Origin of the sequence: Brevibacillus parabrevis, from assembly GCF_003710905.1 — a bacterium.
In the GTDB taxonomy this organism is placed as follows: domain Bacteria; phylum Bacillota; class Bacilli; order Brevibacillales; family Brevibacillaceae; genus Brevibacillus; species Brevibacillus parabrevis.
Window position 1 is genome coordinate 230,687 of the sequence record NZ_RHHV01000003.1, and the last position, 115,343, is coordinate 346,029.

Consider the following 115,343-nt stretch of genomic DNA (forward strand, 5'->3'; position numbering starts at 1 on the left):
GATGTCCGATGCCAAGGCCGAGGAGCTGGGCATCAAGCCGCTCGCTACGATTCTCGGACATGCGCACGTAGGAGCAGAAGCTCCGTACATTGCAACGACACCAGGGCTGGCCATCAACAAGCTGCTCGAAAAAACAGGGGTTTCGCTGGACGAAATCGCTTTGTTTGAAGTGAACGAAGCGTTTGCAGCCGTGACCTTGACCAGCGGCAAAATCGTCGGTTGGGACGACGAGAAAGTAAATGTAAACGGGGGAGCGATCGCGCTCGGTCACCCGATTGGAGCGAGTGGAGCACGAATTATCATGCACCTCGCATACGAGTTAAAAAGACGCGGTGGCGGACTAGGGATTGCGGCGATTTGCAGCGGTGCCGCACAGGGAGACGCTATCCTGATTAAAGTGGAGTAGGGGGCCTTTTACATGAACGTACAAACGATAATGGTCATCGGAGCAGGGCAGATGGGCAGCGGCATTGCCCAGGTAGCAGCACAGGCAGGCTTTCGCGTTTATTTGAACGACGTGCAGCAGCCGTTTGTGGAGCGCGGTCTGGCGACGATCACGAAAAACTTGTCGCGCAACGTGGAAAAAGGCAAACTGAGCGAAGACGACAAACAGGCGATCTTATCCCGGCTCGTCCTGTCGACCGATTTGGCAGACGCGGCGGATGCTGATTTTGTTATAGAAGCTGTCACCGAAAATATGGCGGTGAAAACAGCGATCTTTTCCAAACTGGATGAGGTATGTCCGCCGCATGCGATTTTGGCGAGCAACACGTCCTCTCTTCCCATCACCGAAATTGCCGCAGTGACGAAGCGGCCGGAAAAAGTGATCGGGATGCATTTCATGAATCCTGTACCTGTGATGAAGCTGGTCGAAATTATTCGCGGGCTGCAAACAGCAGACGAGGTATACCAGCTGACCGAAGATTTGTCGAAGCAAATGGGCAAGGTGCCAGTAAGCGTAAATGATTTCCCGGGCTTCGTGTCCAATCGGGTGCTGATGCCGATGCTCAACGAAGCGATCTATTGCGTGTATGAGGGCGTGGCAACGCCAGAAGCGATCGACGAAGTGATGAAGCTGGGCATGAACCATCCGATGGGGCCGCTCCAGTTGGCTGACTTTATCGGTCTTGATACGTGCCTCTACATCATGGAGGTGCTGCACGAAGGCTTCGGCGATTCCAAATATCGTCCTTGCCCGCTGCTTCGCAAATACGTAAAAGCGGGATGGCTAGGCAAAAAATCCGGTCGAGGATTCTACGTGTACAACTAACTGAAGGATTCGGCAGAAAGGTAGGACGGACATGGATTTTCGATTGAACGATGAGCAAGAGATGATGCGCCGCATGGTACGCGACTTTGCGCAAAAAGAAATTGCGCCGTTTGTTCCGGTTATGGAGGAAAAGGATGAGTTTCCCCGCCAGATTCTCAAAAAGATGGGCGAGATGGGGCTGATGGGAATACCGATCGCTGAAGAATGGGGAGGCGCCGGAGCCGATTTTGTCTCCTACATTTTGGCGATTCACGAGATTTCCAAAGTGAGCGCGACAGTGGGAGTCATTTTGTCCGTGCACACCTCTGTAGGAACGAATCCGATTCTTTACTTCGGAACGGAGGAGCAGAAGCGCAAGTACGTGGCAAAGCTGGCCCGTGGCGAATATCTCGGCGCTTTTGCCCTGACCGAGCCGCATGCCGGGTCCGATGCCAGCAGCATCAGAACGACAGCGGTGCGAAGCGGGGATGAATACATCCTGAACGGCAACAAAGTGTTCATTACAAACGGCGGCGAAGCGGATACGTACATCACTTTTGCGGTCACGGATGCCAGCAAGGGAAGCAAAGGAATTTCCGCTTTCATCGTGGAGAAAGATACGCCGGGCTTTATCGTCGGCAAAAAGGAAAAGAAAATGGGGCTGCACGGCTCCTACACGACTGAGCTGGTGTTTGACAACGCTCGCGTACCTGCTGCCAACCTGTTGGGGCAAGAGGGAGACGGCTTCTGCATAGCGATGGCGAACCTGGACACGGGCAGAATCGGAATCGCTGCGCAAGCGTTGGGGATCGCCGAGGCTGCTGTCCATTACGCGACAGAGTACGCAAAAGAACGCAAGCAGTTCGGACAACCGATCGCCAAGCAACAAGCTATCGGGTTCAAGCTCGCGGACATGGCGACAAAAGCGGAAGCAGCGAGACTGTTGGTGTATCGCGCAGCATCACTGCGCAGCCAGGGAATCGCCTGCGGCATGGAAGCATCGATGGCAAAACGCTTCGCTACGGATACGGCGATGGAGCTGGCGACAGAAGCGGTACAAGTGTTTGGCGGGTACGGCTACACCAGAGAATATCCGGTTGAGCGTCTGTTCCGGGATGCCAAAGTTACGCAGATTTATGAGGGTACCAATGAAATTCAACGAATCGTAATCGCCAAGCATTTGCTTGCTGACTAAATAAAAGCCTTTTGTGCCGCCCGGTTACTGGGCTGACTAAAACAGGCGAAAACACATGGGGGAGTGAAAAAAATGAATTTCCAGCTTACGGAAGAACATGACATGATGCGTAAAATGATCCGCGATTTCGCAGAAAACCAGGTGGCTCCGACAGCAGCCGAGCGCGATGAGGAAGAGCGCTTCGACAGATCCATTTTTGAACAGATGGCAGAGCTTGGCTTGACGGGCATCCCTTGGCCGGAAGAATACGGAGGCGCTGGCGCGGACTACTTGAGCTACGTCATTGCAGTCGAAGAACTCTCCCGTGTGGATGCGTCGATCGGCGTGACTTTGTCCGCACAAGTATCGCTGGCAAGCTGGCCGATTTACAAGTTTGGCACAGAAGAGCAGAAACAAAAGTTTTTGCGTCCATTGGCAGAAGGCAAAAAAATGGGAGCTTACTGTTTGACTGAGCCAGGCTCAGGCTCGGACTCCGCAGGAATGCGTACAACTGCTGTGCGCGATGGCGACCACTACATTTTGAACGGCAGCAAAATTTTCATCACCAATGCGGGTGAAGCAGAGATTTACATCGTTTTTGCCGTAACCAGCCCTGAGCTGAAACACAAGGGAGTTACCGCCTTCATCGTGGAAAAAGGCATGGACGGCTTCACGATGGGCAAAAAGGAGAAAAAGCTGGGCATTCGTTCCTCGCCAACTTTGGCGGTGAATTTTGAAGATGTACGAGTTCCTGTAGAGAATAGGCTCGGCGAGGAAGGTCAAGGCTTCAAAATCGCCATGATGACGCTGGACGGCGGACGAAACGGAATCGCTGCCCAAGCGGTTGGCATCGCGCAGGGAGCTTTCGAGCACGCCCTTGCTTATGCCAAAGAACGCAACCAGTTCGGGAAGCCGATCGCGTCCTTGCAAGCCATCCAGTTCAAGCTGGCTGACATGGCAACCAAAATCGAAGCCGCTCGCTTGCTCACGTATCAGGCTGCATGGCTGGAAGACCAGGGCCTGCCTTACGGAAAAGCATCTGCCATGTCCAAAGTATTTGCGGGCGATATCGCGATGGAGGTTACGACCGAAGCGGTGCAAGTATTTGGCGGGTACGGCTACACCCGTGAGTACCCTGTCGAGCGCTTCATGAGGGATGCGAAAATCACGCAAATTTATGAGGGCACTAATGAAATCCAGCGCGTAGTAATCAGCAACTACCTGCTAAAAGAATAGAGAAATCATTACCGACAACCACGATTGTTCCAACTAGCTGAACGCAAAAAGATTTTTTGATAAGGCCTGTGGAAAAGAAAGGTTTGGCTTTGCGCTCTTACTCGCGTATAATTGTTTGCGAAAAGATCGTCAATGAGCGTTTGCGCCTTTCTTTTCCTGAAAGTGTCTGACTAAACGCTCAGTCGGTTGGAAGGGTGGATTTGTTGTGTCCGAAAGAAGAAAAACCATACCGTCCTTGGTAAAGGACCCGAAGTTGATTGAAAAACGCCGGGAGCAGATTATTGAAGCTGCCGTTCATCTCTTCATTAATAAAGGTTTTCACAAAACGACGACGAGGGAGATCGCCCGGGCTTCCGGGTTCAGTATCGGCACCTTGTACGAGTACATCGAATCGAAGGAAGACGTGCTTTATCTCGTTTGCGATGCGATTCATGCCGAGATGGAGACGCGTTTGCGCGAAGCGATCAATTTTAACGGCACAGGCTTGAAAATTTTGAAGCTCGCACTCAAAAGCTTGATCCGCGTGATGGATCAGATGAGCGACCGCGTCCTGCTCATTTATCAGGAGTCGAAGTCGCTGCCGAAAGAAACGCTTCGTTACGTTCTCGGACGTGAAGAAGAGATTGCCCAAATTTTTGTGGAGATCCTGCAAAAAGGAATTGCCGACGGTTCGCTGCGCATTGATGAGAAGCATGTCAAGCTGATGGCTGACAATATCATGGTGCTGGGCGAAATGTGGGTGTTCCGTCGCTGGGCTCTGCACAAGCACTATACGTTGGAGGAGTTCACCGAAAAGCAGATTACGCTGTTGCTTCGTGAAATCAGTGTCTCCGACTAAGTCATTTACTTGAATCTCGGGGAGAGTGGAACGATGGAAACCGAAGTGTATCGTCCGCAAAACAAGGTGCGTTTTGTGACCGCTGCCAGCTTGTATGACGGTCACGACGCCTCGATCAATATCATGCGCCGTATTTTGCAGTCATCGGGAGTGGAAGTGATCCATCTTGGTCACAATCGCTCGGTCGATGACATCGTGACTGCTGCCATCCAGGAGGATGTGCAGGGCATTGCCATCAGCTCTTATCAGGGCGGCCATGTGGAATATTTCAAATACGTGATTGATCTTTTGCGCGAGCGGGGAGCGGAGCATATCCGTGTCTTCGGGGGCGGCGGTGGAGTAATCGTTCCACGCGAGATTCGCGAGCTGGAGGAATACGGCGTCTGTAAAATTTACTCGCCGGATGACGGCAGGCGTTTGGGCTTGCAAGGCATGATCAACGACATGATCAGAAACAGCGATTTTCCGACCGTCAAACAGTTGGAAGACGAAGTAAAGGGCTTGCGCGAGCAGAATCACAAGGCTGTCGCCCGACTGATCTCTGTCGCGGAGTATGCGGTGGATCAGCCAGAGTGGAAGGAACCGCTGCAAGCAAGCGTGCTGGAAGCCCCAGAGTCAATTCCGGTGCTCGGGATCACAGGTACAGGTGGAGCCGGGAAAAGCTCGCTGACCGATGAGCTTGTTCGCCGCTTTATCCGTACGTATCCGGAAAAAACAGTCGCGATTCTGTCTGTCGATCCATCCAAGCAAAAATCGGGTGGAGCGTTGTTGGGCGACCGGATACGGATGAATGCCAACAACACGCCACGCGTCTACATGCGCAGTTTGGCGACGCGAAAGTCAGGCATGGAGCTGTCGGCGGCGTTGAAAGACGCCATTCAAGTAACGCGTGCCGCACAATTTGACTTGATCATCGTGGAGACGAGCGGGATCGGTCAGGGCGATGCGCAGGTGACGGAAGTGTGCGATGTTTCCATGTACGTCATGACCAGTGAATTTGGTGCGCCATCGCAGTTGGAAAAGATCGACATGCTCGATTTTGCGGACGTGATCGCGATCAACAAGTTCGAACGCAAAGGCTCGGAAGATGCTTTGCGGGAAGTGCGGAAGCAGTATCGTCGCAATCATCAGCTATTCGATTTGCCTGACGAGCAGGTCCCGGTTTACGGTACGATTGCCAGCCAGTTCAACGACCCGGGCACAAATGTGCTGTTTGCTGCTCTGATGCATAAAATTGTGCAAAAGACGAATGTGGACTGGTCTGTTGAGAATTTGGATACTACTCCTGTGAAAATTCACAAAACTTCGTTGATTCCGACAGAAAGAATCAACTATTTGCAAGAGATTGCGAATACGGTCCGCCAATACCAGGCGTACACCGATGAGCAGTCCGCTATCGCCCGCAAGCTGTATCAGCTGCACGGCGCCAAGGAAACGCTGCTTGCAGCCAAGGACGAAGCAGTAACCGAATTGATCGCGGTACTCGACAAGCAAATCAAGCTGTTCGAGGAAAAGCTGCATCCCGAATGCCGCAAAGTGCTCGACAACTGGCCCAAGCTCAAGGAAGCGTACAGACAGGACCAGTTTGTCACTCGCATTCGCGACAAGGAAATCGTCACGAAGCTGTTCAGCGAATCGCTGTCAGGTACTCGCATTTCGAAAGTAGCCGTGCCGGACTTCCATGACTGGGGCGAGATTTTGAAATGGTCGCTGAAGGAAAACGTACCAGGCGAGTTCCCTTATACAGCTGGGGTATTTCCGTTCAAACGCGAGGGAGAAGATCCGAAGCGGCAATTTGCGGGCGAAGGTACGCCTGAGCGCACGAACCGCCGTTTTCACTTCTTGTCCCAAAATGACGAAGCGAAGCGGCTGAGTACGGCTTTTGACTCGGTGACCTTGTATGGGGAAGATCCGGATTATCGTCCGGATATTTACGGGAAAATCGGAACGAGCGGCGTGAGCATCTGCACGCTCGACGACATGAAAAAGCTGTATGCCGGCTTCGACTTGTGTGCGCCGAGCACATCGGTTTCGATGACGATCAACGGTCCTGCTCCGATGATTTTGGCGATGTTCATGAATACGGCCATCGAGCAGCAGATCGAGAAGTTTGTCCAAAAGGAAGGGCGCCAGCCTACCGAGGAAGAAGCCAAACAAATCAAGGCGTATACGCTGTCGACGGTTCGCGGCACGGTCCAAGCGGATATTTTGAAAGAAGATCAGGGACAAAACACATGTATCTTCTCGACTGAATTTGCGCTGCGAATGATGGGCGACATCCAGCAGTATTTCATCGATCAAAAGGTGCGCAACTACTACTCCGTGTCGATTTCCGGCTACCATATCGCGGAGGCGGGGGCGAATCCGATTACCCAGCTGGCGTTTACGCTGGCGAACGGGTTTACGTATGTGGAGTATTACTTGAGCAGAGGCATGCACATTGATGACTTTGCGCCGAATCTGTCGTTCTTCTTTTCTAATGGACTGGACCCCGAGTATACGGTCATCGGCCGGGTCGCTCGCCGCATCTGGGCAACCGTGATGAAAAACCGCTACGGCGGGAATGAACGCAGCCAAAAGCTGAAATATCACATTCAAACATCCGGACGCTCCTTGCACGCACAGGAAATGGATTTCAACGATATCAGAACGACGCTGCAAGCGCTGATTGCGATTTACGACAACTGCAATTCGCTGCATACCAATGCCTACGACGAGGCGATTACGACCCCGACAGAGAACTCTGTACGCCGGGCTATGGCGATCCAGATGATCATCAACAAGGAAATGGGCCTCGCGAAAAATGAAAACCCGTTGCAAGGCGCGTTTATTATTGAGGAGCTGACGGATCTGGTCGAAGAGTCCGTGATGCAGGAATTTGAACGGATCAGTTCTCGCGGCGGCGTGCTGGGAGCGATGGAGACGCAGTACCAGCGCGGCAAAATCCAGGATGAATCGATGTATTACGAGATGAAAAAGCACACAGGCGAGCTGCCGATTATTGGCGTGAATACTTTCATCAATCCGAACGCTTCCGAGGACGACTACGAGATCGAACTGGCGCGGGCGACCGAGGAAGAAAAAGAACAGCAAATCATCAACCTGAGAGCGTTCCAGGAGCGCCATCGCGATGTAGCTCCACAGGCGTTGCGCCGCTTGCAGGAAGTAGCGATGGCGGGCGAAAACATCTTCGCCGAACTGATGGAAACGGTGAAGGTCGCTTCGCTCGGACAGATCAGCGCCGCTTTGTATGAAGTCGGCGGTCAGTATCGGAGAAACATGTAGCGGCAAGTTTGGAGCGCAAAAACGAAACAAGGGCCACCTTTGTATAGAGGCGGTCCTTGTTTTGGTTGTTTAAGGGGCGGATTCCATGAAATCGAGAATGTATTTTTGAAGGGTGGAGGTAATTTCGCCATTCCTGGTGATCATTTTTGTTTCCATCTCTTTATCGGATAGTTTGGCATGTTGGGGTAAGGCAGGCAAAACTCGAAACGTTGTCACCTGAATAAATAGACCATTGGCTGTAAAGCTGTTGCTGTAAACAGAAGGGAAAGTCATTTCAGACCCCAGCCTTTTGCCGGTTGTGCTGTCGATCCTGTTTACGCTGGCATAATGCTTCTCCGATACCCACGGATGGTAATAAAAGCCGACTTTTGTCAGGATATCCCCATCTTCTATAAATATTTCTTTTGTTAAGGCTTTCGATAAGTCGTCATCAATCGCGTCTACCTTGTTTTTCGACCATTTCATTTCTGGATTTCCCGGATAAATGGTGTAGTGTTGAGCAGTAGGCTTGATTGTTTTATACGTTTGGGACAAATGATCCATGGCACCGTTAACTCTGCTGACAAACTGTTCATATGACAACTGCTTTTCTGGTTCTTTTCCGAGCGTGAGAATACCAATCTGCCACAGTAACAGTAGTCCGGCAACTGCCAGAACACATTTGATAACAATGCTGTTCATTTTCATACAACGATTCCTTTCAGAGAAAGTAAATGATTCTGCAATAACGAAGTTCTTTGCTGACATGCAAAACAAGAGTAGAAGCTGAACTTCTACTCTTGTTTTTTATTTTTCAATCATACGTTACTTTTCCGAAATGAATCTTACCAGTGTCGTATTCACTGTAAGGCAATCTTGCATTTACTGTTCTAGTTTTAAATCCGGAATTACCGGAAACGTCTTGCCACTTGTATTTTACAGCCCCGCCTGTTCGAACACCGTGGGCATAAATTTTAATAGAGCCAGTTCTGCCAGTATACAAATTGTATTTTTTGCTAGCGCCGATCCCCTCAGATGTAGAGGAAGCTCTGGCTACGCTTCCATTAACGCTTGCTTCCACCTCAACCGCTATAACGTTAAACTCTGCTTTAGCAGAAAGTCCTCCTGAAATTGTCCATTGCACCGTTGACGATTCATTATAGGAAACCGTTAATTCTGTTGTAGAACCAGCTTCATCTCGGGTGTCAAAGGAAAATTCAGCAATTTCAAATGCGTCCCTCTTGTTTTCAGTATAGCTAGGGACGTAACTCACTGGCCATTCTTTATACATCGAGTCTGATCTAGGAGCAATGTTTTTGGAAGATTTGCCAAAATTACTTTGCCATTCGTTATTTGTTTGCTCTTGAGCAATTTTTTGAATCTCGGAATCAGAATAGTATCTTACATTCCCTTCAGCGAAGCTGACAGAGGAGAAGGCGGTTAGTGATAGAACGGTAGTCAAAAGTGTGACAAATGTTTTCTTTCTAAACATTATATACCCTCCCATATTTTGGGATCTATTTAACCATAAACCATTTTTTGTAAAATAACAATATGATTATCGAAAATACAAGGAAAATATTTACAATTAATGTCGGCGTGTTTTCTAATATCGTAATTGACGACGATGGAAAGGGGGTGTGGATGTTCCTGAGGGAACTAATCATAAGGATCGTCTCTTGATATCGGCGGTGACGAAGCGTCTATAAATATGCAAAACGAACCTCTAGAATCTTTTCCAAGGTTCGTTTTGGTTTAGCGATATAGTTGAGCTTAATGCATGGAATGCTTCATTGTTTTAGCGAATCTTGAGGGGACTGTTATAAAATTATCGCAACAGCTCTACCCCTCACTAGAATGCCGCCGAAAAACTTCTTGGTTATACTCAACCGATCTCCCGCGGGGAATACTCAAACTCACCCAATGCTCGTTTTGCAACTGTTTCCCGATGTAAACGATTTGTCCGACGTGGTAGGAGTAGTGAGAGAGCTGACGCTGGATGGCTTTCATGACGGAGTGAGGCTCGTTTCGGATCGTGACTGTTTTCATCAGGTCGTCATGCGAAAGCGCGGCCAGAGCGGCAAACAGAACTTGCCAGCCTGTCTCCCAACAGGCGATCAGGTCCTCTTTCGTAGCGAAGCCGCCTTCAAATTCCTGGTCGCGATTGCGGCCGGGTTTTTCGCCATCGCTTCCGAACAGATCGGTCCATCTGGCTACCATGTTGCCTGACAGATGTTTGACGATGATTGCAATGCTGTTGGACTCGCTGGAAGGTGCTTGCTGAAGCTGCTCCAGGGAGAGCTGTTCGATCGTCTTTTCCCCGAGTTTTTTCACATCGAAAAACTTGTCTGTCGTACATGAAAGAAACTCCTGTGCCCATTCCATTCGCTTCACTCCTTTCTTTATCTATTTGATCTTACATGAAAATGGTTACACCTTGTTTGAAAGCCTTGCATTTTCGGCTAAAATAAGGAATACTGTATGTTAGCCTTCGTATGTTGAACGACATGCGAAAAAGGAAATGGACTTCATTTATGTATTGCCTATGCAAAGCCTGCGTCCACCAGAAAAGGGCGAGGTCGGTATTGAACCCAATAGTTTTCTAATGGAAAGGACGTGCCCTGGGTGAGTCAATTGTTTGCTCATATTGATCCCGAGAAACTGAGCGAGATGGCGTTGGTTGATATTGCGTATGAAATTTTGCGTGAAACCAACCGCACTTACAACTTCCGCGAGCTGATGGATGAACTGGTTACCGTTCGTAACATGACAAACGAACAACTCATGGCAATCATCGCGCAAGTATACACAGAAATTAACATTGACGGCCGTTTTGTATGCCTTGGCGACAACGTGTGGGGATTGAAGCGCTGGTACCCGACTGACACAGTTGAAGAGACGCAAGAAGGCGGCGGAACCAAAAAGAAAAAAATTATCCTCGAGGACGACTTCGACGATTACGACACCGAAGACGAAGTGGTTGAGGATTACGAAGACGACGATGTTGTCATTTTCGAAGACGAAGAAGAATTTGTTGATGAGGATGCAGAGATCGAGGATGAAGAGATCGATGCTGAAATCGACGAAGAGGAGCTCGAAGAAGAGGAAGACGAGCTGTTCGACGAGGAGCTTGAAGAAGAGGAAGCTGACGAAGAGTTGGAAGATGAAGAGGATAAGTGATAAGTCCTTGACTTCCGCTTGAGGGACAGATAAAATACTCCTTGGGCTTCACATGAAGAAGGATTAAATAAGGGAAACTATAAAACAAAAGTGCCCCTACCCCATTGCATGAAGGGATAGGACTCGCTTTTGTTTTTCTTTTTTTGGGAGCCGTCTTCATACGTTTTTTACTACTACTAAAGGGTTAGGGAAAGAGGGGACGTTAACGATGACGAAGTATATTTTTGTGACAGGCGGGGTCGTATCCTCGTTGGGAAAAGGAATTACAGCGGCTTCTCTGGGCCGACTCCTGAAAAATAGGGGCTTGAAGGTAACGATCCAGAAGTGCGATCCGTACATCAACGTTGACCCAGGGACAATGAGCCCGTATCAACATGGTGAAGTGTTCGTAACGGATGATGGAGCGGAAACCGACCTGGACCTGGGACACTATGAGCGCTTTATCGACATCAACCTGAGCGCGAACTCCAACGTAACGACTGGAAAAATCTACTCAACCGTCATCGCCAAAGAACGTCGTGGAGACTATCTGGGTGGAACAGTTCAAGTGATTCCGCACATCACCAACGAGATCAAAGACCGCATTTTCCGCGCTGGCCGTGAAACAGGAGCCGATGTGGTCATTACCGAGATCGGTGGAACTGTAGGGGATATCGAGAGCTTGCCGTTCCTGGAAGCGATTCGTCAAATCAAGAGCGACATTGGCCGTGAAAACGTCATGTACATTCACGTGACTCTTGTTCCTTACATCAAGGCCGCTGGCGAAATGAAAACAAAGCCAACCCAACACAGCGTGAAGGAATTGCGCAGCCTGGGCATCCAGCCAACCGTTATCGTAACTCGTACCGAACAGCCTATGACACAAGAAATGAAGGACAAGCTGGCGCTGTTCTGTGACATCGACAAAAATGCGGTTGTGGAGTGCGTAGACGCCGAGACACTGTACGATGTTCCGCTGCAACTGCAAGCCCAAGGTCTGGATGACTACGTGTGCCGCCATCTCGGTCTGGCTTGCCAGGAAGCAGACATGACGGAGTGGAAATCGCTGGTTGGCAAAATCAAAAACTTGTCCAAGACCACCACTATTGCGATCGTCGGGAAATACGTAGAGCTGCACGACGCTTATTTGTCTGTAGCAGAAGCGCTGTACCACGGCGGTTATGCGAATGATTCCAAAGTGGAAATCAAATGGGTGCACGCAGAAGAAGTTACGCCTGAAAACGTAGCCGAGATGCTGGGCGATGTGAACGGCGTGCTGGTGCCAGGCGGCTTCGGCGATCGCGGCATCGAAGGAAAAATCATCGCTACCCGTTACGCTCGCGAAAACAAGGTGCCGTTCCTCGGAATTTGCCTCGGTATGCAAATCGCGGTTATCGAGTTTGCCCGTCACGTGGCAGGCATGGATGGTGCCAACAGCTCCGAGATCAACCCGGAAACAGCTTATCCAGTTATCGACCTTTTGCCAGAACAAAAGGAAATCGAGGACAAAGGCGGAACCATGCGTCTTGGCATCGGACCTTCCAAAGTGGAAGAAGGCACGCTGACTGAAGCTGCTTACGGCAGCACACTGGTGTATGAGCGCCACCGTCACCGTTATGAAGTCAACAACGAATATCGCGAGCAACTGGCTCAATTGGGCCTGCGCTTTGCAGGTACGTCGCCGGATGGCCGCCTGGTGGAAATCGTGGAAGTTCCAGACCATCCTTGGTATGTGGCTACCCAGTTCCATCCGGAGTTCACTTCCCGTCCGAACCGTCCGCAGCCATTGTTCCGCGACTTCGTCAAAGCTTCCCTGAACCTGAATCGATAAATGTTTGCATAAAAAAGACGCCCCGGCGAAATCAATCGTCGGCGCGTCTTTTCTGTTTTCAATGAAAGAGCGGCGATAGCCAGGCTACCCAATAAGCGGCGGGAACAAGCAGAAGCTGCGCCAGAACGGTTCCGAAAAAGCGGGAAATCATCAGCCACAAATACATGTCGCGAATGGACTCCTGCGTCGCTTTTCCCTGCATAGCCTTCTCGGTCAAAAGGGCAACCTGCGGGTCGACCAGAATGGTCATGAAGATCGTCGCAAAGCCGTTGATCATGCCGGAAGACATCAGTACGGTTGCTTTGTAGTCAGGCGTCAAAAGGGTTGCATACAGCACGGAGAGCACGCTGCTGGTATAGATGGCTGTCCCCAGGCAGTTGAGCAGCAAAAGGCGTTTGGGGATGCCTTTGATGCGAAAGCGGGAGATGCCTTGCCAACTCGGGATTCGCACGTGGTGCCGGACGCGGCGGATGCTGTCTACCGTGACGGCTGTGCGCAGCATTTGCGGGATCGAGCCGGCCAATTCCAGATGGGAAATCACCCGCTTGGAAATTTGGACAAACGTAGGAAACAGCACGATGGCTGCCAGCGTCCCTACCGAGGAGGCGACGATAATCAAATGCAGCTGCCAGCTCGGATCGGTGTGCAGCATGGCAGCCTGATCCATCAATCCGCCAGTGAACGGACCTTGGATCAGGTTGGAGGTGCGGGAGAGAAGCAGCGTAATGCCGACAAGCGACAGGGCGACCGCGATTCTCCCTGTTTGTACGCCTGCGAAGCGAATGGCGTAGGAAAGTGTCTCTGTCGTATGGATAACAAACGTTAACAGGCAAATCAACCAGAGCGCATCCATCTTGTTTTTCGGCTCCTTGCGTAGTGCAAAAATGGTATTCCTAATTATACTCGAAATGGACACTGCGGGAAATTTTCAATAGACGAAGCGCAAAACGGGCAGGAGTTTCCTGATTTTAGGCGAAACCATAATTAATTAAGGAAATGGATTCGTCAGGGGGGAGTAACCGTGTTCGACAAACATGATAAAAAGGTACTGGTTGTCGATGACCAGTATGGGATTCGCATTTTGTTGTACGAGGTACTGGGCAAAGAGGGATACAAAACATTCCAGGCTGCAAACGGGAAGATGGCCCTGGAGATTGTGGAAAAAGAATCGCCTGATCTGGTCATTCTCGACATGAAGATTCCAGGCATGGACGGGATTGAGATTTTGAAGCATATCAAGAAGATCAATCAGGAAATCAAGGTAATCATGATGACCGCTTATGGCGAACTGGACATGATCAAGGAAGCGACGCAACTGGGAGCGCTTACCCATTTCACCAAACCGTTTGATATCGACGAATTGCGAATGGCTGTTCAGCAGCAGCTTGCCTGCTAGTGCTTTGGACAAGTCTTCGTGGGGACAAGCGTACCTGTTAACATACGCCTGTCTGTGATATAATAAGCCACGTGATTGAAGTTAGCAGAGGAGGATTTCCCAAATGCCACTGGTACCTATGACCGCTTTTACCGAAGACGTCAAATTGCATAAATACGCCGTCGGACAATTTAACCTGAACAATCTCGAGTTTACTCAAGCGATTACGGAAGCTGCGATGGAAGAAAAATCGCCTGTGATTTTTGGTGTTTCCGAGGGAGCGCTTAAATACATGGGTCTTGATTACACGGTAGCCATTGCAAAAGTGGCGGCAGAACGCGCAGGAGTACCTGTTGCGCTGCACCTGGATCACGGCAGCAACTTTGACATTGTCATGAAGTGCATTCGCGCAGGATTTTCTTCGGTTATGTTCGATGGTTCCCACCATTCGTTTGAAGATAACCTTCGCTTGACCAAACAGGTTGTTGAGGCTGCTCACGCTGTAGGCGTTTCTGTAGAAGGTGAACTCGGTACCATCGGCGGGGTAGAGGACGACCTGTCTGTTGACGAGGAAGACGCTACTCTGGCGAATCCGGAAGAAGCGATCCGCTTCTGGGAAGAAACAAAAGTAGACTACGTAGCCATTGCAGTGGGAACAGCTCACGGCATGTACAAAGGCGTGCCAAAAATTCGCTACGACATTATCGAAAAAGTAGCAAGCAACATCGGAGCGCCAATCGTGCTGCACGGTGGTTCCGGCGTACCAGACGATGCGATTGTGGAATCGATCAGACTGGGCGTAGGAAAAATCAACGTAAATACAGAAAGCCAAGTCGCATGCACCGAAACGGTTCGCAAAGCGTTGGCTGCGAAACCTAACGAAATCGATCCGCGCAAATACCTGGGTCCTGCTCGCGATGCGATCAAGGAAGTCGTAAAAGGAAAAATGCGCCTGTTCGGAAGTAGCAACCGCGCGTAACTAGGAGGATAATCATGCGTTTTTTGATTGATACGGCAAATGTAGATGAAATTCGCGAGATTCACGAATGGGGCGTTTTGGCTGGAGTAACGACGAACCCTTCTCTTGTTGCAAAAGAAGGCCGTGACTTTGTCGAAACCCTCAAAGAGATCATCGATATCGTAGATGGACCGATCAGTGCGGAAGTCATCAGCACCGATGCCAAAGGGATGATTGAAGAAGGCGAAAAGCTGGCTTCTCTCTCCAAAAACATCGTGATCAAGCTGCCGATGACGGCTGAAGGTCTGAAGGCAACCAAGTATTTTGCCAAGCGCAAGATCAGAACGAACGTAACGCTGGTGTTTTCCGCTAACCAAGCGCTGCTTGCTGCTCGCGCTGGTGCAAGCTTCGTGTCTCCGTTCCTGGGACGTCTGGACGATATCGGTCAAGACGGCATGCAGCTGATCGAAGACATCGCAGAGATTTTCTCTGTGCATGGCATCGATACGGAAATCATCGCAGCATCTGTTCGTCACCCTGTTCATGTGACAGAAGCCGCTCGCCGTGGTTCGCACTTCGCTACCATTCCGGCAAAAGTATTCAAGCAACTGATTGCTCACCCATTGACAGACAGCGGTTTGGAGAAGTTCCTCGCTGACTGGGCAAGCATGCAAAAATAAGGACACGTACCGAAAGTTCAAGCACCTTTCTCATTGGGGAAGGTGCTTCTTTCCCGATTACACCTGAGGAGAGCGATGCATGGATAAGCTGATCATCAATGGTGGAAAACCGCTAGCGGGAACGGTGACCATCAGCGGAGCAAAAAACAGCGCAGTCGCACTGATTCCTGCCGCATTGTTGGCGGATGGACCTGTTGTTATTGAAAATCTGCCCCGTATTCAGGATGTAGATATCTATCACGAGCTCCTGCGGGAAATGGGAGCTGACGTGCTGTTCGAAGAAGACTGGATGGAAATCGACGGGCGCTTGATGAAGCTGATGCTCATGCCTAACGGCAGAATCAAAAAGCTGCGCGCCTCTTACTATTTGTGGGGAGCCTTGCTTGCCAAATTCGGAGAGGCACAGGTAGGATTGCCTGGCGGATGCGATTTGGGGCCAAGACCTGTCGATTTGCATATCAAAGGCTTTGAAGCGATGGGCGCCGAGGTCGAGAACAAAAACGGCGTGATGACCATCCGGGCCAAGCGCGGTCGTCTGCAAGGTGCGAGAATATACCTTGATCTCGTCAGCGTAGGAGCTACGATCAACATCATGCTTGCTGCCTCCAAGGCAGATGGCGTGACCATTATTGAAAACGCTGCCCGTGAGCCGGAGATCGTCGATGTGGCGACTCTGCTCAACAATATGGGAGCAAACATCAAAGGCGCGGGTACGGACGTCATACGCGTCCAGGGCGTGGAGCGTCTGCGGGGTTGCCGTCATACGATTATTCCGGACCGGATTGAAGCCGGTACGTACATGATCGCGGCAGCGGCTACGAATGGCAACGTGCTGGTGGAAAACGTGATTCCGAAGCATCTGGAGTCGCTGACCGCCAAGTTGCGTGAGATTGGCGCACAAGTGATGGAAATGGACGATTGCATTCAGGTGATGGGCCGGGATTCTTACCGTTCTATCGATGTGAAGACAAGTCCGTATCCGGGTTTTCCTACAGACTTGCAGCAGCCGATCACGACGCTTCTGACTCTTGCCAAAGGATCGAGCATCGTCACAGACAATATTTACAGCTCGCGTTTTCGCCATGTGGATGAATTGCGGCGCATGGGGGCGACACTGAAGGTAGAAGGACGCTCGGCTGTGATCGAAGGCGGCAGCAAGCTGAACGGAGCGAAAGTCGTGGCTTCTGATCTGCGGGCAGGAGCGGCGCTGTTTATCGCCGGGTTGGCAACGAGCGGCACGACCGAGCTGGAAGGTCTTGAGCATATCGACCGTGGTTATGAAAATTTGGTGGGCAAGCTGCAAACGCTCGGTGCCGACGTGATTCGGGTAGGCTTGCAGCACACGGAAAGCCCACAACGTTAACCAATCATCAGGAGAGGAGTCTTCCAGAATGGAGCGCAGTTTGACACTGGAACTGGTGCGTGTAACCGAAGCGGCTGCTTTGGCTTCCGCCAGTTGGATGGGGTTAGGACGAAAAGATGAGGCTGACGATGCGGCAACGACTGCCATGCGCAAGGAATTTGAAAAAGTTCCGATGGATGGCGTAGTTGTAATCGGGGAAGGCGAAATGGACGAAGCTCCGATGCTTTATATCGGCGAGCGCCTCGGTCAAGGAGTAGCGCCAGCGGTAGATGTGGCTGTCGACCCGTTGGAAGGAACCAATATTCTCGCAAAAGGGACATGGGGCGCGATTTCTGTCATTGCCATTGCCGATCGCGGAAATTTGCTGCATGCTCCTGACATGTATATGGAGAAAATGGCAGTAGGGCCAAAAGCGGTCGGGAAAGTAGACATCAACGCTCCGATCCGCGACAACCTGAAAGCAGTAGCCGCGGCACAAGGCAAAGATATCAGCGACCTGGTCGCGATTGTCCTCGACCGTGACCGCCATTCCCGCATCATTCACGAAATTCGCGAGGCTGGCGCGCGTATCCGCCTCATTTCGGACGGCGATGTGGCTGCGGCGATCAATACGGCATTCCCTGATACGGGTGTAGACATTTTGTTCGGTTCTGGCGGAGCGCCAGAGGGCGTGCTGGCTGCGGTTGCCTTGAAATGCCTCGGAGGAGAAATCCAGGGCAAGCTGCTGCCGCAAAGCGAAGAAGAAATTCAACGTTGTGTCAAAATGGGGCTGACCAACCCGCACCAAGTATTATTCATGGATGATTTGGTCAAGGGTGACGACGCCATTTTTGCAGCAACTGGCGTAACAGATGGCGAATTGCTGAAAGGGGTTCGTTTTCAAGGAACCCGTGCCACGACGCATTCTGTTGTTATGCGTGCAAAAACGGGAACGGTACGCTTCATCGAAGGGAACCACCGCCTGGAACGCAAGCCTTCGCTCGGCTTGTAAGAAACGAGTTTAGACAGATGAACTTTCAAGAGTAAATAAAGAGTGGTGGATGTATGTTACTTTCTGAACTAGAAGAGAAGAAACTGACCGATCTCTATAAACTGGCCAAAGAGTACCACATCCCGTATTACTCCCAACTGAAGAAGAAGGAATTGATCTTCGCGATACTTCGGGCACGGGCAGAGCGGGATGGCCTGATGTTTATGGAGGGCGTGCTGGAAATCTTGCCGGAGGGCTACGGCTTCCTCCGTCCGATCAACTATCTCCCAAGCTCGGAAGACATCTACATCTCCCAGTCGCAGATTCGCCGTTTTGATCTGCGCATGGGGGATGTGGTGTCGGGCAAGGCGAGGCCGCCAAAAGAAAACGAGCGTTACTTTGGGTTGTTGCAAGTAGAGGCAGTGAACGGAGAAGACCCTGAGACTGCTTCGGAGCGTCTGCATTTCCCCGCTTTAACACCGCTGTATCCTCAAACCAAGCTAGTGCTGGAAACTGCGCCCGAGCGAGTTTCCACCCGCCTGATGGATCTTCTTGCCCCTGTTGGACTCGGACAGCGTGGATTGATCGTCGCCCCGCCGAAAGCGGGTAAAACCATGCTGCTGAAAGAGATTGCCAACAGTATCACGGAAAGCCGGCCGGATATTCATCTGTTTGTTTTGCTCATCGACGAGCGTCCGGAAGAGGTAACCGATATGCAGCGTTCCGTCAAGGGAGAAGTGGTAGCTTCGACTTTTGACGAGCTGCCGGAAAATCACATCAAAGTGGCAGAGCTTGTGCTGGAGCGGGCAAAACGTTTGGTCGAACACAAAAAAGATGTTGTGATCCTGCTGGATTCCATTACCCGGCTCGCACGCGCCTACAACTTGGTGATTCCGCCAAGCGGCCGTACATTGTCCGGCGGTATCGATCCGGCTGCGTTCCACCGTCCCAAGCGCTTTTTCGGTTCGGCACGCAATATCGAAGAGGGCGGCAGCCTGACGATTTTGGCTACAGCTTTGGTCGAGACAGGCTCGCGCATGGACGATGTGATCTATGAGGAGTTCAAAGGAACGGGCAACATGGAGCTTCATCTGGATCGCAAGCTGGCTGAACGCCGCATTTTCCCGGCGATCGACATTCGCCGTTCGGGAACGCGTCGCGAGGAACTGCTGCTGACCAAAGAAGAGCTGGATAAGCTGTGGATGATCCGCAAGAACATGAACGAAACGAACGAATTTGTCGACTCGTTCATCAAGAAGCTTGCGGACACGAAAACAAACGAAGAATTTTTGCAGACCCTGGAAACGAAGCAACAAGGACGGGGAAAAGCTGCTGGCACGACGGTGAGTTCATGACTCGCCGTCATTTTTTTTGCCTGTTTTGCATACCGTAAGAGAGTTGGAGGAAAAAGGAGGAGAGAATCTGTGGAGTATGTGCATGTTCCTGCGCCCATTGAGAGCCAGGTTGAAGCGAAAAAGGTTGTCGTGGAGCAAGCGCTGTTTCAAGCGTTCAATCCTTACGCAGGTTTGACCAAGCAAGCGCCTTCGGCTAAAAGCAATGCGATGGTGTACTCTGTCCGCGAAGGAGACACTCTGTCTGGAATTGCCGAGCGGTATGGCCTTACGCTGAAAAAGCTGGTAGAGACGAATCAAATCAGCAACCCGGGCTTGCTTTCGGTCGGGATGAAACTGGTTATTGCCAAAGATGAAGTGACCCATATGGTGAAGCAAGGAGAGACGATCGATTACATAGCAAGAAGGTATGGAGTCAGCAAGGAATTGCTGCTGGATCGCAATCCGCTGTTAAAATGGCTGTCGGACAACCTGTATGTGGGACAGGTTGTGTACATTCCTGTTGCCGGAGGGCCGCCGATGCAGGCAGAAGAGCTACAGCAAAAGCGGAACACCACCCAGGCGGCAAGCAGGCAAGTAGTGGCGCGGATTCGCGGCCGAATGGATTGGCCTGTAGAGGGAGCGACGATTACAAGCGGCTTCGGAACACGCTGGGGCAAGGTGCACAAAGGTGTGGATTTGTGGAACGAGCAGGAGGCCAAAACGCCGATTTTGGCAGCGAAAGCAGGGAAGGTGGTCGAGGCGGGCGCCAATCGATCCGGGTACGGGCGGATGGTCGTACTGGACCACGGAGACGGTTTGCAAACTTTTTACGCCCATATGCGCACGATTTTGGTCACGTCCGGCCAAAGCGTAGAAGCGGGCGATGTCCTCGGCTACATGGGCCAGACGGGCGATTCGACCGGGTATCACCTGCACTTTGAAGTCAGGCAGGACGATGTGCCGATCAACCCGCTCCCGTATCTCGGCAGGTAACCCTTCACAATTTACATTGCTTTTTCAATGCGTTACAATGGGCAAAGCAAAGAAGCGAGGCGATTTTCCCATGTATTTAGTATACGCAGATGAAAACGGCAATGTTTACGACCACCCGGGATTGTTCTCGGTGGCGCGCAACGGCGATATATTGACAGAAATTCTGGAAGAAGAACTGATTCCGCTGCCGGAAGGAGCGACGTTGGTCAGTTTGCCAGATACGGTGCCGATCGGGATGGACCCCGATACGGGCGAAATGATCAAGCTCGACGGCTGTACAGCGGTTGGAGCGCTTGTTCCACAAGGAATTACCCGTCTTTTGCTGCCTGGCTATGTGAAAACAAACCGGGAGAGCAAGCTGCCGCTGTTCGGCTATTCGGCAGTGGTGTGGAAAGACAATCGTTTTTGGGTGGCAGGCAGAGCGAGTGACGATATTTACAAATGGGACCCGCTCAATTTCCCGATGGATGAGTTGAGACAGCGTGTGGAAAAGACGTTGGAGCTGTTTCCGCAAAACCGGATTTTGAATCACCTGTCTCACTGTGCGCTGGAGTACGAGTGCTTGACCGCCTCCAATAACTTTTTCAACCGCTGGGAAGGCAGTCTGCCTGTCTCCTACACCTGTAATGCGGGTTGCTATGGCTGTATTTCCGAGCAACCTGACGACAGCGGCTTCCCGTCTCCACAGACACGGATGAACTTCAAGCCGACAGAGGACGAGCTGGTCGAAGTGATGCTGCACCACCTGCAAACACCGGAAAGCATCATCAGCTTCGGTCAAGGTTGCGAGGGCGAGCCGTCCACCATGGCAGGAATTATCGTGCCAGCCATGCGTCGTGTGCGGGAGACGACAGACATGGGCTTCATCAACATCAATACCAATGCTGGCTTGACCGATCACATCAAAGGGATTGTGGACGCCGGACTGGACTTGATGCGTGTCAGCATTATCAGTGCGATTGACGAGCATTACAACGCTTACTATCGTCCGCGCAACTACACGCTGGAAAATGTAGCCCGATCGGCCGAATACGCTGCTTCCAAGGGCGTGTACACCTCGATCAACTACTTGTGCTTCCCGGGCGTGTTCGACCGCGAAGAAGAGATGGAAGCGATGATCAACTTCATTCGCCGGACGGGAATCAAGCTGATTCAAATGCGCAACCTGAACATCGATCCGGAAAGCTACCTGGCGATGATTCCAAAAGCGCGGGGCGAAGTCTTCGGAATGAAGCAGGCGATTGAGATTTATCAGGAAGAACTGCCGGATGTCGTAATCGGATCGTTTACGCACATTCCGCCGGCAGAACTGCGCCGCAGGAAAAACATGGCCTGATCGGTCAACCTGTTGCATTTCAGCTGACAGCATGCTACTATCTTTTATGTGTTTATATAACTCTGTTTCGGCAAACGATTCAGGGCGGAAAGAGGTGTAGTGAGATGAAACAAGGTATTCATCCTAAGTACAACGTAGTAACTGTTACATGTGCATGCGGTAACGAATTTGAATCCGGTTCCGTGAAACAAGCGTTGAAAGTGGAGATCTGCTCCAACTGCCATCCTTTCTTCACTGGAAAACAAAAATTCGTGGATGCTGGCGGCCGTGTAGACCGTTTCAAACGCAAATACAATCTGTCCTAATCAGACGGGATTGGAGCAACCAGGTAGAGCGATCTGCCTGGTTTTGTCTTTTTCTGGAACAAAATTATCGCGGACAGCAAGGGGGGCAATCGATGACAGCCATCATCTGGTTTCGGCGCGATCTGCGTTTGCACGACCACGCGGCTTTACATACGGCAGCGCTTACGGGCGAACCGATTGTCCCGTTGTTCATTATGGACGATGCCTTTTGCCAGCCTGACGCGGTTGCAGACAAGCGATCGCATGCGTTTTTATCGGCTGTGGACAACCTGGCGGGCAGCTTGCAAGAAGTTGGCGGGAGGCTCCTGATTCGCCGGGGGAATCCGGCTGACGTGCTTTGTCAGGTCGCTCGCGAGACGGGGGCAGACAAAGTCTTTTACAATCGCGCATACACTCCCGAAGCGCGAAAACGCGATGCGACTGTAACGGAAGCTTTGGAGCGGCAAGGCATGCGCGTTCATGCTTGCAAAGATTTGCTCATGCATGAGCCAGGCGACATTTTAACCAGGCAGCGGACGCCGTATGCGTTGTTTACCCCTTATAAACGGGTGTGGCTCACCCTTCCGAAAGACCGCCCTTTTCCACAGCCGACATCATGGCGAATGTGTGAAGGACTGGCCGAGATGCCAGGGGAATCGGCTCCTTTGGCCGAAGCTTTTGGGCGCAAACGTCCCGTTGGCAGTGAATGGGCGACGGCTCTGTTTGGAGAGCGGACAGCTCGCGAGCGATTGCAGCAATTTATGCACGAAGCTGTGCATCGATATAAAGAACGGCGCGATTTCCCCGGACTGGATGCGACTTCGCACTTGTCTTTTGCCTTGAATGCAGGCACGTTGTCGATTCGTACGGTGTATCACCAGGCGCTGGAGGCCATGGAGGAAGCCAGGGGAGAAGAGGTCGCCTCCGTGGAAGCGTTTGTCACGGAGCTTGTCTGGAGAGAGTTTTATCAGCAAGTGCTGTATCATCACCCGCACACGACCGATCACGCGTTTTTGCCGCAGTTTGAAGCGGTGGCCTGGGAAAATGACGAAGCGCTGTTTTCGGCTTGGTGCAACGGGGAGACGGGCTATCCGATCGTCGATGCAGCGATGAAGCAACTGAACGAAACAGGCTGGATGCATAACCGCTTGCGCATGATTGCGGCTTCTTTTTTGACCAAGGATTTGCTGGTGGATTGGCGGTGGGGGATGCGCTATTTTGCGAAGCAGCTTGTCGACTTCGACGAGGCGGCCAATATCGGCGGCTGGCAATGGAGCGCTTCTACCGGGACGGACCCGCAGCCGTACTTCCGCATTTTCAATCCGGTTGCGCAAGGCGAGAAATTCGATCCAGACGGGACTTTTGTCAAAAAATATCTTCCCGTTCTAAGCGAAGTCCCTCTACAATATATCCATAAGCCTTGGGAGATGCCTGAGCATGTGCAGGAGCAGGCGGGATGCAGGCTCGGCCTGGATTATCCTGATCCTTGCGTAGATCATGCGAGCAGACGGAAGCTGGCGATGTCGTTGTTTCAAGAGGCGAAAGACAGCTACGCCAGGACGCAAAAATGAATCAGTTCTAGGCAAAAGGGAGATAGAGACGTGGCACAATTATATTTTCGTTACGGGGCAATGAATGCCTCCAAATCTATTCAGTTGCTGACGGTCGCTCACAACTACGAGCAATCCGGCAAAAAAGTAGTCGTGTTCACGCCGGCGGTCGATGATCGGTACGGCGTGGGGAAAGTGGCATCGCGGGTAGGGATCAGCAGAGAAGCGATTCCGATTGGCGAGGAAACCAATTTGTATGAGATTGTCGCGGCCGAAACGGTAAAACCGCACTGTGTACTGGTGGACGAGGCGCAGTTCATCAGCCGCCATCATGTGGACCAGCTGGTGGCGATTGTCGATCAGCTCGGAATCCCCGTCATCGTCTACGGCTTGCTGAAAAACTTCAAGAACGAGCTTTTCCCGGGAAGTGCCGCGTTGTTGTGTGAAGCGGACAAGGTGGAAGAGATCAAAACGGTGTGCGTTTACTGCAACAAAAAAGCGACGCATATCCTCAAATTCAAAAATGGACAACCTGTATACTCCGGAGAGACGATTGAGATCGCTGGCAACGACACGTACAGCAGCGTCTGTCGCAAGCATTATTACAACCCTCCGGCAGCTCGCTAGAAGCCGAACAGGAAAAGCCACCCTTGTTTTTCGCTGTGCATGAGCCGAAAAGGCACTGCGCAGACTAAGCAAAACAGGAGGTGGCTTTTTCGTGCGAATCACGTCTTTTGGGAAAAGCTCACTGACAGTGCTGGGCATTCTCGTCCTCTCTTCTGCCTTGACTGTCGGGTGCGGCGGCCGCAATACTACTCAAGAAAAAGGTTCCAACACGCAAGCGCTGGACGGTCAGCACCCTGCTTCGATCAAAGGGGAGCGGAGCGGGGAAGTTTTGCACCATCCTGCGCCGCCTGCCGCCGATCGTGACACTTTGATGGGGCGCAATCAAAACCCGAACTTGATCATCGGCCAGTCCAACGTGCGCAATACGCAAATCGACATGAACAACATGGAAATGATGGCGAAGTCGGTAAAAGGCGTCGAGAACGCCCGTATCACACTGAATGGCGGCAATGCATATGTTACTCTTGACCTTGTGCATAACATTACGGCGAGTCAGGCGCGATCGGTGGAGCAGCAAGTTATTGCGCTTTTGCAGCAAAAAATCCCGCGCTATGACTTCCACGTCACCTCCAATGAGGGCTTTCACCGTTGATCGTGTGACTGGAACTGGTATGGCAAGGCTCGGCATCGCCGGGCCTGTTTTGCATCGCAAAAAGCAGAAATTTCCAGCCAAATAATGCGCTTTGACTTATTTTCGCTTTCCTCCTATAATTTATCTGTTATAATCGATTTTTAGTATTCTTTGCGATGGGGTGAAGTACAATGTTTACACGCTTATCCGCAGTTGAAGAGCGTTTTGAAGAGGTAACGAATCTCCTATGTGACCCCGACGTCATCAGCGATACAAAACGCTTGCGTGAACTGTCCAAGGAACAGTCTTCGTTGGAAGAGACAGTGACGACCTACCGTGAATATAAATCAGTTGTGAGTCAAATGGATGATGCCAAAGCCATGCTGGAAGAAAAGCTGGACGATGAAATGCGCGAAATGGTCAAGCTTGAAATCAGCGAATTGTCTGCCCGCAAGGAACAGCTGGAAGAACGCCTGAAAATTCTCCTGCTGCCAAAAGATCCAAATGACGAGAAAAACGTGATCGTGGAAGTGCGCGGCGCAGCAGGCGGCGATGAGGCAGCTCTGTTTGCGGCTGTTTTGTTCCGCATGTACACACGCTTTGCTGAACGTCACGGCTTTAAAATCGAAGTGCTGGAAGCAAGCCCGACAGACATCGGCGGCTACAAGGAAATCGTCTTTTCGCTGTCCGGTCGCGGCGCATACAGCAAAATGAAGTTCGAAAGCGGCGCACACCGCGTGCAACGCATTCCGGCGACAGAATCCGGCGGACGTATTCACACTTCTACCGCTACTGTACTGGTATTGCCTGAGGCGGAAGATGTGGAAGTGGAAGTACACGAAAAAGACATCCGCATCGATACGTTCTGCTCCAGCGGCGCTGGCGGCCAGAGCGTCAACACGACCAAATCGGCTGTTCGCGTTACGCACATTCCGACGGGGATCATGGTTTCCTGTCAGGATGAAAAATCGCAGCACTCCAATAAAGACAAGGCGCTTCGCGTTTTGCGCGCGCGCTTGTACGACTTTTATATGCAGCAACAAAATGCGGAAGCTGACGCTACGCGCAAAAGCCTGGTGGGAACCGGGGATCGCAGCGAGCGCATCCGCACGTACAACTATCCACAAAGCCGCGTGACCGACCACCGCATCGGTCTGACTTTGCACCGTTTGGAATCGGTGCTGGAAGGCGAACTGGATGAAGTGATCGACAACCTGATTTTGCATGAACAAACGGAGCTTTTGAAGAGCCATGCACACTCAGCTTGATTGGTCTGATGTCACGACGATTCGAGAAGCCCTGACACGGGCTTCTTCCTTTTTGCGGGAAAAAGGGGCAAAAGACCCTGTATTCGAAGCGGAACTGATGATTCGCCACTGTTTGGGCTGGGATCGCACGAAGTATTTGATTTCGATGATGGAGCCGATTGCCAAAGAGACGCTTGCGCAGCTGGATGAGTTGTGCCAGCGCAGAAGTGCGAACGAGCCGTTGCAGTACATGTTTGGTGAGCAAGAGTTTTACGGGCGCTCTTTTGCCGTTCGTCCTGGCGTTCTCATCCCTCGTCCCGAGACGGAGATACTCGTCGAGCAAGTGTTGGCGGCCGCCGCAACTGTTTGGTCAGAGCAAGAGGGTTTGACTGTTGCCGATATCGGGACAGGCAGCGGCGCCATCTGCATCACGCTCGCGCTGGAAAAGCCGGATTGGCAAGTGACGACAGTAGATTTATCCCCTGATGCTACTGCAGTTGCTACAGAAAACGCAGAACGTTTGGGAGCTGCCGTGCGCTTTTTGCAAGGGGATTTGGTGCAACCGCTTCTGGCAGCTGGCGAAAAGGTGGACATCCTCGTCTCCAATCCGCCGTATATACCGAGTCGGGATGTGGACGAGCTGGACGAAGAAGTCCGCTTGCATGAGCCGCGTTTGGCGCTGGACGGGGGCGATGACGGGTTGGATTGCTATCGCCGACTGTGCGAGGCGCTGCCTGAACTGCTCAAGGACAAAGCGGTTGTCGCCTTCGAGGTAGGGATTTATCAGGCAAAAGATGTGGCTGCCTTGATGCGGGAATCAGGGGTAATAGATGAGGTGCGGATCGTGCCGGATTTGGCGGGAATCGAGCGGGTTGTTATCGGTGTCAGGCGGTAACGGCAAGCTCCTCTCGCCGTTTTGCTAAAATTGTATGAATGTTTGTGATTCGACCGTTTGAAACCGGGACTCCCTGTCCATACTGAGGCTATACAGAGAAAAGGTTTGGAAGACTCAGTCGAGAGGGAGACGGTTAAAATGAAACGGATGTTGTTGATCGCATTTAGCCTGTTCATGTTGATGATGTGCTGGGAGGGACAGCTTACGTCGGCCAATGTTCTGGATAATGGTCCGATCCCTCAAGAATCGATTCGTCTGCGCATTATTGCCAACAGCGACTCGGTTGCCGACCAGTGGCTGAAGCGGGAAGTGCGCGATGCGCTGATTGCGCAAATGAACACGTGGGCGGAAGATATCAAATCGTTTGAGCAAGCACAGGACATGGTGGCATCCCAGTTGCCTGTCCTTCAGGAAGTAGTGGACAAAACGATTCGTGAACGCGGCTTTTCCTATAAAGCGGTAGTCGATTTCGGTCAGGTTCCGTTCCCGACGAAGCTGTACGGCTCGTACGTCTATCCCGCTGGCAACTACGAAGCGCTCCGCGTGCAGATCGGCGAGGCAAAAGGGCAAAACTGGTGGTGCGTACTTTTCCCTCCGCTCTGCTTTATCGATATGTCCAACGGCGATGCTGTACAAGCTGCTGCGGCAACGACAGCAGCGGGAAAAGAAACAGAGCAGAGCGTGGCTAAGTCAGAACCGGCTTTGGTGTTCAAGCTTGATCAAAAAGAAATCGAGCGCACAGACTGGCGGCAGGAGCGTTTGGAAAGACGTTTGGACAGCAAAGAAGTTTTGCACAGCGCTGACACTGGCGCAGTTTCGCAAATGCCCGGCGCACAAAATGCTGTAGCCGTAGAGAATAACAGTAAAGACGAAGCGCTGGAGCAAGCCCAAGCCGAGGGACAAGCGGACAAGACGCCAGAAATGAGCGAGCAAAATCCGGCTCCGCAAGTACAAGTACGGTTCTACCTCCTGGAAAAGCTGGAAAGCTGGTTCTCCTGAGCTTTCCCTAAAAAACGACACCCCGCTTATAGCGAAGGTGTCGTTTTGACTGGCGAGCTGCTTACTTTTGCGTCAGGGCTGCGAGGATTTCCGGTTTCAGCAAGTTTTGATAGCGGTGGGCCGGGATGGCGAAAGAAGGCATTCCCGCTGCATACGGAGCAATTTCGTACTGTCCGAAATGAATGACGAGATTTCCGTTTTCAAAAGAGAAGCCCTGGTCATCCGTAATGCTCTCGAAGCTGTACGGATTGAAGCCGTCGCGATCTGTCTGTGTTTTGATTTGCTGGCTGATCAGTTGGTTGATCACGCTGCGGTAGTTGTAGCTGGACTGGAACAAATCGCCGAGCTTGAGCGTTTTGGCTTTAGGCTGGTTGTCGATTGTGTAGTAAGTCACGTCAGTCATGCCATGCGCTCCGCCTGTGTACAGATAGGTTTGAACAGAGAAGGATACGAGCTTGCCAGCCTGATGCACTTCATAGGAAATGTCGAGTGCATGCGGGCGAGGTTCCCAGCCGTATTTTTTGGCATCTGCGGCATCTTCCTTGCCAGCTTGTTGTCCGTCAGCGAGGCCAGTTTGTGCTTGCTTGAGCAGGGTCGCATTCAATTGGGCTTCGAACGCTTTATCTTTCAAACCGCTAATGACCGGGATGGTCACTTTGCCTTCAAATTCTTTTGTTTTCACCGTGATGGTTTTCGGTGTGAATACGACACCGGAAGCTTGAGGTTGTTTGGTTTGAACGACAGGAGCAGCTTTCGCTGGCGCGGCAGGAGCAGCTGCCAAAACAGGCGCAGCAACTGCTGTCAGCAGAACAGCGGTGCCGAGCAGGCTGGAAGTAACGGATTTAAGCAATGTCATATTCATTCACAATCCTTTCGAGGTAAGGGAAGAGTTCTGCGTTTCTATGAGTTCATTCTACTACATCATTTTGACGGTTGAGGTTAAAAAATGGTAACAAACACGTTTTCCACGGCTTTTCCCGAAGTTATTCACAAGTTACCCACAGGCTGTTGAAAACTTTTCGAGGCACAACTATACTAAAGGCACTCATTACAAAGAAACGAGCAAGAGAAAGGATTTTTTTACGATGGAAATCAATTTAGTGACGAAAGTCTGGTCTGTGGATAACGATGTGGAAAACATCCAGAGTTGTACACAGATTGTGGATGCAGCCCGGTTGCTGCACGCTGGGGAAGCTGTCGCTTTTCCAACAGAGACGGTCTATGGCCTGGGAGCCAATGCATTGTCTAATGAAGCAGTGGAGAAAATATTTGCAGCGAAAGGCCGACCGAGTGACAATCCGCTGATCGTGCATATTGGCGAACGGCAGCAGTTGTCCACAGTTGCCGGGGAAGTGCCGGAAAAAGGACAGAAGCTGATGGATGCCTTCTGGCCTGGGCCACTCACTGTCATTGTTCCGAAAAATGATCGCGTTGCTTCCCTGGTGACAGCGGGCCTGGATTCTGTCGGTGTGCGCATGCCTGCTCATCCGGTTGCCCTTGCTTTGATCAAACAAGCGGGCGTACCGATTGCTGCGCCGAGTGCGAACCGTTCCGGTCGTCCAAGCCCGACTACAGCCGCGCATGTGTTAGCAGACCTGGACGGGAGAGTGGCAGGGATCGTCGATGGCGGAGCAACAGGAGTAGGCGTCGAGTCTACTGTCATTGATGTGACCGTGGAGCCGCCTGTTATCCTTCGTCCCGGCGGCATTACCCGTGAACAGCTGGAAAGCGTAATCGGCCCGGTCGAGCTTGATCCTTCTTTTGAAGTGGGAGCAGTAGAAACTCCGCGCGCTCCCGGGATGAAATATACGCATTATGCTCCGGAGGGCGAGCTGTGGCTGGTGGCGGGAAGCGAAGAGCAGGCTCGCATAAAAATGGCGGAGCTGCTGTCGCAAGCCAAAATCGATGGCCAAAAAACAGGGGTGCTGGCAACGGAAGAGTCGGCTGGCTATTGGCGTGATCACGAGGCAGCCGATGTCGTTCTGACGGTAGGTGCCCAAGCTGATTTGGAACAAGTCGCCCAGCAGCTGTACGCTGTTTTGCGGGAATTTGACAATCAGCAGGTTCAGTTCATCGTGGGAGAAACCTTTTCGCGGGAAGGCCTGGGAATGGCTGTCATGAACCGTCTGGAAAAAGCGGCGGGCGGTCGCATCTTGTCCGTTTAAAACAGTATAAACTCCTCCTTGTCCGCATAGAGTGAAGGGACGGGGGGGGGGAGGCGGCTTGGACCTGGTTTTGTTTCAATGGGGGCAATTTTTGACGTTGCTCATTATAGCTTTTGCTTTGAGCATGGATGCCTTTTCGCTGGGGATCGGCGTGGGCATGGTGGGCATTCGCTTGCGGGAAATTGTAAAGGTCAGCATTACGATCGGACTTTTTCATATTATGATGCCTGTCGTCGGAATAGTTGTCGGAGCTTACTTGTCCGATTTGGTTGGGGATATCGCCGTTTTTATCGGTGGCGGAGTCCTGATGCTGATCGGTTTGCATATGCTGTGGAACGGATTGGTTCACAGTGATCAAAAAAGCATGTTAAAAACAAAAGGGTTCGGGCTGTTGCTGTTTGCCTTCAGCGTCAGTCTCGACGCGTTGACGGTCGGTTTTTCGTTCGGTCTAATCGAAGTGAACAAAGTCCTGGCGATCTCCCTGTTCGGTATCATGGGAGCAGCCATGTCCTATTTCGGCCTTTTGCTTGGCAGAAGCGTGGGAGGATGGTTGGGCGATTATAGCGAATTAGTAGGGGGATTGATCTTGTTTTGCTTCGGATTGAAATTTGTCATCTAGAAAAGGATGCTGACATAAAGGAGGGGCGATCATTGAAACGGATACTCTTCGTCTGTACGGGAAACACTTGCCGCAGCCCGATGGCAGAGGCGATGTTTCGCGCAAAGACAGCCGGACAACCATTTGAAGTGCGCTCGGCCGGAGTGGCGGCGTATGCCGGACAACCAGCTTCCCCGCATGCCCAGTCGGTGCTTGCTGAACGCGGGATTGCTCACAACCACGCATCAAGCCAGCTAAACGAAGAGCTTTTGGCGTGGTCCGATCTTATTTTGACGATGACGGGCAGTCACAAGCGTGCCATTCTGACCTACTTCCCGGAAGCGGCGGACAAAGTCCATACTTTGCAAGAGTTTGCGGGAATAGAAGGCATAAGAGATATCGCTGATCCTTTTGGCGGGGCGCTTGAGGACTATCGCAGGTGCGCAGAAGAGATTGAGGAGTCGCTGGACAGGCTTTTGGAGCGATTGGCGGAAGTCCGTTTTCGTGAATAACAAGGTTGAAGAGGTGCTGGTAACTAGCCAGGACCTTGTTTCGTGTGAGAGTACGAACATTTTTTGATCAACCAACCAAAATGTTCACTTTTTACTTATGGGATTTTGATGTATAATGAGTGAGATCATGAAACAAGCGAGGGATGACAGATGAAAGTGGCGATTGCTGCTGATCACGGTGGATACAAGCTGAAAGAGGAAATCAAGACTCTGCTCTCCTCCATGAACATCCAGACGGAAGACTTCGGTTGCTCTTGCGAGGATTCGGTAGATTATCCTGATTACGCCTTGCCGGTAGCAGAAAAAGTGGCAGCGGGCGAGTTCGACCGGGGAATTTTGGTGTGCGGTACGGGCATCGGCATGTCGATTGCAGCCAACAAAGTGCCTGGCATTCGCTGTGCGCTGGTGCACGACACGTTTTCTGCACGTGCGACCCGTGAGCATAACAACACCAATGTTTTGGCTATGGGTGAGCGGGTAATTGGCCCTGGTCTGGCGTTGGATATCGTGAAAATTTGGCTGGAGACAGAGTTCCAGGGCGGCCGTCATGAGCGCCGTGTGGAAAAGATCGCACAAATCGAAGCGAAACACGCGGGAGTGAAGTAAGTGGAACTGGCCGCTATCGAACAACAGGCTCGTCAATTGGTTGAGGAGGTTGCCGGGTTGGCCGAGCTTAGAGCCGGACAAATTTTGGTGATCGGGTGCAGTACCAGTGAAGTGCTGGGCAAGCACATCGGCAAAGCTGGCAGTCGGGATGCTGCGGCTGCTATTTATCGCGGCATTCGCAGTGTGCAGGAGCAGCGCGGCTTTGCTGTCGCCTTTCAATGCTGTGAGCATCTGAACCGCGCACTGGTTGTGGAGCGCGAGGTTATGGAGCGATATGGACTGGAAGAGGTTTCGGTCGTTCCCGTTCCTACCGCTGGCGGTTCCATGGCGGCACATGCTTTTGCGCAGCTTGCCGATGCTGTAGTCGTGGAAAATATTCGCGCACATGCAGGTATCGATATCGGCGATACGTTCATTGGCATGCACCTGAAACAGGTAGCTGTGCCTGTACGCCCTTCTCAACGGACTGTGGGAGAGGCGCATGTCACGGCAGCGCGGACACGTCCCAAGCTGATTGGCGGTGCTCGCGCGGTCTACGAAGTGGCGCCTCAAAATGAAAGCTGTACCTAAAAAGAATGTGGGACAAGCCCATTTTCAAGGAGGAGAACATACATCATGCTAGATTTTTTGCGTAAACAGGACCCGCAAGTATTGGAAGGCATTCAACTGGAATTGGGAAGACAGCGTGACAAAATTGAGCTGATCGCATCCGAGAACTTTGTTAGCCGCGCCGTAATGGAAGCGATGGGTACTGTTCTGACCAACAAATACGCAGAAGGCTATCCAGGACGCCGCTACTATGGCGGTTGCGAATACGTGGACATCGTGGAAAACATTGCGCGCGATCGCGTAAAAGAAATCTTCGGTGCCGAGCATGCAAACGTACAGCCGCACTCCGGCGCACAAGCAAACATGGCCGTGTACTTCACCATCTTGCAGCCGGGCGACACCGTACTTGGCATGAACCTCTCCCATGGCGGACACTTGACGCACGGAAGCCCTGTTAACTTCTCCGGTACACTGTACAACTTCGTAGAATACGGCGTGGATCAAGAATCCCACCTGATCAATTATGAAGACGTTCGCGCCAAAGCTTTGGAGCACAAGCCTAAGCTGATCGTAGCGGGAGCAAGTGCTTATCCGCGCACAATCGACTTCGCCAAATTCCGTGAAATCGCGGATGAAGTCGGCGCTTATTTCATGGTAGACATGGCGCACATCGCTGGTCTGGTTGCCGCTGGCCTGCATCCAAACCCGGTTCCATACGCTCATTTCGTTACTTCTACCACTCACAAAACATTGCGCGGTCCTCGCGGCGGTCTGATTTTGTGCAAAGAAGAATTTGCAAAAGCGATCGACAAGTCTGTGTTCCCTGGCGTACAAGGCGGACCGTTGATGCACGTGATTGCGGCAAAAGCGGTTTCCTTCGGCGAAGCGCTGCAACCGGACTTCAAAGATTACGCAGCTCGCATCGTGAGCAATGCGCGCGCATTTGCTGAAGCGCTGCAAGCAGAAGGTCTGACACTCGTTTCTGGCGGAACCGACAACCACCTCGTGCTGATTGACGTGAGCAAAATCGGCTTGACTGGTAAAGTAGCCGAGCACCTGCTGGACGAAGTAAGCATCACCACTAACAAAAACACCATCCCTTACGATACACAAAGCCCATTCGTCACAAGCGGTATCCGCATGGGTACACCAGCGGTAACAAGCCGTGGCTTCGACGAAGAAGCAATGAAAGAAGTAGCAGCGATCATCGCCCTGACTTTGAAAAACCCGGAAGACGCTGCCAAACACGAAGAAGCTCGCCAACGCGTAGCAGCGCTGTGCCAACGCTTCCCGATGTACGAAGGTTTGACGATTTAAGGTTTTGATAAAATGGCTTCAATCAAACAGACCCTGTGATTGCTCGCGCGGGTCTGTTTTTCTTTTACATCCTAAACGATTTTTTCCTGACAACAGCCATAGCTGGTCACCAGGCAAAAGAAAAAAGTACGAAGATTAGGCAAATTGACGGCGACCCGCTCCTTCGCTATGATGGAAAAGATGCATTGATAGGGAAACGGAGGAACGTACATGAGCCGTGTATATGTGTTTGACCACCCGCTGATTCAGCATAAAGTGACGTTTATTCGTGACAAGAATACAGGAACCAAGGAATTTCGCGAACTGGTAGATGAAGTAGCGACCCTGATGGGCTACGAAATCACACGCGACATGCCGCTGGAAGAAACCACGATCGAGACCCCGGTAGCTACCTGTCAGTCTAATGTGATTGCCGGTAAAAAAGTAGGTCTGGTTCCGATCCTGCGTGCAGGACTCGGCATGGTGGACGGGCTGTTGAAGCTGATTCCGGCCGCAAAAGTAGGCCATGTGGGGCTGTACCGTGATCCGGAAACCCTGCAACCGGTAGAGTATTACGTAAAGCTGCCTTCCGATGTAGCGGAGCGCGAACTGATCGTCATCGACCCGATGCTGGCGACTGGCGGTTCTGCCGTGGCAGCCATCCAGGCTTTGAAAAAACGCGGAGCGAGAAACCTCAAGCTGATGTGCCTGATTGCTGCTCCAGAAGGCATCAAAATGGTGCAGGACGAGCATCCTGACGTAGATATTTACGTAGCTGCTATTGACGAATATTTAAATGACCATGGATACATTGTGCCTGGCTTGGGCGATGCGGGTGACCGCTTGTACGGCACAAAGTAGGCGGAGAGGGAATCCAAGATGAAAACAGTAAAAGTAATGACGGTTTTCGGCACGCGCCCGGAAGCGATCAAGATGGCACCTCTCGTACATGAATTGAAAAAGTACGAAGGGCAAATCGAGTCGATCGTATGCGTGACCGCACAGCATCGCCAAATGCTCGACCAGGTGTTGGGTATTTTCGATATTTCGCCGGACATTGACTTGAACATCATGAAAGACCGTCAAACATTGGTAGACGTGACGACACGCGCCTTGCAAAGTCTCGATGCCGCGATCAAGGATGTAAAACCGGATATTGTGCTCGTGCACGGCGATACGACGACCACATTCGTGGCGAGTCTGGCTGCTTTTTACAACCAGGTAGCGATCGGCCATGTGGAAGCCGGCCTGCGCACGTGGGACAAATACTCGCCGTTCCCGGAGGAGATGAACCGCCAACTGACAGGCGTGATGGCCGATCTGCACTTCTCTCCAACCGAAGGATCGGCTGACAACCTCAGACGGGAAGCCAAACCGGAAGAGAGCATTTACGTCACAGGCAACACAGCGATCGACGCATTGAAAACGACGGTGCGTGAAGATTATACGCATCCGGTTCTCGATCAGGTGGGCGACCACAAGCTGGTACTGATGACGGCTCATCGCCGCGAAAACTTGGGTGAGCCAATGCGCCGAATTTTCCGCGCTGTCAGAAGACTGGTGGACGAGCATCCCGAGATTTTCGTCGTGTATCCAGTCCATCTCAACCCGGCTGTTCAAGAGGTGGCTCAGGAGATTTTGGGAGATCACGAGCGCATTACATTGACCGAACCGCTCGATGCACTCGACTTCCATAACTTTGCCCGCCGCGCTCATCTGATTCTGACCGATTCTGGCGGTGTTCAGGAAGAAGCGCCGTCTCTTGGCGTGCCTGTGCTCGTGCTCCGGGACACAACCGAGCGTCCGGAAGGAATCGAAGCTGGAACTCTCAAGCTGGCGGGAACAGACGAAGAACAAGTATACGCGATGGCAAACGAGCTTTTGACCAATCAGGCAGCCTACGATGCGATGGCTCATGCTGCGAATCCGTACGGAGACGGAGAAGCATCCCGCCGGATTGTAGAAGCGATCCTGTATCATTTCGGAATCCGTTCCGATCGCCCGGAACCGTTCCAACCGGGGCAATAAGCATCTGGATAGTGCGCTTGAACAAAAGCGGCATACAGCTAGAATCGACCCGTCCGGTATGGATTGTAAATCCGGGCGGGTTTTCGTGCTTTTGGCAGACTGACGATTTGGTATGTTTTGCTAAGAGAGAATCTGCAAAATTGGCGAAACTATCCACTACTTGGGAGCGTCTAACGATTAGTTACCGACTTACATAGCGAACAGACAGAGTTTGGAAAATGGAGAGGAGTTACTAACATGAGAGCGCAAAGGATGGTGACGCTGCTCACGGCCACGACTATGGCCTGGGGAGCTTTTGTTCCGTTTGTGCCGCTTGCGACCAATGTCGCGCACGCCCGGGCGGAAACCAGTGCATTGAATATCATGTGGCAAACCCCGATTGGTGAGGGAACCACTTTGCTTAAATATACGAAATCGTTCGCCAACCAGCTCGTGACCATCATGGTGACGAAAGTGGATTTGAACAATCCGTATGTTGAGGTCAAGCCCGTATACGGAACGGCTGGCAAACTGACAGACAGACAAACCGTGACGCAGATGGCCAGGGAGACAGGGGCAGTCGCTGCGATCAACGCTGACTTTTTCGACATGTCCAAGCGGGGAGCGCCGTTTGGCATCGTTCAGAAAGACGAGCAGCTGATTTCCTCGATGGGACTGATTTCGTACTGGTACAGCCTCGGAATCACGGGCGACAAGATGGCCATCATCGACAAGTTCGGATTCGGGGGAAAAGTCACCGCGCCGAACGGGGCTGTCTATTCGATCCAGGGCGTCAATAAAGAAGTGTACAATCCGAGCGAAGGCCGTAAAAGTCACCAAAATCAGTTGAACGTCTACACGCCTTCTTTTGGCAAAACGAGCCTCGGTGCGATCTCAGGCTACAAAGATGTCGTCGAGATTTTGTTCGTCGACAACGTCGCCAAGGAAGTGCGCATCAATCAGCCGGGAGTATACATACCTTACAACGGATACGTGCTGTGGGGACACGGAGAGGCAGCCGCTTTCCTCAAGCAAAATTTCCCGGTGGGCGCCACAGCTGCGGTTGAATACCAAACCACACCGCAAACCCTCGATTTGAAGCAAGCCGTGGGCGGAAACGTGTTGCTGGTCAATCAAGGCAAAGCACTGACCTCGTTTCAGGCGGACAAGTCTATTGTCGCGGCCAATGCCCGCACGGCAGTAGGGGTTTCCCAGGATGGCAAAACTTTGTACATGGTGACGATTGATGCGGCCAGCAAGGTTAGTTTGGACGAGCTGGCAAAAATCATGGCGGAGCTTGGCTCCTACCGTGCCGTGAATTTTGACGGCGGCGGCTCCACGACACTCGCAGCCCGCATGCTCGGGGAGACACACGCCAATCTGTCCAACAAGCCAAGTGGCGGTTCCGAGCGTCGGGTGCCGACAGGGCTTGCTGTTTACAACACCGCTCCGCCAGGAGAATTGCGAGGATTCCAAATTGATGTGCCGTCCGATATCCTGATCGGGCAAACGGTAGCGCTCACTGCTTCCAAAGGATACGACACGCATTACCAGCCTTACGCGATCAATCCGGCAAACGTCACCTGGGATATCCCGCAATCGGACGCCGGAACAGTGGACGGCCAGCGCTTTACTCCAGCCCGCTCTGGAAAAATTACGCTGACGGGCCGACTGGGCAACGTCACGCAAAACAAAGATGTTCAAGTCGTTGCAGGCAGTGAAGTTCAGCAAATCGTTGTTTCCCCAAGCCCAGTTTCAATTGCGCCTGGACAAGCCTTGACGCTTGATGTCAAAATCAAGACGAAAAAAGGCGCGACGATTCAGGCGACTCCGCTTAGCGTGAAAGCAAGCGTGGACTCCGCTGTCGCTACTGTCAACGACAAGCTGCAACTGATTGCCGGCAATGAGCCGGGCAATGGAAACTTGACGATTACTTACGACGGCGTATCGACGACCGTTCCGTTTGCTGTCGGTCAATTCGAACAGCCTTGGCTGACGTTTGACAATCAGGTAGGAATGTACCATGCGGCGAATCCGAGCAGCATCAGCTCCGCCGGATCGTTTTCGCTCGTATCAGATCAAGTATTTCGCACGAAAAAAGCGGCGAAGCTCGTCTATAACTTCTCGGGTGCGCCAGCGGGCAACATGCGCATCTCCTACGGCATACTGGGTGCCCAGCCTGTGGCGATTCCAGGCAAACCGCTCGGTCTCGGCCTGTGGGTGAACGGAGACAACAGCAGACACTGGCTGCGCGCAGAAGTGCTGGACGCCAACGGCAAGACGGTCTACGTCGATCTGGCAAAAGAAATCGACTGGTCCGGCTGGAAGCAAGTGAAGGGGTACTTCCCGAGCAATGTCGCCTATCCATTGCAACTGCGAAGCATCTATGTAGTCGATCAGGCAAACGACGGCATTACACAAGACAAGGGAACCCTTTACTTCGACGAGTTCTCCCTGCTGTTGCCGAACCAGACAGGCAAACCAGGCAATGCGACGGTTGTGCCTGAACTGCCAGGCAGCATGTCTTTGGGAGCGGAACTGGATCTCGGTTACTCGTTTGAGAAAACAACACCGTTTTTGGACACGGCACTGGTGGAAGTCGACTCCATCGTCGGCCAACAGCTTCCGGGATATGTACCTGCCGACTATTCGTTCACGATCAAGCCTGGCGAGCGCAAAGCAGGCGCAGAAGACGCGATTTCGACATCTTCGATCAAGCTGACACTTGTGCCGAAGAAGTGGATTGCCGGAAAAGGCGTCGGATTGCTGTACGTCAATGAAGCCAACCAAACGCTCGACCCGCTGCTGGGTACAAGAAACGCCCAAGGACAATGGGTTTACGAAGTGAACAGCTACGGCAAATACGTTCCGTACTATTCGGACGACGTTGGAACTCTCAGTCCATCATTCACGGATATCGCCAACCATCCTGCCAAAGCGGAAATCATGTACATGGCGGAAAACGGGTACGTGAAAGGCTTGACGGACACGACATTCGGGCCGGAAGCTTCGCTCACCAGGGCACAGTTCGTCACTTTGCTGGCGCGCACGTTCAACTGGGAGCTGCCAGCTTCGCCTAAGCTCAGCTTCAAGGACAAGGTGCCTGACTATGCGCAAGGGGCTGTGCAGGTTGCCGTTTCCAAAGGGCTGGTGAAAGGCTACGAGGACAAAACGTTCCGTCCCGACAAACCTGTGACAAGAGCCGAGGCTGCCGTCATTCTGGATCGTTTGGTGAACAAAAAAGGAGCGGCTAAAACCGTTTCCGACAAAGGAACGTGGCCATCCTGGGCATCCGGTTCGATCACCAACATGGTCGGATTGGGCCTGATTGATCCGATCAGCGGAAAATACCAACCGAACAAGTCTACGACTCGCGCAGTGTGCGTGGTAGCGCTCTATCGGATTTTGCACCAAACCAAATAAGTAGAGGCAAGTAAAAACGCGAAGACCAGTCTTCTCCCGCTGTTGGAGAGACTGGTCTTTTTCGTTTGCCCATGCGTGGGAAAAAGTCATTGCCGAAATAAGTTAACTGTTTTATTATTTTGGTTAACAAATATATGTTAACTAAGGATGTGATCTGGTTGTTACATATGTATGACTATGCCGAACTGGCAGAAAAGAACAGACGATTTTTATGGCATCCTTTTACCCAAATGAAGGACTACAACGCCCAGGAGCCAGTGATTATCGCCAGGGGCGAAGGGGTCAAGCTGATCGACGTGAACGGCAAAGCGTACTATGACGGATTTTCGTCTGTATGGCTGAATGTACACGGCCACAATGTCCCGGAACTGAATCAGGCGATTACGGAACAACTGGAGCAGATCGCGCATTCGACGCTCTTGGGGATGGCGAATGTGCCGTCCATTTTGCTGGCTGAGCAATTGATTCGTATAGCACCGCCGGGGCTGAGCAAAGTGTTTTATTCGGACAATGGTGCGACAGCGGTGGAAATCTCGCTGAAAATGGCGTTCCAGTATTGGCAGAACCGAGGGCGGACGGGGAAGCACGGATTTATTACGATGAACAACGCTTACCACGGGGATACGATTGGAGCTACCAGTGTGGGCGCGATCCCGCTGTACCATCAGGTTTACAAGCCGCTGCTCTTCTCGCCGCACATCGTTCCGTACCCATATCCGTACCGTGATGGGGGCGAGGAAGCGTCTGTGGAAGCGACCTTGCGCCAGTTGGAGAGCTTGTTACAGCAGAAGGCAGATGAGATTGCAGCGATGATCGTCGAGCCTGTCGTACAGGGAGCCAGCGGGATGATTGTCATGCCTGACGGTTGTTTGAAGCAAATTGCCGAGCTGCTGCGGGCGCATGACGTACTGCTGATTGCAGACGAGGTGGCGACAGGCTTCGGCAGGACGGGAAAAATGTTCGCCTGTGAGCATGACGGTGTGGTCCCGGATATTATGGCGGTTGCCAAAGGTTTGACAGGGGGCTACTTGCCTGTCGCCGCCACTTTGGTTACGGAAGAGATTTACGCTGCATTTTACGCGGACTACGAGGAACAAAAGACGTTTTTCCACGGCCATTCCTTCACAGGAAATCCGCTAGGCTGTGCGGTGGCTTTGGCGAATTTGCGGTTGATGGAGGAACGCAGACTGGTCGATCAAGTGGTGGAAAAAGCGGCGGGACTTGAGGAGCTTTTGCAGCCGCTAAAAGGAGAGCCACATGTCGGTGATATCCGGCAAAAAGGGCTGATGGCAGGGATTGAGCTAGTCAGAGACAAGCAAACAAAGGAGCCGTACCACTGGAATGAACGGATCGGCGTGCGCGTCTGTCAGCGAGCCAGAGAAAAAGGGCTGTTGACCCGACCGCTGGGCAATGTGATCGTCTTCATCCCCCCGCTCGCTTCCACAATGGCCGAGATTGCGGACATGATGCGCATTTTGGCCGAATCGATTCGCGAGGTCACGATTGAGCAAAAGGAGCAGGCGGTACGATGAGCAAGGAGTTTGCAGGACTGTTCATTGCCGGGACGGACACGGAGGTGGGCAAAACGGTCGTGACGGCGGGGATCGCAGCGGCATTGCGCGAGTCAGGCTGCGATGTCGGGGTATGGAAGCCCGTCCAGTCCGGGGCGCTTGCGCACGAGGAAATGAGCGATGCGTTTCGCTTGCAGGCATGGAGCGGTGTGGCAGACAGGTGCGAGGAGATTGCGCCGCTGGCTTTTTCGGCGCCCTTGACGCCGTGGCTGGCTGCGCAGGCAGAGGGCAAGACGCTCACGATAGAGGAAATAACGGCGCATGGTTACCCGTTGCTGACGAAACACGACTGGCTGCTGGTCGAGGGGGCAGGGGGCCTGGCAGTTCCGTTGACCGAGACAGACATGATGGTCGATCTCGCGGTGCGCTTGAAACTGCCGCTTTTGCTGGTTGCCCGGGCAGGTCTGGGAACGATCAACCACACGCTTTTATCGGTCTGGTACGCTCGTTCGCGCGGGCTTGTGGTGGCAGGAGTGATTTTGAATGAGGGGGCTTCTGCTGCCGATCAAAGCGTTGCTACCAACGCCAAAATGATCGAGTGCTACGGAAACGTTCCGGTTTGGGGTGCGCTGCCGCACGTGCCTGACGAGCTGACAAGCGAGCAGGTGGTTGCGTTGGTGAAGCAGCATGTCCACGTGGAATGGATTATGGGGTTGCTAAAACAGCAAATATGCAAAGGAGAGGTTCGATAGATGAGCAGAACCGTTGTCGCCAATTGGAACGAGTATGCAGGAAAGGCTGTGCAAAAGGAAGCACTGACGCTGCAAGAAGCGCTTTGCGTGCTGCGAGCGCCTGACGATGAGCTGTTGCCGTTGTTGCACGCCGCTTTTCAGGTCAGGAAACATTTTTTCGGGAAAAAGGTCAAGCTGAACATGATCTTAAACGCCAAAAGCGGCCTGTGCCCGGAAGATTGCGGCTACTGTTCGCAATCGATCGTCTCTACCGCGCCTGTAGCCAAGTACACCATGCTCGACAAAGAGACGTTACTGGCAGGCGCAAAAGAAGCGATGAACCGCAAGGCTGGTACATACTGCATTGTCGCTTCCGGGCGAGGGCCGACGGAAAAGGAGCTGGGCCAGGTCATTGAAGCGGTGCAAGAAATTCGCGACACCATGCCGCTGAAAATATGCGCTTGTCTGGGCATCCTCAGCGACGAGCAAGCCAAGCGGCTGAAGGAAGCGGGGGTGCACCGATACAACCACAATTTGAACACAAGCCGGAATCATTACGCGGCGATCACCACCACGCATACGTACGAGCAGCGCGTGGGAACGGTCGATACGGTGAAAAAAGCGGGAATGTCGCCATGCTCCGGCGTCATCATCGGCATGGGGGAGAGCGACGAAGAAATCGCGGAGATGGCTTTTGCCTTGCGGAGCCTGGATGCGGATTCGATTCCGGTCAACTTTTTGAACGCGATCCCGGGAACGCCCTTGGAGCATCAGGGACGCACGCTGGCGCAAAAGGCTCTGAAAGTATTGGCGCTGTTCCGCTTTGTCTGCCCGGACAAAGAAATTCGCGTGGCTGGCGGGCGCGAGGTGAATTTGCGCAGCTTGCAGCCGTTGTCGCTCTACGCCGCCAACTCGTTGTTTGTGGGCGATTATTTGACGACACCGGGGCAGGAAATCACCAGCGATCATCAGATGATTGAAGACCTCGGGTTTGAAATCGAGCTATGCGCGCTGTAAGCGAAGAGGTGCGGCAAATGAGGCAAAGGTACGAATGGCTGGAGACGGAATGGAGCAAGATGCGGGAGCAGTCGCTTTGCCGAGAGTGGCAGACGGTAGAGTCTTTGGCGGAGCATGGAGGAACGTGGATTGTCGTTGGCGGAAAAAAGTTGCTGAACATGTCCTCCAACAACTATTTGGGGCTTGCTCACGATCCGCAAATCATGGCTGCGGGTGAAAAGGCAGCGCGGCAATGGGGCGCAGGAGGAACTGCGTCCCGCCTCGTCCTCGGCAATTACCCGTTGTACGACGAGTTGGAGCAGCGTCTGGCCCGGTGGAAGCAGCGTGAGGAAGCGCTCGTTTTCGCGAACGGCTATCAGGCGAATACGGGGGTGCTTGCTGCGTTGGCTGGTCGGGGCGACGTAGTATTCAGCGATCGGCTGAACCACGCCAGCATTGTGGACGGAATCGTCCTGAGCCGTGCCGAGCACGTCCGGTATCGGCATAACGATTGGGAGCATCTGGCGTTTCTAATGGAAAAACATCAGGGAACGAAACGGAAGTGGATTGTGACGGACAGCGTATTTTCCATGGATGGCGACAAGGCACCATTGCTGGAGTTGATCAAGCTGCGAGAACGGTACGGTGCTTTTCTCATGGTCGATGAAGCGCATGCGGGCGGGGTACGGGGCGAGCGGGGACAAGGTCTGTGCCACGAACTCGGGATCGCGTCGCAGGTGGATGTGCTGATGGGAACGTTCAGTAAAGCTTTTGGCGTATACGGCGCTTATGTTTGTGCCGATCAGGTCGTCATTCGCCATCTGCGTTCGAAAGCGCGCTCGCTCATCTATTCCACAGCGCTGCCTCCTGGTGTCGTCGGGTCGACGATTGCCGCCCTGACGCAGATTGAGGCGGACGAGTGGCGGCGACAAGCGTTGCAGCACAACGCGCAGCTTTTTCGGCGGTTGCTTGCGGAAAAAGGCTTTGCCGTAACTTCAGACGACACGCAGATTGTTCCGATCACGCTGGGAGAAAACGAGCGGGCGCTGCAATTCAGCCAGAAGCTGTGGGAACGGGGAGTTGCAGCTGTCGCGATTCGCCCGCCGACCGTCCCGGATGGAACAGCGCGCATCCGCTTTACGGTAATGGCTACACATCAGCCAGAAGAGCTGGTCTGGGCGGTCGAGCAATTGACTGCTGTCCGGGATGAATGCGCAGGAGGGATGTGAAGTGGCGCCAGTCATTGTTTGGCTGACAGGCTGGGGAATGGCGGATTCATGCTGGGACAAAGTTCGCGAGCGATTGCCCGATGTACGTCATGTGGTCCCTGACTATTCGCAAGTTTCCCGGCCGGACGAATTTTACGAAGTGGTTGCGCAATCCATTCAAAGCTTGAGTGGAAAAGAACTGCTTGTCGTTGGCTGGTCGCTGGGCGGAATGCTGGCCCTTAGGCTGGCAACTGAAAAGCGCGTAGCCGGACTGGTGCTGATTGGGACGACATTGCGGTTTGTCCGCGACCCGGCGGAACGAGAACACGGCATTGGCGCAGCAATGCTTCAGCGGATGAAGCGGCAGCTGGCAAAAGACCGCGAGCGGGTCATGGCCCAATTCGTAGAGCAGATGTTCACAGGGCAAGAACGCGGGCAAAACTGCGTCGATGTGGGGATGGCAGAGGGCCGCTGGAGCCAGCAGGCGCTGTCCGCAGGGCTGGATTACCTGGCGAGCGAGGACTGCCGGTTTGCCCCTGAGCGCTTGTCTTGTCCGGCAGTGGTCATTCATGGCGAAGGCGATATCATCTGTCCGCTCGGCGCGGGAAAAGAGCTTGCGGGCAAGCTGGCGGCAGCCGATTTTTTGCAACTGAAAGACTGCGGGCATGCCCCACACCTGGTTCATCCTGAGCAAGTCAGCGAAGCGATCATGAGGATGGTGAAGCGCATTGCACACAGAACAGATCAAGCGTCGATTCAGCAGCCAGGCGACATCTTATGAACAGTATGCGATTGTGCAAAAAGAGATGGCGCAGCGTCTCGGCGCAATCGTGTCCGCGACGTTGGCGGATAAAAGTGTCGAGAGCATACTGGAAATCGGCTGCGGCACAGGCGGACTGACGCGTCTGATCAGGGGTCAGTACCCGAAAGCCGCATACGAAGCGATTGACATCGCGCCCGGAATGATTACGCAGGCGAGGTCGAACCTTGAGCAGCACGGATTGGCAGTGAGCTTTCGCCAGGCTGATACGGAAGAATGGGTCTGGACACAGCCAGAGGCAACCAGGGATTTGATCGTGTCGGGAGCGTGCTTTCAATGGCTGCTTCGCCCTGAGTCGACGATCCGCCGTCTGTGCAAGCTGCTCAAGCCGGGTTCGCCGCTTTTGTTTTCGACGTTTGGCCCCAACACCTTCTGCGAATTGCACGACTCCTTTGCCCGTGCCCATGCCAGTCTGGGAGAGCAGGGCGTTCGGCACGGACTGTCGTATTTGACGACAGAGCAGTGGCTTGCCTTGCTGGATTCGGCGGGAATGGAATCGTTGCAGGCGACTGTACACAAGGTGGTTTTGACTTACCCGGGCGTGCTGGATTTTTTGCGTGCCGTAAAAGCGGTAGGAGCAAGCGCCAGCGAAGACAAAACGGCGGGCTTGGGCAGAAAAAGGCTGCTGTTTGCCATGGCTGACTATTATCAGCGGACGTACGGAGATGAGAAGGGAGTGCGTGTAACCTACGAGATGCTTTTTGTCAGCGGCTTTCGCAGCCAATAACGTTTTCTTTTGAGAGAATGGGCAGCTTTTTCTTCATGAAAGCGATTTCGCAGCAGGAATCTGCATGAAGAAATGGAATTTTAAGAAGGTTGGCTATCCTGTTCATTCAAGGAGTGTATGGAAGATGAGTCAAAAGGAAATCGTTATCGCAAGCGCAGTGCGCACAGCTATAGGCAGTTTTCAAGGATCGCTCGCGGGAATCTCCGCAACGAAACTGGGCGGCATCGTCCTGGAAGCGGCTTTGGAGCGCGCTGGCGTGTCCAAAGACTCGGTTGATGAAGTGATTATGGGCAATGTACTTTCCGCAGGACTGGGCCAGAATCCTGCCCGTCAGGCTGCCATTCAAGCAGGATTGGCGCACGAGGTGCCGTCCTTGACGATTAACAAAGTATGCGGCTCCGGATTGAAAGCCGTTCATTTGGCTGTACAGGCAATTTTGAGCGGAGATGCCGAAGTCGTGCTGGCGGGTGGCATGGAAAACATGAGCCAGGCTCCGTACTTGCTGGATGGAGCGCGCTCGGGATATCGCATGGGCGATCAAAAGGCGGTCGACTCGATGATCCGCGATGGTCTTTGGTGTGCATTCAACGACTACCACATGGGAATCACAGCCGAAAATCTGTGCGCCAAATACGAGATCGGACGGGAAGAGCAGGACGAGTTTGCGGCATGGAGCCAGGAAAAAGCGCAGAAAGCTTTGGAAAGCGGCCGTTTTCAGGAGGAGATCGTGCCTGTTCCGATTCCGCAGCGCAAAGGCGACCCTGTGCTGTTTGCTGTCGACGAATTTCCGCGCGCTGGCGTAACCGCCGAGATGCTCTCCAAGCTGAAGCCAGCCTTTAAAAAGGACGGCACTGTGACCGCAGGAAACGCTTCGGGCATCAACGATGGCGCGGCTGCGCTTTTAATCATGACCAAGGAAAAGGCGGAGGAGCTGGGCGTAAAACCGCTCGCGCGCATCGTCGCCAATGCCAGTGCGGGCGTCGATCCGAGCATCATGGGCTACGGTCCGGTGCCAGCGACCAAGCGAGTTTTGGAAAAAGCGGGCATGTCTTTGTCCGACATCGATTTGATCGAAGCGAACGAGGCATTCGCCGTTCAATCGCTGTCTGTCGGCAAAGCGCTCGGCTTCGATCGGGAAAAGCTGAACGTTAACGGCGGAGCGATTGCTCTGGGTCATCCAATTGGCGCAAGCGGGGCGAGAATATTAGTTACGCTTGTTCACGAATTGCAAAAGCGCGAAGGGGTAAAATATGGTCTAGCAACCTTGTGTATTGGCGGCGGACAAGGGGTTTCGACAATTGTTGAAAAAATGTAGATTTTCAATTGTGAACGCTTTGTGTACAGAACAAGACGAACGTTGACAAAGGGAATAATTCTTCGTTAATATGGATGAGGGCAAAGGGGCACTTGACACCAGCCCTCTCCTTATGTATGAAAGGAGAATGTTGTTCCGTGTCGAAAATTGATAATCCTTGGCGAGCCATCACGTTGGTCACTTTAATTGGTGTCGATATGGCCGTTTGCGTGGTTGCGGGAGTCTTTCTGGGAAAATACTTGGATGGCCTTTTCGCTACCAATCCGTTGTTTTTGATGGTTGGACTGCTCGCGGGATTAGGAATAGGCGTGTACAGCGTCTACCGCATCATTCGCGGTTACCTCTAGGGAGATGGGACATGCAAACGTTTTCTTCGGCAATGCGATCCACGTTTCGCTATGCCTTTTTCTGTATGGCAATCGCCGCGATACTCTGGGCGCTGTTGCCATCATCGCGTTTCTTTTTGCAAAGCCTCCTGCTCGGGATGGCTGGCAGTCTAGTGAATGGCACGGTCCTCTTCAGCAAAACATGGCGAATTGGCCAGATGGCTGTCGATCCGGGCGTGCGTCCGAAAGGGACAGGTATGCTGCAACGCTTGGTCGTGGCAGGTTTTGCTGTCTTTTTGACTATGCGTTTTCCTCACTTGTTTGGGCTTGCCGGAGTGTTGATCGGCTTGTTCCTTTTCCAGGTTCTCAGTTTCCTTTTTGTGTATCGCTCCTTTAAATAGATAGCAGAATACTTTTTTTCATGTACGTAAGTAACATACTCGCGCGGAAGAAAGGGGTGAAATACATGCATTATTCTCTGCGATTTGAATGGTTGGGCATGGTATTTGACATCTCCACTGTTCTCATGATTTTGGTAACCTCTCTGGTGGTGCTTTTGCTCTGTATCGGGATGACCCGCAACTTGACCTCCGCTACACCAAGCGGCGCGCAAAACGTGATGGAATGGATTGTGGATTTCGTTACTGGCATTACAAAAAGCTATATCTCACCGAAAAAAGCTGCGGGTTTTGTCTCGCTGGCGCTGACTTTGTTCCTCTACATTTTCCTTGGAAACCAACTGGGTCTCGTATTTAACGTAAATACAGCACACCACAACGGTCCTGACCATCAAGTAAGCGAAAAGGTTAAAGACCTGTTGACGGCTTCCACGACTCCTGAGGCAAAACAACAAAAGATGGCCAAGCTTGAGGAAGAGCTTAACTCAAACGATCCGCATTCTCACGGTGTTGTCATCGGCTGGTGGAAATCTCCAACCGCGACACCGAGCGTAACTTTCGCTCTCGCGTTCATCGTTTTGCTGTACGCTCACTACCTGGGCATTAAGAAGAGTTTCGGTGGATGGTTGAAACATACATTCCTGAATCCGATTCACATTCTGGAGGAGTTCATCATCAAACCATTGACGCTTCCTCTGCGTCTATTCGGTAACATCTTTGCGGGTGAGGTTTTGATCGCCTTCCTGTTGGGTGTAGGGATCTTCGGAAGTATTCCGTTGTTCCTGTGGCTGGGCTACTCGGTGTTTGTCGGCTCTGTACAGGCATTCATTTTCACTACGCTGGCGATGGTTTACCTGTCTCAGCAGGTGAATGAAGATCACTAATCAGCATTTCCCCGATTTTATACTCGCTTTTACAAACTAAGGAGGTTTTTAAACAATGGAAGGTTTGGCTCTTGCAATTGGTATCGTATTTGGTCTCGCTGCTCTTGGCGCAGCAATCGGTAACTCCCTGGTAATCTCCCGTACAATTGAAGGCGTAGCTCGTCAACCAGAAGCACGTGGTAACCTGATGGGTCTCATGTTCCTGGGTCTCGGTCTGGTAGAGGCGGTTCCGATCATCGCTGTAGCGATCGGTTTCATTCTCTTCGGTCGTATGTAGTCAGCGAGCAATTGGTAACAATAGGCGGGCGCTTGATACCCGCCTCTATTTTTGATCGAGTGGAAGTCTATGAAGCTGCCATTCGACGCAAGCAAGAAAACTTCGTCATAGTACGAAGCCAGAGTGTCTGAAACAAACGGTATATACCGTGATGATACATCTTTCTTTTCGCAGGAAGGAGTGAAACGAATGCTCGACTTTGGAGCGGTGTCCCTGGAGTGGGGAACGCTTTTAACCCAAGCAATTGTGTTCTTGTTGTTGCTGCTCTTGGTTCGTAAATTGGCTATGGGCCCGATCGTTGGGATCATGGAGAAACGTCGTCAGCATATCGAAACCCAAATTTCATCTGCTGAGCGCAACCGCGCAGAAGCGGAAAAACTCTTGGCTGAACAACGTCGCGTACTGGATGAAGCTCGCGCTGAATCCAAAGCAATCATCGACCGCGCTAGCAAGCAAGCGTCTGATGAAGCGGCGAAAATCGTGGCAGAAGCTCAAGCTGCATCCGAGCGTATGAAAGCGGACGCAAGCGCTGAACTGGCACGTGAAGTAGAAAAAGCAAAATCCGAGCTGCGTGAACAAATGACCAGCCTCTCCGTACTCTTGGCTTCCAAGATTATCGAGAAAGAACTGGACGAAGCAGCTCAAAAGTCCACTGTTGACAAATTCCTGGCTCAAGTAGGAGATCGCCTATGAGTAGCGCAGTAGGAAAGCGTTATGCTCGCGCTCTGTTTGAGGTAGCGAGCGAGCGTGGCAAGATCGATCAGGTGGAAGCTGACCTTGGTGCGATCGTGCAGGCTGTGGAAGGCAACGAAGATCTGCAAAAGATCATGCAGCACCCGCACATCGCTGCAGATGCAAAGGGCAAGCTGGTTGATGAGCTTTTCAAAAGCCATGTAGGGGAAGAGAGCTTCAACTTCCTGAACGTCCTGATTGAAAACGGACGGGAAGTTCAACTGTCTGACATCTACAGCTCCTTTGTGCAACTGGCAAATGAAGCGCGTGGCTACGCAGATGCTGTCGTCACGAGCGCAAAGCCGCTTTCTGATGAAGAACAGGCAGAGTTGGCTGAGAAGTTCGGTCAAACTTTGAATAAAAAGCTGCGGTTGACAGCGGTCGTAGACCCTGCAATCCTCGGCGGCATCGTTATCAAAATTGGCGACCGTCTGTACGATGGCAGCCTGAAAACAAAGTTGGAAACCTTTGCGCAAAAAGCGTAAAGCTCGGTCTTAACGAAGTTGGATGAATGGGGTGAATTAAGTGAGTGCAATCAGACCAGAAGAAATTAGCTCCCTCATCAAAGAGCGGATCGCTAATTTTAAATCTGAAATCGAAGTTGTAGACGTAGGCACAGTCATCCAGGTTGGTGACGGTATTGCTCGCGTTCACGGTTTGGAAAAGGCCATGCAAGGGGAGCTTCTTGAGTTCCAAAATGGCGTAATGGGTATGGTACTCAACTTGGAAGAAGATAACGTGGGTGTCGTTATTATGGGACCTTTCCGCGACATTAAGGAAGGCGATACTGTAAAACGTACCGGCCGCGTTATGGAAGTTCCAGTAGGGGAAGCGCTGCTCGGCCGCGTAGTAAACCCACTGGGTCAACCACTCGATGGTCAAGGACCTATCGCAAATGACGGCTACCGCCCGATCGAGAGCCCGGCTCCTGGCGTAATGGCGCGTAAATCCGTACACGAACCGCTCCAAACAGGTATCAAAGCGATTGACGCGATGATCCCGGTTGGCCGCGGACAGCGTGAGTTGATCATTGGTGACCGCCAAACTGGTAAAACAGCAGTGGCGCTCGACACCATCATCAACCAAAAAGGCAAAGACATGATTTGTATCTACGTGGCGATCGGTCAGAAGCAATCGACCGTTGCGAACATCGTAGAAACCCTGCGTAAAGCAGGCGCTCTGGATTACACCATCATCGTTTCCGCTACAGCTTCCGACCCAGCGCCAATGCTGTACCTGGCTCCTTATGCTGGTGTTACTATGGCTGAGTACTTCATGTACAAAGGCGGACACGTTCTGTGCGTATACGATGACCTGTCCAAACAGGCTGCTGCATACCGCGAAATGTCCCTGTTGCTCCGTCGTCCTCCAGGTCGCGAAGCATATCCTGGTGACGTATTCTACTTGCACTCCCGCTTGCTGGAGCGCGCTGCGAAACTGTCTGATGAACTGGGCGCAGGTTCCATTACTGCTCTGCCGTTCATCGAAACCCAAGCGGGTGACATTTCCGCATACATTCCTACTAACGTGATCTCCATCACGGATGGTCAGATCTTCCTGGAGACAGACTTGTTCAACGCAGGTCAACGTCCAGCGGTTAACACCGGTCTTTCCGTATCTCGTGTAGGTGGTTCCGCGCAAATCAAGGCGATGAAAAAGGTAGCAGGTCCGCTCAAGCTTGAGTTGGCTCAATACCGTGAGCTTGCAGCGTTTGCTCAGTTCGGTTCCGACCTGGACAAAGCTACCCAAGCTCGTCTGACCCGCGGTGAGCGCTTGATGGAAATCATGAAACAAGGCCAGTTCGATCCAATGCCTGTTGAGAAGCAAGTTGCTTCTATCTACAGCGCTACACGCGGCTACCTGGATGACATTCCAGTAGCAGATGTACGCCGCTTTGAGAAAGAGCTGCTGTCTTTCCTGGATTCCAACAAACCACAACTGTTGGAGCACATCCGCACTACGAAAGACCTTCCAGATGAAAAAGAACTGAACGCAGCGATCGAAGAGTTCAAAAAAGGCTTTTCGGTAACTCGCTAATCGTTAACCTGATAGACATCAGATGCATGCCGGGCAAGAAAGCCCGGGCATGCGTTCTCAAGGTGGTGAAAACGAGTGGCAAAAGGAATACGTGAGATTCGACGCAGTATTAAAAGTACCAAAAATACGCGCCAAATCACGAAAGCGATGAAAATGGTGGCGGCAGCGAAACTCCGCCGCAACCAGGAGAAGGCTGAGGCAGCACGTCCTTACGCTGACAAAATCCAGGAAGTGATTGCAAGCATTGCGAGCGGAACAACTGGTTCCAAACATCCGATGCTGCAAAATCGTCCGGTGAAAAAGACTGGTTACATTGTCATCACTTCCGACCGTGGACTTGCTGGCGGATACAACGCCAACATGCTTCGCAAAGTGGTTACCACCATCAGCGAAAAGCACAAATCCAAGGATGAGTACGGTATTTTTGTGATCGGTCGCAAAGGTCGTGACTTCTTCAGCAAACGGAACTATCCGCTTCTGGAAGAGGTAACAGGTCTGCCAGCCAGCCCAGCCTTTGCTGATATCAAGAAAATTGCCGGTGCGGCAGTCCAGATGTTCGCGAACGAACAAATTGACGAACTGTACCTGTGCTACAACAAGTTCCAAAGTGCAATTTCGCAAATACCTACCGTAAAACAATTGCTGCCACTGGAAGCTCCCGAGAGCAACACGGTGCGCACAATCAATTACGAGTATGAGCCGTCCTCGGAAGAAGTTCTGGCCGATCTGTTGCCTAAATACGCGGAAACACTGGTGTACAGTGCGCTTCTCGAAGCGAAGGCTTCCGAAGAAGGTTCCCGTATGACAGCGATGGGCAACGCGACAGACAACGCAACGGATATGATTAACCGTTACACGTTGATCTACAACCGTGCCCGTCAGGCAGCCATTACTCAAGAGATTTCCGAGATCGTTGCAGGTGCAAACGCACAGGCTTAGTGGCAGCGAATAGCTCCCAATTTAGCTTTACAGGAGGGAAGAAGTAAGATGGCGAATGGACGCGTGGTTCAGGTAATGGGTCCGGTTGTTGACGTCGAGTTCGACCGCGGACACCTGCCTGCCATTTACAATGCGATCAAGATTCAACATAAAGCACAAAGCGCTGGCGAGCGCGACATCGACTTGACAGTTGAGGTTGCAACTCACCTGGGTGATAACCTGGTTCGTACCGTTGCGATGTCTTCCACTGACGGTTTGGTTCGCGGTATGGAAGCCGTTGATACAGGTGCAGCTATCTCCGTTCCAGTGGGTGCAGTTACCCTCGGACGCGTATTTAACGTATTGGGAGAGCCGATCGACCTGCAAGAGCTGGGTCAAGTAGATCGTCGCGACCCAATTCACCGTAAAGCTCCTGAGTTCGTAGACCAAGCAACTACTGTTGAAATCCTGGAAACAGGTATCAAAGTAATTGACCTCTTGGCTCCGTACATCAAGGGTGGTAAGATCGGTCTGTTTGGTGGTGCGGGTGTAGGTAAAACCGTTACGATCCAAGAGCTGATCAACAACATCGCGCAAGAGCACGGTGGTATTTCCGTATTCGCTGGTGTAGGTGAGCGTACCCGTGAAGGTAACGACCTGTACCACGAGATGAAAGATGCAGGCGTTCTGCCGAAAACCGCGATGGTATTCGGTCAAATGAACGAACCGCCTGGTGCGCGTCTTCGCGTAGCGTTGACCGGTCTGACAATGGCGGAGTATTTCCGTGATGAAGAAGGCCGCGACGTTCTTCTGTTTATCGACAACATCTTCCGCTTTACCCAAGCGGGTTCCGAGGTATCCGCTCTCTTGGGCCGTATGCCATCCGCGGTAGGTTACCAGCCAACACTGGCTACCGAAATGGGTCAGCTGCAAGAGCGCATTACTTCTACGAAAAAAGGTTCCGTAACGTCTATTCAAGCGATCTACGTACCAGCGGATGACTATACTGACCCGGCGCCTGCGACTACGTTTGCTCACTTGGACGCTACTACCAACCTGGAGCGCTCCATCGCTGAGTTGGGTATCTTCCCTGCGGTAGACCCACTCGCATCCACTTCCCGTGCTCTGACTCCTGACGTAGTTGGTCAAGAACACTACGATGTGGCTCGTGGCGTGCAAAAAATCCTGCAACGTTACAAAGAATTGCAAGATATCATCGCGATCCTTGGTATGGACGAGCTGAGCGACGATGACAAACAAGTGGTTGGCCGCGCGCGCCGCATCCAACGCTTCCTGTCCCAGTCCTTCCACGTTGCCGAGCAATTTACTGGTAACCCAGGCCAATACGTGCCATTGAAAGAAACGGTTCGCAGCTTTAAAGAAATCCTCGAAGGCAAGCACGACCACCTGCCAGAGGGCGCGTTCCTGTATGTAGGAACGATTGAAGAAGCGGTAGAAAAAGCGAAGAAAATGGCGTAAGACACCCTGGAAAGGGGAGACGATTAAATGAGTAAGATGACAGTTGAAGTCGTAACTCCTGAACGGGTTGTCTATAGCGGTCAGGCTGAAATGGTCATTGCTCGCGGTGTTCAAGGGGATCTCGGTATTTTGCCGAACCATATGCCACTGGTGAGCCCGCTGAAAATAGCGCCTGTTCGGATCAAGACAGAAGGCGAGAAAGAAGTAAAGATGGCTGTAAGCGGCGGCTTCATGGAAGTGCGCGGCGATAAAGTAACCATCCTTGCTGAAACGGCTGAATTGCCGGGAGACATCGATGTTGAACGCGCGAAGGCAGCGAAAGCTCGCGCCGAGAAGCGTTTGGCTGAGAAATATGCCGAGCTCGACGTCCAGCGTGCTGAGCGTGCGCTGCAACGTGCGATGGCACGTCTCGACGTAACGAAGTAAGCGTAAGCTTGATATCCCCGCGCCCATGTGGCTGCGGGGATTTTTCGGTTACGAGCGCGTATGGCGATACATGCATGCTGGGCATGATATTTCCAGTTGGTAATCGCCTATCGTTTCTGTGTATAATAGACCTAATGCCCTGCCGTCTGACATGATTTTTTGCGACAGCATAATGTGCGGCACTGGCTAGTGGAATTAAAGGAGAGTGTACTGATGCAAACCATTCGCGATATTCGCCACAATCAGGATGGCGTAGTGATTCCGAGCGGCTTCGCGGCCAATGGCTGGTCGAACGTGCTGTCTCATGAGATGAATGTCCTGTTTCAGGCTCTGTGTTTTGTCGTAACAGAGTACGAGACAAAAGCGGAGATGGAAAAAGGACTGGATGAAATCGAAGCGTTGAAAGGCGCCTTTTCTGTACCTGCCAAGGAAGCATTTAAATCGGAAGAAGACTATGAAGGCTATGTAGACCTGCTGAACCGCTTCAAGGCATTCCTGAAGCGTTCCGATTACGCTTATCCTGCATCCCGTGTGGAAGCGATTGAGCTTTTCGTAAAATGGGGTCTTGTGATCGACAACGAAGACGCGTGGGATATTCCTGTCCACCCGTTCCCGGATGTACCTCAGTTGTTTAATCTGAGTGAAGCGGAATCGCTCGCCCTGGCGCATGTAAAGCTGGAAGCGCTGGTACACCCTATTTTCAGCCGTCTGGTCATGATGCTGCATGAACGCGATGAAAACACGTTTAGCATCTCCAAGGCAGAAATGAAAGAAATGCTGAATACGAATGACCAGATGCTTACTGAAGTTTTGATCAAGCTGACTCCGTATATGGAAGAGGCGATCGAGAACGTACTGGAACTTCCGGATGATGAGAAACTGAATTTCACCATTGTATGGGAGCGCATTTACGAAGACTTCCTCGGTCAGCAGTTTTCAAGCAATGTTCAATAATGCACAAAATAAATACGCCTGACGGACATATTCGTTTGGCTATTATATGATGCTGGAAAAACTTAGGGAAAAATCTCTAAGTTTTTCCCTTTATATGGGACTACAGGAAGGCTTTCGTTAGACACCCAATTGGCAATTTGATATAATGATAAAGGTATTTTTTTCTAGCAGTATCGGTCTGCGACTACGTTCATACCTTCATCTGCGATGCTGCAAGGAGTACCCTTTTGATGATGTTCATACTTCATCTGGAGGGCAGCGCAAGACAGATTCATATCTTTCTTACGAGCGGAGGGAACGTGGGTGATTGACATCTATACCAACAATTATGTTATTGTCGCGATCTTTTTGTTTCTCGGTGTGTTGTTGCCCGTAGCTACTGTCAGCTTCGTTGGTCCACTACTGCGTCCAAAGAAACCGACACGGGAGAAGCAAACCACTTATGAAAGCGGTAACATTCCTGTTGGTGACAGCTGGGTACGTTTCAACGTGAAGTATTACATTTTTGCCCTTATGTTTGTCATTTTCGATGTAGAAACACTCTTTCTGTACCCGTGGGCCGTCGCTTACAAAGAGTTGGGGCTGTTCGCCCTGGTCGAGATGGTCATCTTTATATCCTTGCTTGTGGTAGGGCTGATTTACGCGTGGAGAAAGAAGGTGCTGGAATGGAACTAGATCTGACAAGCATTGCGCCTGAATTGCAAGAAGAACTGAATCGAAACGTCATGTTTACGACTTTGGAAACGGTAAAGGGATGGGTGCGAAGCAATTCGCTCTGGCCTTTGACTTTTGGCCTTGCCTGTTGCGCGATTGAGATGATGGGAACCGGGGGAGCGCGATACGATCTGGACAGGTTCGGGGTAATTTTCCGGGCTTCGCCGCGCCAATCCGATGTCATGATCGTAGCCGGAACGGTTACGAAAAAAATGGCTCCATTGCTGCGCCGCTTGTACGACCAGATGCCTGAACCGAAGTGGGTGATTGCGATGGGGTCCTGTGCGACGGCGGGCGGACCATATGTGCGCTCGTACAGTGTCGTAAAAGGTGTCGATCAGATCGTTCCCGTCGATGTATACATTCCGGGGTGTCCACCTAACCCTGCCGCCCTGATTTACGGAATCAACAAACTTCAGGAAAAAATCCGCTATGAAGCGAAGACTGGGAAGCGGGTGACCAGTCCATGAGTGAAGAAAAACGCAGGCCAACGCCGGAAGAAAAGGCGCAGGCAGCAGCCGAGGCGCGCGCCAAAGCTGAAGCTTTGCGAAAATTAAGAGAACAGGAAGAGCAGGGCGCAGAGGCAGCTCCACCAGCTCAAGAAGAAGCTCAGGCACAAGCCGCAGATTCGCAAGAGGAAGTAGCACCAGTAGCGAAGCCAGTCTCGGAAATGACGCCGGAAGAAAAGGCAGCAGCGAAAAAGGCGGCGGCCGCAGAAGCGATTGCCAAAGCGAAAGCTGCAAAGGAAGCGAAAGAATCTGCCCAGCAGGGAGATGGCGCTTCGTCAGCAGAGGGGGCAGATGCGGAAGCGAAGGCAAAAGCCGCCGCAGCGGCCAAAGCAAAAGCAGCTGCCGCCGCTGCAGCTAAGGCGAAGGCCGAGAGAGAAGCGGGTGGCTCGCCAGCAGATGGCGGGGATGATGACGCCAAAGCGAAAGCCGCCGCAGCAGCAAAAGCCAAGGCTGCCGCCGCAGCCGCTGCAAAGGCAAAAGCTGCTCAAGCGACTGGCGATGGAGCGGAAGCAGCAGAAACGCCAAAAGCTCCTTCCAAAAACCAACCGTATCTCGACAAGTACGTGCTGCGTATTACAGAGAAGTTCGGCAAAGAAGTGCTGGAAGCCAGTTATATTAACGAATTGGCCAAGGAAGTCCCGACATTGGTTATTCAGAACGAACGGTGGCACGAGATTGCCCAGTTTCTGAAAGAAGACGGGCAATTGGCCTTTGAATATTTGTCAGATTTGCATGGCGTCGATTATGAGGACAGGATGGAAGTTTACTACCATCTGTACTCCTACAAAAATCGGCAAAGCCTGGCGGTAAAAGTCAAAACCAGTCGGGAACAGTCGTCTGTGCCGTCTGTCATGGACGTATGGAACGGCGCCAATTGGAATGAAAGAGAGACTTTTGACTTGTTGGGGATTCATTTCCCGGGACATAAGGATTTGCGTCGAATTTTGCTGCCGGATGATTGGGTAGGCTATCCGCTGCGAAAAGATTATGTGCAATACGACGAGGAGGTTTAACTGATGAACCAGAACATCCTCACAACAAGTGTCGATACCTCTTCAGAAAACGGCATTCGCACGGAAGAGATGCTTCTGAATGTCGGCCCGCAGCATCCAAGTACACACGGAGTATTTCGCTTGGTCGTCAAAATTGATGGCGAAACGATCAAGGAAGCCATTCCGGTCATGGGCTATCTCCATCGCGGCACCGAAAAGCTGGCGGAAAATCTGAACTATACGCAGATTATTCCTTACACCGACAGGATGGACTACGTGTCTGCCATGACCAACAACTACGTGCTCTGTCACGCGGTAGAGACGATGATGGGTCTGGAAATACCCGAGCGTGCCCAATTCTTGCGCCTGATTGCCATGGAATTGAACAGGGTGGCAAGTCACCTGGTCTGGTGGGGAACTTATTTGCTCGACATCGGTGCAATGGGACCGTTTCTGTATGCGTTCCGCGATCGGGAAATGATCCTTGACCTGTTTAACGAGCTGTGTGGAGCGCGAATGACTTTCAACTACATGCGGATCGGTGGCGTGAAGTGGGATGCGCCTCCAGGCTGGGTAGACAAGGCAAAGGAATTTGTCCAATACATGAAGAAGGAACTGAACAACTACCACCAGCTCGTATCCGGAAACGAAATTTTTATCAGCAGGATCAAAGGCATCGGAAAATTCGACACCAGTACGGCATTGGATTACTCGCTGTCTGGCGTTATGCTGCGAGCCACCGGCGTGAAGTGGGATTTGCGCAAAGATGAGCCATATTGCATCTATGATCGCTTCGATTTTGATGTTCCGACTGCGACAGAGGGCGATTGCATGGCGCGCTATCAAGTGCGCATGGCAGAGATTGAACAGTCGTTGCGCATTTTGGAGCAAGCCCTGGAGCAGTTCCCGAGCGAAGGGGAAGTGATCGGCAAAGTGCCTCGTGTCATCCGGCCACCAGCTGGCGAGACTTATGTGCGGATCGAGTCTCCGCGTGGGGAAATCGGCTGCTACATCGCAAGCCAGGGTAAGGATAAGCCTTGGAGATTGAAATTCAGACGGCCGTCCTTTACCAATCTGCAAATTCTGCCCACATTGTTGCAGGGAGAAAGCCTTGCCAACATGATCGTCATCCTGGGCAGCATCGACATCGTGCTCGGGGAGGTTGACTGTTGATGAATGCGCTTTTGCAGCAAGCCCCCTCATGGGGAAACACTCTCTGGTTTATTTTGGCGGCGGTGATCCTGCTGGCCGTTTTGCTGGGATTCGTCACATACGCTATCTACTTCGAGCGCAAAGTCATCGGTTGGATGCAGCTGCGCATTGGGCCCAATCGCGTCGGGCCTTTGGGACTTTTGCAAACCGTTGCTGACGTTACCAAGCTGCTGTTGAAAGAAGATACGCGTCCCAAGCACGCTGACAAAGCTTTGTTCACATTGGCGCCGATTTTGGCTTATGCGCCCGCCTTCGCTGTCCTGGCAGTCATGCCGTTTACGGAAAGCATCCAGTTTGCCGATTTGGGAATCGGCCTGCTGTACTATATCGCGCTTTCCGGCATTACGGTGCTCGGAGTGATTACGGCTGGCTGGGCTTCGAACAACAAGTATTCGCTGATCGGGGGTCTCCGCTCTGCTGCGCAGATGATCAGCTATGAAGTGCCGCTGGTCATGTCCGTGGTTGGTGTCGTTCTGTTGACGGGCAGCATGAATCTCAGGGAAATTGTCGAGGCGCAGCGGGATGTCTGGAATATTGTTCCGCAGTTTATCGGATTTGCCGTATTTATCATTGCTGCTCAGGCAGAGCTGAACCGTACGCCGTTTGACCTGCCTGAAGCCGAATCGGAGCTGGTAGCTGGATATCACGTCGAATACTCCGGATTCCGTTTTGCCATGTTCATGCTGGCAGAGTACGTGTACATGTTCGGGATGGGGACGCTGATTACGATTTTGTTCCTTGGTGGATGGCTGCCGATTCATCCAGCTTTGGGCTTTATTCCGGGAATCGTCTGGTTTGTGCTCAAGTTCTCGCTGTACATCTTCCTTCAGTTTTGGATTCGGGCTACCATGCCGCGCTTGCGAGTAGACCAACTGATGTCGTTTGCCTGGAAAGTGCTTCTGCCAATCGCGCTGTTCAACATACTGCTTACCGCTGTCGTCGTCTCCTATCAAAACGGGATGTTCTGATTTTGGCGGCAGAAAGCAACTGCTAGGCGTTACGGGTTTCTACGCGCAGGCTTCGCCATTGGCAAGGCGATAGTCAAGTAACTCAAATTCTGAGGGGTGACACACATGCTTGGACTGGCTAAAGGCCTTGGGTATACCTTTAAAAAACTCACGGAGAAAAAAGTTACCCATTTTTATCCGGATGTGCCCTTTCCCATGCCGCCACGCTTTCGCGGCATCCAACACTTTTCCCCGGAAAAATGCATCGTTTGCAACCAATGCGCCCGCATTTGTCCGACCGAGTGCATTCAATTGACAGGGAAGCCCCATCCTGATCCGGATAAAAAGGGAAAGATCATCGATACGTACGATATCAACTTCGAGCTATGCATCTTGTGCGATCTCTGTACGGAGGTTTGCCCTACCGAAGCGATTGTGATGACCAACAACTTCGAGCTGGCAGCTTACAGCAGGGACGAACTGTACAAAAACTTGAAATGGCTGGATGACAACAATACAAACGTCAGGGAGGAGAACTAGCATGACTGGCGAATTTGCAGCCTTTTTTATCCTGTCTCTCCTGACGATTGGCGGCGCAGTCTTCATGATCAGTTTTACTCGTGTTGTACACATGGTAATCTCGCTCGGGGTCACATTTATCAGCATCGCAGGACTGTTTGTTTTGCTCGGAGCAGAGTTTGTAGGCGTGGCGCAAGTGCTGGTCTACTCTGGTGCGATTTCCATTCTGATGCTGTTTGGAATCATGCTCACCAAGCACGATGCCCAGGACGAAGGAACAGGGCGCAAGTGGAAAAACCGCTTCATTCTGTTGTTTGTCGCTGGTTTGTTCGGCCTGTTGTTCTGGGGAATCCAAAACACACCGTGGCCTGCACCACCGCCGCCAGTGGCTTCTCCTGTGAGCAACGCCAAAGAAATCGGACTGGAAGTATTCACGAAGTACGTCATTCCATTTGAACTGTTGTCCGTACTGCTCTTGGTCGCGTTGGTCGGTGCGATCATCATGGCAAAAAAGGAGGGGGATAACGAATGACAGTGAGCATTACCTCCTACTTAATGGTCGCATTGATTTTGTTCTGTGTCGGTTTGTACGGAGCACTGACAAAGCGAAATGCGGTTGTCGTTTTAATCTCGATCGAATTGATGCTGAATGCGGTGAATATCAATCTGGTCGCGTTTTCCAAATACGGCTTGTACCCCGCTGTAGCCGGGCAAATTTTCACCTTGTTCACCATGACGGTTGCTGCTGCCGAGGTCGCAGTGGGTCTGGCGATCTTGATCGCGCTCTACCGCAACAAGGAAACAGTCAATGTAGATGAAATAGACCAAATGAAACGATAGATGGAGAACTGATAAGGAGGACAAAGATGGATACTTTTTTGCACTACGCCTGGCTCATCCCTCTGTTTCCGCTTCTTGCTTTCATCGTGATCGTTTCGTTTGGTCGCCAGTTGAAAGAAGGAGCGGCCATAGTCGGCATCGGGCTGACAGCTGTTTCTTTCGGAATCGCCGTCCTCGCCTTTTGGCAGAGATTCCGGGATGGGGGAGTAGACTACAACTATGTGGTAGATTGGCTTCATGTCGGTGACATCGTGATCAACATGGGCTTTGAGGTAACTCCGCTCAATGCGATGATGCTGGTTATCGTCACGCTGGTCAGCTTGCTCGTTCAGATTTATTCCAAAGGCTACATGCATGGCGACGAGCGCTTTCCGGTGTTTTACCAATACCTCGCCCTGTTCACGTTTTCCATGCTCGGGCTGGTCATTTCTCCGAACCTTTTGCAAGTGTACATTTTCTGGGAGCTGGTTGGCGTCTGTTCCTTCCTGCTCGTCGGTTATTACTATTTCAAACCGGAAGCCAAAGCGGCTGCGAAAAAGGCATTTATCGTTACGCGGATTGGCGACCTGGGATTGTTCATCGGGATATGCTTGCTGTTCTGGTGGACCGGAAGTTTTGAGTACGGGCCGATCTTCGAAAGCGTAGCTCTCGGACGATTGGAGCCGTGGATGATTACAGTCGCAGCGATTTTGATTTTTATCGGTGCGATGGGGAAATCAGGTCAATTCCCGCTGCATACGTGGTTGCCTGATGCGATGGAAGGTCCTACGCCTGTATCTGCCTTGATTCACGCAGCGACGATGGTTGCTGCCGGTGTGTATCTGGTGGCTGCGACTTATCCGCTGTTCATCGCTTCTGATACGGCTTTGACTGTAGTGGCTTATGTAGGTGGCATCACGGCGATTTTTGCCGCTTCCATCGGTTTGACACAGCGCGACATCAAGCGTGTGCTTGCGTATTCCACAGTCAGTCAGCTCGGGTACATGATGATGGCGCTGGGGGTTGCCGGTGCTGCCGGTTATGTGGCGGGATCGTTTCACTTGATGACGCACGCCTTTTTCAAAGCGTTGCTCTTTCTCGGAGCGGGCAGCGTAATCCACGCCGTACATACGCAAGATGTGTTTGAAATGGGCGGCCTGTGGAAAAAGATGCCTGTCACAGCACTGACGTTTTTGATCGGCTGTCTGGCTATTGCGGGAATCTTTCCTTTCGCCGGATTCTGGTCGAAAGAAGCGATTTTGGGCGCTGTATATGGAGCGCATCGCTACGATCTGCTGGTTATTGCGCTGGTTGCGGCTTTCTTTACCGCATTCTATATGTTCCGATTGTTTTTCCTCACGTTCACGGGAAAAGCTCGGGGCAAGCACGAAGCACACGAGTCACCTGGCGTCATGACTGGGCCTTTGCTAATTTTGGCGCTGCTTGCTGTAGTCGCCGGATTCGTGAACACGCCTTACGCACCTTTGCTGACTGACTGGCTTTTGTCAACGGGAACAGGTACGGCAATTGTCAACGTGTTTGGCGAAGGAACAGAGCATGCCGCTTCCTGGCTGCAAATCGTCGCTTTGCTCATCTCGGTGCTGGGCGTCATTTTGGCCTACCTGATGTACGGCAAAAAGTCGGTATCGCCAAACAGCATTCCCGAAGCGATGCCGTGGCTCTATCGACTCTCTTACCGAAAATACTATGTGGATGAACTGTACCAGAATGTGATTGTGCGGCCACTTGGCTGGCTGGGAATCATTTTGAACGGGTTTGACAAATACGTGGTGGATGGCCTGGTTGGGCTGACAGCCAAGATTACGCAGGGAATTGGCGCTTTACATGCACGTGTGCAAAGCGGCCAGATCCAGTCTTACGGGGCGATGGTTCTGTTTGGCCTGCTGCTGTTGATCCTTGCCATCAGTTTGACGGTCGAGGGAGGTGGACTCTTTGGTTTCGGGCGCTAATATCCTTTTGTCGTCGCTGGTGTTCTCTCCACTTCTGGCGATTCTCGTGATCGCTTGCATCCCTGGTCGTCGATTCGCGGCAATCAAGCAGGTCGGGATACTGGGGACCTTGTTGCCGTTGATCCTGGCATTTTGGATGTTCGGTTTGTTCAATTACGATACATCCAACCTGCAGTTTGTCGAGCGTCATGACTGGATTTCCATTCCGATCGGACTTGCTCAGACAGGTACGGTATTCGCTTTTGAAATCAATTATGAGCTTGGTGTGGACGGGATTTCCATGCCGTTGATTTTGCTGACAGCGATTATCGGAACTCTCGCTGCGGTCGCTTCCTGGCAGATCAAAAAGCGGCTGAAGGAATTTTTCATCTTGCTCCACCTGCTGCTGATCGGGATGCTCGGAGTTTTCGCAGCAGACAACCTGTTCCTGTTCTTCATTTTCTTCGAGCTGACACTGGTGCCGATGTACTTCCTGATCGGAATATGGGGCTATGGCGAGCGCGAGCATGCGGCCAACAAGTTCCTGTTGTACAACGGAATCGGTTCCGGCATCATGCTGCTGGCCTTCATCGCTATTTTCGTCGTCATGCGGACACTGAATATCGATCAGATTGCCGCGATTTTGACGACACCGGACCATCCGGTCACAGCAGCGCTGACGCCAACAGTTCGCTTTGCCTTGTTCATGGCCCTGTTCGTTGCCTTCGCGATCAAGCTTCCGGTGTTTCCGTTCCATACGTGGATGCTGAAAGTGCACGTACAGGCTCCGCCGTCCATCGTCATGATTCACTCCGGCATTTTGCTGAAGATGGGGGCATACGGACTTTTGCGAATGGGCATCGGATTTTTCCCGGAACAGGCGTACCAGTTCTCTACATGGCTGGCGATCCTGGGAATCATCAACGTGCTGTATGGCGCGGTGCTCGCTTTTGTGCAAAAAGATTTGAAAATGGTTCTGGCGTACTCCAGTATCAGCCATATGGGGATCGTTCTCCTTGGTTTTGCGGCCATGAACTCGATCGGCTTTCAAGGAGCGATGTTCCAGGTTGTCTCTCACGGTTTTATTTCGGCGCTGTTGTTCTTCCTGATTGGCGTCATTTGGGACCGGACGCAAACTTCGATGATCGACGATCTTGGCGGCTTGTCCAAATCCATGCCATTTGTCAGCGGAGTCTTTTTGGCTGGCGGTATGGCATCGCTCGGACTGCCTGGCATGTCCGGATTTATCAGTGAGTTCTTTGCTTTCCTGGGACTGTTCGGTCGAATGCCTGTACTGGCTGCGATCGGGGCGCTTGGGATCGTGCTTACAGCCGTCTATTTGTTGCGAGCGATCATGCGAACGACATTTGGGCCGACACCAAGCCGCTTCACAGGTCTTGCGGATGCACAGCCGATGGAAGTGATTCCGATGGTCGTGCTTCTCGGGTTTATTATCCTCATCGGCGTCTATCCAGCTGTCCTGGGAAATCCGATGCAGCAGGCTCTGAAGACGATCGTACCGATTGTAACGGGAATAGGAGGGTAATCCATGGACGTAAAAGATATATTCTCATATGACTGGAGCTACCTTCTGCCCGAATTTATCATTCTCGGATTTGCGACGTTTCTGTCGCTGCTGGATTTGTTTGCGGGCAAGCGTCTCGGTAGACAGGTGATCGGTTGGCTGTCGCTTGCAGGGGTAGTGTTGGCAGCGGTCTTTGTCTTCGTCAATGTGAATGTGCTCGACAAGCCGTACAGCTACATGGCGGACATGATCCGCATCGATGACTACGGCAATGCTTTCAAGCTGCTATTCCTGGCCGGGACGGCATTTGCGATTTTGCTCTCTCTTTCGTATCTGAAAAAGGGGGAGGTCACCCACACAGGAGAGTATTACTATTTGATGCTGACAGGACTTTTGGGGGCCATGGTCATGGCGTCTTCGGCAGACCTGATCACGCTGTTTGTCGGACTTGAGCTGTTGTCCCTGTCATCCTACGTGCTTGTGGGATTGAGAAAAAAGTCGCTGCAATCGAATGAATCAGCTTTTAAATACGTGGTATCGGGCGGAATCGCCACGGCCGTCATCTTGTTTGGGATGTCGTACGTGTACGGCTTGACGGGTACGACACATATTTACGAGATTTCGTTCCGTCTCGCAGAAGCGGGAATGGCGGGCTATCAGTTCCTCGTGTACATGGCATTTGCGTTTCTGGCGGTCGGGCTTGCTTTTAAAATATCCGCGGCGCCTAACCACATGTGGGCTCCGGATGTATACCAGGGCGCTCCGACTCCCGTAACGGCTTTTCTGGCCGTCGTATCAAAAGCGGCAGGCTTCTCGCTCGTATTCAGAGTCTTGCTGATCTCGTTTTTCAACGTTTCGAACGGAACGGATCGCTTCTTTTTCCAGGAGGCGAGTCTCTATCTCGGCATCATGGCGGCTGCTTCCATGATTATCGGGAACACGATGGCGCTCAGGCAAACAAACGTCAAGCGCATGATGGCCTACTCGGGAATTGCGCAGGCGGGGTATATACTCGTTCCGTTTGTGCCGCCGACAACTTTGTTTTTCGGTGAAGTGATCTTCTACCTGTTCGGGTACATGCTCGTCAGCTTTGGTGCTTTTGCCGTCATCATGGTGGTGACACGTGAGCAGGGAACAGAAGATCTGAAAGGTTTTGCCGGTTTGTATCACCGTTCTCCTGTCATGGCGATTGCGATGAGCATTTTCCTTCTGTCGCTGGCAGGGATTCCTGTCACCGCAGGATTCTTCGGGAAATTCTATCTGTTCATGGGTGCGCTGGCCCAGGAAAATTACTGGCTGGCGGCAATCATGATCGTCACAAGCGTCATTTCCTACTATTATTACTTCGGGATTATCAGACAGATGTACATGCGTCAGGGAACGAGCGAAGCTCCGCTTGCCGTGCCAAAAGGCATTTGGACTCTGGTCCTCGTGCTGGCCATCCTGACAGTCGTGTTCGGGGCATTCCCTGGTCTGGTCACCGATTATGTGCAAGTTCATTTCAATCCGTCTTTTGACTTTGGGAATATGCTTCCTCCCAACTTTCAGTGACACTCGTAACGGATGGCTACATCATGTACAATAGAAGGGATAGCTCGCTTTTCGGGCTGTCCCTTTTTCTTTTGACGAAGATGGCTGACTGATTTGCATGAGGAGGAACAAGCATGCCGCAAGAAGTATACGGCGTATTGAGCATCGTCTTGTCGATTGTATTCATTGCACTCGCATGGTGGGCTCTGCAATCATTTCGTTTTGAAAAAATCTTGAAGCATCCGGCGGGAGCGCAAGCGAAGCTGCTGCAAATTTTACTGTCGATCGTAATCGGCTACGAAGTATCGCGATTTTTCCTCGATTATCTCGGCTGGTCCATGACATTCGGCAATCTGTTTTCCTAATCGCCCAAACTTCATTCAGTTTGCTGGTATATCCACCCAGTTTCATGTGCAAAATGGGAAGTACAAAGAGATGTACGTGAAACATGGGGAGAGGATATAAAATGGGGAAATGGTCTGGCCTTCTTGTACTTGCTTTGTTGCTGGTCACTGGCGCTGTTTATTGGATGCCTGCGCAGGCGTCGGAAGCAAAACCTGTTGCGAGCAAGCTCTTGCAAACGCTTGAGGATTCGGGAGCGACGGGCGTGTCCATTCAGGTTCGTGCGAGAGTGGCGCTGGGGGAAGTACAGCGGCAGGAAGAAGTCACTGAGTTGGCAAAGATGTGGGCAAAACAGCTAGAGATTCCGCTTTCGCTCATCGAAGAATCGCGGAACCACGATGTTCTTATGTATCGAACGACATACAAGCAAAACGGCGTCTCCGTGCGCTACGAGATGACAAGTGTTCCTGAAAATGGTTCATTTGACACATATCTAGTGCTGCAGTTATCGGGAAGCCGTGAATCCCTACTATATATAGAGCAGATACAGGAAACCTTCGCGAAAGCCCTGAAAAATGCCGACTTTATTCCGCAAATTAGCACTTGTATTCGCGGATTGTACAATGTTAAGATGAGTGTTGACCAACAGGGGGGTAAAATTATGTCGATTTTTGCTACCCTCCAGGCAACAGAATTGGAACGTTTACAAGATGAGACGGTCGTCAGTATTTCTGGACATACCCCTATGTGGGAACCATTCATTGCGTTAAACGGGCAAAAGATGAATCTGCAGGTAGCGACTCACCGTGACAGCGGCAATGCTGGCACATGGGTTACTGTAGGTACACCAATCATCACAGTGGAATATTAGCACGCGGAGGGGTACACATTGGATAAAATTATTGTCCGTGGTGGTAAGGCATTGGCGGGTAATGTGAAAGTATCTGGCGCCAAAAATGCCGTACTCCCTATTATTGCAGCATCTATCCTGGCAGAAGAAGGCACATGCGTTATTTCGGATGTACCTGCTCTTGACGATGTCAGGACGATATGCGACCTCTTGAAATCGATGGGAATCTCCCTTACATATGATCATGAAGTGCTGACAATCAATGCTTCTGAGCTTACCAGCGTCGAAGCATCTTATGAACTGGTCCGCAAAATGCGTGCTTCTTTCCTGGTAATGGGGCCGCTTTTGGCTAGAAAAGGACAGGCTCGTGTCGCTCTTCCAGGTGGTTGTGCCATTGGTACCCGCCCGATCGACCAACACCTTAAAGGGTTTGAGGCTATGGGAGCCAAAATCGAGATCGGACAAGGGTTTATTGAAGCAAAAGCAGACGGGCGATTGAAAGGGGCAAAGATTTACCTCGATATCGCAAGCGTCGGCGCAACGGAAAATATCATGATGGCCGCCGCTTTGGCAGAAGGCACGACCGTGATTGAAAACGCAGCGGAGGAGCCGGAGATTGTCGATCTGGCCAACTTCCTGAACCGGATGGGAGCAAAAATCCGCGGTGCGGGAACAGGCTCTATCCGCATCGAAGGCGTGGAAAAGATGAAGGGCTGCACGCATTGCGTCATTCCTGACCGGATTGAAGCTGGAACCTTCATGGTGGCAGCAGCGATCACGGGTGGAGATGTATTCGTAGAAGGCGCGATTTGCGATCACCTGAAATCCGTAACAGCCAAGCTGCGTGAAATGGGCGTAGAGGTAGACGAGCAGGAAAACGGCATCCGCGTTCGCCGCACAGGTGCTCTGAAAGCTGTCGATCTCAAGACGTTGCCGTATCCGGGCTTCCCGACTGACATGCAGTCGCAAATGATGGCGCTTTTGCTTGTTTCCGAAGGCACGAGCATCGTGACTGAGACGGTTTTTGAAAATCGTTTTATGCACGTGGAAGAGTTCCGCCGCATGAATGCCAATATCAAAATCGAAGGACGCAGTGCCATTGTAGAAGGCGGCTCCAAGCTGACCGGAAGCAAAGTGGCGGCAACCGATCTGCGCGCAGGTGCAGCTCTGGTGCTGGCTGGGTTGGTATCGGAAGGAGAGACAGAGGTAACGGCTCTTCACCATATCGACCGCGGGTATGTGAACTTCACGGAAAAGCTGTTGGCACTCGGAGCGGATGTGGAGCGCGTAACTCCTGAGGAGAAAAAGCGGGAAGCGGTTTTGCCAGATACGATCAAGGTAAGCTTCTCTCCTAATTTTGCGTAACGAATGTGTCAGCTATATGACAAACACGAAGATTCTCTGTGAAAGCAGGGGATCTTTTTTTCGTTTGTGAAATGGTCAGCGCGAAGACCCAAGCCAAGCTGCTTCCCCTTCCGCTACGGCTCCGGCAGAGGTCTGCTTGCAGCTGTTGTCGCCCTCGCTACTCTCTTACTCTCTTACTCTCTCGTTCTATCGGTCTTTTGCCATACATAGACTGAAAGTGTCTAGCACTTAACGGGGAGGATCACTTGGATGAAACGCTACTTGCTCATAGGGTTTATCACTTTGCCGATCTTGCTCGTCCTGATGCCGGCTGCTCTGGTTTATCTGTTTGCACCTTCGCACGAGTCCGCAGCATCCCCACATGAAGCCGTTCAGCAGCAGAACAAACCGGCGACAGCAGGAGCTGCCCAATCGCTTCCCATCAAGGTGTACCGTACCGAAAAAAAGGTTGTGGAAACATTGCCGCTGGAGACGTACATCGAAGGGGTAGTAGCGGCTGAGATGCCGGCCGAGTTCGAACTGGAAGCGTTGAAGGCCCAGGCGATGGCAGCGAGGACGTATATCGTACGCAGACTGAAGCAAGGGAAGTTCGATGATGTGCCCGCGGGAGGACAGGTGCTGGATACGGTCGCTCATCAGGTGTATATGGATGAAGCGCAGCGCCGTGCACGCTGGGGAGACCAGTACGAATGGAAAAGCAAGCGCATAGAGCAGGCTGTGCAAGCAACAGCGGGCGTCGTGCTGACTTATCAGGGAGAGCCGATTGACGCCACGTTCTTTTCCACCAGCAACGGCTTTACCGAGAACTCGAACGAATATTGGGAAAAGCCGATTCCGTACCTGAAAAGTGTGGCAAGTCCATGGGATATCGAATCCCCGCGCTACGAGGAAACAGTGGTCAAGTCCACGGCTGAGCTGGAAAAGGAATTGGGCGTGAAGCTTGTGCAGGAGGCTTCCTCCAACGGAGCCTGGTATCGGATTGAGTCGCGCACGACGGGAAATCGCGTGGGGAAAATCAGCATTGGCGGCAAGGAGTTTAGCGGGCGGGAATTTCGCGAAAAGCTGAACTTGAACTCGTCTTCTTTTACGTTGGAGCTGAGAGGCAACCAGGTGTTTATTACAACCAAAGGATACGGCCACGGAGTCGGCATGAGCCAATGGGGAGCAAACGGCATGGCCAAGAGCGGAAAAAATGCCGAGCAGATCGTGAAGCACTTCTACCAGGGAATCAACCTCCAGGATTACTCTCAAATCGTGCGCGCCTAGCGAAAAAGAACGCAAATTTTTACTTTTCCCGACTCTCTCAGGTTTATACGCCAAAATTCTGGCGATACTGAGGGATGAGGTGATGAATAAAATGGAAGATCAAAAGAATCAAAATCAACCGATTCCATTCAAGAAGGCAAGCTCCTGGAAAAAAGTTTTGGGTAAGAAGTGGGCGTTCCCCGCAATCTACATCGGAACCGCAGCAATCATTCTCGCTTTTGTGATGTGGTATCAGGGCAGCGTCATGGACACGGTATCCAAAGTGGCAAATGTCGGGGATAACGTGGCAGTGACAACTCCAGCGACTCCTGAGACACCGAAGCAAAACGATGAAGCGGTACCTGTGACAAGTGGCGTTCAACCGTTGGCATGGCCTGTAGGGAAAAATGTCCAGTATGAAATGGGAATGAGCTACTACGACGAACAAGCGTCCAAAGACGAGCAGCAAAAGGCGCTGGTCAAGTACAGCAACTCTTTTTACCCGCACACCGGAATTGATTTGAAAGCAACTGATGGCAAGAGCTTTGATGTCGTGGCTGCCCTCGCCGGAAAAGTCGTGAAGGTGGAAAACGATCCGCTCGTCGGCAAAACCGTTGAAGTGGAGCACGCTGACAAAATGGTGACGGTCTATCAAAGCCTGGAAAACACGACAGTCAAACCAGGTGATGAAGTGACCCAGGGCCAAGTGATCGGTTCAGCAGGCCGCAACGAGTTCGAGAAAGATTTCGGAGTGCATCTCCACTTCGAAGTACGTGTCGACGACAAGCCAGTGAATCCACAACAATATTTGATTCAAGCGGAAGCGAAAAATCAATAATTAGCGAAATGATGGAAAACACCCGTAAAATCAAGCGATTTGCGGGTGTTTTTTTGCTGTTGGTACAAACTGTTGAAAAAAGATGCGGCCGTGCTGGCTTGTCAGGCTTGGAAACGTAGAATATGTGTCCCTACCCACCCATATATTGTATCAGACAATGTAGATACAAGGAGGCGAGTAATGTGCACGACTACATCAAAGAGCGGACCATCAAGATTGGCCGATATATTGTAGAGACGCGAAATACGGTTCGGATGATCGCCAAAGAGTTCGGAGTTTCCAAAAGTACAGTGCACAAGGACTTGACGGAAAGGCTGCCTGAAATAAATCCGGAGTTGGCTAACCAAGTTAAGGAAATTTTGGAATATCACAAAGCTATCAGACATCTGCGGGGAGGCGAAGCGACTAAAATCAAATACAAGCGGCGTAGTAAAAAAGTCCGAGTTGAACAGGAGGAGAGCGTGCAATAAAGAATTTCCTTGTCCTCTCACGTAGAAGAGCCTATGATATTAGGTAGAAATGTAACTGGTAACAGGGAGGACCTTTCATGTTTGGCAAAGATATCGGAATCGACTTGGGGACGGCCAATGTCTTGGTGTATGTAAAAGGCAAGGGTGTTGTCCTAGACGAACCATCTGTCGTGGCAATAGATAGCAATTCTAGAAAAGTATTGGCCGTGGGGCACGAAGCGCATCGCATGGTGGGCCGAACCCCAGGAAATATCGTGGCGATCCGACCTTTGCGCGAAGGTGTTATTGCCGATTTTGAGATTACAGAAGCGATGCTGAAGCACTTTTTGAACAAAATCGGTGGAAAAAGCATGTTTGCACGTCCACGCATCCTGATTTGCTGCCCAACGAACATTACCTCGGTAGAGCAAAAGGCGATTCGCGAAGCAGCCGAGCGCAGTGGAGGCGCAAGACAGGTGTTTATCGAAGAAGAACCGAAAGTTGCCGCAGTTGGGGCAGGTATGGACATTTTTCAGCCGTCCGGCAATATGGTAGTGGATATCGGTGGGGGTACGACCGATGTAGCGGTGCTGTCGATGGGCGATATTGTCACGTCTTCCTCCATCAAAATAGCTGGGGACACATTCGATGTGGCTATTATGCGGTACATAAAAAATAAATACAAACTGCTGATCGGAGAGCGTACAGCTGAAGATATCAAGGTTCAAATCGGAACCGTATCCGGCGGGCGCCAGGACGAAATGGACATTCGTGGTCGGGACATGGTAAGCGGATTGCCGCAGACCATTACCATTCAATCCGGCGAAGTCCAAGAAGCCCTGGCCGAGTCGGTGAGTGCGATTGTACAAGCCTCGAAATCTGTTTTGGAACGAACACCTCCCGAGCTTTCTGCCGATATAATTGATAAGGGTGTTTTCCTGACTGGCGGCGGCGCACTTTTGCATGGCATCGACGAGATTTTGGCAGAGGAGCTGAAGGTTCCTGTGCTGGTAGCGGACGAGCCGATGATGTGTGTAGCCAAAGGAACCGGAATGATGCTGGACTATCTGGACAAGGTGCCGGCTCACTCGAATAAGCGATTATTCAGGGGGTAAGATTACGTGATCAGAGGCTTGTATACGTCTGCATCTGGCATGCTTGCCTTGCAAAACAGGCAAGATTCGCTGGCGAACAACCTGGCTAACATCAACACGCCTGGATACAAACAGGATGTTGGTGTCATGCGCGCTTTCCCGGAGCAGCTCCTTTCGCGCATGCGCGATTCCGAAGGACCTGATTTCCCGGGCGTTCCGACCATGCCTGGCCAGCCTGCGATCATCGGACGGCTGAACTCAGGGGTGTACATGTCGGAAGCGATCCCTGCCTTTACGCAAGGAGATATTGAAGAGACGCGCAATCCGTACGATGTGGCGCTTTTGGACAACCTCCAGCCTGATCAGGACGGAAATGAGCGCCGTCTGTTTTACAGCGTGGCACGGATTGAAGATTTGACCCAGCCAGCCCAGGAAGAAGATATTCGCTACACGCGGAACGGAAACTGGAGCGTCAATGCGGAAGGGTACCTGGTGACGCCAGACGGATATTACGTTCTCGACAATCAAAATCAGGCGATTCGGCTGAACAATGATCCGCTTACAGGGGGCAATGTCGGGCAGGACTTGAAGATCAATCAGGCTGGCGAGCTGTTGTACCGGGATTCGGTCAGCAAGGACTACCAGGTGTTGGCCAACCACCAGAGGCTCGGCCTGAGCGTCGTGACAGACCCTCAGAAGCTGGTTCGTGAGGGAACGAACATTTTCCGCTATGAAGGAGACGCAGAGGTAAAAGCGATCGACATCGCGGAAGCGGAAGACCAGGCTGCATTGGCTGCCGGAGAGTACGATACGCCGACTGTTGCAGGCAGATACGGTACGCAGCAAGGATGGAGAGAGCGGTCCAATGTTGACCCGGCTCAAACTATGACAAGCATGATGAGCGTACTGCGTGCATACGAGGCAAACCAGCGAGTCATTACGACGATTGACGGTACGCTGGACAAGGCTGCTAATGAAATCGGACGAGTGAACGGATAATAGGGGGTAGGAAGGATGCAGTCGCTTAATATTTCCACATCGGCCATGCGCGGTATTCAACAGGCGTTGGACAATACGGCCAACAATCTGGCGAATATCGATACAAACGGATACAAGCGCAGGGTGGCATCGTTTTCCGAGCTTCTCTCCGATTCGATGACCGAGCAGCCGGCAGCGGATAATCAAAACCGCAATACGCCAGTAGGCTTGCGTGTTGGCAGTGGTGCACGTCTCGGCTTGTCGAAGCTGGATCTCGGACAAGGCAACGTCAAGATGACAGATGTGCCGACAGACGTAGCCATTGAAGGGCAAGGTTATTTTTTGGTCACGCATAAAATCAAAGATGCGAACGGTGCGGTTATCCAGGAAGAAAGCCGGCTGACACGAGATGGCTCCTTCAAGGTGCAGTTTGACGATGACGAAGGCGGCTACGTGCTGCACACGCCGTCGGGACACATTCTCACGGACAACAACGGAGTAAACATCGTGTTGCCTGAGCCAGTGCAAAATATCGAGATTACGCCAGAGGGCGCGCTGACAGCAAACGGAGTCGCCTATGGCAACATCGGAATCTGGAAAGTGGACAATCCCGATCAACTGAAACAGGTGGGGCAAAACTTGTTCGACGCAGAGCTTGCTTCCGGAGAAAATCCTGCGACCAAGTATGCTAACGCGATTGATGAAGGAATTGCCACGTTGCGTCAAGGAGCGCTCGAAGGCTCCAATGTAACGATGACAGAAGAGATGTCGCAACTGGTGAACATTCAGCGTGCCTATCAGTTGAACTCACGGGCGATTGGCATCAGCGACCAAATGATGGGCATTGCCAACTCGTTGCGCAGCAGATAATCAGTGATGACGGAGGAGAGGAGCATGGAACAAGGGAAGGGCAGAAGGTTCCCGCGTGATACCGAAGAGGTTAGGACGAAGCCGAGAGAGCGGGAACGGAGCGGCAGAAACTGGCGAGTGACGATTGCCAAAATTGTGCTGGTCCCGATCCTGTTGTTTTTCTCTCTCGTCATCGGTTTGACAATCGGGTACGGAGTTGTGGGACACAAGCCGACAGCGGAAGTATTTGATCTTGGCACGTACAAACACATGTGGGACTTGCTGTTTGCAAACACGTAAGCATCCAAGAGAAAAAGCAAGGTGGACAAGCCCGAACCTGATGGTTGGGGCTGCCTGTTTTTTAGAGGGACTTGTTGCACAGTTTGTCCACAGAGTATAATAGATCGAGTGGTTGAAAAAGGAAGCGACGATTCTTACTACGGAGGGATGTCCGTGAATCTTCCTAATTTGCTTACGATCTTTCGCATCGTGCTCATCCCTTTGTACCTGTATGTCTTTTTTTCCGGGATTCCGTACCACGTTGAAATCGCTCTGGCTATCCTGATTTTGGCGGGAGTCACGGACATTGCAGATGGGTACATCGCGCGGAAACATAAGCTTGTAACCACAATCGGTATGATGTTGGATCCTCTGGCAGACAAGTTAATGATGTTGGCGGTGATCGCCTCATTGTTTTTGACAGAGCGGATCAGCGTTTGGGCCGCCCTGTTTTTCTTTTTGCGTGATTTGGCTATGATTATTACAGGAGCTGTTTATCACTTCCGGGGCAAAAAAACGGTGCCGGCAAACGCGTTTGGCAAGTTGACAACGGTTCTTTTGTATGTGGTCATCCCGCTTGCTATGTACCGATTCCCATACAGCGAAGCGATTTTGTGGACGGTAATCGCGTTCTCGTTCATTACGAGCGCGATCTACTTGGGGAAGTTTCGTCTGTTAAACCGCACGTAAGGGATGGATAAAAGAGCACTTCCCGTTTGGGGAGGAAGTGCCCTTGTTATTTTAACCCCGCTGTGCCGACATGTCGGAGGCGGGAGTTATGTTTATTCTCAGTTTGCCAACTGGTCTTCATGCACGGACAAGTCTAGATAAGTATGGAAATGGAGCGATTACATATGGAAATCAAAGCACCGCTTGATATCATGCAAATTCAGGAAATCATTCCTCATCGCTATCCTTTTTTGCTGGTGGACAAGATTGAAGAGCTGGAGCAAGGAAAACGGGCAGTCGGAATCAAAAACGTCACTGTCAACGAGCCGTTTTTCCAAGGACATTTCCCTGGTTATCCAGTCATGCCTGGCGTCCTGATTGTGGAAGCACTGGCGCAAGTTGGGGCTGTAGCGATGCTCAGCATGGAAGAACATCAAGGCAAAATCGGACTTTTTGCCGGGATTGACGGGTTCCGTTTCAAAGATCAGGTGAAGCCTGGCGACACGCTGACACTCGACGTTGAGCTTACACGCGTGCGCGGTACGGTAGGCAAAGGATACGGGAAAGCGATCGTTAATGGGAAAGTAGTCGCAGAAGGCGAATTGATGTTTGCGCTGACTGCAGGAAATAAAGCACATTCATGATCATCTTGAATGTGCTTTTCTTTTCGGGTAAAATGGCTAGTGGGCAACTTATATAATGAAGGTGAAAACATTGGCCAAACAGGTCGCAACCATATTAGGTGTGCCATTTTCAACTCGTGGCTTCCACGAGACAGTCACATATATCGCAGAGCGTATTGAAAACGGCCAAAAGACCCATGTCGTAACCGCCAATCCCGAGATCGTCATGTTGGCGCGGGAAAATCGCGCGTTTCAGTCGATTGTGGAACAAGCCTATGTCGTTCCGGATGGAATCGGGATCGTCTACGCTGCAAAATGGACGAATCAACCCATTCGTGAGCGCGTTACGGGCGTGGAGCTGCTGGAAGCATTGATGACGGAAGCGAACAAGCACCAGTGGGGCGTCTACCTGCTGGGAGCCAAGCCGGATGTCATCAGTCTGGCTGCGGAAAAGCTGGCTGCTCGCTACCCGAACGCACGCCTCGTTGGGTATCGGGACGGATTTTTCCGGGCAGAGGACGAGGAAAAGATTGTACAGGAGATCGCAGAAGCCAAGCCGGAGTTGCTGTTTGTTGCGCTCGGCGCGCCACGACAGGACGAGTGGATGGTAAAATATCGCGATCGGCTGAATGCCTCGATGATGATGGGGGTAGGCGGCAGCTTTGATGTCATCTCCGGAAAAGTAAAACGAGCGCCAGAAATTTGGCAAAAATTGCATTTGGAATGGTTTTACCGACTAGCTTCGCAGCCTTCTCGCTGGAAGCGTCAGCTGGCTATTCCCCGGTTTGTTTTGACCGTACTAAAAGAAAAATGGAGTAGCCGTTCCTAGATGCATCCGTAGAGAGGAGAACAGTCGATGTCTACATTAATCCTCGGATTTCTGACTTCGCTGATCATATCGTTTATTGCAACACCGTATGTAAAGAAATTGGCTGAAAAGGTCGGGGCAGTAGATGCTCCCAACCAGCGCAAGGTACATACGCGAATCATGCCGCGCATGGGTGGACTTGCTATTTACCTGGGTTATCTCGTCGCCTTTTTCTTGTTCGTGCCCTACTCCAGCATGTCGGAAATGCTTGGAATATTCATTGGAAGCACGATCGTCATGACCGTAGGCATGCTGGACGACAAGTACCAGCTCTCGCCAAAATGGAAGCTGCTCGGTCAACTGGTGGCAACCGCAATCGTCGTCATTCCGTTCGGTCTCAAGATCGGAGTCGTCAACCTGCCCTACTCGGGCAGTATCGACTTTAGCAGTGGCTGGCTTTTCTGGCTGGCTGTTCCGATCACCATGTTCTGGATCGTCGGTGTGACAAATGCGGTCAATCTGATTGACGGCCTGGACGGTCTGTCTGCCGGCGTATCGGCAATTGCAGCAGCGACGATGGGCGTCATGGCTCTTCTGATGGGCGATTACAAAGTTTCTGCCTACTGTTTCGTGCTTCTCGGAGCTATTCTTGGATTTCTTTACTTCAACTTTCACCCGGCCCGCCTGTTCATGGGCGACACCGGCTCGCTATTCCTCGGTTTTAACCTGGCCGCGCTGTCGATTATGGGCTTTAAGGAAGCGCTCTTCGTTTCCTTCATCATCCCGATCGTCGTGCTCGGCGTTCCGCTTTGGGACACGTTCTTCGCTATCGTGCGCCGAATCGTCAACAAAAAGCCGATTTCCAGTCCGGACAAAGGACACTTGCATCACTGTTTGTTGAACATGGGCCTGTCCCACCGCTCAACCGTGCTCACCATCTACTCGATCAGCATCTTCTTCGGTACGATGGCGATCCTACTCACCAAGACGACGAAGTGGACGACCATCATCGTCATGGTCGTACTCCTGATTGCCATCCACCTGGGAACGGAAATCGTCGGCCTCGTCAGCCGCCGCCACCGTCCGCTGATCAATGCGTACAGACGGTTGAAGATCAAGCAGACGGAGCAGGAGAGACGGACGAATTAGGATATGAGTTAAACGGAACCACTGCATGGTTTATGCAGTGGTCTTTTTTCGCCAATTTTTAGGGGGAAGCACTTAACTGAGGGAGGAAATTAGCCGATAAAGGAAAGGGGAAGGTCCGAGCCCATCTCAACTTCAACAGAGAATGGGACAAATATTAGATTATGAATAAAATGGAGAGGTGAAAAAATGAATAAGCCAATTCAACAATTTCGTCGCTGGCTGGTAATGTGCTTGACGATGATGCTTGTTGTTACGGGAGTGTTGCCGGCATTGCCTGCGTCTGCGGCACTGGGTTCTAATTGGAATACGACGACGGGTGTTGTTGTGCCGGCAGCATATAGCGCATCAGGCAGTGGTAATGGGCAAACATATGCTGCGCCTTTCAAGACGATTTCAAAACTGGTATATGGAATCCAACTGGCCTATAAGGATACCTCCAAAAATGGGCAAGGTGTTGACATCACGGTAGATGGGGTTCCGCTCATCAATAATACAGTGTTTGCTAACGACATCATCACCTTGCCAGATTTTAATCTAAACAGCAGTGGAGCAGTTACAAGGGTTACAGTTAGACCTAAAGTAACGACAGATCCAACGAATGATACAGCTGAGTTTTACATCCAGTATGCCCCCAATCCAGCTGCATCTGGAACAGGGCCCCTGAAGATTGATAACAGTTCTGGTCAAGGTAAGTATGCTAGTGATCCATTAAAAGTAACGAACCGAACCGTATCTGGTCTGAAATACACATACGGGGTTGCAGCGACCGTTGATAAAACACAGGCTGTTGAAGTACAAGTAAACGGCACTACAGTTCGAACTGTATATGGGGGCGCAGGAACACTGCCAGATTTTGATTTGTCCCCTGGTCTAAACGCAGTTCAACTGTTTGCTTCCAATACAGGCGAGCGAGATGTTATTTATTACGAGTACAACTCGCTGAACAGTCCGATCACGATCACGAACTTCTCTGGCGGAACAACCGCCTACAATCCGGTTGTTTACGGTGATTCTACGATTAATATCGTAGGTACGTTTGGAAGCGGTGTGACAGGCAGCAGCCTGCGCTTGAAAATTTTAACCAACAATGGGCAGACCATTCAAGATTTGAGCAATACAGCACCATCTGTTAGCGGCAGTACATTTACATTCAGCAATATCGGCCTGAAGCCAGGGCTGAATCAGATTTCTTTTTACGAAAAAGTAGGCAATGTTACGAAAGAGCACTATCAATTTTTCGTGCAATACAACAATACACCGCTCGTGAGTGACTTGAGAGTTAACGATACGGTGCTGAACGATCCGAATGTTACAAGCAACCCAACTTATATCACGGTACCATCTTTAAATCGTCTGAACCTGAACATGGACGGGAAAGCGCTCAATGCTGATACTGTTGAAGTGAAAAACGTTCGCACAGGAGACGTAGTAAAGACTCAGGTCAACCGAACAGGTTCATTTGGACTGAGCATCCCATCGCAGATTGGTGAAAACACATTGGAAATTCGCGTGTTTAACCAAAACAAAGAAGTAGGAACGTTTGTGCGGAAATTGCTCGTCACGACTACTTCAGCAGGAAGCTCCGATCAATTTTACAAGGTAAGCTTGGGTGGAGTGGCATTGCAGCCAAATCAGCAGGCGGTGCTTAAAGGAGCTTCTACATCTACTGCGATGAACTTGAATGGTTCGGCATTGTTGAAGTACGTGGACATTGCAGGACAGCAGTTGTTCCAGGAATTTAAGGTGACGATTTACGAAGGAACAAATAAAACAGAATACAAAACAGCTGAAGGAGTAACGTTCACTCCTATCGGCAATCCACAAAGCGGATTTACAGAATATGCGATTAACCTTAATGTACCAGCAGGAGCATTCCAGGACGGGAAAACTTATAAAGTTGCACTGAGCTATCAGTATTTGTCCAAAGACTCCAGCGGTTCGGTTACATCCCCGTCGGGCTATATCGGGATTGCAAACTACGAGTATGAGTTTAAATATCTGGACAGCACAAAACCAAGCTTTGAACGAGTAACAAACCTGGCGAATGGTCAAGTCCTGTCCCAAACAGCAGCAAACACCATTGTGTCCTCGCCTTTGGAATTGAAGGTAGAGACGCAAAATATTACTGGCAACATTACAATCAAGTATAACAATCAAACATTAACAGCGAGCGAAGACTATGTGATTACAACAGGTTCTAATCAATTTACACTTACCTTGAAAAAGCTTCCACAAGGTATTGGGAAGTTGACCATTGACTATACGGGAGGTACACCGACGTCAACGGCCTATACACTTGATATTCGAATTACACCGTATGCACAACTGACTTATGTTGACGCATCTGGACAAGTTCGAAGCTTTGAAGATGGATATCAAGTGAAAAGTGAAAATGATATCCGGAACTTGGATGGAAAAGTATACAATTATGTGTTGAAATCCGCGAATATTGAAGCCACTCTGAATGGCACTCCCGTTACTATTTCTGACGTGAATACGAATAAGGGAACGTTTTCGATCCTTAAAGATCAATTGCCTTACAAAAAAGGGAACAACGTCTTGAAAATTACTTTGACGGACGACCCTAAAACCGTGTTTACTTACAATGTTTCTTATAACACATCCAAGACACCATCTATTGAGGATGTGAAGCTGGAGATTATCTCCAACGGTGATACAGAAGAATTGACGAAGAAAGCTGCTGATCCGTCTTACCGTACGGGAGCAAACTTCTTGAGCAACTTGAGCTTTACCGTTAACGACGCTACGCATGTTTACATCGAGAAAAACGGTAAACGCATCAACGACTTCCGTTACAAGAGCGGAGACTGGGATCAGGATGCAACGAACCAGGAGTATGTGAATACTCGCTTGGAAGCAGCCCTGAACAATGATTTGAGAGATCTGTTCGATGACCACAATATCGACTCTTTGTCTCGCTCCAAGTTCGAAGGGAAGATGAGCTCGAAGAAGTACGGGGATTTGGTTGAGGAAGTTCAGGATGCGGTGACGGATGCAAAAGAACAGGAAAAGAAACTGGCACTCTTCCCGCTGACCCTGAAAAAAGGCGGAACGACAGTTTACACGATCGTCGCAGAAGATGACAACGGTACTGTGATCCGTTACGACATCAATATCGAGCAAAAATATTCCAGCTGGGAAGTTCTTTCCCCAGTCAAGGCAAAAGAAACAGACCAGTACATCATTGTAAACAGCAACAGCGCTGTTGTAAAAGTCTTCGCTGAGAATGCAAACAAAGTATTGTTTGGCAAAACAGAAGCGAAAGTAACGAATACAACAAACCCTGACTTCTACTACGATGATGAACAAGGAAAAACCATTCCAGAGACATACTATGTATTTACATCCACTGTCCCGCTGAAAAAGGGTCTGAATACGGTGAAGTTTTCCGTAGTGGTGGGAGACAGTACGTACAATGACGAGATCAAGATTTACAACGCAAACTCGTCTGTAAACGGTGCTGAGTATCGCGATGTGTTAGGCAAGAAAGTAGCATTCAGCGTGTTTGAAAAGCAGTTTGAATTGAAGTTCCCGGCAGGTACTGTTCTCTTGTCGCCAGATGATGGACGAGCAGGTCAAGAGGTCAAGAACCCGAATGGAGATATCTTCGTTGATATCCCGCTGTACTTTGGTATTGCCGACCGTACTACCGGCCAAGTAAACATTGCTGATGACAACATGGAAGATAGGCTCGTACTTGAATCCAACTTCAACTACGCAAGCCCACTCTACTATGTAGACGCAGGGGATACGGAAGCGCCATTCGGTCGAGATCCTTATTATGACGAAGGCGATGCGGAAGATTTCAAGAGCCGTTGGCAAGACAATTTGGTTCCAAGCCGCAGAGGAACGCTTACGATTAAGTACGATTCTTCTATCGTAAATGCAGCAAACAACATCCTCACGATTTACTACCATAACGGGAATGAATGGAAAAACATCGGTGGAGTTGTGAATACTGGCTCCAAAACAGTACAAGTGCCATTTGCCGGATTTGGTTTCTACATGGTCATGAAAACTAGAGAGTCCTATGATGACGTAGTGAGCCATGACTTTGCCCGAGATGCCATTGAAACATTGTATGCAAAAGGAATCATGCCGGCATACAGCGGCAGCAGCTTCGGAGCAAACCGGGACATGACTCGTGGTGAGTTTGCAACGATGCTTGTAAAAGCTCTGGCTTTGCCAATCAATGCTGGTCCTTATCGCGATAGCAATGAACGTGATCCATCTGAGCCGACATTCTCGGATGTACGTCCAAATCGTGATACATGGGATTATCAGTACAAGTACATCGAGACTGCTGCGAGAGCAGGTATTATTCGTGGAAAGCAGCCAGGCTACTTCCGACCAGATGACTCACTGACTCGCGAAGAGGCTGCTATCATGATTGCACGTGCTTTGAACTTGAAAGTAGGAACGCTTGATGCTTCCAAAGTTGCTCTGAACAAGCTGTTTACAGATGCAAAAGATATTGGTTACTACGCAGCACCTTCTGTTCTCGTTGTGAACAAAGCCAAGTTGATGAACGGCGAGCCGAATGAAGCCAATGTGAAAAAGCCAACTTACAGTTTCAAACCTACAAATAACCTGACTCGTGCCGAGATGGCCGTTATCACTGTTCGTGTGATGGTCCAACTCAAAAAACTGCCTAAGCAGTAGTTCCAAACTTACGCATATATAATAGAAGAAAAGCTGAAGACGGCGTCTGCCCCTTCAGCTTTTCTTTGTTATCTCCCTCAATAAAATCAGGCTTCTCCTTGCTCATCTCCTACAGCTTCTACAGGAACCTCGACATACTCTTTTTCACCCAAAGAAATTTGAGCCTGTCCATTCGTCAAATCGGTAAAGCGAGCCACAAACGCATCTTGCTCACCTTCAGGTATGAGGACATGCGCGGTAACTTTGTCTGTAAAGTCAGTACCACTCACCCGGTACTCGCCAACGCGCAGTTCGTTTTCGACTTTTCCCCACCACGTATAGTCCACGCTCACAGAGATCGTTTGGTGCAAAGTATGGATGACGATTTTGGCGGCCTTCAAAGCAGTGACGGTTCCAGCTGTATAAGCCCGAACCAATCCGCCAGCTCCCAGCTTGATTCCGCCGAAGTAACGAGTGACGACCACAGCCGTGTCCTTTACGCCATTTTTCTTGATGCATTCCAGGATCGGCTTGCCCGCGGTACCGCTCGGTTCGCCGTCATCGCTCGAACGTTGAATTTGATCGTTTTCGCCGATGACAAAAGCCGAGCAGTTATGCGTCGCATCCCAGTGTTTCTTTTTGATCATGGCGATAAAGGCAACGGCTTCTTCTTCCGTTGTAACCCTTTGGGCATAGCCGATGAAGCGGGAGCGCTCGATGACGATATAGTCCTCTCCATAACCAGCGACAGTTTTGTATTCCGTTAACATCGTACAATCACCTCAAGAAAAGGATATCATGTCAAAATAATGTTGGCGAATCCTGAAATGTTTTTGACACATAATCGTAGTAATCTATGTGGAAATGAAGGACTAAATCAGAAAGGGATGATCTATACATGGTAGAGTGCGTATAATCCCTTATGAAAATGCTGGTACGACACTAATTTTTCGTGTACGAAACATTACTCTGTGATATAGTGATCTTGGGACAAACTGTAATATTTCAAGTGGTGAAAAATTTTATGATCAATACAAAATAAAGGAGTGGAATTACGTGAATTTTCCATACTCAAGCAAAAAATGGATGAGCATCAGTTTGGCAGCTGTACTCACAACGACACTGGGAGCAGGGGCTTTGACAGCGTCTGCGAATACAGCAACAGAGGCGGCGACACAAGCACCTGTGGCTGCTCAGGCTTCCACTGAAAAAGTAGCGGCGGAAACAGGAACCACAACTGCACCTGCAACGGCCGAAGAAGAGTTGACTCTGGAAAAAGCAGTACAGCAAGCGCTGCAAACAAATGTTACTTTGAACAACGCTCGCCTGGATGCCAAAAATGCAGATATTAACGAGTCGCTTTCTTATAAAACATCTGCAGATATGCCAGCCGAGATGATCGAATCGCTTGAGCTTGCTAAAGCGAAACACGTCGGAAATGCCCAAGGTGAAATGAACAAGAAGCTGAATGCCCTTGCGGTAACAGCTACAGAAAGCAAAATTAAGCTGGGTGCGCAACAAGCTTATTACAACATGATTTTTGCTCAGGATGACTACGACTTGAAAAAACAAAGTCTGTCCCGCGCCGAAACTCAACTGAAAGTAGCCAAGGCTGCTTTTGATGTCGGAACCAAAGCAAAAACAGATGTTTTGCAGGCAGAAATGGGCTTGTCTGGGGCACAGGCAGCTTTGACAAGTGCCGCAAACAGCGTGGAAGTAGCACGTATGGATTTGAATGATTTCCTTGGTGTCGATTTGCAGAAAAAATGGAAGATTGTAGCTGCAAATAAACAGACAGCTCCGATTACATTGACAATGGAAGAAGCACAAAAACAAGCACTCTCCAAACGAATTGAAATGACAAGAGTTCAGGAAGAGCTGAAGCTTGCCGAGCTGAATGTGAAGCTGATCGAGGAATATTCCGCGCTTTCCACATTGCCAGGCCGACAAGCTCGCAATAACGTGGAAAAGGCAAAATTGGCGATCGAAGAGCAAAAACGCACGATTTCCAAGGAAGTTGCTCAAGCCTATCTGAACCTGAACGCAGCCAAGCAGGCTATTGAATTCCAGAAAAAAGCGAAGGATTCCGCCGCTGAAAGCTATCGCTTGACGAATTTGCGCTTTGAAAATGGACTTGCAACCACGCTCGAAGTGATTCAGGCAGAAGAAGAATTGTCCGATCGTGAGAACCAGTACCAAAAGGCAATTCTCAACTACAATCTGGCGGTTGTGAACTTTGAAACAGCGCTTGGAAACTAAGTTGAGTTAGGGAAGAAAGATTTGTAAGGTTTTGAATGGAATTGGAAAAAGGTTCAGTCGTGACAGTCCGCCCTGCGTATCCTATAATACGAATTGTGGCGGATGTCACTTCGTACATAATTGACAGGTGAATAAGAACCCACGAAAAAATCTTTAAATTTTTTTCGAAGGCGCCGCAACTTTTGATTAGCTCAGGCGTTTAATAGGATGTCACACGAAATACGGGGAATTGTGTAAAAAAGATTCACGAATACTAGCAGTTATGTTACACTAGTGATTGTTGCATTTTACACAATACTGAATATACTAGAGATTTTTAACGCAAAAAAGCGAAGCTGACCTGCGAAAGGAGGTGACACGCGCTTGCAGGATTCGGGCTTTAAAAAGAAAGATAGATTGACAACAAATATTCCCCAAGAACAATTTGTTTATACTAGAGGAGGAGAACACAAGGTTATGAAAAAGGTCGTTAACAGTGTATTGGCTAGTGCACTCGCACTTTCCGTTGCTCCAATGGCTTTCGCAGCAGAAGATGCAACTACTACAGCAGCTCCAAAAATGGATGCAGCTATGGAAAAAACCGTTAAGCGCTTGGAAGCTCTTGGCCTGGTAGCAGGTTATGGCAACGGCGAATACGGTGTAGACAAAACTATCACTCGTGCAGAGTTCGCTACTCTGATCGTTCGCGCTCGCGGACTGGAGCAAGGTGCGAAACTGGCACAGTTCAACACTACTTACACAGACGTTCGTTCTACTGACTGGTTCGCTGGTTTTGTAAACGTAGCATCCGGTGAAGAAATCGTAAAAGGTTTCCCGGACAAAACTTTCAAACCACAAAACCAAGTTACTTACGCTGAAGCAGTAACTATGATCGTTCGCGCTCTGGGATATGGTCCAGCTGTTAACTCCAGCGGATGGCCTAACAACATGATCTCCAAAGCTTCCGAGCTGAACATTGCTAAGAGCATCACTACTCCTAACAATGCAGCAACTCGCGGCGACATCTTCAAAATGCTCGACAACGCTCTTCGCGTAGACCTGATGGAGCAAGTTGAATTCGGAACGGACATTCGTTACGAAGTAACTGACAAAACTCTCCTGACGAAATACCTGAAAGTTAACGTTGTTGACATGGAGTGGGCTCACAAGAAAGATCGTGATTCCGAAGATCTGCCACTCGTTACTAACGTACCAGCTATCGGTCTGGGCAAATTGAAAGCTAACGAAGTTACTTTGAACGGTAAAGATGCTGGTCTGGGCAACACTACTTACAAAGTAGCTGATGGCATCAACCCTAACGATTTCGATGGTCAACGCGTACAAGTGTGGATCAAAGAAGACCGTGAAAACGTAATCGTTTGGATGGAAGGTTCCGAAGATCAAGAAGTAGTATTGGATCGTCTGAGCGACTTCATCCTGAAAGGCAAATCCATTTCCGACGGTAAAGACCTGAGCACTTCTTCCCTGTCCGATCTGAAAATCGAACTGGATGCTAGTGGCAAAACTTACCGCGTAAACAAAAACACAAAAATCACTTACAACTTCACTCGTTACAACGATCCAGTTGATGCTCTGAAAGACATCATCGCTGCTAACGATTCTTTCGGCGTGAAAGTTGTATTGGATGACAACAACGAAATTTCTTACATGCATGTAATTGATGACACTCAAATGGACCAAACTTCCAAAGCGAAATACGGTTCTGAGGTTATCGGTAAAATCGATGTTGAGAAGAAAAAAATCACCAACCTCGACACTGGTAAATACAACAAGCTGGAAGACAAAGAAGAAGGCAAAGACTTCTTGGTATTCCTCGATGGCAAACCAGCTAAACTGAGCGATCTGAAAGAAGGAGACGTATACTCCGTTTACTATGCAGATGGCGATGATGACAAACTGTTGGTATTCGCTAACCGCCAAGTAGTAGAAGGTAAAGTTGACAAAGTTGTTACACGTAGCAGCACAGACGTACGTCTGACTGTTGGTGACAAAACTTACCGCATCTACAAAGGAGCTACTTACTCCGACAACGGTAACAAAGATGTTAAGAAACTCGACGATTCCAACTGGGATCTGATCACCAACCTGGATAGCGAAACAGTGAAATTGGTCCTGGATGCTTCCGGCCGCGTTCGTCACGTTGAAACAAAAGATCCAATCGACGATCGCAAACAAAAAGCAATCATCACAAAAGGTGTAGTTTACAACTCTTCCAAAGACACTTATGACTTCACTGTGATGACTCAAAAAGGCAAATCCAAAGCTATTTCTTTGGAGAAGAAAGACATCTATGATGAGTTTGGCAAAAGCTATAACAAAAATGACAAAGATGCAGACGAACTCGAAGGAATCCTTCAACCAAGCAAAGACGATTCTATCGTACTGCTGGAAGTAACTTTCGATTCCAAGGGCGAAGTTGACAAAGTTAAAATCACTGGCTCTAAACTGATTGCTTCTTCCGGCACTGCTTGGGATAAGCTTGCAGATGAGAAGGATGACGTTGTCGGCGACTACGAAGTAACTGACAAAACTGCTATCTTCAAAATGACTGGTAAACTGGATGATTCCGGAAAACGCGCTGAACTGAAAAACGCTGGTATTGCGAAGTTCAAAGACGTTGCGGATGAAAGCGATCTGAAAGTTTACTACTCCATCGATGAAGAGAAAGATGAAGTAGAAGCAATCTTCGTAGTTGAAGGTGAAGGTTTTGAAGGCGACACTATCTATGGTGTAGTTCAAGACTACAACACTTCCAACAAGCAAGATACTGTCAAAGTGCTGACTAAAGACAAAGACAGCGGCAACGTTGTTTCCAAAGAGTTCAAACTCAACGATGATCGTGAAGATATGCAAGATGCAGGCATCGTTCGTGGCGATTTCATCGCGTTCCAACTGAACTCCGATGATGAAGTGATTGTTGAGGATGTTGTTGAAGTAGTAAACAACAAAGCTCTCAGCAACAAAGACGACAAAACAGTAAAATTGCTGAAACAATCTCAATGGTCCGAAGCAAACATCGAGAAAATGACAGTTGCTCGCGTTGACAAAGTAGATGGCAACACCATCACTTACGAATTCAAAGATGAAGATGGAAAAGATCGCGTACAAAAACTGTACACGAAAGCTTCCACTGCATTCATCGACACTTACGATGACATGGCAGGTGAAGATGGTGTAGAAGAAGGCGACTACATCGTTCTGATGGACAGCAAAGACATCGATGGCGATCGTTATGACTATGTCCTGATCGTAGGTAGCGAAGATTGGGCAGATAAGAACGACATCAGCAATGATGCTATCAAGAAGTTCCTGGCTCAAGGACTTGGTGGTTACGATCCAGGTACGCCTGAGGGTTGGAACGCTCTTCCTTCCACTGTAACTGGTAAATTTGTTCCAATCGCTGGTGGCATGAACGGTTACCAAGTAGTTGCTACACTGGAAAGTGGTGTTAAGGCTACAGACATCAAAACAGTTGAATTCTACATCAACGGTAACAAAGTTGCTACTGATGAATACGCTCTCGAAATTAAAGACAATCAAGTGAAAATTCTTGATTACTCTACTGACGAGAAAGTAACTTCCAGCAAACTGGTAGTTAAAAACGAAAAAGGTGAATCCGACACAGCAACTGTAAAATTTGTAGAAGCTGAATAAGATTACCTCTAACAATCATGTAGGGATTGTTGCTGGGCATAGAGGGGATTAGCCCCCTCTATGCTCTACATACCCTATATACAGAGAACTTCCTATCAAAAATACGGAGGGGTAGTACGTGAATAAAAAAGTTGTTCTTTCTGTCCTCGCGACCGCTGTAGTAGCTAGCATGGCTGCTTCCGCATTTGCCGCACCTAAAACTGGTCTGTATATCGGTGGAAATGTAAAGAAATTCTACTCCAATGACACCCTGATCAACATGACCAAAGATGCTCGCGCTACCTATAAAAACGAGCTGAAAACTATTGGCTTCAAAAATCTCGTTTACGTAAACTTTAAAGGTCAAGGTGCTACAATCCAAGAAATGATCGACCTGGGTGTTAAAGTAGCTATGGCTGATCCTTTGAAACAAAGCGACTTTTCTGACCTCTACAGCGTAGTGAACAATGACGGTACTATTTCTGGTACTGAAGATGCTCGTTCCAAAGTAGATCCAACAACTCCTGGTGAGTTGAAAGTTGAGTCTGTAGAGGCTGTTAACGGGAAAACTATTCAAATTAAGTTTACAACAGCTGTACTTAAGAGCACTGTAGTTGAAAGTGATGGCACCCTTGTAGATAACGCAATTTCTCTTGCTAGTCTCGGTTCCGCTCCTGCAGTAACAGCTAACTCTGCTTTTGCTGAACTGAGTGAAGATGGTAAAACTCTTACGCTTACTGCACCTGGACCACAATTCTTTAACGGTGAATATGCGGTTACTGTAACTGCTGCTGTGACTGATGCAAATGCTAATCCGGTAGCTGCTTACTCAGGAATCGTGAAGAACGTTGATACTGTTCGACCAACTGTTAAGAACGTAACTTACACTGACAATGCTACTGCAGTGGTTTGGTTCTCTGAGCCTTTGAAAGATAAGGGGTCTGTAGTACTGAGCGATGCAGGTGCTACACTTGCTACGTTCAATCCTGGTGATGATTTCATCACTGTAGATTTGTCTGGTGCTGCTGCTGCAACTGATATCACAGTTAGTGTAGTAGGTGCTAAAGACTTCAACGACAATTTGGTTTCTCCAAATCCTGCTACTGCAGTTGTTAAAAAAGATACTACAGACACAGTAAAACCAACTGTAGCTGATATTGCTGCAATCAGCGACAAAGTGTTTACCGTTTCATTCTCTGAGAAATTGAAGGCAGACCCAACTATTGCTGTTGGAGGAACTCCACTTGTTTGGGACACAAATGCTACAATTTCTAAAGACAGCACTGGTCTGGTGTATACAGTAACTCTGACTAATCCAGTATCGGGCCTCCAAGCAGTAGCTGTTTCTTCTTACAACGATCTTAGCAACAACCCAGGAGATGCATATTCTAAAGTTGTAAACTTCGCTGCTGATACGACTGCTCCAACTGTAGCAAGCTATAAAGTAGAGAAAATTGCTGGTGTAGAATATCTTGTATTGACCTATAGCGAAGACGTTACACCAATTAATGCAAAAACAATTAACTATACACAAGTTGTAGATGGTGTAGAATCGACTGGTTCTATTGTAACGGCAGCAGGCAACTTCTCTCTGTACAACCCAGTAAGCGGTAAGTCTAAATCTGTTAAGCTTGATCTTTCTACTTTGGTGAATGGTCAGTACACATTGAGCCTGCCTGTTGGTCTTGTGCAAGATTTAGCTTCCACTCCTAATAATGCGCGGCAACAACAAGCAGCGTAACATTCACTCGTGGTTCTAATTCCGACACAACTGCCCCAGAGGTAACAAGCGTTGCAAATGGTGCTGACAACAACACTGTACTGGTTAACTTTAATGAAAAGCTTGATGTTGCTTCTGCTCTCAACATCAACAACTACTCCATTGAAGCTGCGCAAATTAAAAGTGCTGTATTTACCACAAACGGAGCTACAGCTACTGTAAAACTGACTCTTGAAGCAGGCTCTGTAACCGCTTCTGGTGAGCGTAACATTACAATTAAAAATGTAAAAGATGCTGCTGGCAACGTAATCACTGCATCGACAAAAGTAGTTAACCTGATTGAAAACGTAGCACCAACAGTTACATCTGCTAAATTGACTGACACTAACGAGGTAACAGTGACATTCAGTGAGGCAGTAGCTAATTTGACTGCTGACGATTTTGAACTGTTTGTTGGAACTGAGTCTACTGCACGTCCTTTGGATGGAACAACACCAATTACAATTGTGGATACAAAAACGCTGAAAGTTAAAGTCGGAACTGCATTTAATGCAACTGATTTGAACAGCGGAATTGTGGTGAAACCTTCTGCTACTAATGATGTTGAAGATGCTCATGGCAATGCTTTGATCTTCACATCCAAAACTGTTACTCAATAAACGAAACGTTACTTCATAAGCTCAAGTAGAGCAAAAGAAGTGGAAAAAGACTCAACACACCATAAGGTGTTGAGGGTCTTTTTCTAACTGTCCTATTGAATCGACTGGTGAAATTCCTGTCCGTGACAACAGCCTTATTCGCTTGGGAGTTGAATGTTGGTAGTTATAAGTTATTTTATATAATTTGTAACTACCAACTACACTCTCTTATGTGAACGTGTCATGTGCCTAATCCTCCTGCATCCTTTAAGACTCTACCACAGCTGAAGGGATGAAGTCAGGTGAAGTCGTAAAGAAATTAGTTGGTAGTTGAGAGTGGATAATTTTGTGTGTTTTACAATTGCTGATCCTTTCTCAACTGCCAACTGAAAGTATTGCGGGGCTCTTTAAAAGGTGATTATGGTTAGGCGACGAACCCATGTTGATGGGTTAGGAAGAGAACAAGACTGCTATAAGGCTAACAGTTCAGTCCTGTTTCCTGCATCTGAAATGGTGTAGCGGCAATCGAGACAATTTAGGCTGTTAAATTGGTTGTTCTTTCTAATAAGTAGTGGGAACCTACGGTCATCAAAATTAGGGATAGATAGGACGGAACGTTTGAAGTTTCGCATGGGGAGATGGGGTAGCGTCAATGATTCATGTGAAATGGCGGCGGGTTCGTAGTAGTGAGGATGACCTGCCGTTTGAACCCGTAGTGGTAACGCAGGCGGGGAGGAGAAAACGGGTCGGAGCGAAGGAACCCAGTCGGTTAGGATTGAAGGATACAGCATAGAACTATGTACATGAGCAAGCTTCAATTGTAATCGATGGCACGCCGTGTGCGATGAAAGTCGCCCGCACGGTGTAGGCCTGACCGAAAGCCACTACTAAAGTGGCTAGGCAGGAATAGCAATGTAGTAGGACCTATAGTAAACGCAGCACCAATAGCAACAGCAGTTCAAATCACTGGTACCCCACAAGTCGGTCAAACATTGGCAGGCAGCTACACATATAATGATGCCAACGGTGACCTTCAAGGTGTATCTACCTTCAAATGGTACGCAGATGATGTTGTAATTCCAGGTGCTACAGCAATTGCTTACACATTGACTCCTGGCGAGCTAAACAAAAAAATTCGCTTTGAAGTCACTCCAGTAGCACTGACAGGCACGCTAACTGGTCAAGCAGTAAAAAGTGCAGAAACAATTGCAGTAACCCCTTAAAAAAATTACGAAACGTTACTTCATAAGCTCTCAAATGAGAGTGAAAGAAGTGGATTGGCTCTCGTTTGACGGCGAGAACAACTCTAACTGCCTTATTCAATTGATTGGTGCAATTCCAATCCATGAGAAACAGCCAAAACTCTCATGTGCCTAATCCTCCTGCAAAGGTAATTAACCTAACCCGTTAATACCTATGAAGTCAGGTGAAGTCGTACTTGCGATAACTGCGCAAGGCGGGGCTCCTTAAAAGTTGGCTATGGTCAGGTGACGAATCCATGGTGACCCAATACGAGATAGCTGTTGCTAGGTAAAACAAGCGCTAGGGGTTTGGCAACAGTCGCTGTACGTGTGATCGTGCAGACGAGACAGGAACAATTTGGGCTGTTAAACCTGTTTTTCTCGGATTGTATAGTGGAGACCTAAGGTCAGCAAAACAAGGGATAGACAAGGTGGAACGTTTGAAGTCTTGCCGGAAGAGGTGGGTTGGCACCTAAGAGGCCGGGAAGATGGCGGCGGGTTTGTAGTAGCGTCGATGGTCTGCCGTTTGAACTCGTAGTGGTAACACAGGCGAGGAGGAGAAAACTGACCGGAGCGAAGGAACCCAGTCAGCGGATAAGAAGGATGGAAAACTTACAACGGGCATTGTAATGTTTTCACAAAACCGATGACAATTGAAAACCAACCAAAGGGATTGCGGATAGAGTTATAGCTGCAGTCCTATTTGTTTTTTTCAGGGTCCTAATTGATTGAGGGAACGCCGCGAACAATGAAAAACGCCTACACGGTGTAGGCTCGATTTGAAAATCTATGCGGTTATTAAGACAAGAATAGCGACATAGTACCACCGAATGATCTTAGAGTGCAGCTTTAACCGCCGCCGTTCAAAAGCTAACAACAGTGGCAATGCTGACGATTGCCGACAGCGTTGCGCGGTTAGTCAAGGAATCAATCATTACAAAGCATTTGTCAGTGTAGATACCCCTCCAGGCACAAATCCTTCGCTAGATAAGTATCAAAAAGCAACCCTTCCAGAAGAACAAGACATCGGCCTGTCCAACCTAATGAATGGCGGAGTTACGCCTGTTGACGGGCACAGTGTACATTTTATTGTTGTTGCTTATGATGCCGCCCCAATAACGCTTCTACTTCAAGTGGAGATGGCAGCACAGCGGTTACATGGGACTTAACCCCACCAAATCAACCAACAAGTTTTCCTCTAGTGGATAATCCGGATTCCGACACGATGACGCATGCTTGGAATGAGCAGTCAAGCGAAAGTGATGTGGACAACTTTGAAGTGTACCTTAATAAAGGTTCGAAGCATCCCCAACAAACATTTGGTCACGTGAACATTTGCCTCAAAACCTATAAAGGCAACAATTTGCTGAGAGGTAAAGCAAAGATTTTAGACAAGCTATAGACAAGCTAAATGCTGCAAATGGGAATACGGTGCATATCACTGTACACGCTGTTGACCAACTCGGTAACAAATCTGACGGAGCAAAAGCAAGCACGACTTTATTCTTTAACGAGTACAGAAATATGCCATAACAAAAGAAAAAGTACTTCAGCCCAAGGAATCGTTAAACAAAGTGACCCCTTTCCTTATGTAGAGGCATCTTTTTTACAGACAACTAGCGGTATTCCTTATCGAGATTCCCTTCGAGGATAATCCATATTTTTCAATAGTTAAATTGTCACAATTTTATTGAAAATCATCGGGTTTTATGCAACAATTTAAATTGCCCATTGTAAAATAGTACATACCCTTACCGTTGATAGTACGCCGTGTGCGATGAAAGTTGCTTGCACGGTGTAGGCTTGACGAAATCCTTGATCTGAAAGGATAGTCAAGAATAGCTCGAGCTTAAACATTGTTAATGGTTCTTTTCATGTTGAAGTTAATACGGTTAAGTCTGACAACACGGATTTGGTTGTATTGAGAGACTCGAACAATAATCCAAGCAGCTCAGGAACTGGAAAAAATGTTAGCAATCTCATCACCGTTACAAACAACTCCAATGCTGTACAATATGAATATGACCCTGTAACCGATAGCTTCAAAGTAAAACAATCCGGAACAGAAGTTGGCAGTGTCACATTCACCAAAGTAGATGGGATGTTTGACTTCAGCGAAGGTGCTTTCATTGACCCTCAGGCATCGATGACTAATGGTTCAGTTGGTCATCTCAAAGCAACACTGAAAGATGCTCAAGATGTAGAAGTAGGAAATGTCACTGTAGACGTTAATTGCTTTTTGATACCTTAAAATCCAATGGCCAGACTGGAAGTAGTCTGGCTCTTTCTTATGATTTAATGAGGAAGCTTGAAATGGAGGGCGTGGATGAAATTTACCCTGGACGACATAAGAAACGATTTGGAGCTGTACGGGAGATTGATGCGGCCGGAGCATGTATACCTGGTAAGCCAAACGCAAGGTGAACACATTGGCATAGGTGTCCGGGAGTCATCCACACCCATTGCGTATATGGTGGTTCGAATATCGCGTGAACAGTCTCAGGCTTCGATTATCGCTCTAGAGGTAGAGAAAAGTTACAGTGGGTACGGGCTTGAGACAATTTTGCTGCAATTTCTGGAGGGCAAGCTTAAAGAGCAAAGCTACCATTATCTCACTTATGACATCGTTGTACAGAAATCAGAGAATGCTGCCAGGGAGTTTTTGCAGCCGGAGGATGGCTGGGATAGCGGGCAAGTTTTATCTACCGTGTATATCGCAGACATGGAGGAATTGAAATCTGCCAAATGGATGAATACGATACGTGCTCCCCTGCATTTTCGTACATTCAGTTGGGCGGAACTGACTGAAGAAAAGCTGGTTTCCATTCAAGAAGGGTGTAATCGGTGGTATCCGGAGAAATTCTCCCCTTGGCAGGAAGGATACGACATTGACCATCAACTTAGTGTCGCTCTCCAATACAAAGGAGAGATAATCGGGTGGCTGATGGTCAAGCGGGCAGCCAGCAACATGGCTCTCTTTAAAAGTCTGTTTGTTCGAGAGGAATTTACCAGACTGGGCCGAGCTGGCGTGGTTCTCGTCGAAGGCTTGAAAAAAGTATTGGAGAATCAGGAGATACGATACGCGATGTTTGTTGTGGAAAAAGACAATGCGGCGATGCTGCAAATGGTCAGAAAGCATTTTACTCCTTATATCATTCGGCGAAAGAAGCTCATTTCGTTTAAGAAGAGCATTTTGTAGGCTGGATTTTTCAATCACATGCTCAAGTTTGTTTCGTCTGTTATGTAAATCAGGAACGAAAGTGGAAGTAAAACAGGATGGTTTAAAGAAGGTTGTAAAAATCAAAAACGGTGGCAGCACCCAAATCTAGCTCTGTCTCTCTATCGGAGATGCAGGGCTTTTTGTTATGTAAAAAGCGAGTGCAGCAGTTAGTGGCCGAGCCGATGAAAGACACTCGATATGGAGATTTTTCGTTAGGAGGGACTGTATAGGCGATTTGTTCAGTGTTTGTTCAGTGCAAATAAATATACTGAACATGCCCGTTGTACATTTTCACCTTCTTTATTTGTTGATGACACGCCGTATGCGATGAAAGTCGCCTGTGCGGTGTAGGCTCGCTATAATCCGAAGAGTTGCAGGGATAAGGCGAGAATAGCGTGAAAGAAATGGAGTGGAATGCAAGACAAGTGGTGGCAGGTGAGGCTAAGGCTGGTGGCAGGACTGAAATGAACAAGCTGGATTTTGCCAAAACGAGTGCGATGAACGACGGAAGCGTTACGGTTATTTTTGATGATGGCAGCATTCAGCAAAGCAAGAAATGGGCTCGGCAAGCATTTTCCGGCATGGGTTGCACGAAGAGTGAGTTTGGTTCTTCTAGCGGCAAAAGCGCGTTAATGCTCACCGTTTCGGACGAACTGTATGTTAGTGAGCGATTGAATGCCAAGGCCGATGGAAGACGGGCAACAGATGGATCAAATTTTAGACTCACACACAAAGCAGAAGACCGTTCGTTTTATAGAACGGTCTTTTTGTAGGGCGTTACATTATAGGCAAAAGGCAGATGCCTGTTTAGAATTTGTTCAGTTGCCCCTGATACAATAAAAAAGCCGTACCTGCCACAGGACATGTCCAAAGTTCTGGGAGGTGAGTGTGATGAAACCTGTATGGAATTTCTTTATTATCCCTGTTATCAAATGCAATGGGTGCGGACATGAAAAGCTGCATAAAACCGATCATAAAGACCAGATGTTCAAAGACATGATTGATGGTCAGGTTATCGAGATCGAAGTGAGGCGACAACGATATCGGTGTCCGATGTGTGGAAGCAAGGAATGGGACAAAGTCGTCGGGGCATCCTCTTATTCGAAAAAAAGCAAGCGGCTGATCGACTGGGAGAAACAGCTCGTGAAGGCGCAACAGAAGCGAGAGTAATGGCTGCTCACGCTCAATAGGCAAGTCTGTCGGAAAGCTGACAGGCTTTTTTTCCGTAAAAAACGTTTCGAGGTTGTTCATGAGCAGGGATGTGACTGCTTTTGACCAATCAAATGGCCATGATTATTTCAAATGGAAACATCTTCTATATTACTTTTTACAATATAAATAGACGGCCAAAAACCAATATACTATACTGAATAACAAATAACATAATTAGTAAATAAAAGTAAATTAAACGAAATAATCCTTTCTATTGGACAGGAATGATGCCAGCTTGCACAATGCTTTGCTTACGAACAAGAAAAAGCTGTTAGTTACCGGCTTGTCCATTCTGACGGTGTCTTCCCTTACTTATTTGGCCGTGTTTGCAGAGCGGCTTTCGCCTGTTTCCCCGACAGAGACGTTTATCCGGCAATACATGACGAATCCGAATGGCACGTTGGCTACTTATTTGCAGGAAGCCCGTTCCACGAATGAAGACATAGCGGCAGGCAGAGAAGCGCTGTCTGAGTCCCTCGGCATATGGATGCAATATGCGTGGGTGAAAGGTGACCGGCAATTGTTTGCCGACAGTTTTCGGTTGTTACGGACCTTTTTTCTGACTCCACAAAACCGAATTTACTGGAAGCTGTCGCCGGACGGGCAGCCGCATGTGACGACAAATGCTCTCGGGGATGATCTGCGAATTGTCGATGCGCTCTGGAAGGCGGCTGACAGTTGGGAAAATGAGGAATACGCAAAAGCGGCAGAAGCGGTAACACAATCGTTATTCGCTTCGTCCATACACCATGGATATCTCGTCGACTTTTATGACTTCGCGAAAAAGGAGTCTCCGCAGACACTCAGCCTCGTTTACGTCGACATGTCCGCCCTGAAAAGGATGGCGGATCACAACAAAATAGACGCAGATGTGTACCAGCGCTACCGTGATCTGTTAATGAACATGCCGAACGACGGAATATTTTACCCTAAAATATTCCACATCGAGAATCAAATGTACAGCTATGCTAACTCGGTGAATCTCATTGATCAACTGATTGTAGCGATAAATCTGGCAGAGGCCGGGCGTACGCCTCGGGAGCTGGTTGTTTTTTTGAAAAAGGAGTTCGCGCAGCAGCACCAATTGCCGGGGCGCTACGACCGGGCTAGTCGCACAGCAGCTGTGTCCTATGAATCTCCTGCCGTTTACGGATTGGCAATCTTGCTGGCTCTGAAGCTGGATGATCCGCAATGGGCAAATCAACTGCAAGCCAGAATGGTGCAGCTGCGCAGTAATGACTCCCGCTTTTTGGGCGGCTATGTTTTTCAGGAAGATACGCATGCCTTCGATAATTTGGTGCCGCTTTTGGCCGAGGAGGCGCTGCGAACGTATAAGGACTGATGAGAAAACCGAATAAGCAATGAGAGGAGCTGAATTATGAACAACAATTCTCCGACACGCAAGATGGAGATAGGGTACGGCATCTTGCTCCTGCTTACGGTGCTTCAGGAAGCGCTGGTTTATGTCCATGTCTACATAGATCAGTCGTTTGCGATGGTTGAGTTTGTTTTGAGCATGGCTATTTTGCTGGCGCTCCTGCTCGGTTATGTGCTGCCGATGGGGGTATCGGTCGTTTTGGTGTTTGTTTACTTGGTCAGCTATGTTGTTTGGCTGGCTACGTATGCCAATACGAGTGTTATTGTGTACGCCTGGTTGCTGGTCATGCCCGCGAACGTGCTGATTGCAGGGTTTATCAAAACGTACTTGCTGCGCAGCAAGCGACTCGTGGAACGGTTGGAAGAACTGAAAGAAATCAACCCGGTCATTGATCTTGATACGACACTGGGCAACAAAATGGCCTTTGCGGAAACGATGCTCAGACAGTCTAATCTGGCAAAACGTTATGAGGGAAAATACAGCTTTTGCCTGGCGATGTTCAAAATCGAGTTTTTGCCGTTCGTACAAGAATCTCTTGGCTCAGAGGGGTATTCGCGGCTTTTGCTGGAATTGTCCCAGACGATTCAAAAGCAACTCCGCTTCGAAGATTACAAGTTTTCGCTCGATGAAGGACGGTTTGTCGTGCTGCTGCCGATGACGGACAAGGATTATTTGCGGCAACTGACGGAACGAATTAAACACGCCATGATGGACAAGGATTTTCCGGACAAAAAAGGACGACAGTTGAAGCTGGTCATTCGCTCGGGAGCGCTTGTTTTTCAAAAGGAACAATTCAATCAATATGAGCAAATCGACAGCGTCATAGCGGCGCTTGAACGAAATGCGGAACTTGATCTGATCGGAGAGTACGTGTAAGCCGATCTGGTCTGGAAAAGGGAGGGGGCTTCTTATGTCATACACCAGCTGGTTTATCCCCTTGTGCATTGCGATCAGTATGATCTTCGCCGTTACGATTGTTTTTCTGACGATCGCCACGTTGGTTTTTCGTGACAGAGTGAGCAAAAAATACGATCGGAGGAAAATCAGTGGCTGAGTGGCTCTTGTTGCTCGCAATTATCAGTATTTGGGTCGCGGTGTTTGAATCTGCGTTGATTATGGCTGGAGCCATACGCTTTGTGTCCAGACAGAGCAAAGAGGAATTGGTGATTCCGACGGAGATGGACGCTTTTCCAGCCGTGACGATACTCGTTCCGGCCCACAATGAGGAGCTGGTCATCGCCGCGACAGTCGAGCACATTTTACGGCTGAACTATCCGGCGGACAAGCTGCAAGTGATCGTCATTGCCGACAATTGCACAGACCAAACGGCGCAAATCGTGCGGGCGGTACATGGCAAGCCAGAGTTCTCGCAGCGCAACCTGACTGTTCTGGAACGAACCGGGAAGGGAGGGAAATCGGGAGCGTTGAATGACGCTTTCAAACTCGCTACCGGGGAATGGATTTGCGTGTATGATGCCGACGCCGCACCAGAGAAAAACGCGCTTGCTTTTCTGATCCAAAAAGCGCTGGAGCAACCGGAGCGGTACGGGGCGGTTTTTGGGCGGAACAAGGCACGGAATCGCGACCAAACTCTACTCACCCAATTCATCAATCTGGAACTGGTGACCATGCATCGTGTTTATCATACGGGGCTATGGGAGCTGTTTCAGTTGGGGTCTATTCCGGGAACGAACTTTATCGTCAAAAGCTCGCTGATCGCGGAGTTGGGCGGATGGGACGAGCAGTCCCTTACGGAGGATACGGCGATTTCTTTTGAAATATTAAAGCGGGGCCAGCTGATTGCTCTCGCACCGCAGGCAGAGGCGTACCAGCAGGAGCCGGAAAAGCTTGACGTCTACATGAAGCAGCGTCAACGCTGGGCGATGGGGAACTACCGCACAGTTATCGGGAACATCTCGCATTTATTTGACAGCACGAGCTGGCGCATCAAGCTGAAGGTGTTGTATTATGCAGCGAGCTACTTTTGGTTTATGGTGGCGATTGTTGTTTCCGATATCATTTTTGTGACGAACCTCGTATACAAGGTGATCTCCTGGTTTCATCCCGAGGTCGTGTCTCCCTTCCAGTTTTCCGAGGATATCTACGTCTACTTGGTCGTGGCTTGGGCGCTGATGTACTCCATGTATGTGCTGCAAATCAATCTGGCTCTGGCTACCGATATCGGTCAAAGCACGACGAGAAACTTCGTCTTGTCTTGCCTCTCGTATTTTACGTATGCGCAGCTGTTCATCGTCATCTCGGTGCAAGCATTTTGGGGACTGCTGGCTGATAAAGTGACAAAAAGAAAGAGAAGATGGTACAAGACGCAACGCTTTACCTGATGGGCTGTGCAAGAGGAGACTCTTTTACTTTTCTTCCGTACTCTTCCAGATGATAGGCAGTTCCTTATGTCAAATCTGTTATAATAAGATGATAGATTGATTGATGAAAAAAGAAACGACTGGTGCCGAGCCGGAAGAGACGGGTGGAGAGAACTGTGAAATACGAAGTGATTTTCTTTGATGTGGACGATACGTTGATCGATTTTGGCATTTCGGAAAAAAATGCGATGGATAAAGCTTTCCACCGTTTTGGAATGCCCGAAGGCTGGCTTGCCTACCAAGCAACGTACAGTGAAATCAACAAAAGACTGTGGCTGGAGCTGGAACAAGGAATCGTGTCACTGGACGAGCTTGGAGTGGAGCGGTTCAGCCGTCTGTTTTCAGCGCATGAGCTGTCCTATGATGCTGTTGCTTTCAACGAAGAGTTTTTGGCCAATCTGGCACAGGAAACGCCGCTGATTCAAGGAGCGCAGGAAGTATGCAGCAGTTTGGCGAGATGTCGCCTGGCTATCATTTCAAACGGCTTTGCCGAAGTGCAGAAAGCGAGAATCGCAGCATCGCCTCTTCGCCATGCTTTCGAACATTTGATTATTTCCCAAGAGGCCGGGTTTCAGAAACCGGATGCACGAATTTTTGACTATGCATTTTCCAAGCTGCAAGTGACAGACAAGTCGAAAGCTTTGATCGTAGGAGATTCGCTTACTTCCGATATTCGAGGCGGACACAACTACGGGATCGATACATGCTGGTTCAATCCGCAAGGCAAGGAAAATCGGTTGGACATCGAGCCTACGTACGAGATTCGCGATCTGACTCATTTGCTTGAGCTTGTCAGACTGACAGCGGATGAGCGGCTGCCTATATAAGAATATATAATTTCCCTTATATTTCCTGTCTATCGAATGATATAATAATCCTAGGACTTATGATCTAACTGTTTCTGGAGGAATTAGCATGGATCAACCAACTGATCTGTTGCATCGTATCGAGAGCATGCGTAAAGAGTTATCCGAGCTTGTTTTGGAAAAAGGAAGCTTTCTGCATCCGACTGTGATCGATATGTCGCAAAAATTGGATGAGTATATCGTCAAATACCAAAAATGCCTCCAGTTACACACATAAATGAGCAAAAAATTATCCACAACCTGTGGATAAACCTGTTATTAATTGACTGAATAATAAAACTATACAAACCGAGCCGCATAACCTGAGGCTGGCTTTTGCTCAAAGTCGCGCTCTGTTGTTATGCGGCTGACTTCATTCGTTGCGGCTTGTTTCGCAGTTTGGCAATCAGCAAGAGAAGCAGCGGCAACAGAATTTGCATGAAAAAGCCGTAGTAAGGAAGCGAAGTTTCGTCGAGATAGTTAAAAACAATCATGTTGGGGATGCCCCAAAAACTGAACAGCACGATCAAAAAGCCGATTGGCCATACGAGCGGCCGGTAGTCGGTTACTTCCATCAGTTGTGCACTGCCGAGGACGATGACGTAGAAAAATACCGATATTTTGACAAAAGCGCCCAGCACCCAGACCGCCATCACCACAGACTCCAGATTCTCGAAAAAATCGGCAATACTGACGTAGCGCGAAGCAATCATTAAAGGGTAGAGCATGCTGGAAACATCGCTGCCAAACAAGAACAGAGAAAACAAATTGGTGGCAATCATCGTGATGGTTACAGCCAGCACGGAAAGCATTCCCCACTTTCGGCCTTTGCTACTGTCGGCTAACAACGGAAAGAGAAAAGCCGTCAGCCAAAACTCGCCAAGCCAGATGTGCGGAACAACAGCTCCTTTCAGCGAAGGGACAATGCCGTTTTCCAGTACCGGAAAAAAGTTTTGCCAATCCAGATCAGGCAGCAGCAAAAGGACCATGAGGCATAAGGGAAGTACGAACAGCGGCATGAACAACAGGGCTGCCCGGCCAATTACTTCAATGCCGCCGCGAACAGCAAAGACACAGACCAGAATCATGCTTGCGATGACGACGACGATCGGAGTGTTGAACAGAAAAGCGCCGACGACAAACTCGGCGTAGTTTCTGACGATTTGCCCCGTCCACATCAAGTAGAGGAAGCAGTAGAGAAAGCCGATCAGTTTTCCGGGAATCAACCCGACGATTTGGCAGCTGTACTCGATCAGCGTTTGCTGCGGGTAATACTGATGAAGCCGATGGGAGACGTAAACCGTCAGAAAACCGGCGAATGATGCCCAAATGGGAGACAGCCACAGGTCGTTATGGGCATAGGTAGCCATTGTTGCCGGCAAGGACAGGATGGCTGTGGCGATAATCGTGGGGTACATCATGACGCCCATCTGGAAAGCCGATATTTTGCCTTTTTCAAGCATGGATGATCACCTCTGGCAGATCACACGCGCCGCCATTTATTTTTTCATCAAATTTCCCCAAGGCTTGAACAGTTCATTCAGCCAAGTGACAGGCCCGGCCATATTGGGCAAATCGAATTGGGCCAATACCCACCCACACAACAAGAGGGAGAAAAAAGCGATTTTGTCTCGAAGCGGCTTCTGCCGCAAAGCTGGAAGCTCAAAGAGAATGATGAGCAGGACAAGCAATGTAACGCCTAGCGTAACGCCCCATCTCACTTTTCTCTCACCTCCTCCTCGGGTATGCCGCCAGGAAGCGTAACCAGGCCAGGTCGGCGAACGTATGCATGAATATCCGTGATTACTTTTACGTTGGGGAAAATTTCGTCCCAGTTGTTTTTGGCTGCCTTCCACTCTTGAGGATATTCCCGATAAAAGTCCGTGGCAAAGTCGAAGATGTCTGCCTTCATTTCGTGCTGTACCTGTTTGAGGGCAAGCTCAATGCGGTCTTCGATGTCCTGTTGAAATGCTTTTTCCACAAGCTTGATCATCTCGGGATTGCTCATGTCCAGGTTCGTGCCGTTTTGCACAACGTCTCCTTCCGTTTTCGCCTTTATCGTCATTTGCCATTGTCCATTGCGGATCGAAGGGATGAATTTGATATCCGAGTGGATGGGGTTGAGAGAGACTGTGCCCTGCACATTTTTAAGCTTGGCGGTGACGGTGTAGCGCTCTACTTCTCCGCGTATCCACATGACGCCGCGCGTCGCTTTTTCGTTGATCTCTCCGACCATCTTGCCTTTTCGAAAAACGGCGGTTCCCATGATGTATGGCGCTGTCTCCAACCCTTTGGCCTCGTTTGGCGGCGGCATGACATCGATCAGGGGGAGAGCGGCAGCATTTGATTTGCCCCGCAGCATTTCTTTTAACTGAATGATCGTGACCAGCATTCCGATATGCATATCTGACATTTCGCGTATGACTTCGGACGAGTAGCGTTCAAGCTCGGGACGAAGCTCCAGGGTCTTCGCTGCCTTGCCTTTGCTGACAAACATGTAAGCTCTTTCGCGCGGTTGCGGGTGGCGAACGAGAAAGTCCATTTCTTCGGCAATTCCCCGTTTTGCCATGTCCTCCCCAAAAATGAATACTTCGCAGTGGCCCCAAAAAATTTTTCGCGGAATCTTCGTTTGCAGCAGAGCGATGGCATCGGCAATACTGGCACCTTTCGCCGACTTTACAAGCGTGAGATTGCCGCCGCTGCTTGTGCTGCCTCTGCCCGCACTAAGGGCGCGGGGGATGAATACTTGGACAGACAGCTCGATCTGATTGTCATCTGCTGCATCAATCGCAGCTCCAGTAATAATCGCCAGATCATTGATCTCGGTTCGGTCCCAGCACCCGCCGAGAAACAACAGCGACATCATGAGAAGCGTCAGCAAAATCCGCTTCATGACGATTTTCCCTCCTGTCTGGCAGGACGCACGAAGGACAACAAGAGGAGCAGCAGAGGCAAAAGAGTCAGAACGAGCGGGCCGAGAAACGGGAAGACGGCCACATCAAACTTGCTGGTTTCCATCAGGCTGGGGATACTCCAAAAACTGAATAGTGTAATGAGAAAACCTAGCGGGAGAACGATCGGGCGATAATCTGACAAGTTGAGCAATTGCGCACTCCCAAGGGCAGTGGCGTAATAAAAGACGGAAATTTTGATGAAGGCGCCCATAATCCAGATCGCCATGACAAGCGATTCCAGATTTTCGAAAAAGTCGGCAAAGCTGACATAGCGAGCGGCTGCCATCAATGGATAAAGCATCGTTGCCACATCGGTTCCGAACAAAAAGAGCACGATCAGGTTGGAGATGAGCAATGTCAGCATGACAGCAAAAACAGAGAGGACACCCCATTTTCTGCCCTTTTCCCGATCGGTCAAAAAGGGGAGCAAAAAGGCAAGCAGCATGTACTCCGTAAACCAGCCTTGCGGAATGAGCGCTCCTTTTAGCGATGGTCCTACGCCGTCTGCCATGATCGGGAAAATCCGGTCGAGCTGAAAGTCCGTGAACAGCAAGACAATCAGGAGCAGCAGCGGCAGGACAAAAAAGGGCGAGAATGCCGTTGCCGCTCTCGCGATTACTTCGACGCCTCCGCGGACGGCAAAAGCGCAAAGCAGCAGCATGGTAGAGATGACGACTACGATTGGCGTTTGGGTGAGAAAACTGCCTACGAGAAACTCCGCGTAGATTCTGACTACCAGAGCGGTCAGCAGTACATATAACAGCATCAAAAATGCGCCGAATGCTTTTCCGAGCAGCTTCCCGAGAATATGCTCGCTGTACTGGATGATCGTCTTTTGCGGATAACGTCTGTGCAAGGCGTCTACGACCAGCACCGTGACAAAACCGATCAAGGAAGCCCAGATGGGGGAGAGCCACAGATCATTGTCGGCGTAGGCGGCAGTAATGCTTGGGACCGTCAGCAAAGCCGTAGCGACGATGGTCGGGTACATGAGAACGGCCATTTGAAAGGCGGATATTTTTCCTTTTTCCAGCATTGCTTCCTACACCTCGCTTTCCCTTGTCTGTTTATGGATCTTCCGAGCGTTCGGGGCCAGGCTTTTGGTCGGGAGCCTGACGGTACTGATTAAATTCTCCGGTGAAGTGGGGGCGCGTCTTCATGGCCCACCATGGAGAGCGGTACAAAATGTCTTTCCATTCTTTTGGTTTGAGCGGGGAAATCCCGGACAAATACGGCACGCCGAACGAACGCAAGGTGCACAGGTGAACCACGATCGCAATGAGTCCGAGCATGACTCCCAACAGTCCGAGTGTGCCCGCGAGAAACATGATCGGAAAGCGCAGCAGTCTGACGGCCGTACCGACGCTGTACCGCGGCACCATGAAGTTGGCGATTCCGGTAATGGCTACGACAATGACCATCGGAGCGGATACGAGTCCGGCGTCAACGGCAGCCTGTCCGATGACGAGCGCCCCTACGATACTGACGGCAGCCCCGATTTGCTTGGGCAATCTTACTCCGGCTTCGCGCAAAGCTTCGAAGGTGATTTCCATCAAGAGCGCCTCGACCAGGCCGGGAAAAGGCACAGCTTCCCGGGAAGCCGCCATGCTGATCAGAAGAGACGTCGGCACCATCTCCTGATGAAACGTAATGATGGCTACGTACAAGGAAGGGAGCAATAAAGAGATCCCGAGAAACAGATAGCGCAGCCAGCGAATCGCCGTGCTGATGATATAACGCTGGTAATAATCTTCCGCAGCCTGAAAGAGAGCAAAAAACGTCACGGGAGCAATCAGGGCAAAAGGCGTGCCGTCAACGAGAATGACGACTCTGCCTTCCAGTAATGCGGAGCAAGCTGTATCCGGTCGTTCCGTATCTTTTAACTGCGGAAAAGGCGAGGCAGGATTGTCCTCAATCATTTCTTCTATATATCCGCTCTCCAAAATCCCGTCGATCTGGATGCGATTCAGTCGCGCTTTTGCCTCTTCGACCAAGGTCTGGTCGACAATTCCCTCCATATAGGCCACGATCACTTCCGTTTGCGTGTATCCCCCGATTTTCATGCGTTCCATTTTCAAAGCCGGATCTTTGATTCTGCGGCGGATTTGGGAGGTATTCACGTCCAGTGTTTCCGTGAAGCCTTCTCGCGGTCCACGTATCCCCACCTCTGCTGAAGGCTCCTCGATGTTTCGCTTTTCCCATTTGGCCAGACCAAGCGACAGCGCCCGTTCTTCTCCTTCCCACAGCAAGACGGGATTGCCGCTGCCGATTTCTTCAATACAGTCGGCAATCGTAGCAAGATTTTTGATGCGAGAGACAGCCAAAACCTGCTCAGCCATTTGCTCCATGTCAGGAAATTCGTTTTCATTTGCTTGCATGAGCGGCGTCAACACGTACTGATCTACGTCTTGAACGGTACACAGACCGCTAATAAACACGACATGCGCCTTGATTGTTTTCCCGATATAAAAAGGCCGAAAAATGACGTCCGAGCATTTGGAGTAGATGTCTTGCAACGTTTGGAGGTTTTCCTTCGTCTCTTTTGATAAGGTCAAATGAGCGTAGGGACTTGGGCTGTTTTGCCTGGCAGGTTCGAGTTTATGCTTGTTTGTTCTCCACCATTTTCGTCCGTTGCGATTCAAGCGAGGTCCTCCTTTCCGACACAGTGAGGCCAATTTTTGTTACTAGACAGTTTGTCCAATTATGAATTTTTATAATCCAACGCTGGCAGCTTTGTCGGCATTTTCACTGTTTTGCCCAAAAAAAGAACCAGCTGAATCGGTCAGCTGGCGCAAAAGGTATTCCCCAAGTTATTTGTTTAGACACTTCCATTTTATCAATAATGAATAATATTGTAAACTTTCTCATCAAATGGAATTGACCTCGTTCTGGTGACATCTTTCCATTCCTTGACATCACTGATTCGTACAGGTATCCTAACAAATATTACTCGCCGCTTTCCCCTGGCAAGGCGGGTGGTTTGTTGCCGGACCAAAGACGCGGGAACCGCGCTTGCAGCAGGCGGGTTAATGCCAAGTTTTCTATGTTGCAAAAGGATGTCACTATGCTATAGTGAATGACGAACGCAAACACTATATAGATGTAGAGAAAAGTTGGGAGCGGTGCTATGTTATCCTTCTTGAAGAGTTTAATGGGGAAGACGCCTACCACAAAAGAGGTGCGAGAACAGGTTCAGGAGGAATCCATTCTGTCCGCTTCTGATACCGAACAGTCTCATCAGGAAAAGCAAGGTCTACACAAAACATCTGCCGGCGTCATTACCACGCTGTCCCTGCATGAATCGTGGGAAGCGAATCTGGGTGCGCAGGAGAAATACGCGCTTTCCTTTATGGCACAGGAGCTGGAGCCGCTGCAGGAAGGGAACATTTCCCTCGCTGGAACAGCGCTCGTTCCGCATGATGATGGAATCGAAATCACGGCGTTTATTCGCAACAGTTCGGACCATCCAATCAACCTAAAGGAAATGACGCTGGTGGTATTGTTCGGGGATCAGCAGCTATTTACCCGCCAGACGTTTGACTTTAGCGAGATAGGGGAAATTCCGCCGCGATCTGCAAGACCGTGGTCGTTTGTATTTGCGCGTGAACACTTCCTGCAAGTGAACGTGCTGCTGGCGAACTGGAAGATTGCATTCGAGATGGCACAAAAGAAAATGGTGTTGCCACAGCAGCTGGAACTGGAAGAGTCCTGGATCAAGGCGCTGTCGAATGAACAAAAAAATTCCTTGATCGAGCTGGCGAAAACACTTCCTGCGCTCAATGAGGGAGAAGTAAATATCCAGGGTGTGCAAATTCGTCGCTCCGAGGAAGGCGCACTTCACGTCATGCTTTTGATTCGCAACGGCTCGCCGCAGTCTCTTTCCTTTGAAACGTTGCCGCTTGCTCTCTATGATGCGACAGGAGAAAAGGTGGCTGAAGGAGTGTTTGAACTGGGAAGCTTGACGGTGAATGCCAATACGAGCAAGCCATGGCTGTTTATTTATCCTCCGGAAAGCATTTTGCTGGAGCAGCCGGATCTTTCTCGCTGGCGAGTGAATGTTCCACAGCAAGCCTAGATTTGCATGAGCCGTATAGAAATGTTTATGATGAAGAGAGAGAAATTGCGTTCGGGTTCGGACGTGTGTGAGGAGGTAACACATGTTTTCTTTTATGAAGAATTTGTTTGGCAAGGAACAGGGCGAGAAAGCTCTGGATGAATTGAAGAAAGAAATTCAGGAAGAGTCGGCATTCGACATTGACGAACTGAAAGAAACCGAAGTGGAAGTGGAAAAGGAACAGGCGAAGACCAGCGCTCCGGCTAAACGCGAGAAAATCAAGACAGAGCTGTCGCTGCATCCTTTGTGGGAGCAAGAGCTGGATTCCGAGAAAAAGTACACGCTGCGCTTTTTGCAGGAGGAGCTTCCAGAAATCGCGCGCGGTTTGATCAGCGTGACGGGCTTCAGTATGATTCCCCAACCGAACGGCATGATCGTGACGATGTTCTTCCGCAATGCGACAGATAAGCCAGTTCGTTTTAAAACGATTGGTTTGGCGATCTATCTGGACGACAAGCCGTTTGCGCGGATCAGAATCGATCTGTCCGAGATGGGCTCGATTCCGCCGCATACGAGCCGTCCGTGGGAAGTGCTGTTCCCGGAAGAGTCCTATCTGCACGACAACTTCCAGTTCAGTCGCTGGAAAGTCGTGATGAAGGCAGGGAACCGCGCGCATATTTGGCCACGCACGCTTGAACTGGACCCGGAGATGGAGAACCGCATGACCGATCGGCAAAAGGATCGTCTGGAGAAGCTCGCCAATTCTTTGCCGCCAATCCCGGTGAATACCGTACAAGTTACGGGTTTTGATATCGGCAAAACGAAAGAAGGGCAACTGGTCGCTGCGATGCTGTTCCGCAATGGTCTGTCGACGGAGTATCGCCCTGAGCAACTGAAAGTAACGATTTCCGATACAGACGGGGATGTCGTTGCGCGAGGCGTTCTTGACGCCAGAAAGATCTGTGTCCAGCCTGGCAACAGTCGTCCGTGGCTGATCGTGTTCCCGCCGGAATTTGTGAAAAAGCCTGATGCCAATCTGCGTAGATGGATTCTTGACGTAGAGTAGACGCGTGATTTTTCTAAAGTGGGAAAGAGGAGGTTGACATATGAGTTGGTTATTGGAAAACTGGTTTGGTTCCAAAGAAAGCTTGGAGCAGGTACGAGAGGACATTCATGAGTATTTGCACAATGAATTTTACTTGGGCGTATCCGGTATTGAAAATCCGCAGCAGTCTGCAAACCGCGTGGAGTCAAAAGAGCTGTTCCTGTCGATGAACGGTCCGTGGGACGCGCAGCTGGACGAGGCCGAGCAGGAATTGCTGCAATATGTGCACGATGAGTTGCCGCCTGTAGTACGTGATGAGGTCGGTGTCATTCCGTTCTTCACACAGGCGACCGTAGAAGGCTATTTGGTGCTTGCCTACATTCGCAATGCGACAGACCGCAACGTACTGTTGCAAAAGCTGCCGCTCTCTCTCGTAACAGCAGAAGGCGAAGAGGTGGCGAAAAAGACGTTCGACTTGATGACAAGCGGACCAGTCGATTCCATGTCCAGTCGTCCGGCGGAGTTTATGTTCCGTTGGGAAGAGTTTGACCGCATTCCGGAGCAAGAAGTACCGCTGACGATTGTGTATAAAAAGCCGCAAAAACAGCGACTCGAAGGAAGCCACGAGCTGAACATGGGGCTGAGTGCCAGTGAGCAAGAGCAGTATTTGCAAAAAGCAGCGGCAGAAGCTCCGGTAGAAGCTGGGCAGGTGGACTTGCAAGTTCTCGCAATCAAGCCGAACGAGGATAACGGTCTGAAAGTCGTTGTTGTATTCCGCAACGGTTTGGAGAAGCGCCTGGAGTTTACCGAGGTGCCGATCCTGGTGCACGACAAGGATGGCGAAGCGGTTGCCCGCGTCAACTACACCTTGCAAAACATGAAGGTGGAAGCGAACAGCCAGCGTGTCTGGGCATTTGACATCCCGTCCTCTTCGATTAAAAAAGCAGGAGTAGACGTGACAGAGTTGACTGCTTTCATTCCGCAAGCGCGCCAAAGAAAAAAACAGGAAACATACGTAGCGCCTGAAACCGAAGACAATAAAGGTCTGCTGCAGTAATGAACGAAACCCTTTTTGCCACTGGTGAAAAGGGTTTTTCTACTGCCAAAACGTTCCAAATATTGGGGAATTAGGGTTGCAATTCGCCCTTTTTATCCGCTATGCTAGGACGAGGAATATCATACTCGAATACCTTTTTGAACGTATTGGGATTGATTGCAAAAGTTTGCGGGTATTCATACGTTAAGAAAACCTTCCGCTAAAGCGCGGCCTTATGACGGAAACGGCTTCGACAGAGGTTTTCTTGCTGCATGATTTGCAGGGAGAGAGGGAAGGACTGTTTTTTATGAAAAAATCAATTCAAGTGACCGTCGCACTGGCGCTGCTGCTCACCGTCGCTCCTTTGGAAGTTAGGCAGGCACTCGCTGCTGCTCCTGCCTCCAATGACAGCTACCTGAGCAACCAGACGCACCTGAGTCAAATCAAAGCGGACAAGGCATGGTCAGTGGTGAACAGCAATCAGGCGATCACGATTGCTGTACTCGATACAGGGGCCGATTACAATCACCCTGACTTGAAGGGGAATTTGCTCCCTGGTGTTAACCTGGTCAATCCGGGGAAAAGTGCGCAGGATGACAATGGGCATGGAACAGAAGTCATCGGGGTCCTCGGGGCAAAAGGAAACAACGGGATCGGCGTAGCCGGGGTGGTCTGGAACGCCAAAATTTTGCCCGTCAAAGTCTTGAACAAAAACGCATCTACTACGGATGTTGACATGATCGCCAAAGGAATCAACGCCGCCCTCGATCGGGGGGCAAAGGTCATTTTGATGTCTTTTAGCAGCATGGCTTACTCCCGGGCTATGAAAAATGCGGTCGACCGCGCGGAACGAAACGGAGCGGTTCTGGTGGCGGCGAGCGGAAATGAGGCAAGCCGTGTCGCGTATCCGGCAGCGTACCCGACCGTAATTGCGGTGGGGGCGATAAACGGAAGAAACCAGGTCCTTTACCAGTCGAATACAGGGCCGGAGATGAATCTGGTGGCACCGGGGCTTAATGTGTATACAACCAAGCTCGGCGGCAAATACGGTTCGGTTTCCGGAACATCTGTAGCGGCGCCTCAGGTAGCAGGCGCAGCTGCTCTCATTCTGGCTCGTCATCCCAAGCTGTCTGCCCTCGACGTCAGGCAGATGCTTTATCAGACGGCGACAGATATTGGCGAAGGCGGCTGGGATCGGCAAGCGGGCTACGGTCTTCTGGACGTAAACAAGGCAGTGCGCAGTGCGCTGTCCAGCGACTTTTTGGAGCCGAACAACGTTTTGGAGAGAGCCAAGGCGTTTCCGATCGAAGCGCAAGTCCGTGGCAATCTGGGGCCAAACGATACGGTTGACTGGTTCAAGATGGACGTTCCTTACGATGGAAAAGTAAGTCTCACCGCATCCGTAAACTCAGGCGTATCTTCAGCCATGTCAGCGACTTTTTATCCGGCAAATCGTCAGCCGGTCACTTACTATATCGGGAACGGGGATACGATAACGGTTCCTGCAAAAGCTGGGCGAATGAATATCAAGCTGGTGAGAAACGGTGGAGTTAATGCGTTTACTTATGTGCTGACGAGCAAATTCACCATCAACCCGGATCGGAATGAACCGAACAATTCGATGGCTACGGCAAGGCCGCTGGTGGGCAACCAGATCAGCGTGACGGGCAATTTCCATGAGGAAGGGGATCAGGATTGGTTCTCCTACTATGTCCGCGAGTACGGGCATATGGACGTGACGGTCACACCTGATAACAAGCGGGTGGACTTGGTACTTGCCATCGGAAAGCAAGAGCCGGGAAAAAATACGGTCTGGGACCCGGTATACGATAACAGCGACAGGGATAATCCTTCCGAACGTGCAAGCAAGGACGTCTCGCCAGGAAAATACTACATTCGCGTCAGCGAGTATCAGCAAAATGCAATGAACGGCGAATATCGCCTCGATCTCGCCTTTACCCCGTTGAAAAAAGATGGGAACGAGCCGAATAATACGTATAGCAAAGCTGCTCCGCTTGCCAGTGGAGGAGTCATGTCAGGAACCATTCCGGCGTCGACAGATTCAGACTGGTTTCAATTTACATTGGATGCGGAATCGTACGTCACAGTTCGCGCTCCGTTCATCCCGGTAGCAAGCGGGTTTCACATTGCCCTTTACAATGAGAAAAACATGAACGTGGCGCTTGCTTCGACAACCGAAGTGGCAGAGCGGTCAGACCAAGGCAGTGAAATTTTCGGCATACGCCTGCCTAAAGGGAAGTATTTCGTGCGCATGAGTAGCATCGTGCCTTTCAAGTACGATTCCTACCAATTGACGCTCAGCCCGCAGCCGCTCATTTCCGGCTATCGGGATATTTCTAACCACTGGGCGCGTGCGCAAATCGCCAAGCTCAGCGACAAAGGCATCATCAAAGGCTTCGACGACGCAACATTCAAGCCGGATCAGGCAGTGACCCGCGCCCAATTTGCGACCATGCTCGTTTCGACGATGCGTGTCACCGGCTCGAAAGTAGCCAGTATGTACACGGGCAAGGACGTCTTTTCCGATTTGCCAAAAAAGCACTGGGCGTACAACACCCTTGGGGTAGCTTATCAGCTCGGAGTCTTGAAGGGGTATCCAAACAGTCAACTCAAGCCTGATCAGGCAGTAACGCGGGCCGAGATGGCCACCATGATCGCCAGGGCGAAAGGGGTAGCTGTGAATAGCCGCAGCGTGTCCTCTTATCGCGATGTTCCGGTTAACTATTGGGCATCGCCGGCGATCGAGGCTTTGACGCAAAAAAAGTGGCTGAACGGATATGGCAAGACCTTCAAGCCTCAGGGAACCGCTACGCGGGCCGAGGTTGTTGTATTGATCGCCAAATCGTACCAAGTATAAAGAGGCTTGACCAGCTTGTGCAAAAGGCGCTGTCCATGCGCTACAGTCATCATCGCTCGCTTCCCGCAGGCGATTTCATCAACGTTTTGTACAGGCTGGCCTGCTTCGAACCGGAGTTGTGGGAAAAGTCTATTGACACCACCCCGAAAAACAATTATTCTATAATCCGTAATGGATACTCTTATCCAGAGCAGGCGGAGGGACTGGCCCTATGAAGCCCGGCAACCGACTAGAGCGGTGCTAACCAGCAGGACGGAAATCTGTTCTGGCCGATAAGAGGATGAAGGAAGCTAAAAGCGCTCAAACCTTTTCCTCCGAAAGATGGAAAAGGTTTTTTATTTGCGTTTACGTCGATAAAATCCTGACTCGGCTACCAAACTATTTGTATGAGGTCAAAGGAGGTATTTTCTCATGGCTTTGCAAAAAGGTCGTCGTCTGTTCACATCTGAGTCTGTAACCGAAGGACATCCGGATAAAATTTGTGACCAAATTTCCGACTCCATCCTGGACGCCATCCTGTCCAAAGATCCAAACGCTCGCGTAGCGTGCGAAACTTCTGTAACGACAGGTCTGGTTCTCGTAGCGGGTGAGATCACAACCAACACTTATGTAGACATTCAAAAGCTGGTTCGCGAAACCATTCGTGAAATCGGCTATGATCGCGCTAAGTTCGGCTTTGACGCTGACACTTGCGGTGTTATCACAGCAATCGGCGAGCAATCCGCTGACATTGCACTGGGTGTAGACCAAGCGCTGGAAGCGCGCGAAGGCAAAATGACTGACGCTGAGATCGAAGCGATTGGTGCAGGCGACCAAGGTCTGATGTTCGGCTTTGCTTGCAACGAAACACCTGAGTTGATGCCATTGCCGATCAGCATGTCCCACCAACTGGCTCGTCGTTTGACCGAAGTTCGCAAAAACGGCACACTCGCTTACCTGCGTCCTGACGGTAAAACACAAGTAACGGTTGAGTACGATGGAGACAAGCCTGTTCGCATCGACACGATCGTTATCTCTACTCAACACGCTCCTGAAACAACTTTGGAGCAAATCAAACAAGACCTGGTTGAGCATGTAATCAAACCAGTAGTTCCAGCTGAACTTCTGGATGCTGAAACCAAATACTTCATCAACCCAACTGGCCGTTTCGTTATCGGCGGACCACAAGGGGATGCTGGCTTGACTGGCCGCAAAATCATCGTAGACACTTACGGCGGATACGCTCGTCACGGCGGCGGCGCGTTCTCCGGTAAAGATCCGACAAAAGTAGACCGCTCCGGTGCTTATGCTGCTCGCTATGTTGCGAAAAACATCGTGGCAGCTGGCTTGGCTGACAAGTGCGAAGTACAAGTAGCGTATGCGATTGGTGTAGCACAACCAGTATCCATCGCAGTTGATACTTTTGGTACAGGAACTGTTTCCGAAGAAGATCTCGTGAAACTCGTTCGCAAACATTTCGACCTGCGTCCAGCTGGTATCATCAAACAGCTCGACCTGCGTCGTCCTATCTACAAACAAACAGCGGCTTACGGCCACTTCGGACGCAATGACCTGAATGTTCCTTGGGAGCAAACAGACAAAGCAGAAGTTCTGAAGCAAGAGGCTGCTCAACTGGCAAAATAAGCACGGCAAAGAAAGAGCCTGGTAAAAGCTACTGGGCTCTTTTTGTTATGGGAAGAAATTTCCAATTATTGGTGAATCCTGATCAAAGGGAAAATGTAGGACTGTGTCGAATCTCCTAGTGAGGAAGTGAAGGAGGGGTTTCTTTGCCGAACAAAAGGCTCTTCCTGACAGTGTTTATCAGTTGTTTACTGTTGGTTGTGACGATATTGGGGCTTGGTGATTTGTACCAGTCAAAAAAGAATGCGCAAAAAGTGCAACCTTTTCCCCAAGTCGATACGTCTATAAGCATAAGCGAGACGGAAAACGCTGAGCCAAACGTCACGCGAAACGAAAAAGCAACGGTAAAGCCGCAAAAGTGGTATAACAATCAAGTCGTCGTCCTGACGTATCATCATGTGACAGATGCTGCAGGCCAACGTTACGTGATTGCGCCCGAACAATTCGCAGAACATATGGCATTTTTGCACGAAAATGACCTGCATCCCATTACGCTGGATGAGTTTTTGCGCTTTGTCGATACCGGGAGCTTGCCGACAGAAAATGCTGTCCTGATTACGTTTGATGATGGCTACGAAAGTTATTATACGAAGGCTTTTCCGATATTGCGTACATACGGCTACCCGTCAGTGAACTTCGTGATTGCAGGACGCTTGCGAGATGTAGCCGAACGAAAACGGGAGAACATGACGACGCCACTCACGCGTCAACAAGTCATGGAAATGCTTCACTCTGGCTTGGCTGATATTGGTTCCCATACCTACAGCCTGCATGAAGAGGAAGCGCGGAATGAATGGGGAGAGATGGGACCAGAGACTGCTCCCGTCTACTTGCAGGATGTAAAGCGATTAGAAAATGAAAAAGAATACAGGGATCGGCTCTATGTTGATTTCAGTATGTCTCGCGCAGGTTTGCACGGTTGGATGAGCAAGGACATTAAGGCGATTTCACTGCCTTTTGGCTACACGAATCCGATCGTTTTGGAAACAGCCCGACAAGCAGGGTATGAGTATGTGTTTACTTCTACGCCCGGTTTCGCCAAACGAGGGGTAGATCCTTTTGCCATCCCACGCAATGATGTGGGTCTGCGAGACGTAGATGAGGTCAAACTCCAACAGCTGTTCACGAAAGCGAAAAAAGAGTTCGAAGGAGAGCAATCATGAACAAAGCGATCGACATCAGCGTGCTGGATGGGGTGATCAAGAGAACCATTGAAACAGTAGAAACAAGTAAAACGCAAATTTTTGATATAGCCGAAGATGCAAGACAACAAGGCAACTCGCTAAAGTTTGATTTGCATGAGCTGAGGCAAGAAATTTCCAAAGTAATCCAAAAGGTCGATGCGTTGGAATTGGCCTATCGAAAGTCGCGCAACAGGCTTGTGCAGGTCAGCCGCAACTTTCACATGTACACGGAGGATGACATCCGTATCGCCTATGAAGAGGCGAGCCGCATCCAGGTGGAGCTTTCCATCTATCGCGAGCG

Annotated in this window: 109 protein-coding genes and 1 riboswitch (2 of these 110 running past the window's edge); of the genes, 98 read left to right on the forward strand and 11 right to left on the reverse strand. The window is 50.3% G+C overall.

What is annotated here, in order from left to right; all coding sequences use genetic code 11:
- The 6 genes from EDM60_RS02610 to icmF form a co-directional block, all read left to right on the forward strand.
- Nucleotides 1-406, forward strand: the 3' end of a protein-coding gene (locus EDM60_RS02610; RefSeq protein WP_122962563.1) for an acetyl-CoA C-acetyltransferase. The gene continues 773 nt to the left of window position 1, outside the view; only the last 406 of its 1,179 coding nucleotides appear in the window; its start codon lies beyond the left edge, outside the window; it ends in the stop codon at nucleotides 404-406.
- A gap of 12 nt (nucleotides 407-418) precedes the next feature.
- Nucleotides 419-1,270 (forward strand): 3-hydroxybutyryl-CoA dehydrogenase, encoded by an 852-nt coding sequence (locus tag EDM60_RS02615; protein WP_122962564.1) that lies wholly within the window; start codon nucleotides 419-421, stop codon nucleotides 1,268-1,270.
- Between the two features lie 31 nt (nucleotides 1,271-1,301).
- A complete protein-coding gene (locus EDM60_RS02620; RefSeq protein ID WP_122962565.1) occupies nucleotides 1,302-2,444 on the forward strand; it encodes an acyl-CoA dehydrogenase in 1,143 nt (380 codons plus the stop codon).
- A 72-nt stretch (nucleotides 2,445-2,516) separates the two neighbouring features.
- Entirely contained in the window at nucleotides 2,517-3,659 is a 1,143-nt protein-coding gene (locus EDM60_RS02625; RefSeq protein WP_063228956.1) for an acyl-CoA dehydrogenase, read from the forward strand.
- 205 nt (nucleotides 3,660-3,864) lie between these two features.
- A complete protein-coding gene (locus tag EDM60_RS02630) occupies nucleotides 3,865-4,497 on the forward strand; it encodes a TetR/AcrR family transcriptional regulator (protein ID WP_063228957.1) in 633 nt (210 codons plus the stop codon).
- A 33-nt stretch (nucleotides 4,498-4,530) separates the two neighbouring features.
- The gene (icmF, locus tag EDM60_RS02635) at nucleotides 4,531-7,782 is read left to right on the forward strand and encodes a fused isobutyryl-CoA mutase/GTPase IcmF (protein WP_122962566.1); all 3,252 of its coding nucleotides are present in this window, start codon (nucleotides 4,531-4,533) and stop codon (nucleotides 7,780-7,782) included.
- 69 nt (nucleotides 7,783-7,851) lie between these two features.
- On the opposite strand, the gene EDM60_RS02640 is transcribed toward icmF, so the two are convergent.
- The 3 genes from EDM60_RS02640 to EDM60_RS02650 all read right to left on the reverse strand — a co-directional run bounded on the left by EDM60_RS02640 (nucleotide 7,852) and on the right by EDM60_RS02650 (nucleotide 10,146).
- Entirely contained in the window at nucleotides 7,852-8,469 is a 618-nt protein-coding gene (locus EDM60_RS02640; RefSeq protein ID WP_122962567.1) for a hypothetical protein, read from the reverse strand.
- 106 nt (nucleotides 8,470-8,575) lie between these two features.
- Nucleotides 8,576-9,253 (reverse strand): hypothetical protein, encoded by a 678-nt coding sequence (locus EDM60_RS02645; protein ID WP_122962568.1) that lies wholly within the window; start codon nucleotides 9,251-9,253, stop codon nucleotides 8,576-8,578.
- Between the two features lie 350 nt (nucleotides 9,254-9,603).
- Entirely contained in the window at nucleotides 9,604-10,146 is a 543-nt protein-coding gene (locus EDM60_RS02650; protein ID WP_122962569.1) for a DUF1572 family protein, read from the reverse strand.
- Between the two features lie 240 nt (nucleotides 10,147-10,386).
- Between EDM60_RS02650 and rpoE the strand changes: the two genes are divergently transcribed.
- On the forward strand, nucleotides 10,387-10,941 hold the full coding sequence (gene rpoE / locus EDM60_RS02655) for a DNA-directed RNA polymerase subunit delta (RefSeq protein WP_122962570.1): 555 nt from the start codon (nucleotides 10,387-10,389) through the stop codon (nucleotides 10,939-10,941).
- A gap of 208 nt (nucleotides 10,942-11,149) precedes the next feature.
- Nucleotides 11,150-12,751 (forward strand): CTP synthase, encoded by a 1,602-nt coding sequence (locus tag EDM60_RS02660; protein WP_122962571.1) that lies wholly within the window; start codon nucleotides 11,150-11,152, stop codon nucleotides 12,749-12,751.
- 58 nt (nucleotides 12,752-12,809) lie between these two features.
- Here the strand turns inward: EDM60_RS02660 and EDM60_RS02665 are convergent, their stop codons facing one another.
- On the reverse strand, nucleotides 12,810-13,604 hold the full coding sequence (locus tag EDM60_RS02665; protein ID WP_063228964.1) for a lipid II flippase Amj family protein: 795 nt from the start codon (nucleotides 13,602-13,604) through the stop codon (nucleotides 12,810-12,812).
- Nucleotides 13,605-13,772: 168 nt separating this feature from the next.
- On the opposite strand from EDM60_RS02665, the gene EDM60_RS02670 reads away from it, so the two are divergent.
- The 15 genes from EDM60_RS02670 to spoIIR all read left to right on the forward strand — a co-directional run bounded on the left by EDM60_RS02670 (nucleotide 13,773) and on the right by spoIIR (nucleotide 27,933).
- Nucleotides 13,773-14,147, forward strand: coding sequence for a response regulator (locus EDM60_RS02670; protein ID WP_023555166.1), 375 nt, complete (start codon nucleotides 13,773-13,775; stop codon nucleotides 14,145-14,147).
- Between the two features lie 103 nt (nucleotides 14,148-14,250).
- The gene (gene fba, locus EDM60_RS02675) at nucleotides 14,251-15,105 is read left to right on the forward strand and encodes a class II fructose-1,6-bisphosphate aldolase (RefSeq protein WP_063228965.1); all 855 of its coding nucleotides are present in this window, start codon (nucleotides 14,251-14,253) and stop codon (nucleotides 15,103-15,105) included.
- A 14-nt stretch (nucleotides 15,106-15,119) separates the two neighbouring features.
- Nucleotides 15,120-15,764, forward strand: coding sequence for a fructose-6-phosphate aldolase (gene fsa / locus EDM60_RS02680; protein WP_122962572.1), 645 nt, complete (start codon nucleotides 15,120-15,122; stop codon nucleotides 15,762-15,764).
- A 79-nt stretch (nucleotides 15,765-15,843) separates the two neighbouring features.
- Nucleotides 15,844-17,127, forward strand: coding sequence for a UDP-N-acetylglucosamine 1-carboxyvinyltransferase (locus EDM60_RS02685; RefSeq protein ID WP_122962573.1), 1,284 nt, complete (start codon nucleotides 15,844-15,846; stop codon nucleotides 17,125-17,127).
- A gap of 28 nt (nucleotides 17,128-17,155) precedes the next feature.
- Nucleotides 17,156-18,118 (forward strand): class II fructose-bisphosphatase, encoded by a 963-nt coding sequence (glpX, locus tag EDM60_RS02690; RefSeq protein WP_063228968.1) that lies wholly within the window; start codon nucleotides 17,156-17,158, stop codon nucleotides 18,116-18,118.
- Nucleotides 18,119-18,171: 53 nt separating this feature from the next.
- Entirely contained in the window at nucleotides 18,172-19,452 is a 1,281-nt protein-coding gene (gene rho, locus EDM60_RS02695) for a transcription termination factor Rho (protein WP_063228969.1), read from the forward strand.
- Between the two features lie 69 nt (nucleotides 19,453-19,521).
- Nucleotides 19,522-20,424, forward strand: a complete 903-nt coding sequence (locus EDM60_RS02700) for a LysM peptidoglycan-binding domain-containing M23 family metallopeptidase (RefSeq protein WP_122962574.1) — start codon at nucleotides 19,522-19,524, stop codon at nucleotides 20,422-20,424.
- Nucleotides 20,425-20,494: 70 nt separating this feature from the next.
- A complete protein-coding gene (locus EDM60_RS02705) occupies nucleotides 20,495-21,760 on the forward strand; it encodes a radical SAM family protein (RefSeq protein ID WP_122962575.1) in 1,266 nt (421 codons plus the stop codon).
- 104 nt (nucleotides 21,761-21,864) lie between these two features.
- The gene (gene rpmE / locus EDM60_RS02710) at nucleotides 21,865-22,065 is read left to right on the forward strand and encodes a 50S ribosomal protein L31 (RefSeq protein WP_005827805.1); all 201 of its coding nucleotides are present in this window, start codon (nucleotides 21,865-21,867) and stop codon (nucleotides 22,063-22,065) included.
- 92 nt (nucleotides 22,066-22,157) lie between these two features.
- Nucleotides 22,158-23,615 (forward strand): cryptochrome/photolyase family protein, encoded by a 1,458-nt coding sequence (locus tag EDM60_RS02715; protein ID WP_122962576.1) that lies wholly within the window; start codon nucleotides 22,158-22,160, stop codon nucleotides 23,613-23,615.
- A gap of 30 nt (nucleotides 23,616-23,645) precedes the next feature.
- Entirely contained in the window at nucleotides 23,646-24,221 is a 576-nt protein-coding gene (locus EDM60_RS02720; protein WP_122962577.1) for a thymidine kinase, read from the forward strand.
- A gap of 91 nt (nucleotides 24,222-24,312) precedes the next feature.
- Entirely contained in the window at nucleotides 24,313-24,813 is a 501-nt protein-coding gene (locus EDM60_RS02725) for a sporulation protein (RefSeq protein WP_122962578.1), read from the forward strand.
- 170 nt (nucleotides 24,814-24,983) lie between these two features.
- Nucleotides 24,984-26,060: a peptide chain release factor 1 gene (gene prfA, locus EDM60_RS02730; protein WP_063228973.1), complete on the forward strand. Its 1,077-nt coding sequence runs from the start codon at nucleotides 24,984-24,986 to the stop codon at nucleotides 26,058-26,060.
- Nucleotides 26,044-26,934 carry a peptide chain release factor N(5)-glutamine methyltransferase gene (gene prmC / locus EDM60_RS02735; protein WP_122962579.1) on the forward strand — a complete coding sequence of 297 codons (891 nt, stop codon included), beginning with the start codon at nucleotides 26,044-26,046 and terminating at the stop codon, nucleotides 26,932-26,934. The genes prfA and prmC overlap by 17 nt, the downstream gene beginning before the upstream one ends.
- 138 nt (nucleotides 26,935-27,072) lie before the next feature.
- Nucleotides 27,073-27,933: a stage II sporulation protein R gene (spoIIR, locus tag EDM60_RS02740; protein WP_122962580.1), complete on the forward strand. Its 861-nt coding sequence runs from the start codon at nucleotides 27,073-27,075 to the stop codon at nucleotides 27,931-27,933.
- Between the two features lie 61 nt (nucleotides 27,934-27,994).
- On the opposite strand, the gene EDM60_RS02745 is transcribed toward spoIIR, so the two are convergent.
- Nucleotides 27,995-28,789, reverse strand: coding sequence for a DUF3298 and DUF4163 domain-containing protein (locus EDM60_RS02745; RefSeq protein ID WP_122962581.1), 795 nt, complete (start codon nucleotides 28,787-28,789; stop codon nucleotides 27,995-27,997).
- Nucleotides 28,790-29,018: 229 nt separating this feature from the next.
- Between EDM60_RS02745 and EDM60_RS02750 the strand changes: the two genes are divergently transcribed.
- From EDM60_RS02750 to EDM60_RS03010, 53 genes are all read left to right on the forward strand, one after another.
- Complete coding sequence (locus EDM60_RS02750; RefSeq protein WP_122962582.1) at nucleotides 29,019-30,098, forward strand: L-threonylcarbamoyladenylate synthase; 1,080 nt, start codon at nucleotides 29,019-29,021, stop codon at nucleotides 30,096-30,098.
- Nucleotides 30,099-30,156: 58 nt separating this feature from the next.
- Entirely contained in the window at nucleotides 30,157-30,717 is a 561-nt protein-coding gene (locus tag EDM60_RS02755; protein ID WP_063228978.1) for a manganese efflux pump MntP, read from the forward strand.
- A gap of 32 nt (nucleotides 30,718-30,749) precedes the next feature.
- Nucleotides 30,750-31,208 (forward strand): low molecular weight protein arginine phosphatase, encoded by a 459-nt coding sequence (locus EDM60_RS02760; protein ID WP_122962583.1) that lies wholly within the window; start codon nucleotides 30,750-30,752, stop codon nucleotides 31,206-31,208.
- A gap of 150 nt (nucleotides 31,209-31,358) precedes the next feature.
- Nucleotides 31,359-31,814: a ribose 5-phosphate isomerase B gene (gene rpiB / locus EDM60_RS02765; RefSeq protein WP_063228980.1), complete on the forward strand. Its 456-nt coding sequence runs from the start codon at nucleotides 31,359-31,361 to the stop codon at nucleotides 31,812-31,814.
- Complete coding sequence (locus tag EDM60_RS02770; RefSeq protein WP_122962584.1) at nucleotides 31,815-32,384, forward strand: TIGR01440 family protein; 570 nt, start codon at nucleotides 31,815-31,817, stop codon at nucleotides 32,382-32,384.
- Between the two features lie 45 nt (nucleotides 32,385-32,429).
- Complete coding sequence (locus tag EDM60_RS02775) at nucleotides 32,430-33,680, forward strand: serine hydroxymethyltransferase (protein ID WP_122962585.1); 1,251 nt, start codon at nucleotides 32,430-32,432, stop codon at nucleotides 33,678-33,680.
- 210 nt (nucleotides 33,681-33,890) lie between these two features.
- The gene (gene upp / locus EDM60_RS02780; RefSeq protein ID WP_122962586.1) at nucleotides 33,891-34,520 is read left to right on the forward strand and encodes a uracil phosphoribosyltransferase; all 630 of its coding nucleotides are present in this window, start codon (nucleotides 33,891-33,893) and stop codon (nucleotides 34,518-34,520) included.
- An 18-nt stretch (nucleotides 34,521-34,538) separates the two neighbouring features.
- Nucleotides 34,539-35,687, forward strand: a complete 1,149-nt coding sequence (gene wecB, locus EDM60_RS02785; protein WP_063228984.1) for a non-hydrolyzing UDP-N-acetylglucosamine 2-epimerase — start codon at nucleotides 34,539-34,541, stop codon at nucleotides 35,685-35,687.
- A gap of 237 nt (nucleotides 35,688-35,924) precedes the next feature.
- Nucleotides 35,925-39,089 (forward strand): phosphodiester glycosidase family protein, encoded by a 3,165-nt coding sequence (locus tag EDM60_RS02790; protein WP_122962587.1) that lies wholly within the window; start codon nucleotides 35,925-35,927, stop codon nucleotides 39,087-39,089.
- A 134-nt stretch (nucleotides 39,090-39,223) separates the two neighbouring features.
- Nucleotides 39,224-40,621 carry an adenosylmethionine--8-amino-7-oxononanoate transaminase gene (bioA, locus tag EDM60_RS02795; protein ID WP_122962588.1) on the forward strand — a complete coding sequence of 466 codons (1,398 nt, stop codon included), beginning with the start codon at nucleotides 39,224-39,226 and terminating at the stop codon, nucleotides 40,619-40,621.
- A complete protein-coding gene (gene bioD, locus EDM60_RS02800; protein WP_122962589.1) occupies nucleotides 40,618-41,352 on the forward strand; it encodes a dethiobiotin synthase in 735 nt (244 codons plus the stop codon). Before bioA ends, bioD begins: the two co-directional genes overlap by 4 nt.
- Nucleotides 41,353-42,348, forward strand: a complete 996-nt coding sequence (gene bioB / locus EDM60_RS02805; protein ID WP_122962590.1) for a biotin synthase BioB — start codon at nucleotides 41,353-41,355, stop codon at nucleotides 42,346-42,348.
- Between the two features lie 17 nt (nucleotides 42,349-42,365).
- Nucleotides 42,366-43,556: an 8-amino-7-oxononanoate synthase gene (gene bioF / locus EDM60_RS02810; RefSeq protein WP_122962591.1), complete on the forward strand. Its 1,191-nt coding sequence runs from the start codon at nucleotides 42,366-42,368 to the stop codon at nucleotides 43,554-43,556.
- Between the two features lies 1 nt (nucleotide 43,557).
- Nucleotides 43,558-44,316: an alpha/beta fold hydrolase gene (locus tag EDM60_RS02815; protein WP_122962592.1), complete on the forward strand. Its 759-nt coding sequence runs from the start codon at nucleotides 43,558-43,560 to the stop codon at nucleotides 44,314-44,316.
- Nucleotides 44,264-45,082, forward strand: a complete 819-nt coding sequence (gene bioC, locus EDM60_RS02820) for a malonyl-ACP O-methyltransferase BioC (RefSeq protein ID WP_122962593.1) — start codon at nucleotides 44,264-44,266, stop codon at nucleotides 45,080-45,082. The genes EDM60_RS02815 and bioC overlap by 53 nt, the downstream gene beginning before the upstream one ends.
- 124 nt (nucleotides 45,083-45,206) lie before the next feature.
- On the forward strand, nucleotides 45,207-46,397 hold the full coding sequence (locus EDM60_RS02825) for an acetyl-CoA C-acetyltransferase (protein WP_063228992.1): 1,191 nt from the start codon (nucleotides 45,207-45,209) through the stop codon (nucleotides 46,395-46,397).
- Between the two features lie 137 nt (nucleotides 46,398-46,534).
- Nucleotides 46,535-46,744: an AtpZ/AtpI family protein gene (locus EDM60_RS02830; protein WP_005827760.1), complete on the forward strand. Its 210-nt coding sequence runs from the start codon at nucleotides 46,535-46,537 to the stop codon at nucleotides 46,742-46,744.
- Nucleotides 46,745-46,755: 11 nt separating this feature from the next.
- A complete protein-coding gene (locus EDM60_RS02835; RefSeq protein WP_063228993.1) occupies nucleotides 46,756-47,124 on the forward strand; it encodes an ATP synthase subunit I in 369 nt (122 codons plus the stop codon).
- Nucleotides 47,125-47,189: 65 nt separating this feature from the next.
- A complete protein-coding gene (gene atpB / locus EDM60_RS02840; RefSeq protein ID WP_063228994.1) occupies nucleotides 47,190-48,005 on the forward strand; it encodes a F0F1 ATP synthase subunit A in 816 nt (271 codons plus the stop codon).
- A 55-nt stretch (nucleotides 48,006-48,060) separates the two neighbouring features.
- Nucleotides 48,061-48,282 (forward strand): F0F1 ATP synthase subunit C, encoded by a 222-nt coding sequence (atpE, locus tag EDM60_RS02845; protein ID WP_005831752.1) that lies wholly within the window; start codon nucleotides 48,061-48,063, stop codon nucleotides 48,280-48,282.
- A gap of 189 nt (nucleotides 48,283-48,471) precedes the next feature.
- Nucleotides 48,472-48,975 carry a F0F1 ATP synthase subunit B gene (gene atpF, locus EDM60_RS02850; RefSeq protein WP_122962594.1) on the forward strand — a complete coding sequence of 168 codons (504 nt, stop codon included), beginning with the start codon at nucleotides 48,472-48,474 and terminating at the stop codon, nucleotides 48,973-48,975.
- On the forward strand, nucleotides 48,972-49,499 hold the full coding sequence (locus EDM60_RS02855) for a F0F1 ATP synthase subunit delta (protein ID WP_122962595.1): 528 nt from the start codon (nucleotides 48,972-48,974) through the stop codon (nucleotides 49,497-49,499). Before atpF ends, EDM60_RS02855 begins: the two co-directional genes overlap by 4 nt.
- 40 nt (nucleotides 49,500-49,539) lie before the next feature.
- Nucleotides 49,540-51,051: a F0F1 ATP synthase subunit alpha gene (gene atpA, locus EDM60_RS02860; protein ID WP_063228998.1), complete on the forward strand. Its 1,512-nt coding sequence runs from the start codon at nucleotides 49,540-49,542 to the stop codon at nucleotides 51,049-51,051.
- 75 nt (nucleotides 51,052-51,126) lie between these two features.
- A complete protein-coding gene (atpG, locus tag EDM60_RS02865) occupies nucleotides 51,127-51,990 on the forward strand; it encodes an ATP synthase F1 subunit gamma (RefSeq protein ID WP_063228999.1) in 864 nt (287 codons plus the stop codon).
- Nucleotides 51,991-52,038: 48 nt separating this feature from the next.
- Nucleotides 52,039-53,448 (forward strand): F0F1 ATP synthase subunit beta, encoded by a 1,410-nt coding sequence (gene atpD, locus EDM60_RS02870; protein WP_122962596.1) that lies wholly within the window; start codon nucleotides 52,039-52,041, stop codon nucleotides 53,446-53,448.
- A gap of 27 nt (nucleotides 53,449-53,475) precedes the next feature.
- The gene (locus EDM60_RS02875; RefSeq protein WP_122962597.1) at nucleotides 53,476-53,874 is read left to right on the forward strand and encodes a F0F1 ATP synthase subunit epsilon; all 399 of its coding nucleotides are present in this window, start codon (nucleotides 53,476-53,478) and stop codon (nucleotides 53,872-53,874) included.
- A 213-nt stretch (nucleotides 53,875-54,087) separates the two neighbouring features.
- Nucleotides 54,088-54,828, forward strand: coding sequence for a DUF6042 family protein (locus tag EDM60_RS02880; RefSeq protein WP_122962598.1), 741 nt, complete (start codon nucleotides 54,088-54,090; stop codon nucleotides 54,826-54,828).
- Nucleotides 54,829-55,131: 303 nt separating this feature from the next.
- Complete coding sequence (locus EDM60_RS02885) at nucleotides 55,132-55,503, forward strand: NADH-quinone oxidoreductase subunit A (protein ID WP_063229003.1); 372 nt, start codon at nucleotides 55,132-55,134, stop codon at nucleotides 55,501-55,503.
- On the forward strand, nucleotides 55,494-56,012 hold the full coding sequence (locus tag EDM60_RS02890; protein WP_063229004.1) for a NuoB/complex I 20 kDa subunit family protein: 519 nt from the start codon (nucleotides 55,494-55,496) through the stop codon (nucleotides 56,010-56,012). Before EDM60_RS02885 ends, EDM60_RS02890 begins: the two co-directional genes overlap by 10 nt.
- Nucleotides 56,009-57,064, forward strand: coding sequence for an NADH-quinone oxidoreductase subunit C (locus EDM60_RS02895; protein ID WP_122962599.1), 1,056 nt, complete (start codon nucleotides 56,009-56,011; stop codon nucleotides 57,062-57,064). The genes EDM60_RS02890 and EDM60_RS02895 overlap by 4 nt, the downstream gene beginning before the upstream one ends.
- A gap of 3 nt (nucleotides 57,065-57,067) precedes the next feature.
- On the forward strand, nucleotides 57,068-58,216 hold the full coding sequence (locus EDM60_RS02900) for an NADH-quinone oxidoreductase subunit D (protein ID WP_063229006.1): 1,149 nt from the start codon (nucleotides 57,068-57,070) through the stop codon (nucleotides 58,214-58,216).
- A complete protein-coding gene (gene nuoH, locus EDM60_RS02905) occupies nucleotides 58,213-59,223 on the forward strand; it encodes an NADH-quinone oxidoreductase subunit NuoH (RefSeq protein WP_173596373.1) in 1,011 nt (336 codons plus the stop codon). The genes EDM60_RS02900 and nuoH overlap by 4 nt, the downstream gene beginning before the upstream one ends.
- A 105-nt stretch (nucleotides 59,224-59,328) precedes the next feature.
- Nucleotides 59,329-59,742: an NADH-quinone oxidoreductase subunit NuoI gene (gene nuoI / locus EDM60_RS02910; protein ID WP_063229008.1), complete on the forward strand. Its 414-nt coding sequence runs from the start codon at nucleotides 59,329-59,331 to the stop codon at nucleotides 59,740-59,742.
- Between the two features lies 1 nt (nucleotide 59,743).
- A complete protein-coding gene (locus tag EDM60_RS02915; protein WP_063229009.1) occupies nucleotides 59,744-60,253 on the forward strand; it encodes an NADH-quinone oxidoreductase subunit J in 510 nt (169 codons plus the stop codon).
- Nucleotides 60,250-60,561, forward strand: coding sequence for an NADH-quinone oxidoreductase subunit NuoK (gene nuoK, locus EDM60_RS02920; RefSeq protein WP_122962601.1), 312 nt, complete (start codon nucleotides 60,250-60,252; stop codon nucleotides 60,559-60,561). Before EDM60_RS02915 ends, nuoK begins: the two co-directional genes overlap by 4 nt.
- Before the next feature lie 26 nt (nucleotides 60,562-60,587).
- The gene (gene nuoL, locus EDM60_RS02925; RefSeq protein ID WP_122962602.1) at nucleotides 60,588-62,510 is read left to right on the forward strand and encodes an NADH-quinone oxidoreductase subunit L; all 1,923 of its coding nucleotides are present in this window, start codon (nucleotides 60,588-60,590) and stop codon (nucleotides 62,508-62,510) included.
- Nucleotides 62,494-64,035: a complex I subunit 4 family protein gene (locus tag EDM60_RS02930; RefSeq protein ID WP_122962603.1), complete on the forward strand. Its 1,542-nt coding sequence runs from the start codon at nucleotides 62,494-62,496 to the stop codon at nucleotides 64,033-64,035. Before nuoL ends, EDM60_RS02930 begins: the two co-directional genes overlap by 17 nt.
- A gap of 3 nt (nucleotides 64,036-64,038) precedes the next feature.
- The gene (gene nuoN / locus EDM60_RS02935) at nucleotides 64,039-65,565 is read left to right on the forward strand and encodes an NADH-quinone oxidoreductase subunit NuoN (protein WP_122962604.1); all 1,527 of its coding nucleotides are present in this window, start codon (nucleotides 64,039-64,041) and stop codon (nucleotides 65,563-65,565) included.
- 113 nt (nucleotides 65,566-65,678) lie between these two features.
- Nucleotides 65,679-65,909 carry a DUF1146 family protein gene (locus tag EDM60_RS02940; protein WP_063229014.1) on the forward strand — a complete coding sequence of 77 codons (231 nt, stop codon included), beginning with the start codon at nucleotides 65,679-65,681 and terminating at the stop codon, nucleotides 65,907-65,909.
- Nucleotides 65,910-66,010: 101 nt separating this feature from the next.
- Nucleotides 66,011-66,757, forward strand: coding sequence for a YwmB family TATA-box binding protein (locus tag EDM60_RS02945; RefSeq protein WP_122962605.1), 747 nt, complete (start codon nucleotides 66,011-66,013; stop codon nucleotides 66,755-66,757).
- Nucleotides 66,758-66,775: 18 nt separating this feature from the next.
- Nucleotides 66,776-68,101 carry a UDP-N-acetylglucosamine 1-carboxyvinyltransferase gene (murA, locus tag EDM60_RS02950; RefSeq protein WP_122962606.1) on the forward strand — a complete coding sequence of 442 codons (1,326 nt, stop codon included), beginning with the start codon at nucleotides 66,776-66,778 and terminating at the stop codon, nucleotides 68,099-68,101.
- Nucleotides 68,102-68,350: 249 nt separating this feature from the next.
- On the forward strand, nucleotides 68,351-69,367 hold the full coding sequence (gene spoIID / locus EDM60_RS02955; RefSeq protein WP_122962607.1) for a stage II sporulation protein D: 1,017 nt from the start codon (nucleotides 68,351-68,353) through the stop codon (nucleotides 69,365-69,367).
- A 91-nt stretch (nucleotides 69,368-69,458) separates the two neighbouring features.
- Nucleotides 69,459-70,184 (forward strand): M23 family metallopeptidase, encoded by a 726-nt coding sequence (locus EDM60_RS02960; protein WP_063229018.1) that lies wholly within the window; start codon nucleotides 69,459-69,461, stop codon nucleotides 70,182-70,184.
- 182 nt (nucleotides 70,185-70,366) lie between these two features.
- Nucleotides 70,367-70,654, forward strand: a complete 288-nt coding sequence (gene spoIIID / locus EDM60_RS02965; RefSeq protein WP_005831806.1) for a sporulation transcriptional regulator SpoIIID — start codon at nucleotides 70,367-70,369, stop codon at nucleotides 70,652-70,654.
- Between the two features lie 77 nt (nucleotides 70,655-70,731).
- The gene (gene mreB, locus EDM60_RS02970; protein WP_122962608.1) at nucleotides 70,732-71,748 is read left to right on the forward strand and encodes a rod shape-determining protein; all 1,017 of its coding nucleotides are present in this window, start codon (nucleotides 70,732-70,734) and stop codon (nucleotides 71,746-71,748) included.
- A gap of 6 nt (nucleotides 71,749-71,754) precedes the next feature.
- Complete coding sequence (locus tag EDM60_RS02975) at nucleotides 71,755-72,726, forward strand: flagellar hook-basal body protein (RefSeq protein ID WP_122962609.1); 972 nt, start codon at nucleotides 71,755-71,757, stop codon at nucleotides 72,724-72,726.
- Between the two features lie 15 nt (nucleotides 72,727-72,741).
- Nucleotides 72,742-73,575 carry a flagellar hook-basal body protein gene (locus EDM60_RS02980; protein ID WP_122962610.1) on the forward strand — a complete coding sequence of 278 codons (834 nt, stop codon included), beginning with the start codon at nucleotides 72,742-72,744 and terminating at the stop codon, nucleotides 73,573-73,575.
- Nucleotides 73,576-73,599: 24 nt separating this feature from the next.
- Entirely contained in the window at nucleotides 73,600-73,854 is a 255-nt protein-coding gene (locus EDM60_RS02985; RefSeq protein WP_122962611.1) for a DNA-directed RNA polymerase subunit beta, read from the forward strand.
- 147 nt (nucleotides 73,855-74,001) lie between these two features.
- On the forward strand, nucleotides 74,002-74,523 hold the full coding sequence (locus EDM60_RS02990) for a CDP-alcohol phosphatidyltransferase family protein (protein ID WP_063229043.1): 522 nt from the start codon (nucleotides 74,002-74,004) through the stop codon (nucleotides 74,521-74,523).
- 164 nt (nucleotides 74,524-74,687) lie between these two features.
- Nucleotides 74,688-75,146: a 3-hydroxyacyl-ACP dehydratase FabZ gene (gene fabZ / locus EDM60_RS02995; protein ID WP_063229023.1), complete on the forward strand. Its 459-nt coding sequence runs from the start codon at nucleotides 74,688-74,690 to the stop codon at nucleotides 75,144-75,146.
- A 55-nt stretch (nucleotides 75,147-75,201) separates the two neighbouring features.
- A complete protein-coding gene (locus EDM60_RS03000; RefSeq protein WP_122962612.1) occupies nucleotides 75,202-75,954 on the forward strand; it encodes a WecB/TagA/CpsF family glycosyltransferase in 753 nt (250 codons plus the stop codon).
- Nucleotides 75,955-75,981: 27 nt separating this feature from the next.
- Nucleotides 75,982-77,082 (forward strand): glycosyltransferase family 4 protein, encoded by a 1,101-nt coding sequence (locus tag EDM60_RS03005; RefSeq protein WP_063229025.1) that lies wholly within the window; start codon nucleotides 75,982-75,984, stop codon nucleotides 77,080-77,082.
- A 186-nt stretch (nucleotides 77,083-77,268) separates the two neighbouring features.
- Nucleotides 77,269-81,765, forward strand: a complete 4,497-nt coding sequence (locus EDM60_RS03010) for an S-layer homology domain-containing protein (RefSeq protein ID WP_122962613.1) — start codon at nucleotides 77,269-77,271, stop codon at nucleotides 81,763-81,765.
- An 86-nt stretch (nucleotides 81,766-81,851) separates the two neighbouring features.
- Here EDM60_RS03010 and EDM60_RS03015 read toward each other — a convergent pair whose 3' ends face one another.
- Nucleotides 81,852-82,514, reverse strand: a complete 663-nt coding sequence (locus tag EDM60_RS03015) for a YigZ family protein (RefSeq protein WP_122962614.1) — start codon at nucleotides 82,512-82,514, stop codon at nucleotides 81,852-81,854.
- 286 nt (nucleotides 82,515-82,800) lie between these two features.
- Between EDM60_RS03015 and EDM60_RS03020 the strand changes: the two genes are divergently transcribed.
- The 15 genes from EDM60_RS03020 (at nucleotide 82,801) to EDM60_RS03075 (ending at nucleotide 100,509) form a co-directional block, all read left to right on the forward strand.
- Nucleotides 82,801-84,003, forward strand: a complete 1,203-nt coding sequence (locus EDM60_RS03020; protein WP_122962615.1) for a TolC family protein — start codon at nucleotides 82,801-82,803, stop codon at nucleotides 84,001-84,003.
- A gap of 456 nt (nucleotides 84,004-84,459) precedes the next feature.
- Nucleotides 84,460-87,657, forward strand: coding sequence for an S-layer homology domain-containing protein (locus tag EDM60_RS03025; RefSeq protein WP_122962616.1), 3,198 nt, complete (start codon nucleotides 84,460-84,462; stop codon nucleotides 87,655-87,657).
- Between the two features lie 118 nt (nucleotides 87,658-87,775).
- Complete coding sequence (locus EDM60_RS03030) at nucleotides 87,776-89,377, forward strand: Ig-like domain-containing protein (protein WP_122962617.1); 1,602 nt, start codon at nucleotides 87,776-87,778, stop codon at nucleotides 89,375-89,377.
- 377 nt (nucleotides 89,378-89,754) lie between these two features.
- Complete coding sequence (locus EDM60_RS28350) at nucleotides 89,755-90,015, forward strand: hypothetical protein (RefSeq protein ID WP_148040608.1); 261 nt, start codon at nucleotides 89,755-89,757, stop codon at nucleotides 90,013-90,015.
- Between the two features lie 971 nt (nucleotides 90,016-90,986).
- On the forward strand, nucleotides 90,987-91,217 hold the full coding sequence (locus EDM60_RS28355) for a hypothetical protein (RefSeq protein ID WP_141254113.1): 231 nt from the start codon (nucleotides 90,987-90,989) through the stop codon (nucleotides 91,215-91,217).
- A 1,939-nt stretch (nucleotides 91,218-93,156) separates the two neighbouring features.
- Nucleotides 93,157-93,486, forward strand: coding sequence for a hypothetical protein (locus EDM60_RS28360; protein WP_141254115.1), 330 nt, complete (start codon nucleotides 93,157-93,159; stop codon nucleotides 93,484-93,486).
- Between the two features lie 129 nt (nucleotides 93,487-93,615).
- On the forward strand, nucleotides 93,616-94,434 hold the full coding sequence (locus EDM60_RS03040; RefSeq protein ID WP_233454063.1) for a GNAT family N-acetyltransferase: 819 nt from the start codon (nucleotides 93,616-93,618) through the stop codon (nucleotides 94,432-94,434).
- A 416-nt stretch (nucleotides 94,435-94,850) separates the two neighbouring features.
- Complete coding sequence (locus EDM60_RS03045) at nucleotides 94,851-95,228, forward strand: hypothetical protein (RefSeq protein ID WP_122962620.1); 378 nt, start codon at nucleotides 94,851-94,853, stop codon at nucleotides 95,226-95,228.
- Nucleotides 95,229-95,346: 118 nt separating this feature from the next.
- On the forward strand, nucleotides 95,347-95,625 hold the full coding sequence (locus EDM60_RS03050; RefSeq protein ID WP_122962621.1) for a transposase family protein: 279 nt from the start codon (nucleotides 95,347-95,349) through the stop codon (nucleotides 95,623-95,625).
- 277 nt (nucleotides 95,626-95,902) lie between these two features.
- A complete protein-coding gene (locus tag EDM60_RS03055) occupies nucleotides 95,903-97,009 on the forward strand; it encodes a glycosyl hydrolase family 8 (protein ID WP_122962622.1) in 1,107 nt (368 codons plus the stop codon).
- Between the two features lie 36 nt (nucleotides 97,010-97,045).
- A complete protein-coding gene (locus tag EDM60_RS03060) occupies nucleotides 97,046-97,921 on the forward strand; it encodes a GGDEF domain-containing protein (RefSeq protein ID WP_122962623.1) in 876 nt (291 codons plus the stop codon).
- A 34-nt stretch (nucleotides 97,922-97,955) separates the two neighbouring features.
- The gene (locus tag EDM60_RS28450) at nucleotides 97,956-98,099 is read left to right on the forward strand and encodes a hypothetical protein (RefSeq protein WP_167470231.1); all 144 of its coding nucleotides are present in this window, start codon (nucleotides 97,956-97,958) and stop codon (nucleotides 98,097-98,099) included.
- Nucleotides 98,092-99,387 (forward strand): glycosyltransferase family 2 protein, encoded by a 1,296-nt coding sequence (locus EDM60_RS03065; RefSeq protein ID WP_122962624.1) that lies wholly within the window; start codon nucleotides 98,092-98,094, stop codon nucleotides 99,385-99,387. The genes EDM60_RS28450 and EDM60_RS03065 overlap by 8 nt, the downstream gene beginning before the upstream one ends.
- A 155-nt stretch (nucleotides 99,388-99,542) precedes the next feature.
- The gene (locus EDM60_RS03070) at nucleotides 99,543-100,253 is read left to right on the forward strand and encodes a YjjG family noncanonical pyrimidine nucleotidase (RefSeq protein WP_122962625.1); all 711 of its coding nucleotides are present in this window, start codon (nucleotides 99,543-99,545) and stop codon (nucleotides 100,251-100,253) included.
- A gap of 88 nt (nucleotides 100,254-100,341) precedes the next feature.
- A complete protein-coding gene (locus tag EDM60_RS03075) occupies nucleotides 100,342-100,509 on the forward strand; it encodes an aspartyl-phosphate phosphatase Spo0E family protein (protein WP_063230709.1) in 168 nt (55 codons plus the stop codon).
- A 121-nt stretch (nucleotides 100,510-100,630) separates the two neighbouring features.
- Here the strand turns inward: EDM60_RS03075 and EDM60_RS03080 are convergent, their stop codons facing one another.
- The 5 genes from EDM60_RS03080 to EDM60_RS03100 are packed head-to-tail and all read right to left on the reverse strand — an operon-like array spanning nucleotide 100,631 to nucleotide 105,867.
- Nucleotides 100,631-101,734 carry a GerAB/ArcD/ProY family transporter gene (locus EDM60_RS03080; protein WP_122962626.1) on the reverse strand — a complete coding sequence of 368 codons (1,104 nt, stop codon included), beginning with the start codon at nucleotides 101,732-101,734 and terminating at the stop codon, nucleotides 100,631-100,633.
- Between the two features lie 36 nt (nucleotides 101,735-101,770).
- Nucleotides 101,771-101,992 (reverse strand): hypothetical protein, encoded by a 222-nt coding sequence (locus tag EDM60_RS03085; protein ID WP_122962627.1) that lies wholly within the window; start codon nucleotides 101,990-101,992, stop codon nucleotides 101,771-101,773.
- Entirely contained in the window at nucleotides 101,989-103,164 is a 1,176-nt protein-coding gene (locus tag EDM60_RS03090; protein ID WP_122962628.1) for a Ger(x)C family spore germination protein, read from the reverse strand. Before EDM60_RS03090 ends, EDM60_RS03085 begins: the two co-directional genes overlap by 4 nt.
- Nucleotides 103,161-104,261 (reverse strand): GerAB/ArcD/ProY family transporter, encoded by a 1,101-nt coding sequence (locus EDM60_RS03095; RefSeq protein ID WP_122962629.1) that lies wholly within the window; start codon nucleotides 104,259-104,261, stop codon nucleotides 103,161-103,163. The genes EDM60_RS03090 and EDM60_RS03095 overlap by 4 nt, the downstream gene beginning before the upstream one ends.
- A 31-nt stretch (nucleotides 104,262-104,292) precedes the next feature.
- Nucleotides 104,293-105,867: a spore germination protein gene (locus EDM60_RS03100; RefSeq protein WP_122962630.1), complete on the reverse strand. Its 1,575-nt coding sequence runs from the start codon at nucleotides 105,865-105,867 to the stop codon at nucleotides 104,293-104,295.
- 485 nt (nucleotides 105,868-106,352) lie between these two features.
- Here EDM60_RS03100 and EDM60_RS03105 point away from each other — a divergent pair, with 485 nt between their 5' ends.
- The 7 genes from EDM60_RS03105 to EDM60_RS03135 all read left to right on the forward strand — a co-directional run.
- The gene (locus EDM60_RS03105; protein ID WP_122962631.1) at nucleotides 106,353-107,300 is read left to right on the forward strand and encodes an accessory Sec system S-layer assembly protein; all 948 of its coding nucleotides are present in this window, start codon (nucleotides 106,353-106,355) and stop codon (nucleotides 107,298-107,300) included.
- Nucleotides 107,301-107,382: 82 nt separating this feature from the next.
- Nucleotides 107,383-108,345, forward strand: coding sequence for an SLAP domain-containing protein (locus EDM60_RS03110; RefSeq protein WP_122962632.1), 963 nt, complete (start codon nucleotides 107,383-107,385; stop codon nucleotides 108,343-108,345).
- A gap of 40 nt (nucleotides 108,346-108,385) precedes the next feature.
- Nucleotides 108,386-109,381 (forward strand): SLAP domain-containing protein, encoded by a 996-nt coding sequence (locus EDM60_RS03115; protein ID WP_122962633.1) that lies wholly within the window; start codon nucleotides 108,386-108,388, stop codon nucleotides 109,379-109,381.
- A gap of 286 nt (nucleotides 109,382-109,667) precedes the next feature.
- Complete coding sequence (locus EDM60_RS03120; RefSeq protein WP_122962661.1) at nucleotides 109,668-112,238, forward strand: S8 family peptidase; 2,571 nt, start codon at nucleotides 109,668-109,670, stop codon at nucleotides 112,236-112,238.
- Nucleotides 112,239-112,416: 178 nt separating this feature from the next.
- A riboswitch (SAM riboswitch) is annotated at nucleotides 112,417-112,517 on the forward strand.
- A 132-nt stretch (nucleotides 112,518-112,649) separates the two neighbouring features.
- Nucleotides 112,650-113,861, forward strand: coding sequence for a methionine adenosyltransferase (gene metK, locus EDM60_RS03125; RefSeq protein ID WP_122962634.1), 1,212 nt, complete (start codon nucleotides 112,650-112,652; stop codon nucleotides 113,859-113,861).
- Nucleotides 113,862-114,004: 143 nt separating this feature from the next.
- On the forward strand, nucleotides 114,005-115,021 hold the full coding sequence (locus EDM60_RS03130; protein WP_122962635.1) for a polysaccharide deacetylase family protein: 1,017 nt from the start codon (nucleotides 114,005-114,007) through the stop codon (nucleotides 115,019-115,021).
- On the forward strand, nucleotides 115,018-115,343 hold the 5' end (the start) of the coding sequence (locus EDM60_RS03135; protein ID WP_122962636.1) for a sensor histidine kinase. The gene runs 817 nt beyond the window's last position; only the first 326 of its 1,143 coding nucleotides appear in the window; the start codon lies at nucleotides 115,018-115,020; the stop codon falls past the right edge of the window. Before EDM60_RS03130 ends, EDM60_RS03135 begins: the two co-directional genes overlap by 4 nt.

Coding starts and splice junctions, on each gene's coding strand:
- EDM60_RS02665 (WP_063228964.1), bottom strand. CDS start 13,604: ATGGATGCGCTCTGGTTGATTTGCCTGTTAACGTTTGTTATCCATACG.
- EDM60_RS03015 (WP_122962614.1), bottom strand. CDS start 82,514: ATGTTAACGGAATACAAAACTGTCGCTGGTTATGGAGAGGACTATATC.
- prmC (WP_122962579.1), top strand. CDS start 26,044: ATGCACACTCAGCTTGATTGGTCTGATGTCACGACGATTCGAGAAGCC.
- EDM60_RS02750 (WP_122962582.1), top strand. CDS start 29,019: ATGGAAATCAATTTAGTGACGAAAGTCTGGTCTGTGGATAACGATGTG.
- EDM60_RS03000 (WP_122962612.1), top strand. CDS start 75,202: ATGAAGGTGAAAACATTGGCCAAACAGGTCGCAACCATATTAGGTGTG.
- EDM60_RS28450 (WP_167470231.1), top strand. CDS start 97,956: ATGTCATACACCAGCTGGTTTATCCCCTTGTGCATTGCGATCAGTATG.
- bioA (WP_122962588.1), top strand. CDS start 39,224: ATGTTAACTAAGGATGTGATCTGGTTGTTACATATGTATGACTATGCC.
- EDM60_RS02715 (WP_122962576.1), top strand. CDS start 22,158: ATGACAGCCATCATCTGGTTTCGGCGCGATCTGCGTTTGCACGACCAC.
- EDM60_RS02835 (WP_063228993.1), top strand. CDS start 46,756: ATGCAAACGTTTTCTTCGGCAATGCGATCCACGTTTCGCTATGCCTTT.
- EDM60_RS02620 (WP_122962565.1), top strand. CDS start 1,302: ATGGATTTTCGATTGAACGATGAGCAAGAGATGATGCGCCGCATGGTA.
- EDM60_RS03040 (WP_233454063.1), top strand. CDS start 93,616: ATGCGGCCGGAGCATGTATACCTGGTAAGCCAAACGCAAGGTGAACAC.
- EDM60_RS02625 (WP_063228956.1), top strand. CDS start 2,517: ATGAATTTCCAGCTTACGGAAGAACATGACATGATGCGTAAAATGATC.
- upp (WP_122962586.1), top strand. CDS start 33,891: ATGAGCCGTGTATATGTGTTTGACCACCCGCTGATTCAGCATAAAGTG.
- atpB (WP_063228994.1), top strand. CDS start 47,190: ATGCATTATTCTCTGCGATTTGAATGGTTGGGCATGGTATTTGACATC.
- bioB (WP_122962590.1), top strand. CDS start 41,353: ATGAGCAGAACCGTTGTCGCCAATTGGAACGAGTATGCAGGAAAGGCT.
- mreB (WP_122962608.1), top strand. CDS start 70,732: ATGTTTGGCAAAGATATCGGAATCGACTTGGGGACGGCCAATGTCTTG.
- EDM60_RS02895 (WP_122962599.1), top strand. CDS start 56,009: ATGAGTGAAGAAAAACGCAGGCCAACGCCGGAAGAAAAGGCGCAGGCA.
- nuoI (WP_063229008.1), top strand. CDS start 59,329: ATGCTTGGACTGGCTAAAGGCCTTGGGTATACCTTTAAAAAACTCACG.
- EDM60_RS02855 (WP_122962595.1), top strand. CDS start 48,972: ATGAGTAGCGCAGTAGGAAAGCGTTATGCTCGCGCTCTGTTTGAGGTA.
- EDM60_RS02915 (WP_063229009.1), top strand. CDS start 59,744: ATGACTGGCGAATTTGCAGCCTTTTTTATCCTGTCTCTCCTGACGATT.
- bioF (WP_122962591.1), top strand. CDS start 42,366: ATGAGGCAAAGGTACGAATGGCTGGAGACGGAATGGAGCAAGATGCGG.
- EDM60_RS03025 (WP_122962616.1), top strand. CDS start 84,460: ATGAAAAAGGTCGTTAACAGTGTATTGGCTAGTGCACTCGCACTTTCC.
- EDM60_RS02705 (WP_122962575.1), top strand. CDS start 20,495: ATGTATTTAGTATACGCAGATGAAAACGGCAATGTTTACGACCACCCG.
- EDM60_RS02980 (WP_122962610.1), top strand. CDS start 72,742: ATGCAGTCGCTTAATATTTCCACATCGGCCATGCGCGGTATTCAACAG.
- nuoK (WP_122962601.1), top strand. CDS start 60,250: ATGACAGTGAGCATTACCTCCTACTTAATGGTCGCATTGATTTTGTTC.
- EDM60_RS02685 (WP_122962573.1), top strand. CDS start 15,844: ATGGATAAGCTGATCATCAATGGTGGAAAACCGCTAGCGGGAACGGTG.
- EDM60_RS02875 (WP_122962597.1), top strand. CDS start 53,476: ATGAGTAAGATGACAGTTGAAGTCGTAACTCCTGAACGGGTTGTCTAT.
- EDM60_RS03105 (WP_122962631.1), top strand. CDS start 106,353: ATGTTATCCTTCTTGAAGAGTTTAATGGGGAAGACGCCTACCACAAAA.
- EDM60_RS02880 (WP_122962598.1), top strand. CDS start 54,088: ATGCAAACCATTCGCGATATTCGCCACAATCAGGATGGCGTAGTGATT.
- EDM60_RS02890 (WP_063229004.1), top strand. CDS start 55,494: ATGGAACTAGATCTGACAAGCATTGCGCCTGAATTGCAAGAAGAACTG.
- atpE (WP_005831752.1), top strand. CDS start 48,061: ATGGAAGGTTTGGCTCTTGCAATTGGTATCGTATTTGGTCTCGCTGCT.
- EDM60_RS02640 (WP_122962567.1), bottom strand. CDS start 8,469: ATGAAAATGAACAGCATTGTTATCAAATGTGTTCTGGCAGTTGCCGGA.
- rho (WP_063228969.1), top strand. CDS start 18,172: ATGTTACTTTCTGAACTAGAAGAGAAGAAACTGACCGATCTCTATAAA.
- EDM60_RS02645 (WP_122962568.1), bottom strand. CDS start 9,253: ATGTTTAGAAAGAAAACATTTGTCACACTTTTGACTACCGTTCTATCA.
- EDM60_RS03005 (WP_063229025.1), top strand. CDS start 75,982: ATGTCTACATTAATCCTCGGATTTCTGACTTCGCTGATCATATCGTTT.
- EDM60_RS03080 (WP_122962626.1), bottom strand. CDS start 101,734: ATGCTTGAAAAAGGCAAAATATCGGCTTTCCAGATGGGCGTCATGATG.
- EDM60_RS02990 (WP_063229043.1), top strand. CDS start 74,002: ATGTCCGTGAATCTTCCTAATTTGCTTACGATCTTTCGCATCGTGCTC.
- EDM60_RS03110 (WP_122962632.1), top strand. CDS start 107,383: ATGTTTTCTTTTATGAAGAATTTGTTTGGCAAGGAACAGGGCGAGAAA.
- EDM60_RS03090 (WP_122962628.1), bottom strand. CDS start 103,164: ATGAAGCGGATTTTGCTGACGCTTCTCATGATGTCGCTGTTGTTTCTC.
- EDM60_RS02775 (WP_122962585.1), top strand. CDS start 32,430: ATGCTAGATTTTTTGCGTAAACAGGACCCGCAAGTATTGGAAGGCATT.
- spoIID (WP_122962607.1), top strand. CDS start 68,351: ATGAAACGCTACTTGCTCATAGGGTTTATCACTTTGCCGATCTTGCTC.
- EDM60_RS02960 (WP_063229018.1), top strand. CDS start 69,459: ATGGAAGATCAAAAGAATCAAAATCAACCGATTCCATTCAAGAAGGCA.
- EDM60_RS02985 (WP_122962611.1), top strand. CDS start 73,600: ATGGAACAAGGGAAGGGCAGAAGGTTCCCGCGTGATACCGAAGAGGTT.
- EDM60_RS02650 (WP_122962569.1), bottom strand. CDS start 10,146: ATGGAATGGGCACAGGAGTTTCTTTCATGTACGACAGACAAGTTTTTC.
- EDM60_RS02615 (WP_122962564.1), top strand. CDS start 419: ATGAACGTACAAACGATAATGGTCATCGGAGCAGGGCAGATGGGCAGC.
- rpiB (WP_063228980.1), top strand. CDS start 31,359: ATGAAAGTGGCGATTGCTGCTGATCACGGTGGATACAAGCTGAAAGAG.
- fba (WP_063228965.1), top strand. CDS start 14,251: ATGCCACTGGTACCTATGACCGCTTTTACCGAAGACGTCAAATTGCAT.
- EDM60_RS03120 (WP_122962661.1), top strand. CDS start 109,668: ATGAAAAAATCAATTCAAGTGACCGTCGCACTGGCGCTGCTGCTCACC.
- nuoN (WP_122962604.1), top strand. CDS start 64,039: ATGGACGTAAAAGATATATTCTCATATGACTGGAGCTACCTTCTGCCC.
- EDM60_RS02945 (WP_122962605.1), top strand. CDS start 66,011: ATGGGGAAATGGTCTGGCCTTCTTGTACTTGCTTTGTTGCTGGTCACT.
- EDM60_RS03060 (WP_122962623.1), top strand. CDS start 97,046: ATGAACAACAATTCTCCGACACGCAAGATGGAGATAGGGTACGGCATC.
- prfA (WP_063228973.1), top strand. CDS start 24,984: ATGTTTACACGCTTATCCGCAGTTGAAGAGCGTTTTGAAGAGGTAACG.
- EDM60_RS03050 (WP_122962621.1), top strand. CDS start 95,347: ATGAAACCTGTATGGAATTTCTTTATTATCCCTGTTATCAAATGCAAT.
- spoIIR (WP_122962580.1), top strand. CDS start 27,073: ATGAAACGGATGTTGTTGATCGCATTTAGCCTGTTCATGTTGATGATG.
- fabZ (WP_063229023.1), top strand. CDS start 74,688: ATGGAAATCAAAGCACCGCTTGATATCATGCAAATTCAGGAAATCATT.
- nuoL (WP_122962602.1), top strand. CDS start 60,588: ATGGATACTTTTTTGCACTACGCCTGGCTCATCCCTCTGTTTCCGCTT.
- EDM60_RS02660 (WP_122962571.1), top strand. CDS start 11,150: ATGACGAAGTATATTTTTGTGACAGGCGGGGTCGTATCCTCGTTGGGA.
- EDM60_RS03010 (WP_122962613.1), top strand. CDS start 77,269: ATGAATAAGCCAATTCAACAATTTCGTCGCTGGCTGGTAATGTGCTTG.
- rpmE (WP_005827805.1), top strand. CDS start 21,865: ATGAAACAAGGTATTCATCCTAAGTACAACGTAGTAACTGTTACATGT.
- EDM60_RS02940 (WP_063229014.1), top strand. CDS start 65,679: ATGCCGCAAGAAGTATACGGCGTATTGAGCATCGTCTTGTCGATTGTA.
- wecB (WP_063228984.1), top strand. CDS start 34,539: ATGAAAACAGTAAAAGTAATGACGGTTTTCGGCACGCGCCCGGAAGCG.
- bioD (WP_122962589.1), top strand. CDS start 40,618: ATGAGCAAGGAGTTTGCAGGACTGTTCATTGCCGGGACGGACACGGAG.
- EDM60_RS02900 (WP_063229006.1), top strand. CDS start 57,068: ATGAACCAGAACATCCTCACAACAAGTGTCGATACCTCTTCAGAAAAC.
- atpD (WP_122962596.1), top strand. CDS start 52,039: ATGGCGAATGGACGCGTGGTTCAGGTAATGGGTCCGGTTGTTGACGTC.
- EDM60_RS02790 (WP_122962587.1), top strand. CDS start 35,925: ATGAGAGCGCAAAGGATGGTGACGCTGCTCACGGCCACGACTATGGCC.
- EDM60_RS02825 (WP_063228992.1), top strand. CDS start 45,207: ATGAGTCAAAAGGAAATCGTTATCGCAAGCGCAGTGCGCACAGCTATA.
- glpX (WP_063228968.1), top strand. CDS start 17,156: ATGGAGCGCAGTTTGACACTGGAACTGGTGCGTGTAACCGAAGCGGCT.
- EDM60_RS03095 (WP_122962629.1), bottom strand. CDS start 104,261: ATGCTGGAAAAAGGAAAAATATCCGCCTTTCAAATGGCCGTTCTCATG.
- atpF (WP_122962594.1), top strand. CDS start 48,472: ATGCTCGACTTTGGAGCGGTGTCCCTGGAGTGGGGAACGCTTTTAACC.
- icmF (WP_122962566.1), top strand. CDS start 4,531: ATGGAAACCGAAGTGTATCGTCCGCAAAACAAGGTGCGTTTTGTGACC.
- EDM60_RS02745 (WP_122962581.1), bottom strand. CDS start 28,789: ATGACATTGCTTAAATCCGTTACTTCCAGCCTGCTCGGCACCGCTGTT.
- metK (WP_122962634.1), top strand. CDS start 112,650: ATGGCTTTGCAAAAAGGTCGTCGTCTGTTCACATCTGAGTCTGTAACC.
- EDM60_RS03075 (WP_063230709.1), top strand. CDS start 100,342: ATGGATCAACCAACTGATCTGTTGCATCGTATCGAGAGCATGCGTAAA.
- EDM60_RS03115 (WP_122962633.1), top strand. CDS start 108,386: ATGAGTTGGTTATTGGAAAACTGGTTTGGTTCCAAAGAAAGCTTGGAG.
- fsa (WP_122962572.1), top strand. CDS start 15,120: ATGCGTTTTTTGATTGATACGGCAAATGTAGATGAAATTCGCGAGATT.